General features: G+C 72.4%; 101 protein-coding genes and 1 pseudogene (2 of these 102 only partly in view). 36 read left to right on the top strand and 66 right to left on the bottom strand.

The window, feature by feature from the left end; translation table 11 throughout:
- From IO33_RS0118710 to IO33_RS0118730, 5 genes are all read right to left on the bottom strand, one after another.
- On the bottom strand, positions 1-202 hold the 5' end (the start) of the coding sequence (locus IO33_RS0118710; RefSeq protein WP_031166310.1) for a pyridoxal phosphate-dependent decarboxylase family protein. 1175 nt of this gene lie to the left of the window's left edge; only the first 202 of its 1377 coding nucleotides appear in the window; the start codon lies at positions 200-202; its stop codon lies beyond the left edge, outside the window.
- 154 nt (positions 203-356) lie between these two features.
- Positions 357-1187, bottom strand: a complete 831-nt coding sequence (locus tag IO33_RS0118715) for an NAD(P)H-binding protein (RefSeq protein ID WP_031166312.1) — start codon at positions 1185-1187, stop codon at positions 357-359.
- Between the two features lie 112 nt (positions 1188-1299).
- Positions 1300-3882 carry an aminopeptidase N gene (gene pepN, locus IO33_RS0118720; RefSeq protein WP_078963761.1) on the bottom strand — a complete coding sequence of 861 codons (2583 nt, stop codon included), beginning with the start codon at positions 3880-3882 and terminating at the stop codon, positions 1300-1302.
- A 110-nt stretch (positions 3883-3992) separates the two neighbouring features.
- Complete coding sequence (locus tag IO33_RS0118725) at positions 3993-4340, bottom strand: chorismate mutase (RefSeq protein WP_031166317.1); 348 nt, start codon at positions 4338-4340, stop codon at positions 3993-3995.
- A gap of 5 nt (positions 4341-4345) precedes the next feature.
- Positions 4346-5263 carry a helix-turn-helix domain-containing protein gene (locus IO33_RS0118730; protein WP_031166319.1) on the bottom strand — a complete coding sequence of 306 codons (918 nt, stop codon included), beginning with the start codon at positions 5261-5263 and terminating at the stop codon, positions 4346-4348.
- A 107-nt stretch (positions 5264-5370) separates the two neighbouring features.
- Between IO33_RS0118730 and IO33_RS0118735 the strand changes: the two genes are divergently transcribed.
- Together IO33_RS0118735 and IO33_RS0118740 are read left to right on the top strand one after the other, a co-directional pair.
- Positions 5371-7125: a glycoside hydrolase family 35 protein gene (locus tag IO33_RS0118735; RefSeq protein WP_031166322.1), complete on the top strand. Its 1755-nt coding sequence runs from the start codon at positions 5371-5373 to the stop codon at positions 7123-7125.
- A gap of 58 nt (positions 7126-7183) precedes the next feature.
- Entirely contained in the window at positions 7184-8065 is an 882-nt protein-coding gene (locus tag IO33_RS0118740) for a hypothetical protein (RefSeq protein WP_031166324.1), read from the top strand.
- A gap of 52 nt (positions 8066-8117) precedes the next feature.
- Here IO33_RS0118740 and IO33_RS0118745 read toward each other — a convergent pair whose 3' ends face one another.
- A complete protein-coding gene (locus IO33_RS0118745; protein ID WP_031166326.1) occupies positions 8118-9548 on the bottom strand; it encodes an MFS transporter in 1431 nt (476 codons plus the stop codon).
- Between the two features lie 174 nt (positions 9549-9722).
- Between IO33_RS0118745 and IO33_RS0118750 the strand changes: the two genes are divergently transcribed.
- Entirely contained in the window at positions 9723-10205 is a 483-nt protein-coding gene (locus IO33_RS0118750) for a MarR family winged helix-turn-helix transcriptional regulator (protein WP_031166328.1), read from the top strand.
- A gap of 14 nt (positions 10206-10219) precedes the next feature.
- Here the strand turns inward: IO33_RS0118750 and IO33_RS0118755 are convergent, their stop codons facing one another.
- Positions 10220-11125 (bottom strand): SDR family oxidoreductase, encoded by a 906-nt coding sequence (locus IO33_RS0118755; protein ID WP_031166330.1) that lies wholly within the window; start codon positions 11123-11125, stop codon positions 10220-10222.
- A 13-nt stretch (positions 11126-11138) separates the two neighbouring features.
- Positions 11139-11876, bottom strand: coding sequence for an SDR family oxidoreductase (locus IO33_RS0118760; RefSeq protein ID WP_031166332.1), 738 nt, complete (start codon positions 11874-11876; stop codon positions 11139-11141).
- Positions 11877-12030: 154 nt separating this feature from the next.
- Between IO33_RS0118760 and IO33_RS0118765 the strand changes: the two genes are divergently transcribed.
- Genes IO33_RS0118765 through IO33_RS0118780 form a run of 4 tightly spaced genes read left to right on the top strand, consistent with a single transcriptional unit; the run spans position 12031 to position 15412 of the window.
- Complete coding sequence (locus IO33_RS0118765; RefSeq protein WP_031166334.1) at positions 12031-12774, top strand: enoyl-CoA hydratase family protein; 744 nt, start codon at positions 12031-12033, stop codon at positions 12772-12774.
- Positions 12775-13611, top strand: coding sequence for a CoA transferase subunit A (locus IO33_RS0118770; RefSeq protein ID WP_031166336.1), 837 nt, complete (start codon positions 12775-12777; stop codon positions 13609-13611).
- The gene (locus tag IO33_RS0118775) at positions 13608-14351 is read left to right on the top strand and encodes a CoA-transferase subunit beta (RefSeq protein WP_031166339.1); all 744 of its coding nucleotides are present in this window, start codon (positions 13608-13610) and stop codon (positions 14349-14351) included. Before IO33_RS0118770 ends, IO33_RS0118775 begins: the two co-directional genes overlap by 4 nt.
- Positions 14351-15412: an NAD(P)H-dependent flavin oxidoreductase gene (locus IO33_RS0118780; RefSeq protein WP_031166341.1), complete on the top strand. Its 1062-nt coding sequence runs from the start codon at positions 14351-14353 to the stop codon at positions 15410-15412. Before IO33_RS0118775 ends, IO33_RS0118780 begins: the two co-directional genes overlap by 1 nt.
- A gap of 13 nt (positions 15413-15425) precedes the next feature.
- On the opposite strand, the gene IO33_RS0118785 is transcribed toward IO33_RS0118780, so the two are convergent.
- From IO33_RS0118785 to IO33_RS0118795, 3 genes are read right to left on the bottom strand one after another with little or no spacing between them, the layout of a single operon-like run.
- Positions 15426-16583 (bottom strand): acetyl-CoA C-acetyltransferase, encoded by a 1158-nt coding sequence (locus tag IO33_RS0118785; protein WP_031166343.1) that lies wholly within the window; start codon positions 16581-16583, stop codon positions 15426-15428.
- Positions 16584-16624: 41 nt separating this feature from the next.
- Positions 16625-17236 (bottom strand): TetR/AcrR family transcriptional regulator, encoded by a 612-nt coding sequence (locus IO33_RS0118790; protein WP_031166345.1) that lies wholly within the window; start codon positions 17234-17236, stop codon positions 16625-16627.
- A gap of 26 nt (positions 17237-17262) precedes the next feature.
- Positions 17263-18048: an SDR family oxidoreductase gene (locus tag IO33_RS0118795; protein WP_031166347.1), complete on the bottom strand. Its 786-nt coding sequence runs from the start codon at positions 18046-18048 to the stop codon at positions 17263-17265.
- Positions 18049-18108: 60 nt separating this feature from the next.
- Here IO33_RS0118795 and IO33_RS0118800 point away from each other — a divergent pair, with 60 nt between their 5' ends.
- Together IO33_RS0118800 and IO33_RS0118805 are read left to right on the top strand one after the other, a co-directional pair.
- Positions 18109-19248, top strand: a complete 1140-nt coding sequence (locus IO33_RS0118800) for an acyl-CoA dehydrogenase family protein (RefSeq protein ID WP_031166350.1) — start codon at positions 18109-18111, stop codon at positions 19246-19248.
- Positions 19248-20420: an acyl-CoA dehydrogenase family protein gene (locus tag IO33_RS0118805; RefSeq protein WP_051926851.1), complete on the top strand. Its 1173-nt coding sequence runs from the start codon at positions 19248-19250 to the stop codon at positions 20418-20420. Before IO33_RS0118800 ends, IO33_RS0118805 begins: the two co-directional genes overlap by 1 nt.
- Position 20421: 1 nt before the next feature.
- Here the strand turns inward: IO33_RS0118805 and IO33_RS0118810 are convergent, their stop codons facing one another.
- The 4 genes from IO33_RS0118810 to IO33_RS0118825 all read right to left on the bottom strand — a co-directional run bounded on the left by IO33_RS0118810 (position 20422) and on the right by IO33_RS0118825 (position 28513).
- Positions 20422-21147 (bottom strand): vWA domain-containing protein, encoded by a 726-nt coding sequence (locus IO33_RS0118810; protein WP_031166352.1) that lies wholly within the window; start codon positions 21145-21147, stop codon positions 20422-20424.
- A gap of 112 nt (positions 21148-21259) precedes the next feature.
- Positions 21260-22723, bottom strand: coding sequence for a glutamate synthase subunit beta (locus IO33_RS0118815; protein ID WP_031166354.1), 1464 nt, complete (start codon positions 22721-22723; stop codon positions 21260-21262).
- Positions 22716-27308, bottom strand: a complete 4593-nt coding sequence (gene gltB / locus IO33_RS0118820) for a glutamate synthase large subunit (protein ID WP_209438874.1) — start codon at positions 27306-27308, stop codon at positions 22716-22718. The genes IO33_RS0118815 and gltB overlap by 8 nt, the downstream gene beginning before the upstream one ends.
- Before the next feature lie 473 nt (positions 27309-27781).
- Positions 27782-28513, bottom strand: coding sequence for a VIT1/CCC1 transporter family protein (locus IO33_RS0118825; RefSeq protein ID WP_031166358.1), 732 nt, complete (start codon positions 28511-28513; stop codon positions 27782-27784).
- 273 nt (positions 28514-28786) lie between these two features.
- Between IO33_RS0118825 and IO33_RS54105 the strand changes: the two are divergent.
- The 7 genes and pseudogenes from IO33_RS54105 to IO33_RS0118860 all read left to right on the top strand — a co-directional run.
- Positions 28787-29779 (top strand): annotated as a pseudogene (locus IO33_RS54105) (ADP-ribosylglycohydrolase family protein); the annotation flags it as partial.
- Between the two features lie 1202 nt (positions 29780-30981).
- Positions 30982-32100 carry an ADP-ribosylglycohydrolase family protein gene (locus IO33_RS0118835; protein ID WP_031166362.1) on the top strand — a complete coding sequence of 373 codons (1119 nt, stop codon included), beginning with the start codon at positions 30982-30984 and terminating at the stop codon, positions 32098-32100.
- An 8-nt stretch (positions 32101-32108) separates the two neighbouring features.
- Positions 32109-33323 carry an ADP-ribosylglycohydrolase family protein gene (locus tag IO33_RS0118840; protein ID WP_031166364.1) on the top strand — a complete coding sequence of 405 codons (1215 nt, stop codon included), beginning with the start codon at positions 32109-32111 and terminating at the stop codon, positions 33321-33323.
- Positions 33311-34864, top strand: coding sequence for an ADP-ribosylglycohydrolase family protein (locus IO33_RS0118845; RefSeq protein WP_031166367.1), 1554 nt, complete (start codon positions 33311-33313; stop codon positions 34862-34864). Before IO33_RS0118840 ends, IO33_RS0118845 begins: the two co-directional genes overlap by 13 nt.
- Positions 34861-35754, top strand: a complete 894-nt coding sequence (gene rbsK / locus IO33_RS0118850; protein ID WP_031166369.1) for a ribokinase — start codon at positions 34861-34863, stop codon at positions 35752-35754. The genes IO33_RS0118845 and rbsK overlap by 4 nt, the downstream gene beginning before the upstream one ends.
- A complete protein-coding gene (locus tag IO33_RS0118855; RefSeq protein ID WP_031166371.1) occupies positions 35751-36947 on the top strand; it encodes a CaiB/BaiF CoA transferase family protein in 1197 nt (398 codons plus the stop codon). The genes rbsK and IO33_RS0118855 overlap by 4 nt, the downstream gene beginning before the upstream one ends.
- A complete protein-coding gene (locus tag IO33_RS0118860; protein ID WP_031166373.1) occupies positions 36944-37756 on the top strand; it encodes an HpcH/HpaI aldolase/citrate lyase family protein in 813 nt (270 codons plus the stop codon). The genes IO33_RS0118855 and IO33_RS0118860 overlap by 4 nt, the downstream gene beginning before the upstream one ends.
- Before the next feature lie 73 nt (positions 37757-37829).
- On the opposite strand, the gene lgt is transcribed toward IO33_RS0118860, so the two are convergent.
- The 11 genes from lgt to hisI form a co-directional block, all read right to left on the bottom strand.
- A complete protein-coding gene (lgt, locus tag IO33_RS0118865) occupies positions 37830-38795 on the bottom strand; it encodes a prolipoprotein diacylglyceryl transferase (protein WP_031166376.1) in 966 nt (321 codons plus the stop codon).
- A gap of 104 nt (positions 38796-38899) precedes the next feature.
- Positions 38900-39673 (bottom strand): DsbA family protein, encoded by a 774-nt coding sequence (locus tag IO33_RS0118870; protein WP_031166378.1) that lies wholly within the window; start codon positions 39671-39673, stop codon positions 38900-38902.
- Between the two features lie 129 nt (positions 39674-39802).
- Complete coding sequence (trpA, locus tag IO33_RS0118875; RefSeq protein ID WP_031166380.1) at positions 39803-40624, bottom strand: tryptophan synthase subunit alpha; 822 nt, start codon at positions 40622-40624, stop codon at positions 39803-39805.
- Positions 40625-40635: 11 nt separating this feature from the next.
- Positions 40636-41919: a tryptophan synthase subunit beta gene (gene trpB, locus IO33_RS0118880; protein ID WP_031166382.1), complete on the bottom strand. Its 1284-nt coding sequence runs from the start codon at positions 41917-41919 to the stop codon at positions 40636-40638.
- Between the two features lie 67 nt (positions 41920-41986).
- Positions 41987-42193, bottom strand: coding sequence for a tryptophan biosynthesis modulator TrpM (gene trpM / locus IO33_RS0118885; protein ID WP_031166385.1), 207 nt, complete (start codon positions 42191-42193; stop codon positions 41987-41989).
- 20 nt (positions 42194-42213) lie between these two features.
- Entirely contained in the window at positions 42214-43023 is an 810-nt protein-coding gene (trpC, locus tag IO33_RS0118890) for an indole-3-glycerol phosphate synthase TrpC (RefSeq protein ID WP_031166387.1), read from the bottom strand.
- A 134-nt stretch (positions 43024-43157) separates the two neighbouring features.
- Positions 43158-43589 carry a DUF2752 domain-containing protein gene (locus tag IO33_RS0118895; protein WP_051926863.1) on the bottom strand — a complete coding sequence of 144 codons (432 nt, stop codon included), beginning with the start codon at positions 43587-43589 and terminating at the stop codon, positions 43158-43160.
- Positions 43590-43720: 131 nt separating this feature from the next.
- Positions 43721-43981 (bottom strand): HGxxPAAW family protein, encoded by a 261-nt coding sequence (locus IO33_RS0118900; RefSeq protein WP_031166392.1) that lies wholly within the window; start codon positions 43979-43981, stop codon positions 43721-43723.
- 170 nt (positions 43982-44151) lie between these two features.
- A complete protein-coding gene (locus tag IO33_RS0118905) occupies positions 44152-44790 on the bottom strand; it encodes a TIGR02234 family membrane protein (protein WP_031166394.1) in 639 nt (212 codons plus the stop codon).
- A gap of 56 nt (positions 44791-44846) precedes the next feature.
- A complete protein-coding gene (locus IO33_RS0118910; RefSeq protein WP_031166397.1) occupies positions 44847-46340 on the bottom strand; it encodes an anthranilate synthase component I in 1494 nt (497 codons plus the stop codon).
- A gap of 11 nt (positions 46341-46351) precedes the next feature.
- Positions 46352-46753, bottom strand: a complete 402-nt coding sequence (gene hisI / locus IO33_RS0118915; RefSeq protein WP_031166400.1) for a phosphoribosyl-AMP cyclohydrolase — start codon at positions 46751-46753, stop codon at positions 46352-46354.
- An 83-nt stretch (positions 46754-46836) separates the two neighbouring features.
- On the opposite strand from hisI, the gene IO33_RS0118920 reads away from it, so the two are divergent.
- Positions 46837-47472: a TIGR03085 family metal-binding protein gene (locus IO33_RS0118920; RefSeq protein ID WP_031166402.1), complete on the top strand. Its 636-nt coding sequence runs from the start codon at positions 46837-46839 to the stop codon at positions 47470-47472.
- 79 nt (positions 47473-47551) lie between these two features.
- Here the strand turns inward: IO33_RS0118920 and IO33_RS0118925 are convergent, their stop codons facing one another.
- From IO33_RS0118925 to hisD, 10 genes are all read right to left on the bottom strand, one after another.
- Positions 47552-48793, bottom strand: coding sequence for an MFS transporter (locus tag IO33_RS0118925; RefSeq protein WP_031166404.1), 1242 nt, complete (start codon positions 48791-48793; stop codon positions 47552-47554).
- A gap of 15 nt (positions 48794-48808) precedes the next feature.
- Entirely contained in the window at positions 48809-49396 is a 588-nt protein-coding gene (locus IO33_RS0118930) for an ArsR/SmtB family transcription factor (protein WP_031166406.1), read from the bottom strand.
- 122 nt (positions 49397-49518) lie between these two features.
- On the bottom strand, positions 49519-50274 hold the full coding sequence (gene hisF, locus IO33_RS0118935; protein WP_031166408.1) for an imidazole glycerol phosphate synthase subunit HisF: 756 nt from the start codon (positions 50272-50274) through the stop codon (positions 49519-49521).
- Positions 50275-50280: 6 nt separating this feature from the next.
- Complete coding sequence (locus IO33_RS0118940) at positions 50281-50673, bottom strand: RidA family protein (protein ID WP_031166411.1); 393 nt, start codon at positions 50671-50673, stop codon at positions 50281-50283.
- Positions 50670-51395 carry a bifunctional 1-(5-phosphoribosyl)-5-((5-phosphoribosylamino)methylideneamino)imidazole-4-carboxamide isomerase/phosphoribosylanthranilate isomerase PriA gene (gene priA / locus IO33_RS0118945; protein WP_031166413.1) on the bottom strand — a complete coding sequence of 242 codons (726 nt, stop codon included), beginning with the start codon at positions 51393-51395 and terminating at the stop codon, positions 50670-50672. The genes IO33_RS0118940 and priA overlap by 4 nt, the downstream gene beginning before the upstream one ends.
- 3 nt (positions 51396-51398) lie before the next feature.
- Positions 51399-52046: an imidazole glycerol phosphate synthase subunit HisH gene (gene hisH, locus IO33_RS0118950; protein ID WP_031166419.1), complete on the bottom strand. Its 648-nt coding sequence runs from the start codon at positions 52044-52046 to the stop codon at positions 51399-51401.
- On the bottom strand, positions 52037-52201 hold the full coding sequence (locus IO33_RS51235) for a hypothetical protein (RefSeq protein ID WP_031166421.1): 165 nt from the start codon (positions 52199-52201) through the stop codon (positions 52037-52039). The genes hisH and IO33_RS51235 overlap by 10 nt, the downstream gene beginning before the upstream one ends.
- Entirely contained in the window at positions 52198-52791 is a 594-nt protein-coding gene (gene hisB / locus IO33_RS0118960) for an imidazoleglycerol-phosphate dehydratase HisB (RefSeq protein ID WP_031166423.1), read from the bottom strand. Before hisB ends, IO33_RS51235 begins: the two co-directional genes overlap by 4 nt.
- Before the next feature lie 2 nt (positions 52792-52793).
- Positions 52794-53900: a histidinol-phosphate transaminase gene (locus IO33_RS0118965; RefSeq protein WP_031166426.1), complete on the bottom strand. Its 1107-nt coding sequence runs from the start codon at positions 53898-53900 to the stop codon at positions 52794-52796.
- Positions 53897-55222 carry a histidinol dehydrogenase gene (gene hisD / locus IO33_RS0118970; protein ID WP_031166428.1) on the bottom strand — a complete coding sequence of 442 codons (1326 nt, stop codon included), beginning with the start codon at positions 55220-55222 and terminating at the stop codon, positions 53897-53899. The genes IO33_RS0118965 and hisD overlap by 4 nt, the downstream gene beginning before the upstream one ends.
- A gap of 163 nt (positions 55223-55385) precedes the next feature.
- Here hisD and IO33_RS0118975 point away from each other — a divergent pair, with 163 nt between their 5' ends.
- The 4 genes from IO33_RS0118975 (at position 55386) to ybaK (ending at position 59471) form a co-directional block, all read left to right on the top strand.
- Positions 55386-56963 (top strand): oxidoreductase, encoded by a 1578-nt coding sequence (locus IO33_RS0118975; RefSeq protein ID WP_031166431.1) that lies wholly within the window; start codon positions 55386-55388, stop codon positions 56961-56963.
- A gap of 136 nt (positions 56964-57099) precedes the next feature.
- Positions 57100-58185, top strand: a complete 1086-nt coding sequence (locus IO33_RS0118980) for a hypothetical protein (RefSeq protein WP_245235833.1) — start codon at positions 57100-57102, stop codon at positions 58183-58185.
- A gap of 11 nt (positions 58186-58196) precedes the next feature.
- Complete coding sequence (locus tag IO33_RS0118985; protein WP_031166435.1) at positions 58197-58937, top strand: LON peptidase substrate-binding domain-containing protein; 741 nt, start codon at positions 58197-58199, stop codon at positions 58935-58937.
- A gap of 30 nt (positions 58938-58967) precedes the next feature.
- Positions 58968-59471: a Cys-tRNA(Pro) deacylase gene (gene ybaK, locus IO33_RS0118990; protein WP_031166437.1), complete on the top strand. Its 504-nt coding sequence runs from the start codon at positions 58968-58970 to the stop codon at positions 59469-59471.
- Positions 59472-60423: 952 nt separating this feature from the next.
- On the opposite strand, the gene IO33_RS0118995 is transcribed toward ybaK, so the two are convergent.
- The 4 genes from IO33_RS0118995 to IO33_RS0119010 all read right to left on the bottom strand — a co-directional run bounded on the left by IO33_RS0118995 (position 60424) and on the right by IO33_RS0119010 (position 64342).
- Positions 60424-61059 (bottom strand): hypothetical protein, encoded by a 636-nt coding sequence (locus IO33_RS0118995; protein WP_031166440.1) that lies wholly within the window; start codon positions 61057-61059, stop codon positions 60424-60426.
- A gap of 34 nt (positions 61060-61093) precedes the next feature.
- The gene (locus IO33_RS0119000) at positions 61094-61915 is read right to left on the bottom strand and encodes an ABC transporter permease (protein ID WP_031166442.1); all 822 of its coding nucleotides are present in this window, start codon (positions 61913-61915) and stop codon (positions 61094-61096) included.
- A 64-nt stretch (positions 61916-61979) separates the two neighbouring features.
- Positions 61980-62993 carry an ABC transporter ATP-binding protein gene (locus tag IO33_RS0119005; RefSeq protein WP_051926853.1) on the bottom strand — a complete coding sequence of 338 codons (1014 nt, stop codon included), beginning with the start codon at positions 62991-62993 and terminating at the stop codon, positions 61980-61982.
- A gap of 137 nt (positions 62994-63130) precedes the next feature.
- Positions 63131-64342, bottom strand: coding sequence for an NYN domain-containing protein (locus IO33_RS0119010; RefSeq protein ID WP_031166447.1), 1212 nt, complete (start codon positions 64340-64342; stop codon positions 63131-63133).
- A 225-nt stretch (positions 64343-64567) separates the two neighbouring features.
- On the opposite strand from IO33_RS0119010, the gene IO33_RS51240 reads away from it, so the two are divergent.
- Positions 64568-64744: a hypothetical protein gene (locus IO33_RS51240; RefSeq protein WP_167349459.1), complete on the top strand. Its 177-nt coding sequence runs from the start codon at positions 64568-64570 to the stop codon at positions 64742-64744.
- Positions 64745-64815: 71 nt separating this feature from the next.
- Here IO33_RS51240 and dnaE read toward each other — a convergent pair whose 3' ends face one another.
- Positions 64816-68355, bottom strand: coding sequence for a DNA polymerase III subunit alpha (gene dnaE / locus IO33_RS0119020; protein WP_031166450.1), 3540 nt, complete (start codon positions 68353-68355; stop codon positions 64816-64818).
- 222 nt (positions 68356-68577) lie between these two features.
- Here dnaE and IO33_RS0119025 point away from each other — a divergent pair, with 222 nt between their 5' ends.
- The 4 genes from IO33_RS0119025 to IO33_RS0119040 all read left to right on the top strand — a co-directional run bounded on the left by IO33_RS0119025 (position 68578) and on the right by IO33_RS0119040 (position 73362).
- Entirely contained in the window at positions 68578-69918 is a 1341-nt protein-coding gene (locus IO33_RS0119025) for a DUF2252 domain-containing protein (RefSeq protein WP_031166452.1), read from the top strand.
- 68 nt (positions 69919-69986) lie between these two features.
- Positions 69987-70676, top strand: a complete 690-nt coding sequence (locus IO33_RS0119030) for a hypothetical protein (protein ID WP_031166454.1) — start codon at positions 69987-69989, stop codon at positions 70674-70676.
- Between the two features lie 80 nt (positions 70677-70756).
- Positions 70757-71599 (top strand): thioredoxin domain-containing protein, encoded by an 843-nt coding sequence (locus IO33_RS0119035; protein WP_031166456.1) that lies wholly within the window; start codon positions 70757-70759, stop codon positions 71597-71599.
- Positions 71600-71691: 92 nt separating this feature from the next.
- Positions 71692-73362, top strand: a complete 1671-nt coding sequence (locus IO33_RS0119040) for an alkaline phosphatase D family protein (RefSeq protein ID WP_031166458.1) — start codon at positions 71692-71694, stop codon at positions 73360-73362.
- Between the two features lie 7 nt (positions 73363-73369).
- On the opposite strand, the gene IO33_RS0119045 is transcribed toward IO33_RS0119040, so the two are convergent.
- The gene (locus IO33_RS0119045; RefSeq protein WP_031166460.1) at positions 73370-73948 is read right to left on the bottom strand and encodes a dienelactone hydrolase family protein; all 579 of its coding nucleotides are present in this window, start codon (positions 73946-73948) and stop codon (positions 73370-73372) included.
- Positions 73949-74053: 105 nt separating this feature from the next.
- Between IO33_RS0119045 and IO33_RS0119050 the strand changes: the two genes are divergently transcribed.
- On the top strand, positions 74054-75160 hold the full coding sequence (locus IO33_RS0119050) for a mechanosensitive ion channel family protein (protein WP_031166462.1): 1107 nt from the start codon (positions 74054-74056) through the stop codon (positions 75158-75160).
- A gap of 62 nt (positions 75161-75222) precedes the next feature.
- Here IO33_RS0119050 and IO33_RS0119055 read toward each other — a convergent pair whose 3' ends face one another.
- The 5 genes from IO33_RS0119055 to IO33_RS47500 form a co-directional block, all read right to left on the bottom strand.
- Positions 75223-76809: a Na+/H+ antiporter gene (locus IO33_RS0119055; protein WP_031166464.1), complete on the bottom strand. Its 1587-nt coding sequence runs from the start codon at positions 76807-76809 to the stop codon at positions 75223-75225.
- Positions 76810-76903: 94 nt separating this feature from the next.
- Complete coding sequence (locus tag IO33_RS0119060; RefSeq protein WP_031166465.1) at positions 76904-77371, bottom strand: GNAT family N-acetyltransferase; 468 nt, start codon at positions 77369-77371, stop codon at positions 76904-76906.
- The gene (locus tag IO33_RS0119065; RefSeq protein ID WP_031166466.1) at positions 77368-78312 is read right to left on the bottom strand and encodes an RluA family pseudouridine synthase; all 945 of its coding nucleotides are present in this window, start codon (positions 78310-78312) and stop codon (positions 77368-77370) included. Before IO33_RS0119065 ends, IO33_RS0119060 begins: the two co-directional genes overlap by 4 nt.
- A gap of 63 nt (positions 78313-78375) precedes the next feature.
- Positions 78376-79020 carry a signal peptidase II gene (gene lspA / locus IO33_RS0119070; RefSeq protein WP_031166467.1) on the bottom strand — a complete coding sequence of 215 codons (645 nt, stop codon included), beginning with the start codon at positions 79018-79020 and terminating at the stop codon, positions 78376-78378.
- Positions 79021-79079: 59 nt separating this feature from the next.
- Positions 79080-80255: a TraR/DksA family transcriptional regulator gene (locus tag IO33_RS47500; protein ID WP_078963754.1), complete on the bottom strand. Its 1176-nt coding sequence runs from the start codon at positions 80253-80255 to the stop codon at positions 79080-79082.
- 604 nt (positions 80256-80859) lie between these two features.
- Here IO33_RS47500 and ileS point away from each other — a divergent pair.
- Positions 80860-84003, top strand: coding sequence for an isoleucine--tRNA ligase (gene ileS / locus IO33_RS0119080; RefSeq protein WP_031166471.1), 3144 nt, complete (start codon positions 80860-80862; stop codon positions 84001-84003).
- Positions 84004-84170: 167 nt separating this feature from the next.
- Here the strand turns inward: ileS and IO33_RS0119085 are convergent, their stop codons facing one another.
- The 16 genes from IO33_RS0119085 to rsmH all read right to left on the bottom strand — a co-directional run bounded on the left by IO33_RS0119085 (position 84171) and on the right by rsmH (position 101928).
- Positions 84171-85313, bottom strand: a complete 1143-nt coding sequence (locus IO33_RS0119085; RefSeq protein WP_031166473.1) for a DivIVA domain-containing protein — start codon at positions 85311-85313, stop codon at positions 84171-84173.
- Between the two features lie 55 nt (positions 85314-85368).
- Positions 85369-85656, bottom strand: coding sequence for a YggT family protein (locus IO33_RS0119090; RefSeq protein ID WP_031166475.1), 288 nt, complete (start codon positions 85654-85656; stop codon positions 85369-85371).
- A 59-nt stretch (positions 85657-85715) separates the two neighbouring features.
- Positions 85716-86357, bottom strand: a complete 642-nt coding sequence (locus IO33_RS0119095) for a cell division protein SepF (RefSeq protein ID WP_031166478.1) — start codon at positions 86355-86357, stop codon at positions 85716-85718.
- Between the two features lie 128 nt (positions 86358-86485).
- Positions 86486-87205, bottom strand: coding sequence for a YggS family pyridoxal phosphate-dependent enzyme (locus IO33_RS0119100; RefSeq protein WP_031166480.1), 720 nt, complete (start codon positions 87203-87205; stop codon positions 86486-86488).
- 6 nt (positions 87206-87211) lie between these two features.
- Complete coding sequence (gene pgeF, locus IO33_RS0119105; RefSeq protein WP_031166482.1) at positions 87212-87940, bottom strand: peptidoglycan editing factor PgeF; 729 nt, start codon at positions 87938-87940, stop codon at positions 87212-87214.
- Positions 87937-89145: a cell division protein FtsZ gene (gene ftsZ / locus IO33_RS0119110; RefSeq protein WP_031166485.1), complete on the bottom strand. Its 1209-nt coding sequence runs from the start codon at positions 89143-89145 to the stop codon at positions 87937-87939. Before ftsZ ends, pgeF begins: the two co-directional genes overlap by 4 nt.
- Before the next feature lie 279 nt (positions 89146-89424).
- Positions 89425-90219, bottom strand: a complete 795-nt coding sequence (locus IO33_RS0119115; RefSeq protein ID WP_031166487.1) for a cell division protein FtsQ/DivIB — start codon at positions 90217-90219, stop codon at positions 89425-89427.
- A gap of 26 nt (positions 90220-90245) precedes the next feature.
- On the bottom strand, positions 90246-91334 hold the full coding sequence (gene murG / locus IO33_RS0119120; protein ID WP_031166490.1) for an undecaprenyldiphospho-muramoylpentapeptide beta-N-acetylglucosaminyltransferase: 1089 nt from the start codon (positions 91332-91334) through the stop codon (positions 90246-90248).
- Between the two features lie 6 nt (positions 91335-91340).
- Positions 91341-92702, bottom strand: a complete 1362-nt coding sequence (gene ftsW / locus IO33_RS0119125; protein ID WP_031166493.1) for a putative lipid II flippase FtsW — start codon at positions 92700-92702, stop codon at positions 91341-91343.
- Positions 92703-92770: 68 nt separating this feature from the next.
- Positions 92771-94216 (bottom strand): UDP-N-acetylmuramoyl-L-alanine--D-glutamate ligase, encoded by a 1446-nt coding sequence (gene murD / locus IO33_RS0119130; RefSeq protein ID WP_031166496.1) that lies wholly within the window; start codon positions 94214-94216, stop codon positions 92771-92773.
- A complete protein-coding gene (gene mraY, locus IO33_RS0119135) occupies positions 94198-95271 on the bottom strand; it encodes a phospho-N-acetylmuramoyl-pentapeptide-transferase (RefSeq protein WP_031166498.1) in 1074 nt (357 codons plus the stop codon). Before mraY ends, murD begins: the two co-directional genes overlap by 19 nt.
- Positions 95268-96674, bottom strand: a complete 1407-nt coding sequence (locus tag IO33_RS0119140; RefSeq protein ID WP_031166500.1) for a UDP-N-acetylmuramoyl-tripeptide--D-alanyl-D-alanine ligase — start codon at positions 96672-96674, stop codon at positions 95268-95270. Before IO33_RS0119140 ends, mraY begins: the two co-directional genes overlap by 4 nt.
- 28 nt (positions 96675-96702) lie before the next feature.
- Positions 96703-98223 carry a UDP-N-acetylmuramoyl-L-alanyl-D-glutamate--2,6-diaminopimelate ligase gene (locus IO33_RS0119145; RefSeq protein ID WP_031166502.1) on the bottom strand — a complete coding sequence of 507 codons (1521 nt, stop codon included), beginning with the start codon at positions 98221-98223 and terminating at the stop codon, positions 96703-96705.
- Between the two features lie 166 nt (positions 98224-98389).
- A complete protein-coding gene (locus IO33_RS0119150) occupies positions 98390-100354 on the bottom strand; it encodes a peptidoglycan D,D-transpeptidase FtsI family protein (protein ID WP_031166504.1) in 1965 nt (654 codons plus the stop codon).
- 5 nt (positions 100355-100359) lie between these two features.
- Positions 100360-100929, bottom strand: a complete 570-nt coding sequence (ftsL, locus tag IO33_RS0119155; protein ID WP_031166506.1) for a cell division protein FtsL — start codon at positions 100927-100929, stop codon at positions 100360-100362.
- Positions 100930-100971: 42 nt separating this feature from the next.
- Positions 100972-101928: a 16S rRNA (cytosine(1402)-N(4))-methyltransferase RsmH gene (gene rsmH / locus IO33_RS0119160; protein WP_078963756.1), complete on the bottom strand. Its 957-nt coding sequence runs from the start codon at positions 101926-101928 to the stop codon at positions 100972-100974.
- Between the two features lie 357 nt (positions 101929-102285).
- Between rsmH and IO33_RS0119165 the strand changes: the two genes are divergently transcribed.
- The 4 genes from IO33_RS0119165 to IO33_RS0119180 all read left to right on the top strand — a co-directional run bounded on the left by IO33_RS0119165 (position 102286) and on the right by IO33_RS0119180 (position 107928).
- The gene (locus IO33_RS0119165) at positions 102286-102897 is read left to right on the top strand and encodes a beta-class carbonic anhydrase (RefSeq protein ID WP_078963767.1); all 612 of its coding nucleotides are present in this window, start codon (positions 102286-102288) and stop codon (positions 102895-102897) included.
- Positions 102898-103142: 245 nt separating this feature from the next.
- Positions 103143-104186, top strand: coding sequence for an AAA family ATPase (locus IO33_RS0119170; RefSeq protein ID WP_031166512.1), 1044 nt, complete (start codon positions 103143-103145; stop codon positions 104184-104186).
- Positions 104186-105547 carry a DUF58 domain-containing protein gene (locus IO33_RS0119175; protein ID WP_031166515.1) on the top strand — a complete coding sequence of 454 codons (1362 nt, stop codon included), beginning with the start codon at positions 104186-104188 and terminating at the stop codon, positions 105545-105547. The genes IO33_RS0119170 and IO33_RS0119175 overlap by 1 nt, the downstream gene beginning before the upstream one ends.
- Positions 105544-107928 (top strand): transglutaminase TgpA family protein, encoded by a 2385-nt coding sequence (locus tag IO33_RS0119180; RefSeq protein WP_031166522.1) that lies wholly within the window; start codon positions 105544-105546, stop codon positions 107926-107928. The genes IO33_RS0119175 and IO33_RS0119180 overlap by 4 nt, the downstream gene beginning before the upstream one ends.
- Positions 107929-108042: 114 nt before the next feature.
- On the opposite strand, the gene IO33_RS0119185 is transcribed toward IO33_RS0119180, so the two are convergent.
- The 3 genes from IO33_RS0119185 to IO33_RS0119195 form a co-directional block, all read right to left on the bottom strand.
- A complete protein-coding gene (locus IO33_RS0119185) occupies positions 108043-108426 on the bottom strand; it encodes a DUF3040 domain-containing protein (RefSeq protein WP_031166525.1) in 384 nt (127 codons plus the stop codon).
- A gap of 277 nt (positions 108427-108703) precedes the next feature.
- Positions 108704-109531 carry a class I SAM-dependent methyltransferase gene (locus IO33_RS0119190; protein ID WP_031166527.1) on the bottom strand — a complete coding sequence of 276 codons (828 nt, stop codon included), beginning with the start codon at positions 109529-109531 and terminating at the stop codon, positions 108704-108706.
- A 157-nt stretch (positions 109532-109688) separates the two neighbouring features.
- On the bottom strand, positions 109689-110261 hold the full coding sequence (locus IO33_RS0119195; RefSeq protein WP_031166529.1) for an SAV_6107 family HEPN domain-containing protein: 573 nt from the start codon (positions 110259-110261) through the stop codon (positions 109689-109691).
- A 175-nt stretch (positions 110262-110436) separates the two neighbouring features.
- On the opposite strand from IO33_RS0119195, the gene IO33_RS0119200 reads away from it, so the two are divergent.
- From IO33_RS0119200 to IO33_RS0119215, 4 genes are all read left to right on the top strand, one after another.
- Positions 110437-111252 carry an ATP-binding cassette domain-containing protein gene (locus IO33_RS0119200; protein WP_051926855.1) on the top strand — a complete coding sequence of 272 codons (816 nt, stop codon included), beginning with the start codon at positions 110437-110439 and terminating at the stop codon, positions 111250-111252.
- Complete coding sequence (locus tag IO33_RS0119205) at positions 111239-113323, top strand: YhgE/Pip domain-containing protein (protein ID WP_031166533.1); 2085 nt, start codon at positions 111239-111241, stop codon at positions 113321-113323. Before IO33_RS0119200 ends, IO33_RS0119205 begins: the two co-directional genes overlap by 14 nt.
- A 47-nt stretch (positions 113324-113370) precedes the next feature.
- Positions 113371-114000 carry a TetR/AcrR family transcriptional regulator gene (locus IO33_RS0119210; protein ID WP_031166535.1) on the top strand — a complete coding sequence of 210 codons (630 nt, stop codon included), beginning with the start codon at positions 113371-113373 and terminating at the stop codon, positions 113998-114000.
- A 411-nt stretch (positions 114001-114411) separates the two neighbouring features.
- On the top strand, positions 114412-115343 hold the 5' portion of the coding sequence (locus IO33_RS0119215) for a phytoene desaturase family protein (RefSeq protein ID WP_031166537.1). 580 nt of this gene lie beyond the right edge of the window; 932 of the gene's 1512 nt are visible here — the first part of the coding sequence; its start codon is at positions 114412-114414; the stop codon falls past the right edge of the window.

Raw genomic sequence — 115343 nt, forward strand, 5'->3', positions numbered from 1 at the left:
CGTGGTCCGGCAGGACGTCCCCGAGGACGTCGGCGACGCGCGCGGCGACGGCCTCGGGACCCCCGGCGGGCAGCGGTCCGCCGCGCGCCCGGCCGCCGGCCTCGAGGGCCTCCAGGACGGTGCCGAGGAGGGAGCGCAGGGTGCCGGGGCCGTGGGGGCCCGAGGCGAGGGGCGGCGTGCGCAGAGGTTCTGCACCGCTCATCGGCTGTCCTCCCGCTCCTGGGCCGGCCTTCGGTATCCAGCTTGTACGGGAAGAGGACCGGTTGTCCCGAAAGACCGACGATAGGAACCCGAAAGTGGGTACTGCCGTGTAGAGAAGGCCCGTTGGGGAAGCGCCGCGGATCGGTGCGAGCCGGTCAGTCCCGTCCGTCGAAGTCCTGCGCGTGGTCCCGGGCCCACCGGGCGAAGGTGCGGGCCGGGGTGCCGGTGAGTTTCTCCACGGTGCCGGTGATCTCCGGGGGCACGCCGATGGTGTCCTCGAAGGACCGCAGCAGCCGTTCGAGCATGTGCGGCGGGACGTGCGGGAACAGCTCCGGGCCCGCCTCGCGGGGGTCCGTCTCCACGAACGTCAGCTCCCTGCCGACGGCCGCGCCGATCGCCGCGACCTGCTCGGCGTTGGTGGTGGCCGCGGGCCCGGTCAGCCGGTGTACGGCGTCCTCGTGTCCGCCGTCGAGCAGGACCCGCTCGGCGACGGCCGCGATGTCGTCCTCGTGGATGGGTGCGCTGAGCGCGTCCGCGAAGACCCCGCGGACGGTGTTCCCGGCGCGGACCTGCGGTGCCCACTGCAGGGCGTTGGTGGCGAAGGCGTTAGGCCGCAGGAAGGTCCAGTCGAGCCCGCTGTCGCGGATCTGCTGTTCGACCGTGGCGTGCATGACGTGGATGGGATGGGTCTCGTCGGCGCCCTCCTGGATGATGCCGCTGGAGAGCAGCACGACGTGCCGCACGCCGTGGGCGCGGGCCGCCGCCAGCAGGTCGGCCGCGCCGGCCTGCGCGTAGAGGAAGAGGGCCGTGGCCCCGCCGAACAGGGCGGCCGGGTCGTCCGGCCGGAACCGCACGACCTCGGCGCCGTCGGGCAGTGCGGCCCGCTGCGGGTCGCGGGTGAGCGCGCGCACGGGCCGGCCCGCGGCGAGCAGGCGGTCGACGAGGGCACGGCCGACGTTGCCGGTTGCGCCGGTCACTACGATCACGGAAGTCGCCTCCGAAGGCTCGGTTGATCGTTCCTGACGGCTCCGAGCCTAGGATCGGCGTCCGGACCGCCGCATCGTCGCCAGGGACCAGCCGCGCCCTAGGTCGCCGGACCTACTCCGCCATCGCGCCCTGTGCCTCCCGGTCCTCCTGTCCCCCGTTCCCCTCCTGCGCCCCGTGGGCCTGCGGGCCGCGCACGCGCAGGGCGCGGGCCAGGTCGTCGAGGCGGTCCGCGAGGGTGCGGCGCAGGGCCGGGGTGGGGTCGGCGTCGCGCAGACACGCCTCGCCCAGCCGCAGGTTCTCGGTGTCGACGGCGTACGCCGGGAAGGCCCAGCGGCCGGCCGCGACCGCCAGGGCGGGACCGCGCCGGGCGCTGAGGGCGACGGCGTCCGGGTAGAAGCGCGGCACGTACTCCCGTACCAGGTCGGCCTGTTCGGGCTGCCAGAAGCCCTGTGCGGTGGCCGTGAAAAGGTAGTTGGACAGGTCGTCCCCGGCGAACATCGCCTCCCAGGCCGCCCGCTTGGCCTGCGGATCGGGCAGGGCGGCACGGCAGCGTGCGGCGCCCTCCTGGCCGGTGGCGCTCGGGTCGCGGTCGAGCTCGGCGGCGATGGCGGCCTCGTCGGTGTCGCCGAGCGCGGCGAGCCGGCCGAGGATGCGCCAGCGCAGCTCGGGGTCGAGTTCCGGACCGCCGGGCACCGTGCCGTCGGCGAGCCAGGCGGCGATGGTGTGGGGGGTGGCGGCCACGGAGATCAGGTACCGCACGGCGATCAGGCGCAGGCCGGGATGGTCGCCGTCCTCGGTGCGCCGCAGCAGGTCGCGGCAGAGGGCGGTGAGGGTGGACAGGGCGGCCGGGCGGTCCTCGGGCCCGAGGTACTGGTCGGCGATCGGTCCGCAGGCGAAGGCGAGGACGCCCTGGGCGATGGCCAGGTCGGTCTCGTGAGGGAGGTGGGCGCGGGCCGTCTCCAGGTAGGCGGCGGGCGGGAGTTCGCCGTCGCGCACGGCGTCGCGCAGGGCGTTCCAGACGACCGCGCGGGTGAGCGGGCCGGGCAGTCCGGACAGGCCGGTGCGGACCGTGTCGAAGGACTCGGCGTCGAAGCGGACCTTGGCGTAGGTGAGGTCGCCGTCGTTGAGCAGGAGCAGCGCCGGACGCTTGCCGATGGGCTGCGGGGCGGTCTGCGGGACGTCGAGGTCGAGGCGTTCGCGCAGCACCAGCCGGCCCTCGTCGGCGATGTCGTGGTCGTACAGGCCCACGGCAAGGCGGTGCGGGCGGCTGCCCGCGTGGTCGACGGTCAGGGTGCAGGTGCCGTCGGCGGCGGCGACGACCGGCGTCAGCTTGTCCACGCCCGTGGTGCGCAGCCAGCTGTCGGCCCAGGCGGGCACGTCCCGGTCGGTGGCGGAGGCGAGGGAGTCGATGAAGTCGGCCAGGGTGGCGTTGCCGAACTTGTGCCGGGCGAAGTGGGTGTTGATGCCGGCGAGGAACTCCTTCTCGCCGATCCAGGTGGCCAGCTGGCGCAGCGCGGAGGCGCCCTTGGCGTAGGAGATGCCGTCGAAGTTGAGCAGCGCGGAGGCCGTGTCGTCGACCTTCTCGGGGGCCACCGGGTGGGTGGTGGGCCGCTGGTCGGCGTCGTAGCCCCAGGCCTTGCGGGCGACGCCGAACTCGGTCCAGGGGCCGGTGCCCCACCTTCTGGGGGAAGTCCGCCCGGAGCCGGGAAGAGCGGCCTCGGCGGTGGTCTGGTAGCCCATGTACTCGGCGAAGGACTCGTTCAGCCAGATGTCGTCCCACCACGTGAGGGTGACGAGGTCGCCGAACCACATGTGGGCCATCTCGTGCGCGATGACCATCGCGCGGGTCTGCCGCTCGGTGTCGGTGACGGCCGAGCGGTAGACGAACTCGTCGCGGAAGGTGACCAGGCCCGGGTTCTCCATGGCGCCCGCGTTGAACTCGGGGACGAACGCCTGGTCGTAGGAGTCGAAGGGGTACGGCTCCTCGAACTTCTCGTGGTAGCGGTCGAAGCACGCGCGCGTGACGTCGAGGATCTCCTCGGCGTCGGCGTCCAGGTGGGGCGCGAGGGAGCGGCGGCAGTGGATGCCGAAGGGCAGTCCGCGGTGCTCGGTGCGCACCGAGTGCCAGGGGCCGGCGGCGACGGCGACGAGGTAGGTGGAGATCGGCGGGGTGGGGGCGGCCTGCCAGTGGCCGTCGGCCCGCTGCTCGGTGATGCCGTTGGCGAGCACGGTCCAGCCCTCGGGCGCCCTGACCGAGACCTCGAAGACGGCCTTCAGGTCGGGCTGGTCGAAGGCGGCGAAGACCCGCTGGACGTCGTCCATGAACATCTGCGTGTAGACGTACGTCTCGCCGTCGCTCGGGTCGGTGAAGCGGTGCATGCCCTCGCCCGTGCGGGAGTAGCGCATGGCCGCGTCGACGCGCAGTTCGTGCTCGCCCGCGCCGAGGTTCCTCAGCGGCAGCCGGCCGTCCTGCAGCGACTCCGGGTCGAGGGGCTGTCCGTCGAGCGTGACGGCGCGCAGCGCGGCGGGCTTCAGCTCCACGAACGTGTCCCCGGCCGACCGTGCGGTGAACCGGATCACCGTGCGGGAGTCGAAGGTCTCGTCCCCCGTCGTGAGGTCCAGTTCGACCGTGTAGCGGTGGACGTCGAGGTGCTGCGCTCGGAGCTGCGCTTCATCGCGCGTGAGTACGGACATGCAGGCCATGCTGCCTGATCGCACCGACAGGGCACAGAGGCTGGGCGGCTTCACGGCTTATGTCCGGCTGCTCCCCCTTCCGCTTCGGACGGCCGGATGCGGGCCGGGGGTCAGGCGTCCGGCTGCTGCCCGTTGGCGGTGTCCTCGGCGATGCGCTCGTGGTGCCGGATCACCTCCGCGATGATGAAGTTCAGGAACTTCTCGGCGAAGGCCGGGTCGAGCTTGGCGTTCTCCGCGAGCCGGCGCAGCCGCTCGATCTGGCGGGCCTCGCGGGCCGGGTCGGCGGGCGGCAGCTGGTGCACCGCCTTGAGCCGGCCGACCTGCTGGGTGGCCTTGAAACGCTCGGCGAGCAGGTGGACGACGGCCGCGTCGATGTTGTCGATGCTGTCGCGCAGCCGCGCCAGTTCCTGGCGGACCTCGGGGTCCACGTCACCGGTTCCGATGTCGCTGGTGGTCATGGACGTCAGCCTATGGGTTCGCCGGGCCGGCTCTCGGCGGTGTCCGGAGAGTGGATCATCGGCGGATCGTCCGGGTCCGGGACGCGGTCGCTCCAGCCGCCGGGCACGCTGCGGCCCTGCTGGGCGCGGAAGCGGACCGGGGCGAGGCCCACGCGGCGGGTGAACAGCCGGGAGAAGTACGCGGGGTCGTCGTAGCCGACACGGCGGGCCACGGCGGCGACGGGCAGCTCGGTCGCGGCGAGCAGTTCCTTGGCGCGGCCGAGGCGGATGCCGAGCAGATAGTCCTTGGGGCTGCAGCCCGCGGCCCGGCGGACGGCGCGACGCAGCTCGGCGGGGGTCATGCCGTGCACGCGCGCGTGGTCGGCGACGCTCAGCGGCGCGCAGGCGTCCCGCGCGAGCGCCTGGAGCACCTGGTCGCCGTCCGGGGCGAGGTCGGCGCGGGCACGGCGCAGGGCGACGAGGAGTTCGTGCACGGCGGCGCCGGTCTCCACCTCCAGCAGCGGATTGCCACGCCGGGCGGCGCGGGCGATGCGGGCGACCACCGCGCGGGGCCCCGAGGCGTCGGAGAGCGGGACGACGGGCCGCTCGGGTTCGATGTAGCCCAGTTCGGTGTACGTCGCGGCGGCGGGTCCGGCGAAGTCGACGAAGCCCTCGTCCCAGCCGGTGCCGGGGTCGGGCGCGTAGTGGTGGGGCACGCCGGGGGTGAGCCAGAGCAGCGCGGGCGCGGTGACGGCCGTACGACGGCCGTCGGCGCCCCGGTACCAGCCGCAGCCCGCGCTGATCACGACGGCCACGTGGTGGTCGAGGGTGCGCGGGCCGACCGTGGGCAGCGCGCCGTGCTGCAGACCGACGCCGAGGCAGACCAGGCCGAGGCGGTGATGCGCGGGCCCGGGGCTGAAGAACCGCATCCAGGTCTGGTACATCGGCACTCCTCCCGGGCGTGCTCCGAGACGGCCTTCCGGCGTTTTGTCCAAGCAGTGCCGATCTTCGTCCATGGCGCTGACCGCCGGAAGGGGTGAGGCTGGGGCGCATGAGCGAGTTCGCGGTGGGGGAATCCGACTTCCTGCTGGACGGGCGGCCGGTACGGCTGCTGTCCGGGGCGATGCACTACTTCCGGGTGCACGAGGGGCACTGGCGGCACCGGCTGGCGATGCTGCGGGCGATGGGCCTGAACTGCGTGGAGACGTACGTGCCGTGGAACCTGCACCAGCCGGTCCCGGGCGGCTACCGGGACGTGCGGGCGCTCGGCCGCTTCCTGGACGCGGTCCGGGAGGCCGGCCTGTGGGCGATCGTGCGGCCGGGTCCCTACATCTGCGCCGAGTGGGAGAACGGCGGGCTGCCGCCCTGGGTCACGGGCGCGCCGGGCACGCGCGTGCGTACGCGTGACGAGCGCTGGCTGGTCCCTGTGGAGCACTGGTTCCACCACCTGATGCACGAGATCGCGCCCCGGCAGATCGACCGCGGCGGCCCGGTCGTCCTGGTGCAGGTCGAGAACGAGTACGGCAGCTACGGCAGTGACACCGGGTATCTGCGGGAGCTGGCGGATCTGCTGCGCGCCAAGGGCGTCACGGTTCCGCTGGTCACCTCGGACGGCCCCGAGGACCACATGCTGACCGGCGGCTCGCTGCCCGGGGTGCTCGCCACGGTGAACTTCGGCTCCCACGCGCGCGAGGCCTTCGCGGCACTCCGCCGCCACCGTCCCGAGGGCCCGCTGATGTGCATGGAGTTCTGGTGCGGCTGGTTCGACCACTGGGCCGGTGAGCATGTCGTCCGGGACCCGGAGGAGGCCGCCGGGGCACTGCGGGAGATCCTGGAGTGCGGGGCGTCGGTGAACCTCTACATGGCGCACGGCGGCACGAGCTTCGCCGGCTGGGCGGGCGCCAACCGGGGCGGCCCGCTGCACGAGGGCCCGCTGGAGCCCGATGTGACCTCCTACGACTACGACGCCCCGGTGGACGAGTACGGCCACCCGACGGAGAAGTTCTGGCGTTTCCGCGAGGTACTGGCCGAGTACCGCTCCGAACCCCTGCCCGAACTGCCGCCCACGCCGCCCCCGTTGGCCCGCCCGGCAAAGGTGACGCTGGACGGCTGGGCGTCCCTGGGTGACGTCCTGGAGACGCTGGGCGGCGAGGAGACGGTCGCACCGCTGCCGCCCTCCTTCGAGGAACTGCACGTCACCCGGGGCCTGGTGCGCTACGAGGTGCACGTGCCCGGCCCACGGCAGCCGTACCCGCTGACCCTGCGCGGGCTGCGGGACCTCGCGGTGGTGTACGTCGACGGGGAGCGGGCCGGGGTGCTCACCGAGGAGGAGCCGCGGCTGAAGGAGCCCGTGGCGGGGCCCGCGCGCGTGGAGCTGTGGGTGGAGTCCCTCGGAAGGGTGAACTACGGGCCGCGTTTCGGCGAGCCGAAGGGGATCACCGGCGGCATCCTGCACGAGCGGCAGTTCCTGCACGGGGTACGCGCGCGTGGCCTGGATCTGGACGCGTTCGAGGGCGGGGTGGACGCGGTGCCGTTCGGCACGCTGCCCGCGGTGGGCGCACCGGGCCTGTACCGGGGCACCGTCACGGTCCACGGGGCCGGGGACGCCCGGCTGGAGCTTGTGGGCCGGACGCGCGGCTTCGTCTGGATCAACGGCTTCCCCCTGGGCCGTTACTGGTCGGTGGGCCCCCAGCGGTCCCTGTACGTCCCCGGTCCGGTGCTGCGGGAGGGCGAGAACGAGGTGTGGGTGCTGGAGCTGCAGGAGACGGACCCGGACCGGCCGGCGCCCCGTCTGCTTCCCGTGTGAGCGGCGGCTCGTCCCGCCTACAGTGGAGAGGAGTTCCGGCGTCTTTGGGGGTGTGGACGTGGCGAACGGCGGACCGGTCCAGCACGGCTACCCGCATCTGGAGACGGTGCGGGCCGCCATCACGGCGCTGTACAGGCGCCTGTCCTACGCCACCGTCCAGACGTTCTCGGCCAGTGTGGCCCCCGCGGACGTCGCCTTCTGCGACACCGACGACCTGCATCTGGGCGCACAGAGGGTGGCCCGCGAGATCGTGCGGCACTTCCGGCTGCCGGACGCGCGGCTGATCGTCGGCTTCCGGGAGATGACCCACGCGGCGAACGTCGAACTGGCGGCGGGACCCGAGTACTTCGTGGAGCTGAACGACCGTTTCCGCACCCACCGCAGGGACATCGGCGCGGCGCTCGCCCACGAGGTGGCGCACGTCTACCTGCACCGCCTGGACCTCTCCTTCCCGACCACCGCGGAGAACGAGATCCTGACGGACACGGTGACGGCCTACCTGGGCGCCGGCTGGCTGCTGCTGGACGCCTACCGGGAGGACGCGCTCTCCTCGCAGAAGCTCGGCTACCTCACCCCGGAGGAGTTCGGTTACGTCCTGGCCAAACGGGCGCTGCTGTTCCAGGAGGACCCCTTGGTGTGGTTCACCAGCCCGCAGGCCTACGACGCGTACGGCAAGGGGATGGCCCTGGCCCGCCGGGACGAGCAGCAGCCGCCGCTGACCGGGGCCGGCTGGGCGGGCCGGCGCCGCTACGCCCACGACCGCCGGCACGCGCCCGGCATCCAGCCGACGGCCCCCTACACCTTCAGCCCCGACCCCGCCGGGCACCTCCGGGTGTCTTTCCCCTGCCCCACCTGCCAGCAGCGGATCCGGGTACCGGTGAAGGGGCGGGTACGGGCGCGGTGCGGGCTGTGCCGGACGGTACTGGAGTGCGACACGTAGGCCCACCGCACCCCGCCGGGGCCAGCCTCCGGTGGTCCGGGACGGCGGCCGGCTACTCGGCCACCGCCCGCCGGGGAAGCCACGCGCACAACCCGCCGCACAGCACGAACGCCCCGATCACCCACGGCATCGCATCAGCCAACGCCGCGGACATCCCCTTGCCGACGGCCCCGAAGAACACCGTGCCGACCACGCCGGCCCCCACCGCGCCCCCGAACTGCTGAGCCGTGGAGAAGATCCCGGACGCCCCGCCGGCCAACTCCCCCGGCACCGCCGACAGCACGACGTTCACCAGCGGCACCACCAGGAACCCCAGCCCCGCCCCGGCGATGAGCAGCCCCGGCACCAGCGGCCACGCTCCGGTGTGCGCGGCCGGTGCCCCGTCGACGACGGCTCCGACCCAGCCGAGGCCGCCCGCCATCAGCAGCGCCCCGGCACCGAGCACCAGCCGCCCGTACCGTACGGCGAGCCCGTCCGCGGCGGGCGCGGTGAGGAAACCGCCGGCCGAGAAGGCGACGGTCACCAGCCCGGCCTGCATCGGTGTGTACCCCTCGCCGGCCTGCAGCCAGACCGCGAAGACGAGGAAGAAGCCCTGCATCCCGACGGAGAAGAGCAGCTGGACGAGCACGCCCACCGAGAACGCGGGGAGCCGGAAGGCGCGGGCGGGCAGCAGCGGCACCGTCCCGGGCCGGTGCCGCAGGGCCTCGTACACCCCGAGTCCCACCACGGCCGCGCCCCCCGCACCCAGGCAGACCCAGCCCCACAGCGGCCAGCCGTTCTCCCGGCCCTGCACCAGCGGCAGCACGATCGCGACCAGGCCGCCGGCCAGGAGCAGACTGCCCAGGACGTCCGGCCGGCCCGCCGAACGCTCGCGCGTGGAGGGGACCAGCAGCAGTCCGCCTGCGAAGGTGGCCACGGCCACCGGCACGTTCACCAGGAAGACCGAACGCCAGCCCCAGCCGAACAGGTCGGCGTCCGTGAGCACCCCGCCGAGCAGCAGCCCGACGGCGGAGGCGAATCCCGCGACCGCGCCGTACATCCCGAAGGCGGCCCCGCGTTCCTTGCCCTGGAAGAGCGTGCGGAACGAGCCGATCACCTGCGGGACCAGCACGGCGGCCAGGACGCCCTGGACCGCGCGGGCGGCGATCAGCTGTCCCGGTGACTGGGCGATTCCGCAGGCCAGGCCGGCCAGCCCGAAACCGGCCGTGCCGGCGAGGAAGAGGGGCCGGCGGCCGATGCGGTCGCCGAGGTACCCGAAGACGATCAGGGCGGCGGCGAAGCCGAGCAGGTAGGCGGAGACGATCCATTGCAGGTCGCTCGCCGAGGCGTGCAGATCACGGCTGATGGACGGCACGGCCACGCTGACGATCGTGGTGTCCAGGAGGTCCATGAGCGCCGCGGTCATCATCACGACGGCGGCGGCCCAGCGGCGCGGATGGGGTTCCGTCGTGCTGGAGGGAGGTTCGGTGAGCGTTGCGGGCATGGGGGTCTCCTCGGGTTCCTCGGCCACGGATGCATGTCGGCGGACTCGTGCCGACGAACTGTCGACGAACTGTCGACGGAGTTATTTCGTTCGGCCTAACGAAAGAGTTGCACCGAGACGACGCCGGCGCAAGTCATTAGTTCGACCGAACGAAATTTTTGTTAGGCTGAGGACATGGCCAAGGCAGACGAGAAGCGGGACGAGGCGGCACGGTCCGAGGTGCTGGGGCAGCTCATGACGGTGGGCCGGACCCACAGCGCGGTCACGGTCATGTTCCACTCGGCGGTCGCCGCCAAGCAGGGGCTGAACGCGACGGAGGAGAAGACCCTCGACCTCCTCCAGCGGCACGGCCCGCTCACCGCGAAGGAGCTCGCCGAGCTGACCGGGCTCGCCCCCGCCTCCGTCACGGGACTGCTCGACCGGCTGGAGACCAAGGGTTTCGTCCGCAGGGTCAAGCACCCGACGGACAAGCGCCGGGTGCTGGTCGAACTGAACCAGGACAAGCTCGCCGAGCTGGCCGTGTTCTTCGAGGACTGGGCCCGTGACATCGCCGAGGCCTGCGAGGAGTTCAGCACGGAGGAGCTCAGGACGGTGATCCGCTTCCTGTCCGCGATGAGCGAGCGGCAGCACGCGGCGGCGGCCCGGCTGACCGGCTGACCGGCCGGCCCTGGCTACGCCCCGTAGACCGCCCCCGGCGGTTCCGCCGCCGCCAGGAGCTCGCGCGCCGCCTCCCCCGCCTCGGCCGGTGTCCACCGTGCGCCCTTGTCTGCGGCGGGGCCGGGCCGCCAGCCCTCCATGACGGTGATCCGGCCGCCCTCCGCCTCGAAGACCCGGCCGGTGACCCCCGCGCTCGCGGCCGAGCCCAGCCAGACCACCAGCGGGGAGACGTTCTCCGGCGCCATGGCGTCGAAACCGGTGGCCGGGGCCGTCATGGCCTGCGCGAAGGCACGTTCCGTCATGCGGGTGCGGGCCGCGGGCGCCACGGCGTTCACCTGGACGCCGTAGCGGGCCAGTTCGGCCGCCGCGACCAGGGTCAGCCCGACGATCCCGGCCTTGGCGGCGCTGTAGTTGCCCTGCCCGACCGAGCCCAGCAGACCGGCACCGCTGCTGGTGTGGACGACCCTGGCCTGCGGGATCCGCCCGGCCTTGGCCTCGGTCCGCCAGTGCGCGGCGGCGTGCCTCAGGGGCAGGAAGTGCCCTTTGAGGTGAACGCGGATCACGGCGTCCCAGTCGTCCTCGCCGAGATTCACCAGCATCCGGTCGCGCAGGAAGCCGGCGTTGCTGACGAGCGTGTCGAGACCTCCGTACACCTCCAGGGCGGTCCGGACCAGGGAGGCGGCGCCGTCGGCGGTGGCGATGTCACCGCCGTGCGCGACCGCCTCGCCGCCGGCGGCCCGGATCTCGGCGACGACAGCTCCGGCCGGACTCTGCGCGCCGCGCTCCCCGTCCAGTCCCACACCCAGGTCGTTGACGACGACCCGGGCGCCTTCGGCCGCGAAGGCGAGGGCATGGGCGCGGCCGAGCCCGCGGCCGGCCCCGGTGACGACGACGACCCGGCCGTCGCAGATTCCGCTCATCTCGACTCCCCTGTCACTTCTCGCGGTTGACGGTCGTGGCGTCCAGAAAGGCGGGCCGCTCCCCGCCGCCGTGCACCTGCAGACTGGCTCCGCTGATGTAGGCGGCCGCGTCGGAGGCGAGGAAGACGGCGGCGGCGCCGACGTCGGCGGGGGCGGCGAGCCGGCCGAGCGGGACGGTGGCGGAGACGGCGGCGATGCCGTCCGGTCCGCCGTAGTGCAGATGCGACAGCTCGGTGCGGACCATGCCGACCACGAGCGTGTTGACGCGCACCTCCGGCGCCCACTCCACGGCCATGGAGGCGGCCAGTTGCGCGAGGCCCGCCTTGGCCGCGCCGTACGCGGCGGAACCGGGCGAGGGCCGGCCGCCGCTGACACTGCCGATCATCACGACCGAACCCCGGCTGCGGCGCAATCGCTCGTACGCGGCGAGGGACGCGGTCAGCGGTGTGACCAGGTTCAACTCGATGACTCTGGCGTGCCGTTCGGCGTCGGCGTCCGCGAGGCGCCGGTACGGTGTGCCGCCCGCGTTGTTGACGAGGACGTCGAGCCGGGGCAGCGCGCCGAAGAAGGCGTGGACGGCGGGCACGTCGCGCAGGTCGAGGGGGACGAACTCGACGCCCTCCAGGGGCTGTTCGGGCGGCCTGCGGGCACAGGCCACGACCCGGGCGCCGGTATCGGCGAACGCCCGGGCGATCCCGGCCCCCACACCCCGGGTGCCGCCGGTGACGACGACGGTTCGGTCGCGGGTCATGTCGTGGGTTCGGTCGCGCTTCCTGCCGTGGGTCCTGTCGCGGATGGTGTCGCGCGGCGAGTTATCCACAGGCCCTCCCGCTCGTCTGCACCGGCTGCTAGCTTCGAAGCCTCGCACCTAACAAATGTTTGGTGGAAAGGTAGCTGATGCGCCCATGGGTGTCTCCCGTTCGTCCCCGGAAAAAGGCGTTTGCGTGGTCACCGTCGACTTCCCGCCGGTGAACGCGCTGCCGGTGCACGGCTGGTTCGACCTGGCCGACGCCGTGCGTGCCTGCGGCCGCGACGCCGACGTCCGGTGCGTGGTGCTGGCCGCCGAGGGCCGCGGGTTCAACGCGGGCGTGGACATCAAGGAGATACAGGCGCGGGGGCCACAGGCGCTGATCGGCGCCAACCACGGCTGCGCCGAGGCCTTCGCCGCGGTCTACGAGTGCGCGGTCCCCGTCGTCGCGGCGGTGCAGGGCTTCTGTCTGGGCGGCGGGATAGGCCTGGTGGGCAGCGCGGACGCGATCGTGGCGAGCGAGGACGCCTCCTTCGGGCTGCCCGAGCTGGACCGGGGCGCGCTGGGGGCGGCGACCCATCTGGCCCGCCTGGTCCCGCAGCACCTGATGCGCGCCCTGTACTACACGGGCCGTACCGCGAGCGCCGAGGAGCTGCACCGGCACGGCTCGGTGTGGCGGATGGTGCCGCGCGCGGGGGTACGGGCGGCGGCGGTGGAGCTGGCCCGCGAGATCGCCGCCAAGGACGGGCGGCTGCTGCGCATGGCGAAGGCGGCCATCAACGGCATCGACCCGGTCGACGTCCGCCGCAGCTACCGCTTCGAGCAGGGCTTCACCTTCGAAGCCAACCTCAGCGGACTGGCCGACCGGGTCCGCGACACGTTCGGGAAGGAGGGCGCGTAGATGGGTGACAAGACGATGACCGCCGACGAGGTGGTCTCCCGGCTGGAGAGCGGCATGACCCTCGGCGTCGGCGGCTGGGGTTCCCGCCGCAAGCCGATGGCGCTGGTGCGGGCGCTGCTCCGCTCCCCGATCGCCGACCTGACCGTGGTGTCGTACGGCGGCCCGGACGTCGGGATGCTCGCGGCGGCCGGCCGGATCCGTAAGCTGGTCACCGCCTTCGTCACCCTCGACTCCATCCCGCTGGAGCCGCACTACCGGGCGGCGCGCGAGCGGGGCGCCTTCGAGCTGACGGAGGTCGACGAGGCGATGTTCATGTGGGGACTGCGCGCCGCCGCGAACCGGCTGCCCTTCCTGCCGGTCAGGGCCGGCCTCGGCTCGGACGTCATGCGGGTCAACCCCGGCCTGCGCACGGTCACTTCGCCGTACGAGGACCAGGAGACGTTCGTCGCCATGCCCGCCCTGCGCCTGGATGCCGCCCTGGTGCACGTCAACCGCGCCGACCGGCTGGGCAACGGCCAGTACCTGGGACCGGACCCGTACTTCGACGACCTGTTCTGCGAGGCGGCGGACGCGGCGTACGTCTCCTGTGAACGGATCGTCGGCACGGCCGAGCTGACGAAGGCGGCGGCGCCGCAGACCCTGCTGGTCCGACGGCATGTGGTGACCGGCGTCGTGGAGGCCCCGGGCGGCGCGCACTTCACGTCCTGCGCCCCCGACTACGGCCGGGACGAGGCGTTCCAGAAGCGGTACGCGACCACGCCGTGGCCCGAGTTCGCGGCGCGCTGTCTGTCCGGGGACGAGCGTGCCTACCGGGCGGCGGTCGAGGAGGAGTCATGAGCGAGGCCACACCGGCCGCGGACGGCGTCGTGTCCCGCGCCGAGTACTGCGTCGTCGCCTGCGCCGAGGCCTGGCGGGGCGGGGGCGAGATCCTGGCGAGCCCGATGGGCCTGGTCCCGTCCGCCGGCGCCCGTCTCGCCACCCGGACCTTCGCGCCCGACCTGCTGCTGACCGACGGCGAGGCGATGATCACGGGCCCGGACGGCACGGTCGAGGGCTGGCTGCCGTACCGCAAGCACCTCGAACTGGTCACCGGGGGCCGGCGGCACGTGATGATGGGCGCGAGCCAGATCGACCGGTACGGCAACCAGAACATCTCCTGCATCGGCGACTGGGCGAAACCGGCGCGGCAGCTGCTCGGGGTGCGCGGGGCACCGGTCAACACGCTCAACAACCCGACGAGTTACTGGATCCCGAAGCACTCCCGGCGGGTCTTCGTCGAGAAGGTCGACATGGTGTGCGGGGTCGGGTACGACCGCGCGGCCGGCGCTCCGTACCACCGCATCCCTCGTGTCGTCTCCGACCTCGGCGTCTTCGACTTCGCCACGCCGGGCCGCACGATGCGGCTGGTCTCGGTGCATCCGGGCGTGACGGTGGAGCAGGTGCGGGAGGCGACCGGGTTCGACCTCGTGATCCCGGACGAGGTGCCGTACACCCGCCGGCCGAGCGCCGCCGAGCTGCGCCTGATCCGCGAGGTGATCGATCCGGGCAACACCCGGGCCAGGGAGGTTCCGCTCTGATGGACACCGCGCTCACCCGGCTGGCCGGGGTCCGCCATCCGGTCGTGCAGACCGGGATGGGGTGGGTGGCCGGCCCCCGGCTGGTCTCGGCGGCGGCGAACGCGGGTGCTCTCGGCATCCTGGCATCGGCGACCATGACACGGGACCGGCTGCGCGAGGCGATACGGGAGGTGAGGTCCCGTACCGACGCGCCGTTCGGGGTGAACCTGCGCGCCGACGCGGGCGACGCGGCCGACCGCGTGGAGATCATGGTGGCGGAGGGCGTCCGGGTGGCCTCCTTCGCCCTGGCACCCTCGCGTGAGCTGATCGCCCGGCTCAAGGAGGCGGATGTGGTCGTGATCCCGTCCGTCGGGGCGCGCCGGCACGCCGAGAAGGTGGCCGCCTGGGGTGCGGACGCGGTGATCGTGCAGGGCGGCGAGGGCGGCGGGCACACCGGCGAGGTGGCGACGAGCGTGCTGCTGCCGCAGGTGGTGGACGCGGTGGACATACCGGTCGTGGCGGCGGGTGGCTTCTTCGACGGGCGGGGTCTGGTTGCGGCGCTGGCCTATGGGGCTGCCGGGGTGGCGATGGGCACGCGGTTCCTGCTCACCTCCGACTCGACGGTGCCGGACGCGGTGAAGGCCCGGTATCTGGCGGCGACGGTCCGGGACATCACGGTCACCCGGGCGGTGGACGGCCTGCCGCACCGGATGCTGCGCACGGACCTGGTGGAGACGCTGGAGCGGTCGGGACGGGTAGGGGTCCTGGCCCGTGCGCTGCGGAAGGCGGCCGGTTTCCGCCGGTTGTCGGGGCTCACCTGGCGGCAGCTGGTGCGGGACGGGCTCGCGCTCAAGCACGGCAAGGAGCTGTCCTGGAGCCAGGTCCTGCTGGCCGCGAACACGCCGATGCTGCTGAAGTCCGCGATGGTGGACGGCCGTACGGACCTCGGGGTGATGGCGTCCGGGCAGGTCGCCGGGGTGATCGACGACCTGCCGTCCTGCGCGGAGCTGGTGGAGCGGATCGTGAAGGAGGCGGAGGAGGTGCTGGAGGGACTGACACGACCGCGGGACGGACGGCGCTGACGGGCGGGAGGGCTCAGAGCCGTTCGATGATGGTCACGTTCGCCTGGCCGCCGCCCTCGCACATGGTCTGCAGGCCGTAGCGGCCGCCGGTGCGCTCCAGTTCGTGGAGCAGGGTCGTCATCAGGCGGACGCCGGTCGCGCCGAGCGGGTGGCCGAGGGCGATCGCGCCGCCGTTGACGTTGACCTTCCCGGGGTCGGCGCCGGTCTCCTTCAGCCAGGCCAGGACGACCGGCGCGAAGGCCTCGTTGATCTCGACGAGATCGATGGCGTCGATGGTCAGGCCGGTCTTCTTCAGGGCCTGGGCCGTGGCCGGGATGGGGGCGGAGAGCATCCGGATGGGGTCCTCGCCGCGCACGGAGAGATGGTGGACGCGGGCGCGCGGGCGCAGCGCGTGGTCGTGCAGCGCCCGCTCGGAGGCGAGCAGCAGGGCGGCGGCGCCGTCGGAGACCTGCGAGGAGCAGGCCGCGGTGATGGTGCCGCCGTCGAGGACGGGTTTCAGCGCGGCCATCTTCTCCGGGGAGGTGTCCCGGCGCGGACCCTCGTCCACGGTGACCTCGCCGTGGGGGACGGTCTCGCGTGCGAAGCGGCCGGTGTCGAGGGCGCGGACGGCCCGCCGGTGCGAGCGCAGGGCGAACTCCTCCTGGTCCTCGCGGCTGATGCCCCATGTGGCGGCGATCATCTCGGCGCCGGCGAACTGGTTGACGGGCTGGTCGCCGTAGCGGGCGCGCCAGCCGGTGCTGCCGAGGAAGGGCCCGTCGGTCAGGCCGAGGGGTTCGGCGGCCTGGCGGGAGGCGAAGGCGATGGGGATCTGGGACATGTTCTGCACGCCGCCGGCGACCACCAGGTCCTGGGTACCGGACAGCACGGCCTGCGCGGCGAAGTGCACGGCCTGCTGCGAGGAGCCGCACTGCCGGTCGACGGTCACGCCCGGTACCTCCTCGGGCAGCCCGGCGGCCAGCCAGCAGGTGCGGGCGATGTCCCCGGCCTGGGGCCCCACCGCGTCCAGGCAGCCGAAGACCACGTCGTCCACGGCGGCCGGGTCGACCCCGGCCCGCTCCACCAGCGCCGTCAGCACATGCGCGCCGAGGTCGGCGGGATGGACGGCGCTGAGACCTCCCCCGCGCCGTCCGACGGGTGTGCGGACCGCTTCGACGATGTAGGCCTCGGCCATGGCGACTCCCTCTCAGGAAAGGGGTGTTGTGCAATCGGGTGTCACTCGCGTACGGCGATCCCGTCCAGCACCATCGACAGGTACTGGCGGGCGATCTCCTCGGGGCTGTGCTGTCCGCCGGGCCGGTACCAGGAGGCGGCGACCCATACGGTGTCGCGGACGAACCGGTAGGTGAGGCGGACGTCGAGGTCGGCGCGGAAGACGTGCTCGGCGACCCCGCGTTCCAGCGTGCTGAGCCAGGCCTTCTCGAACCGGCGCTGGGACTCGGCGAGGAACGCGAACCGGTCCTGGGCGGCGAGTTGCCTGCTCTCCTTCTGGTAGATCGCGACGGCCGCGCGGTGCCGGTCGATCTCCCGGAAGGACTCGGTGACGAGCGCCTCCAGGGTCTCGCGGGGCCCGAGCCCTGCGGCGAGGACGGTGTCGTAGCCGTCCCAGAGCTCGTCGAGGAAGGTCCGCAGGATCTCCTCGAGCATCGACTCCTTGGAGTCGAAGTGGTAGTAGAGACTGCCCGCGAGCATGCCGGCGTGGTCGGCGATCCTGCGGACGGTGGTGGCGTTGTAGCCGTGCTCGGCGAAGACCTCGGCAGCGGTGGTGAGGAGTTCGCCGCGCCGGGCCGCTGCCGCGGTCACCTGGGGCTTCTTCTTGGTCGGCACGCTCCCATTGTGGTCCGTCCCGGTCGTCAGGGGTGCTGGCTGCTGACGGCGACGACCTCGCCGGTGAGGTACGAGGAGTAGCCGGAGGCCAGGAAGACGATCACGTTGGCCACTTCCCACGGCTCGGCGTACCGCCCGAAGGCCTCCCGTTCGGTCAGCTCCTGGAGCAACCGGGCCGAGGTGACCTTCGCCAGGTGCGGGTGCAGGGCGAGGCTCGGGGCCACCGCGTTGACCCGCACGCCGTACGCGGCGGCCTCGATAGCGGCGCACCGGGTCAGCGCCATCACCCCGGCCTTGGCGGCGGCGTAGTGCGCCTGCCCGGCCTGGGCGCGCCAGCCGACGACGGAGGCGTTGTTGACGATCACCCCGCTGCCGGCCTCCCGCATCGCCCGCAGGGCGGCCCGCGTGCACCGGAAGGTGCCGTTGAGGGTGACGTCCAGTACCCGGGACCACTGCTCGTCGGTCATGTCGACGAGGTCGCACGTGCCGCCCAGGCCGGCGTTGTTGACGACGACGTCCAGCCGTCCGTGCGCGGCGATGGCCGCTTCGAACAGGGCCTGCACCTGGCTGTCGTCGGTGACGTCGCACGGTGTCGCCGTCACCCGGCCCGGGAACTTGCGGCCCAGTTCGGCCTCGTGCTCCTTCAGCCGGCGCGTGTGCGCGTCGCTGATGACCACGTGCGCGCCCTCCTCCAGGAAGCGGCGCGCGGTCGCGCCGCCGATGCCGGCGCCGGCCGCCGCGGTGATGACGGCGGTGCGGCCCCTGAGCAGTCCGTGCCCGGGCACGTAGGCCGGGCTCTCGACGCCTGTCATAGGGCCACGCTAACCTACCAAGCACTTGTTAGGGAAGGTCGAGGGAAGAAGGTGCAGGCGGTGGACCTGTCCCACTCCAGGGCCGACGAGGAGTTCCGCGCCGAGGCCCGGGCCTGGCTGGCGGCGCATGTGCCGCGCACCCCGCTGCCGTCCCTGGAGACGGCCGAGGGTTTCGCCGCGCACCGCGCGTGGGAGGCCGAACTGGCCGCGGACCGCTGGTCGGTGGTGTCGTGGCCGAAGCGGTACGGCGGCCGGGACGCGGGGTTGCTGCGGTGGCTGGTCTTCGAGGAGGAGTACTGGGCGGCGGGTGCGCCCGGCCGGGTCGGGCAGAACGGCATCAGCCTGCTGGCCCCGACGCTCTTCGACCACGGCACGCAGGAGCAACGCGCGCGCGTGCTGCCGCCGATGGCCACCGGGGAGGTGGTCTGGGCGCAGGCCTGGTCCGAGCCGGAGGCGGGCTCCGATCTGGCCTCGCTGACCTCCCGCGCGGTACGGACGGACGGCGGCTGGCTCCTGCGGGGGCAGAAGACCTGGTCGTCCCGGGCGGCCTTCGCCGACCGGGCCTTCGGGCTCTTCCGCAGCGACCCGGACGCCCCGAAACCCCATCAGGGGCTCACGTATCTGATGTTCGACCTGCGGGCGCCGGGCGTCACGGTCCGCCCGATCGGCCGCCTGGACGGCAAGCCGGCCTTCGCCGAACTGTTCCTGGACGACGTGTTCGTGCCGGACGAGGACGTGATCGGCGAGCCCGGCCGGGGGTGGCGGATCGCGATGTCCACGGCGGGCGACGAACGCGGGCTCACCCTGCGCTCGCCGGGCCGCTTCCTCGCCTCGGCGCACCGGCTGGTCGCGCTGTGGCGGGCGCGCGGCTGCCCGGAGCACGCCCGCGCCCGGGTGGCCGACGCCGTGATCGGCGCCCGCGCCTACCAGCTGTTCACCTACGCGGCCGCCTCCCGCTTCCTGGAGGGCGAGGAGCCGGGACCCGAGTCCAGCACGAACAAGGTCTTCTGGTCCGAGCTGGACCTCGCGCTGCATGAGACGGCCCTCGACCTGCTGGGCCCGGAAGGCGAGCGGGCGGACACGGACTGGTCCGAGGGATACGTCTTCTCGCTCGCCGGTCCCCTCTACGCGGGCACGAACGAGATCCAGCGCGACATCATCGCCGAGCAGCTGCTCGGCCTGCCGAAGGGACGCCGCTGATGCGCTTCCTCCTCGACGCCGAACAGCGCGCCTTCGCCGGGTCCCTGCACGCGATGCTGTCGGCCGCGGGCACCCCGGCGGTGATCCGGGCCTGGAGCCGCGGCGATCCCGCGCGCGGGCGCGCGCTGTGGTCGCGGATCGCCGAGGCGGGGGTGTTCGGGCTGGCGGTGCCGGAGGACCACGGCGGACTGGGGCGGCATCCCGTGGAGCTGGCCCTGGCGTTCGTGGAGCTGGGGCGGCACGCGGTGCCGGGGCCGCTGGTGGAGACGGTCGCGGCGGCGGTGCTGGTCCAGGACCTCCCGTCGGCCGAGCGGTTCCTGCCGGGGCTGGTGGCGGGCACGGACCTGGCCACCGTGGCCACGCCCCTCGGCCGCGCCCTCAGGACCGCGCCGGCCCCCGCCGAGCCCGCCCCCGACACTGGCCCTCCCCTCATCGCCCTCGCCCGTGACCCTGATCCGGCCCGCCTCCGCCTCGCCGCCGACACCGCCCCGGCCCGCCTCCGCCTCGCCCCGGGAACCGACCCGGCCACCCCGCACCTCGCCCTGGACGCCGACGCGGCCACGCTTCGCCTCGTCCTCACCGCCGAAGGCCTCCGCCTGGCCACCGCGGCCGCAGGCCCCCCGCGCCGCTCCCTCGACCCCGCCCGGCGCCTCACCCCGCTCACCCCGGACGGCGAGCTCCTCACCCCCGATCCGCCACGCGAGCGCGCCCTCACCTGGGCCCGCCTGGCCATCGCCGCCCAGGCCCTCGGCGTCGGACTCGCCCTCCTCGACCGCACGGTCGCCCACGTCCGCCGACGCACCCAGTTCGGCGTCCCCATCGGCTCCTTCCAGGCGGTCAAACACCGTCTCGCGGATGCCAGGACCGCCCTGGAGTTCGCCCGCCCCCTGGTCCTCGGCGCGGCGGTGTCACCGCGCCCCGCGGACGTGGCGGCCGCCAAGCTCACGGCATGCGAGGCGGCGTACACCGCCGCCCGCGCAGCCCTCCAGCTGCACGGCGCGATCGGCTACACCGCGGAGTACGACCTGTCCCTGTGGCTGACCAAGGCCCGTGCCCTGCGCACGGCGTGGGGTACGCCCGAGGAGTGCCGGGAGGCGGTGCTCGACGACGCGCTCAAGGGACACGACGCGCCGAGGCGGCCAGCCGGACCCGTGGACGAGGCCGGGCCATGACTCAGGCCGGCCGTACGATGCCCGCGGCGCGTGCGGCCGCCAGCCACTGGGGGAACTCGCCGACGAGCCGGTCGTACAGCTCGGCGTCGGAGACGCGCCGCGGGTCCTGGCCGGCGTGGAAGAAGCCCGCGTTGTCGAGGATCCGCCTGCCCGGCACGGCCAGCTCGTCCAGCTTCCGCAGGAACTCGAACTGCCGGCTGCCGGGGTCGCCGAAGCCGACGAACTGCCAGAACAGCGGGAGCCTGGCCGCCTTGCACAGATAGCGCTCGGCGGCGAGCTTGTTGATCGGGCCGCCGTCGGTCTGGAACACGACCAGGGCCGGATCGGTGGCGCCGCTGTCCAGGTAGTGGTCGATGACGGCGTCCATCGCCAGGTGATAACTGGTCCTGCCCATGTGTCCGAGCCCGGCCACGATGCGCTCGACGCTGCCCTGGTGCCGGTCGAGGGCGATGTCGGTGACCGCGTCGACGTCCGTGGAGAAGAACACCACCGGCACCCGGCCGTCGTCGTCCAGATGCGCCGCCAGGCCCAGCACCCGGTCGGCGAGCGTCTGCACGCTGCCGTCCTGGTAGTAGGGCTTCATCGAGCCGGAGTAGTCGACCACCAGGTAGACCGCGGCACGCAGGCCGTCGAGGCCGTGCTTGGTGAGCGACACCCCGGCCGACCTGTAGGCGCCGACGAGCGCGGGCGCGGTCTCCTCCACCTTGCGCAGACTGATCGCGGCCATGGCTCCCCCTCGACGTGCGGACATGCAACGACGCCTGCCCGGGTCCGGTCGGGGACGGGGCAGGCGTCGTCAGTGTTCCGTACGCCGTTGTACGGGACGTTCTCGGGTGCCGTCAGACCGCCAGGGCGCGGTCCGTCGGGCGGATCGGGGCCGGCAGGTCGCTGGCACCGGTCAGGAACCGGTCGACACCGCGGGCGGCCGAGCGGCCCTCCGCGATCGCCCACACGATGAGGGACTGGCCGCGGCCGGCGTCACCGGCGACGAACACACCCGGCACGTTGGTCTGGAAGTCGGCGTCGCGGGCGATGTTACCGCGTTCGTCGAGGTCCAGGGCGAACTGCTCCACCAGGCCGTTCTCCCGGTCGGTGCCGGTGAAGCCCATGGCGAGGGTGACCAGCTGGGCCGGGATCTTGCGCTCGGTGCCCGGCTTGGAGGTCAGCTTGCCCTCGACGAACTCCACTTCGGCCAGGTGCAGCCACTGCACGTTGCCGTCCTCGTCCCCCTCGAAGTGGGTGGTGGAGGCGGAGTAGATCCGCTCGCCGCCCTCCTCGTGGGCCGAGGTGACCTTGTACAGGATCGGGAAGGTCGGCCAGGGCTGGTTGGTCGGGTGCCGCTCGTCGTTCGGGCGGGGCATGATCTCCAGCTGGGTGACGGAGGCCGCGCCCTGCCGGTGGGCGGTGCCCACGCAGTCCGCGCCGGTGTCACCGCCGCCGATGACGACGACGTGCTTGCCCTCGGCCGAGATCGGGGGCGCCACGTAGTCGCCCTCCTGGACCTTGTTGGCCAGCGGCAGGTACTCCATCGCCTGGTAGATGCCCTTGAGCTCGCGGCCCGGCACCGGCAGGTCGCGCGCGGTGGTGGCACCGGCGGCGATGACGATCGCGTCGTAGCGCTTCTTCAGGTCGCGGGCCCCCAGATCGCGGCCGATCTCGACGCCGGTGCGGAAGCGGGTGCCCTCCGCGCGCATCTGCTCGATACGGCGGTTGATGTGCCGCTTCTCCATCTTGAACTCGGGGATGCCGTACCGGAGGAGACCTCCGATGCGGTCCGCGCGCTCGTAGACGGCGACCGTGTGGCCGGCCCGGGTCAGCTGCTGGGCGGCGGCGAGACCCGCCGGGCCCGAGCCGATGACCGCGACCGTCTTGCCGGACAGGCGCTCGGGGATCTGCGGGGTGACGTCCCCGGTCTCCCACGCCTTGTCGATGATCGAGACCTCGACGTTCTTGATGGTGACCGGCGGCTGGTTGATGCCCAGCACGCACGCCGACTCGCAGGGGGCCGGGCAGAGGCGACCGGTGAACTCGGGGAAGTTGTTGGTCGCGTGCAGCCGCTCCTGGGCGGCGGCCCAGTCCTCGCGATAGGCGTAGTCGTTCCACTCGGGGATCAGGTTCCCCAGCGGACAGCCGTTGTGGCAGAACGGGATGCCGCAGTCCATGCACCGGCTGGCCTGCTTGCTGATGATCGGCAGCAGGGAGCCGGGGACGTAGACCTCGTTCCAGTCCTTGACGCGCTCACCGACAGGACGGGTCTGGGCGACCTCGCGGCCGTGGTTCAGGAAGCCCTTCGGGTCAGCCATTGATCGCCGCCTCCATCATCTTCTCGGTGATCTCGGTCTCGGTCAGACCGGCTCGCTCGGCGGCGTCCTTGGCGGCGAGCACTGCCTTGTACGTGCTGGGGATGATCTTGCTGAACCGCTCCACGGCCGCGTCCCAGTCGGCGAGCAGCTTCTCGGCGACCGTCGAGCCGGTCTCCTCGGCGTGGCGGCGCACCACGCCGTGCAGCCACTGCTTGTCCGTCTCGTCCAGCGCCTCGACCGACTGGGCGTTGCCGGCGTTGACGTTGTCGCGGTCCAGGTCGATGACGTAGGCGATACCACCGGACATGCCCGCCGCGAAGTTGCGGCCGGTCGGGCCGAGGACGACCGCGTGACCGCCGGTCATGTACTCGCAGCCGTGGTCGCCCACGCCCTCGGAGACGACCAGCGCGCCGGAGTTGCGGACGCAGAACCGCTCACCGGTGCGGCCGCGCAGGAACAGCTCGCCGCCGGTGGCGCCGTAACCGATGGTGTTGCCCGCGATGGTCGAGTACTCGGCGAGGTGGTCGGCCGCGCGGTCCGGGCGGACGACGACCCGGCCGCCGGACAGGCCCTTGCCGACGTAGTCGTTGGCGTCGCCCTCCAGGCGCAGCGTGACGCCGCGCGGCAGGAACGCGCCGAAGGACTGGCCGGCCGAGCCGGTGAAGGTGATGTCGATGGTGTCGTCGGGCAGGCCCGCGCCGCCGAACTTCTTCGTCACCTCGTGGCCGAGCATGGTGCCGACCGTGCGGTTGATGTTGCGGATGGCGACCTGGGCGCGCACCGGCTGGGCCTCGGTCGCGTCGTTCGCGGCCAGGGCGTCGGCGGCGAGCTTGATCAGCTCGTTGTCCAGGGCCTTCTCCAGGCCGTGGTCCTGCTCGATCAGCTGGTGGCGGACGGCACCCTCGGGCAGGTCCGGCACGTGGAACAGCGGCTCCAGGTCCAGGCCCTGCGCCTTCCAGTGGTCGACGGCGCGCTCGACGTCCAGCAGCTCGGCGTGGCCGACGGCCTCCTGGATGGAGCGGAAGCCCAGCTCGGCGAGCAGCTCGCGGACCTCTTCGGCGATGAACCGGAAGAAGTTCACGACGTACTCGGCCTTGCCCGCGAAGCGGTCGCGCAGGGTCGGGTTCTGGGTGGCGATGCCGACCGGGCAGGTGTCCAGGTGGCAGACGCGCATCATGACGCAGCCGGAGACGACGAGCGGCGCGGTCGCGAAACCGAACTCCTCGGCGCCGAGCAGCGCGGCGATGATCACGTCACGGCCGGTCTTCAGCTGACCGTCGGTCTGCACGACGATGCGGTCGCGCAGGCCGTTGAGCAGCAGGGTCTGCTGGGTCTCGGCGAGGCCGAGCTCCCAGGGGCCGCCCGCGTGCTTCAGCGAGGTCAGCGGGGAGGCGCCCGTACCGCCGTCGTGACCGGAGATCAGGACCACGTCCGCGTGTGCCTTGGAGACACCCGCGGCGACCGTGCCGACGCCGACCTCGGAGACCAGCTTCACGTGGATCCGCGCCTGCGGGTTCGCGTTCTTCAGGTCGTGGATCAGCTGGGCCAGGTCCTCGATGGAGTAGATGTCGTGGTGCGGCGGCGGGGAGATCAGGCCGACACCCGGCGTCGAGTGACGCGTCTTGGCGACCCACGGGTAGACCTTGTGGCCGGGCAGCTGGCCGCCCTCGCCGGGCTTGGCGCCCTGGGCCATCTTGATCTGGATGTCGTCCGCGTTGACCAGGTACTCGGAGGTCACGCCGAAGCGGCCGGAGGCGACCTGCTTGATGGCGCTGCGCCGGGCCGGGTCGTACAGGCGGTCCGGGTCCTCGCCGCCCTCACCGGTGTTGGACTTGCCGCCCAGCTGGTTCATGGCGATGGCGAGGGTCTCGTGCGCCTCCTTGGAGATGGAGCCGTACGACATGGCGCCCGTCGAGAACCGCTTGACGATCTCGGAGACCGGCTCGACCTCGTCGACGGGGATCGGCGCGCGGTCGGACTTGAAGCCGAACAGGCCGCGCAGCGTCATCAGGCGCTCGGACTGCTCGTTCACGCGCTCGGTGTACTTCTTGAAGATGTCGTAGCGGCCGGTGCGCGTGGAGTGCTGCAGGCGGAAGACCGTGTCCGGGTCGAACAGGTGCGGCTCGCCCTCGCGGCGCCACTGGTACTCGCCGCCGATCTCCAGGGCACGGTGCGCGGGAGCGATGCCGGAGGCCGGGTAGGCCTTGGCGTGGCGGGCGGCGACCTCCTCGGCGATGACGTCGATGCCGACGCCGCCGATCTTGGTGGCGGTGCCGTTGAAGTACTTCTCGACGAAGGCCTCGTCCAGGCCGACGGCCTCGAAGACCTGGGCGCCGCGGTAGGAGGCGACGGTGGAGATGCCCATCTTGGACATGACCTTCAGGACGCCCTTGCCGAGGGCGTAGATCAGGTTCTTGATGGCCTTCTCGGGCTCCAGGCCGCTCAGGAAGGTGCCGGCGCGCAGCAGGTCCTCGACCGACTCCATCGCCAGGTACGGGTTGACGGCGGCGGCGCCGAAGCCGATCAGCAGGGCGACGTGGTGGACCTCGCGGACGTCACCGGCCTCGACCAGCAGGCCCACGTGGGTGCGCTGCTTGGTGCGGATGAGGTGGTGGTGGACGGCCGAGGTGAGCAGCAGCGACGGGATCGGCGCGTGCTCGGCGTCCGAGTGGCGGTCCGACAGGACGATCAGCCGGGCGCCGTTGTCGATGGCGGCGTCGGCCTCGGCGCAGATCTCCGCGATGCGGGCCGCGAGCGAGTCACCGCCGCCGGAGACCCGGAACAGGCCGGAGAGGGTCGCGGCCTTGAAGCCGGGCATGTCGCCGTCGGCGTTGATGTGGATGAGCTTGGCCAGCTCGTCGTTGTCGATGACCGGGAAGGGCAGGGTGACCGAGCGGCAGGAGGCGGCCGTCGGGTCCAGCAGGTTGCCCTCCGGGCCCAGCGACGAACGCAGGGAGGTGACCAGCTCCTCGCGGATCGCGTCCAGCGGGGGGTTGGTGACCTGCGCGAACAGCTGGGTGAAGTAGTCGAAGAGCAGCCGCGGGCGCTCGGACAGGGCCGCGATCGGCGAGTCGGTGCCCATGGAACCGATCGGCTCGGCGCCGGCACGGGCCATCGGCGCGAGGATGACGCGCAGCTCCTCCTCGGTGTAGCCGAAGGTCTGCTGGCGGCGGGTGACCGAGGCGTGGGTGTGCACGATGTGCTCGCGCTCGGGCAGGTCGCCCAGCTCGATCTCGCCGGCCTCCAGCCATTCGGCGTACGGCTGCTCGGCGGCGAGGGTCGCCTTGATCTCGTCGTCCTCGATGATGCGGTGCTCGGCGGTGTCGACGAGGAACATCCGGCCGGGCTGCAGGCGGCCCTTGCGGACGACCCTGGCCGGGTCGATGTCGAGGACGCCGACCTCGGAACCGAGCACGACGAGGCCCTCGTCGGTGACCCAGTAGCGGCCGGGGCGCAGACCGTTGCGGTCGAGCACGGCGCCCACCTGGGTGCCGTCGGTGAAGGTGACGCAGGCGGGGCCGTCCCAGGGCTCCATCATCGTGGAGTGGAACTGGTAGAAGGCGCGCCGGGCCGGGTCCATGGAGGCGTGGTTCTCCCACGCCTCCGGGATCATCATCAGCACGGAGTGCGGCAGCGAACGGCCGCCCAGGTGGAGCAGCTCCAGCACCTCGTCGAAGGAGGCCGAGTCGGAGGCGTCCGGCGTACAGACCGGGAAGACACGGTCGAGCTCGCGGTCGCCGAAGAGATCGGACGCCAGCTGCGACTCGCGGGCGCGCATCCAGTTGCGGTTGCCCTTGACGGTGTTGATCTCACCGTTGTGCGCGACGAACCGGTACGGGTGCGCGAGCGGCCACGACGGGAACGTGTTCGTGGAGAACCGGGAGTGCACCAGCGCGATCGCGGAGGCGAAGCGGCGGTCGGACAGGTCCGGGAAGAAGGGCTCCAGCTGGCCGGTGGTCAGCATGCCCTTGTACACGATCGTGCGCGCGGACAGCGACGGGAAGTAGACACCGGCCTCGCGCTCGGCGCGCTTGCGCAGCACGAACGCCTTCCGGTCCAGCGCGATGCCCTCGCTGGCGCCGTCGGTGACGAAGATCTGGCGGAAGACCGGCATGGTGGAGCGGGCGGTGGCGCCCAGCAGCTCGGGGGCGACCGGGACCTCGCGCCAGCCGAGGACGGTGAGGCCCTCCTCGTCGGCGATCGTCTCGATCTTCGAGACGGCGTCGGCGGTCCCGTCCTCCGGCAGGAAGGCGATACCGGCGGCGTACGAACCCGCGGCGGGGAGTTCGAATCCGGCCACCTCACGGAAGAAGGCGTCGGGCACCTGGGAGAGCAGACCCGCACCGTCACCCGAGTCCGGCTCGGAGCCGGTGGCACCGCGGTGCTCCAGGTTGCGCAGCACGGTGAGCGCCTGCTCGACCAGCGTGTGGGACGCCTCGCCGGTAAGGGTGGCGACGAAACCGACGCCGCAGGCGTCGTGTTCGTTGCGGGGGTCGTACATACCCTGCGCAGCAGGGCGAGCATCCATGAACGACCAGTTCTGGCCATTCGCGGAATGCTGGGACGGCTGGCGCGGCGTACGCATCGGCTCTCCCGTCGTCGTCATGAGGCATGTGGCAAGTGCCGAGGGACGACGTTGGCCCTCTGCGAAAGTGGCGAAATTTCGTGCAGGTTACATGATGGAGCGATTCCCGGGAAGCGGATACTCCGTTCCAGCATGCGGACGCCACGGGGTCCGTGGCAACGGTGCCGCACGGTCCGCGGCGGGGGTGCCACACACGGCGGCGGGGGTGCCGCGCGGTACGCGGCGGGGGTGCCGCTCGCGGGCGGCGGGTGCCGCGCGGGGCGGCGCTGAACGTGCGAGGGGGACCGTCGACAAGATCGGTCGGATCGGCGTCCGGCGGCCCGAAGGGGGCGGGGCGAGCGTCTTCACTCTCCCCGCAAGGGTGCGGCAGGCGTCATTGCCTGCGGCGCTTACGGCTCATGCCCGGTGGTCACGCGTCTGAAACCAGCGAGTAACGGCTATTTATGCGGCCAGATGCATAAGTACCGGCGGCGCTATCCTACGGCCGTTCCGAACAGGCTGCCCAGGGCGTACGTCACACCGGCCGCGGCACCGCCCAGCGCGAGCTGCCTGAGGCCGCTGTACCACCAGCTCCGCGCGGTCACCTTGGCCACCACGGCACCGCAGCCGAAGAGCCCGGCGAGAGCGAGCAGCACGGCGGGCCACAGCGTGGTCGCGCCGAGGAGGAACGGCAGTACGGGCAGCAGGGCACCGAGGGCGAAGGACCCGAAGGAGGAGACGGCGGCGACCAGCGGCGAGGGCAGGTCACCAGGGTCGATGCCCAGCTCCTCCCGGGCATGGATCTCCAGGGCCTGCTCGGGGTCCTTGGACAGCTGGCGGGCGACCTCCCGGGCCAGGTCGGGCTCCACACCGCGGGCGACGTACAGCGCGGCCAGCTCGTCCTGCTCGTCCTGCGGGTGCTTGCGCAGCTCTCGGCGTTCGACATCCAGCTCGGCCTCGACCAGCTCGCGCTGCGAGGCGACCGAGGTGTACTCACCGGCCGCCATGGAGAAGGCGCCGGCGGCGAGCCCCGCGAGGCCGGTGATGACAATGGTCTGCTGACTCACGGATCCGCCGGCCACACCGGTCATCAGGGCGAGATTGGAGACCAGGCCGTCCATGGCACCGAAGACCGCGGGGCGCAGCCAGCCGCCGTTGACGTCGCGGTGGGTGTGGTTGTCGCGGTGCGCCTCGTGCAGCGCGGCCTGGGTTTCGATGACAGCCATGGGGACCCCCGGGGATAGCTTAGCCAAAGCTAACTTTTGGACGAGTTCTACTTTTCGACAACACTGAACCTACGCCCCTTCTCCCGCTCCCGCCAGCAAGGAAAGGCTGGGCTAACCTGCACCTTTACCCATCCGGACACCTCTTTCGCTCATCCGTGCAATCTCATGCTCAGATGCCGAGCGGGTGACTCCGGCCGTGCGGAGGCTCGTGCGGGCGCGCGTTGTGGGACACATCCGCAAAGGGTCACGTGGTCCCGCTGAAGGAGGCCGCCCATGGCGTCGATCGCCTGCACTCCCCCGCTCCCGGCGCCCGACGGCGCCGCCGGACCGCGCGAACGGGCCCGTGGCGCGCTGCTCGGCCTGGCCGTCGGAGACGCGCTGGGCGCACCCGCGGAGAATCTCAAGCCGTCCGAGATCCGCGCCCGCTGGGGCCGCATCACGGGATACGTGACGGAACAGCCCTGCGGTACCGACGACACCGAGTACGCGATCTTCTCCGGCCTGCTCCTGGCCCGGCACGGTTCGGCGCTCACCCCCGCCCATGTGGAGGCGGCCTGGCACCAGTGGATCGCCGACCGCGCCGAGGGCCCCTTCCGGGGCGCGGGCTTCAGCGAGCGCGGCACCCTGGAGAACCTGCGCCGCGGGCTCGCGGCCCCCATCTCGGCCCAGCACCGGCACGCCTGGAGCGACGGCCTGGCGATGCGAGCGGCCCCCTTCGGCGTCTTCGCGGCCGGGCGTCCCGCCGAAGCGGCCCGCCTGGCGGCGATCGACGGCTCGGTCAGCCATGAGGGCGAGGGCATCTACGGCGGCCAGGCGGTGGCGGCCGGGGTGGCGGCGGCGATGACGGGCGCGCCGGTTCCGGTGGTGATCGCCGCGGCCCTCGCGGTCATCCCCGACGACTCCTGGACGGCGCGCTCCCTGCGGCGCGCGGTGGCCGTGGCCCATCGCGGCGAACGCGCGGTCCGCTCGGCGGTCGTGATCGGCGGCTATCCCTGGACCGATCTGGCCCCCGAGGCGGTCGCCCTCGCCTTCGGCGCCTACGCGGCGGCCGACGGCGACTTCGCGCAGGCCGTCCTGACAGCCGTCAACATGGGCCGCGACGCGGACACGACGGCGGCGGTGGCCGGCGCCCTGTCCGGCGCGACCCACGGCATCACGGCGATCCCGCCCCACTGGGCCACCCCCATCGGCCCGGCCCGCGGCCGCTGCCTCCCCTCCATGGCCGGCCACCACGTCCTGGACGTGGCGGAACTCCTGGTACCGGGCGAGGTCGGCAGGTGGGGGGCGGGAGCAACCCTCCCGACTTCACCGCCGGGCACGCCACTGCCGGCCCCACCTCGGAACGGAACCGACGCACTTCCGGCTGCGCACGGGGGAGGGCCGGTGACGGCGCCGGCGGGACTGCACGGGGGAGGGCCGGTAGCGACTCCGGCGAAGCTGCACGAGGAAGGGCGGCCGGTGACGGCTCCGGCGAAGCTGCACGAGGCAGGGGCAGTGGCGGCTCCGGCGAAGCTGCACGAGGAACGGTCAGGGACGGCTCCGGCGGGGCTGCACGAGGAAGAGGCAGTGGCGACTCCGGCGAAGCTGCATGAGGAACGGCCGGTGACGGCTCCGGCGAAGCTGCGCGGGGCGGAGACGCGAACGGCTGCGCCGGGGCTGCCTCAGGAAGGGACGCGAGCCCAGGCACCGGCACCGGCACCGCCACCCGAAGGGCTGCACGGGGCAGAGACGCGGGCGGCTCTACCAGGACCGCCGCCGGAAGGGACGGAAGCTGCTCCACGGGGTTCGCGCGGCGAAGAGACGCGGCCTGCCCCACCGGAGCTGCCCCTGGAAGAGGCGCGGTCTCTACCCCCCGAGCTGCCTCCGGAAGGAGCACCGTCCGCTCCACCGGAGCTGCCTCCGGGACGGGCGGGGGCGGCTCTCCCGGCGACGCCGACGCCGACGACGACGCCGACGGGAGGGACGCAGGGGAAGCGATCTCCGGAAGCGGCGGTGCCCGCTCTGCCAGGGCTGCCTCCGGAAGGCTCGCGGGCTGCTCTACCGGTACCGCCACCCGTGGCCGCCACCCCCGCTCCACCGGGGACGCAGGACGAAAAGACGCCGGCGGCTCTCACAGGGCCGCCGGCAGAACACACGCCGGCCCCGGCACCCGAAGCCGCGAGCCCCGCCCCACCGGGGGCGCACGACGAAGAGACGCGGGCGGTTCTGCCAGGGCCGCCGTCGGCGCAGGTGCCGGCGCTGTCCGGGGAAGCGGTGGGGGCTGCTGTGCGGGAGGTCGCTTCGGGGGCCGGACGGGGCGTGGGGTGCCGGCCGGCCGGTCCGGCCCCGTCCCTCCCGGCCGCGCCCGCCCCCCAGCCGGACGAGTCGGACGCCCCGGCGGGCAGAAAGGTGGGCAGAAAGGGGTTCCGGAGGCCGAGCCCGCTGGTCGGGGCCGGGAACGCCGGGCAGCAGGACAGTGAGGGCCGGTCATGACACGACACCGTATCGAGGGCCTCCTGCTCGGCCTCGCCGCAGGCGATGCCGCCGGCTGGCCCGCCGCGCGCCACCGCGCCGCCCGCATGCCCGAGTGGACCCGGCGCCTCACCCGCGAGCTGGACACCTTCGCCGAGCAGAACGCCACCACCACCCTGCCGGTACCGATCGCCCTCAACCAGCCCCCCGAACCCCTCCGCCTCGGCCCCTCCGACGACGCCGAGTGGGCGGCCTTCGCCGCGGAGGCGGTGCTGCGCGCGGGCGACGACGACGTCCTCGGCGACCTCAGCCGAGAGCGCCGTACCCGGGCCGCCATCGACCTCACCTGGACCGCCGTGGCCGCCGAGGTCGCCGCGGCGGCGGACCGCGCGCCCGAGGTGGAGTCCGCCGTGCTCCCCCTGCGCGCCCGCATCTCGGTTCGCGCCGGCCTCGGCAACCTCGCCACCGGCCTGCGCCCGCCCGCCACGGGCCACGACAACCCGCACTACTTCGACGACGCCGCCTGCGTCCGCGCCTGCGTGCTCGCCGTGGCCCACCCCGGCGACGCCGAACGCGCCGCCGCCCTCGCCGAGTTCGACGCCCGCTACACCCAGGACGGCGACGGCGTGCACGGTGCCCGCGCGATGGCCGCGGCCCTCGCCCTCGCCCTCGCCGACGCCACGACGGACACCTGTGTCACCGCCGCGCTCGCCGAACTCCCCGCCGACACGGAGATCGGCCGCAACGCCCGCCACGCACTCGCCCTCGCCGCGGACAGCGAGTCCGCGTTCGCGCTGGTCCCGCTCCTGGAGCACCAGATCGTCGACCACGTCTACAGCTACGGCATCGCCGCCGCCGAGACCGTCCCGGTCGCCCTCGCCCTGGCCACCGCGGCCGGTGGCCGTATCGCCGAGGCCGTCCCCGCCGCCGCCTGCCTGTCCCGGGTCGCCGACTCCGCCCCCGCCCTCGTGGGTGCCCTCACCGGAGCCCTCGGCGGCGGCGCGGCCATCCCGCGGGCCTGGCGGGACGCCTGCCGCACCCTCTCCGGCTGTGCCCTGCCCCGCCTCACCGGCACCGACCTGGTGGAACTCGCCGGACTCCTGGAAGCCGCGCAACCAGCCCACCCAGGGGGATGATTCGGGGCATGACGCCCAAGGAGTCCAAAGGACTCGAAGAAGAAGAAAGCGACCGGTCCCCCTCGGAGCCTCCCGCGCACGGCCTCGCCGAACGGATCACCGGCGCCCTCGTCGGAGCCGCCGTCGGTGACGCGCTCGGCGGTCCGGTCGAGGGCTACAGCCCGGAGCAGATCGCCGAGCGCCACGGCGGCCGCGTCCACGGCGTCGTCGGCCCCTGGCACGGCCCCGCCTGGCGCACCGCCCGCCCCCTGGCCCCGTACCACAAGGGCGACGGCCACGTCACCGACGACACCCTGATGACGCACGCGCTGATCCGGGTGTACGACCGCGTCCGCGACCACCTCGACGCGTACGCCGTCGCCGACCACCTGGTCCCGGACCTGATGACGAACCCCCGCTGGATCCCGGAACTGGAGACCGAGACCCTGCCGCTGCACCGCCTCTTCCTCGCCGAGAAGTGGCTCGTGACCCGGCTCGCCTACGGTCATGCCGACCCCCGGGAGGCGGGCGTCGGCAACATCGTCAACTGCGGAGCGGCGATGTACATGGCCCCCGTCGGCCTGGTCAACGCGGCCGACCCGGCCGCCGCCTACGCCGAGGCGCTGGACATCGCCGGCGCGCACCAGTCGTCGTACGGGCGTGAGGCGGCCGGGGTCCTGGCCGCGGCCGTCGCCGCCGCCACGGCACCGGGCGCGACCCCGGAGTCGGTCGTCAGCGCCTGTCTGTCCCTGGCGAAGGACGGCACGCGCGAGGCGATCGAGAAGGTCTGCGAAGTGGCCGCGCGGCACCGGGACTTCGAGTCGGCGCTACGGCCCCTGCGCGCGGCGGTCGCCCCGTACGACACCGTGGGCCCGGACTACCGCGCGCCCTCGCTCGCCGCCCGCCGCCCCTCCCGGCTGCACGCGGTCGAGGAACTGCCCGTCGCCCTGGGCATGCTGCTGGTCTCCGGCGGCGACTACCGGCACGCCGTCCTCGGCGCGGTCAACTACGGCCGCGACTGCGACTCGATCGCCACGATGGCCGGGGCCCTCGCGGGCGCGCTCGGCTCGCCCGTCCCCCAGGACTGGGCGAAGACGGTGGCGGAGGCCAGCCGCCTGGACCTGTGGGAGCCGGCCCGCACGCTCACCGAGGTCGCGCGGGAGGTCTTCCAGCGGGACGTACGCCGGCGGCGCGCCCACGAGCGGGCGTTCGCGGCCCTCGGAGGCACCGGATGCTCCGACTGACCTGGGTCCAGCCGGAGGACCTGCTGGGCCACGAGCTCCGCGAGGCCCGCCTGGACGGGCGGGAGCCGTCGGCGATCGAGGCGCGCTGGCGGGCCGCGGGCGGACCGGACGCCCCGCCCCGGGCGGGAGCGTCGGCCCACCGGGCCTCCCGCTACCTCCGCCTCCTCGCGGAGGACCTGCTGGACGAACTGGCCGACCTGCCCAGCGCGCTCTTCGAGGACGAGCCGACGGACCTCGCCCGCATCAAGTCCCTGTGCCCGGACTGGCCGTCGACGCGGACGAGTTGCGAGGAGCCGTCGTCGCGCGGCTGCGGGCGGTGGATGGCTGATCGCACGGTTCCCGGCGCCCCCTCGGGGCACTCCCTGCCGCCCCGGCCCGCAGGCAGTCGTGCAGCCGCGGCGGCACGGGCGGGCGCAGGCGGCACCCCGTCAGCGCGGGCAAGCGGCACCACCCCCGCGCCGGACCCCACCCCCGCGCCGGCGCCCGCCCCGGCCGCCCTCGAAGCCGCCTGGGTCGGGCGGGCCATCGGCTGCCTGCTCGGCAAACCCGTCGAGAAGCTCCCCCTCGACGGCATCCGCGCCCTCGCCCGGGCAACCGGCAACTGGCCCCTCACCACGTACTTCACGGCCCAGGGCGTCCCGGCGGACCTGCTCGCCCGGTACCCCTGGAACCGCCGCTCCGCCCCCACCTCCCTCGCCGAGAACATCGACGGCATGCCCGAGGACGACGACCTCAACTACCCCCTCCTCAACCTCCTGCTCCTCCAGCGCCACGGGAAGACCTTCACCACCGCGGACGTCGCACGGCTGTGGCTGGACGAACTCCCGCCCGGCCGCACCTTCACCGCCGAACGCATCGCCTACCGCAACCTCCTCTCCGGCGTCGAGCCCCCGCACACCGCCCGCCACCGCAACCCCTTCCGGGAGTGGATCGGCGCCCTGATCCGGGCCGACGTGCACGGCTGGACCAACCCCGGCGACCCGGCCGCCGCCGCCGAACAGGCGCACCGCGACGCGACCCTCACCCACACCGCCAACGGCGTCTACGCGGCGATGTTCACGGCCGCCGTCATCGCCACCGCCGCGACCGGCACCCAGGACGTGCACGCCTGTCTGCGCACCGGCCGGAGCGTGATCCCGCCCCGCTCCCGGCTCGCCCGGGCGATCGGCCACGCCGTCCGGCTGGCCGAGTCCCACGAGGACTTCGACGACGTCGTGGACGCACTCCACGCCCTCCACTCCCCCGCCCACCACTGGGTGCACGCCGTCCCCAACACCGCCCTGATCGCCGCCGCCCTCACCCACGCGGACGGCGACTTCACCGGCGCTGTCTGCCGTGCGGTGTCGGGCGGCCTGGACACCGACTCCGACGGCGCCACGGCCGGCAGCATCGCCGGACTGCTCGCGGGCACTCCCGCCGCCCTCCCCGACCGCTGGCGGGCCCCGCTGAAGAACCGGCTCGCCACCACGGTCGGCGACTTCGACGGCGCCGGCTTCGACACCCTCGCCCACCTCACCCATCTGGAGGCGACCCGCTCATGACCCACATCGTCGTCCTCGGCAGCACGAACATGGATCTCGTCACCTACGTCGCGAAGGCGCCGCAGCGCGGCGAGACCGTGACGGGACGGGAGTTCCGCACGATCCCCGGCGGCAAGGGATCCAACCAGGCGATCGCCGCGGCCCGCGCCGGCGCGACCGTCTCGATGATCGGCGCGGTCGGCAACGACGCCTACGGCCTGCGGCTGCGCGACACCCTCGAACACTCCGGCGTGGACACCGACTTCCTGCGCACGATCGAGGGCCCCTCCGGCACCGCGCACATCGTGGTGGACGACGAGGGCGCCAACTCCATCGTCGTCATCGCGGGCGCGAACGGCACCGTCGACCACCTGGCCCCCGGCGACGAGGGCGTGATCGCCTCCGCCGACGCCCTGCTGCTGCAGCTGGAGATCCCCATGGCCGCGGTCGTCGCGGGCGCGCAGGCGGCGCGCAGGCACGGCGTCCGCACGGTGCTCACCCCGTCCCCGGCCCAGCCCCTGCCGCCCGAACTGCTCGCCGCGACCGACCTGTTGGTGCCCAACGAGTACGAGGCGGTCACCCTCACCGGCCGCACCGACCCGCGCGAGGCCGCCACCGCTCTGCTGGACCTGGTGCCGGAGGTCGTCGTCACCCTGGGCGCGACCGGCAGCCTCTATCTGGCCCGGGGCGCCGAGCCGCTCGTGATCCCAGCGCCGCAGGTGACCGCCGTCGACTCCACGGGCGCCGGCGACACCTTCGCCGGCGCGCTCTCGGTGGCCCTCGCCGAGGAGAAACCCGTGCGGGAGGCCCTGTCCTGGGCGGCGGCCGCCGCGGCGATCTCCGTCCAGCGGGCCGGGGCGTCGGCGTCGATGCCGTACCGCCCGGAGATCGACGCCCAGTGCACCGCATGAGTACGCCGGCCCCGCCGCTGTCGGGGCTGCGGGTGCTGGACCTGGCGACCCTGTTCGCGGGCCCGCTGGCCGCCACGCACCTCGGCGACTTCGGCGCCGAGGTGATCAAGGTCGAGCATCCGCGCCGCCCGGACCCCTCCCGCGGGCACGGCCCGGCCAAGGGCGGCGTCGGCCTGTGGTGGAAGGTGCTCGGCCGCAACAAGCGGACCGTCACCGCGGACCTGTCCTCGCCCGGCGGCCGTGCCGTCCTGCTCCGGCTCGCCGCCACCGCCGACGTGGTGATCGAGAACTTCCGCCCCGGCACCCTGGAGAAGTGGGACCTCGGCTGGGCCGAGCTGTCCGCGGCCAACCCGCGGCTGGTCCTCACCCGGGTCACCGCCTTCGGCCAGTTCGGCCCCTACGCCCGCCGCCCCGGCTTCGGCACCCTCGCCGAGGCGATGAGCGGTTTCGCCGCGCTCACCGGCGAACCGGACGCACCGCCGACTCTCCCGCCGTTCGGGCTCGCGGACTCGGTCGCCGGCCTGGCGACCGCCTGCGCCGTGCTCACCGCGCTGGCCGCACGGGAGCGCACCGGCGCCGGGCAGGTCGTCGACATGGCGATCATCGAGCCGATCCTGTCCGTCCTCGGCCCCCACCCCACCTGGTACGACCAGCTCGGGCATGTGCAGGAACGCACCGGCAACCGCTCCGCAAACAACGCCCCGCGCAACACCTACCGCACCGCCGACGGCCTCTGGGTCGCCGTCTCCACCTCCGCCCAGTCGGTCGCGGAGCGGGTGATGCGCCTGGTGGGCCGCCCGGAGCTGATCGAGGAACCGTGGTTCGCCACCGGCGCCGACCGCGCCGCGCACGCCGACGTGCTCGACGAGGCGGTCGGCTCCTGGATCGCCGTCCGCACCCGCGCCGAGGTGCTCGCCGCCTTCGAGAAGGCCGAGGCCGCGGCGGCCCCGGTCCACGACGTCCGGGACGTCCTCGCCGATCCCCAGTACCAGGCCCTGGACACGATCACCACGGTCCACGACCCCGAACTGGGCCCGCTGCGCATGCAGAACGTGCTCTTCCGGCTCTCCGCGACACCTGGCGCGATCCGCTGGGCCGGCCGCCCGCACGGGGCCGACACCGACGCCGTCCTCACCGAGCTGGGCCTCACCCCGGCCGAGATCGCCGCCCTGCGCACGGAGGGAGCCCTGTGACCCGGGCCCCGCTCACCTGGCTCTACGTCCCCGGCGACCGCCCGGCCGTGGTGGCCAAGGCGCTGGTCGCGGGCGCCGACGTGGTGGTGATCGACCTGGAGGACGCGGTCGCCCAGGACCGCAAGGAGTACGCCCGCGCGGCCACGGCCGACCTCCTCACCGAGCTCCAGCCGGTCCCGGTGCACGTCCGGGTCAACGCCCCGGACGGCCCCTGGGCCGCCGCCGACCTGGCCGCCCTGGCCGCGCTTCCCGGCCTCTCGGGCCTGCGTCTGCCGAAGGTGACCGGCCCGGAGCAGATCAGACAGGTCGCCGCGGTCACCCCCGTCCCCCTGTACGCCCTGCTGGAGTCGGCCCTCGGCGTCGAGCACGCCTACGCGATCGCCACCGCGCACCCCGCCCTGCGCGGCATCGCACTCGGCGAGGCGGACCTGCGGGCCGACCTCGGGGTACGGGCCGACGCGGGCCTCGACTGGCCGCGCTCCCGGGTGGTCGTCGCCGCCCGAGCGGCCCGTCTGGCCCCACCGCCCCAGTCGGTCCACCCCGACATCCGCGACCTGGACGGACTCGCCGCCTCCTGCGCCCACGGTCGCGCCCTCGGCTTCCTGGGCCGCGCCGCGATCCACCCGCGGCAGCTGCCGGTGATCGAACGGGCCTACCTGCCCACACCGGCGGAGATCGAGCACGCGGAGACGATCCTCAAGGCGGCGGCCGTGAAGGAGGGCGCCCAGGCCCTGCCCGACGGCCGCTTCATCGACGCGGCGGTGGTGGCCATGGCCCAGCGGGCCTTGTCCTCGGCCCGCCGGCGATGACGACCGGGCGCCCGCACACGCCGAGGGCGCCCGGAACGGACTCCGGGCGCCCTCGGCGTCGTACGACCAGCCGTCAGCTCTTCTTCGTCGCCGATCCGGCCTCGTCCTTCGTCTCCGCGTCGGAAGCCTCGGTCGCGTCCTCGGCCTTGTCCTCGGTCTTGTCCCGGGTCTTGTCCTCGGCCTCGGCAGCCGCGTCCGGCTCGTCACCGGCCGCCCCGGAAACGGCCTCCGGCTCGACCACGGCTTCCCTGCCCGGCCGCTTCTTCGCCGACACGACGAAGTACGTCACCGCGAGCACGAACACGATCAGCGCGGTCCAGACGTTGAGGCGGACGCCCAGGATGTGGTGGGCGTCGTCGACGCGCATGTACTCGATCCAGCTGCGACCGGCGCAGTACGCGGCGACGTACAGGGCGAACGCCCGGCCGTGGCCCAGCGTGAAGCGGCGGTCGGCCCAGATGACCAGGAGGGCGACGCCGACACACCACAGGGACTCGTAGAGGAAGGTCGGGTGGTAGTAGCCCGGCACCCGGCCGCCCTCGGAGGAGGTGATGTGCAGGGCCCATGGAACGTGCGTCTCATGGCCGTACAGCTCCTGGTTGAACCAGTTGCCCCAGCGGCCGATGGCCTGGGCGAAGGCGATGCCGGGGGCGACGGCGTCGGCGTACGCCGGCATCGGGATGCCCCGGCGGCGCGCGCCGATCCACGCGCCGAGCCCGCCGAGCGCGATCGCGCCCCAGATGCCGAGGCCGCCCTCCCACACCTTGAAGGCGTCCACCCAGTCACGGCCGTCGCTGAAGTACAGCTCGTAGTCCGTGATCACGTGGTACAGCCGGCCGCCGACCAGACCGAACGGCACCGCCCAGACCGCGATGTCGGCAACCGTGCCGGCCCGCCCGCCGCGGGCGATCCAGCGTTTGTTGCCGAGCCAGACGGCCACGAAGACGCCGATGATGATGCAGAAGGCGTAGCCGCGCAGCGGGATGGGTCCGAGGTACAGCACCCCGCGCGACGGGCTGGGAATGTAGGAAAGTTCCATGGCAGGTCCGACGCTACCGTGCCGGGCCGTGGGGGCGGCAAGCAGCCCGGCTACGGGTCCATAACGGGGGCGTGAGAAAAGGCGGACGGTTCCGGGGGACGTCCTTACCCGCGGGCGGCCGCCTCCACCATCTGCTTGAGCTTGGCCGGGGTCATGGTCTGGTCCTGGTAGATGTTCTTCCCGCCGAGCAGGACCGTGGGCGTGCCGGTGAAGCCGCCGCCCTGGAAGGCCTTGTGTGACTTGTTCACCCAGCTGTCGTGGGTGCCGTCCTTCACGCACTTCTGGAAGGCGGGGGTGTTCAGGCCGCCGACCTTTCCGGACAGCTCGATCAGCTTGGCGTTGTCGCTGAACGCGTCGTCGGTCTCCTTGGGCTGGTTCGCGTACAGCACGTCGTGGTAGTCGCGGAACCTGCCGGCGTCCTGGGCGCAGGCCGCGGCGTTGGCCGCGCGCAGGGAGCCGGTGCCGCCGAGATTGCCGTCGATCAGCCGGACCAGGTGGTAGTCGATCCTGAGCTTGCCGGAGTCGACCAGTTCGTGGAGCGTCGGGCGGTAGGCGACCTCGAAGGCCTGGCAGGCCGGGCAGCGCAGGTCCTCCCAGACGGTGAGCGTCGACCTGGCGCCGTCCTTGCCGACCGGGATCGCGAGGCTGTCCTTGCCCTGCGCGCCCGAGGGTGCCACGACCGGGCCCGCCTTCTGGCCGCCCTTTTCCTTGCCGGCGTTCGCGGCGAGCACGCCGATCACCGCCGCGAGGCCCAGGACGCAGACGACGCTGGCGCCCACGATGAGCGTGCGCCGCCGCTTGTCCGCGGCCTTCTGCTTCTCGCGCTCGACCGCCAGCCGCTCCCGGGCGGTGCGCTTTCCGTCACGGTTGTCACTCACACCCCCAGAACGAACCGGGGAGGCGCAGCGCGCCTCCCCGGCCTCAGGTCCACTCGTTCGAGTGACCGAATCTTCCGTTGTGGGCGACTACGGCCGATTACCAGCCGATAACCGACCGACTACTGACGGTTACGCCTGTCCGCGCACGCCCTTCGCCAGCTCCCCGGCCAGCTCGCGCACCGCCGCGAGCCCCGACGCGTGGTCGGGGGCGTCCAGCATCCGCTTCACGAACGCCGAGCCGACGATGACGCCGTCGGCGAAGCCCGCGACCTCGGCGGCCTGGGCGCCGTCGGAGACCCCGAGCCCGACGCAGACGGGCAGCTCGGTGCCGGTGGCGCGGGTGCGCTCGACCAGGTTCTGGGCCTGTGCGCCGACGGATGCGCGGGTGCCGGTGACCCCCATCAGCGAGGCCGCGTAGACGAAGCCGCTGCCCGCCGCGGTGATCTCGGCCAGCCGCTCGTCCTTGCTGCTCGGCGCCACGACGAAGACCGTCGCGAGACCGTGCTTCTCGGCGTGCTGCCGCCACAGCGCCGACTCCTGGACGGGCAGGTCGGGCAGGATGCAGCCGGCGCCGCCCGCCTCGGCCAGCTCGGCGGTGAACCGTTCGACGCCGTAGCGGTCGATGGGGTTCCAGTACGTCATGACGAGCACGGGCTTGCCGGTGGCCGTGTGCGCCTCGCGCACCGTCCGCATGACGTCGGCGATCTTGACGCCGCCCCGCAGGGCGATGTCGTCGGCGGTCTGGATGACCGGTCCGTCGAGAACGGGGTCGCTGTGCGGCAGCCCCACCTCCACGACATCCGCCCCGCCGTCGAAGGCGGCCTTGATCGCCTCGATGCCGCCGTCCACGGTCGGGAACCCGGCCGGGAGGTAGGCGATGAGCGCGGACCGGCCCTCGGCCCTGGCGGCGGCCAGGGTGTCCGCCAGCAGCCGTGCCTTCGTGCTGTTCAACGCGGCCCCGCTCACTTGGCGTCCCCCTCGATCTCCGCGGTGTCGGCCTGGTCGGCGGCCACCTCGGCGTCGGTGTCGTAGAGCCCGAAGTAGCGGGCGGCGGTGTCCATGTCCTTGTCGCCGCGGCCGGAGAGGTTGACGACGATCAGACCGTCCTTGCCCAGCTCCCGGCCGACCTCCAGGGCGCCGGCCAGGGCGTGGGCGCTCTCGATGGCCGGGATGATCCCCTCGGTGCGGGACAGCAGGCGCAGGGCCTGCATGGCCGCGTCGTCGGTGATCGCGCGGTACTCGGCCCGGCCGGAGTCCTTCAGGTAGGAGTGCTCCGGTCCGATGCCCGGGTAGTCCAGGCCCGCCGAGATCGAATACGGCTCGGTGATCTGGCCCTCCTCGTCCTGCAGGACGTAGGAACGGGAGCCGTGCAGGATGCCGGGCTCGCCCGCGGTCAGGGTGGCCGCGTGCTCGCCGGTCTCGATGCCGTGTCCGGCCGGCTCGCAGCCGATGAGGCGGACGCCCTCGTCGGGGATGAAGGCGTGGAAGAGGCCGATGGCGTTGGAGCCGCCGCCGACACAGGCGACGGCGGCGTCGGGGAGGCGGCCGGCGCGCTCCAGCAGCTGGCGGCGGGCCTCGACGCCGATGACCCGGTGGAAGTCGCGGACCATGGCCGGGAACGGGTGCGGACCGGCGACGGTTCCGAAGAGGTAGTGGGTGTGATCGACATTGGCGACCCAGTCGCGGAACGCCTCGTTGATGGCGTCCTTCAGGGTGCGGCTGCCGGACTTCACCGCGACGACCTCGGCGCCGAGCATGCGCATCCGGGCCACGTTCAGGGCCTGCCTCTTGGTGTCGACCTCGCCCATGTAGATGGTGCAGTCGAGGCCGAAGAGGGCGCAGGCGGTGGCCGTGGCGACCCCGTGCTGGCCGGCGCCGGTCTCGGCGATGACCCGCGTCTTGCCCATCCGCTGGGTGAGCAGGGCCTGGCCGAGCACGTTGTTGATCTTGTGGGAGCCGGTGTGGTTGAGGTCCTCGCGCTTGAGGAACACGCGGGCGCCTCCGGCGTGTTCGGCGAAGCGGGGAACCTCGGTCAGGGAGCTGGGGCGGCCGGTGTAGTTCACCAGCAGGTCGTCGAGCTCGCGGGCGAACTCGGGGTCCTGCTTGGCCTTGTCGTACTCGACGGCGACCTCGTCGACGGCGGCCACGAGGGCCTCCGGGATGAACTTGCCGCCGAACGCGCCGAAATAGCCCTCGGTGCTGGGGACCTGACCCTCCGGGTCAGGGAAGAAGAAATCGCTGGGCATGCCAGAACCTCACGGTGAGTGTGTGGACAACACGGTTCGCCGTGGGGGCGGAGCTCGTCGGACGACCTCAGGCCGGGTGCGGCCGGTCGCGCAGTTCCCCGCGCCCCTCGGGGGCGCGCTGCCATCGGCGTCCGTTCACCTGACCGGGCTCGTCACCGATGACGTACCGCACGCGACGGCCGTGGACGCGCCTGGCCGGGGCGCGGCAGCCCCGCGGGCGGCAGCCGCGCGCCAGGCGGGCGTGCCGGTCCACGGTCGTCACGGTGAGAGTCATCGGATCCAGCCTACCGGCGGTCAGCCTCGCCCGTGCCGCAGCGCGGGGTGTTCGCCCGCGGCGACCAGGTCGGCGACGGCGGTCTTCGGGTCACGGCCGGTGACCAGGGACTCGCCGACGAGGACCGCGTCGGCGCCGGCGTTGGCGTAGGCGATCAGGTCGTGCGGGCCGCGGACACCGGATTCGGCGACCTTGACGAGGCGGTCCGGGATCTCCGGCGCGACCCGCTCGAACGTGCCGCGGTCGACCTCCAGCGTCTTCAGGTTGCGCGCGTTGACGCCGATGATCTTGGCGCCCGCGTCCACGGCACGCTCCACCTCGTCCTCGTCGTGCACCTCGACCAGCGGGGTCAGACCGATCGACACCGCCCGCTCGATCAGCGACTCCAGGGCCGGCTGGTCCAGGGCGGCGACGATCAGCAGCGCGAGGTCGGCGCCGTAGGCCCGGGCCTCCCACAGCTGGTACGAGGTGACGATGAAGTCCTTGCGCAGGACCGGGATGTCCACGCGCGCGCGGACGGCCTCCAGGTCGGCCAGCGAGCCGCCGAAGCGGCGCTGTTCGGTGAGGACGGAGATGACGGCCGCGCCGCCCGCCTCGTAGTCCGCGGCCAGCCCGGCCGGGTCGGCGATCGCTGCCAGCGCGCCCTTGGAGGGGCTGGAGCGCTTGACCTCGCAGATCACCTTCACGCCGTCGCCCTTGAGCGCGGCCACCCCGTCCTTCGCGGCGGGGGCCTTGGCCGCGCGCTCCTTGAGCTCGTCGAGGCTGACGCGTGCCTGCCGCTCCGCGAGGTCGGCACGGACTCCGTCGATGATCTCGTCGAGCACACTCACGCGAGCGGCCCCCTTTCAGACGGTGGTTCCTTCAGGCTGGGAAAACCTGTGGTCACTGCGATGGTATCCGCAGCAGCGCGGAGCCCTCGCATCCGGTGGACGCCGGTCCCACTCCCTGGACGTCCCCCGCTCGGTCAGGGATGCAGCCAGCCGCCCGACGGCAGGTTCCGGACGGCCGTGAACACCAGCAGCACCGTGCCGGCCGCCCACAGGTGCGCCGGTCCCAGGCCCACCCGCAGGGGCCGGCCGCGGGCCGCGCGGACCACCCACACGGCCCACAGCACGGCGAAGCCCACGTAGGCGGCCACGCCCAGCGCGTTGTCGCGCAGGGCGGTGAGGAGGTCGCCGTGGACGAAGGCGTGCGCGCTGCGCAGGCCGCCGCAGCCGGGGCAGTACAGGCCGGTGAGCCGGTACAGCGGGCAGACCGGGTAGTGACCGGGTTCGTTCGGGTCGACGGCACCGACGTAGGCGAAGGCCGCGGCGACGGCCGCGAGGACGGCCGCCGGGACGGCCAGGCGCCGCCACACGGGTACGGACGCGGTGGGCCAGGGGGCGGTCCGCGGCAGGGGGTGACTGTCGGCGTTCACCCGAGCATTGTCCCCTCCGGGCCGGTGGCGTGCGCGGTGGAACGCCCGAGGGGCGGCCCGCACCCTGTGCCAGGTGCCGGGCCGCCCCTCGGGGAAGCAGACAGGTGCGCTCAGCTCTCCGCGCCGGCCGGCTCGCGGGTCGCGAGGGGGCCGTCGGCCATCTTGAGGGGCTTCGGGTCCGCGCCGAGGCCCATGGCCTTCATGATGCCGCCGACCACAGCGCCGCCGAGGATGAGCACCATGCCGGCCCAGAAACCGACGGTGTTGGCCATCACCATGAAGGCGCCCGCGACGCAGAAACCGATGAAGGAAATGATGACACCGGTCCAGGCGGCCGGGGTGTGACCGTGGCCGTGGCTGCTGCCCGCCATGTCTGTGCTCCTCGTTGCTGTGTACGTGTCCCAGGGGAGCGTCGTACGTGTCGTACCGCTCCGAGCCCGCCCGTCACTGTCCGAGCCGGACGCTCGTCGTCCATTGTCCCGTACGCGCGCCCGTGCCGGACGCGGGGGTGGCGTCTGTTTCACCACACCCGCGGTGCGGGTCACGCCCCCGTCGGGTCCTCGCCCCGGTCCAGGGCCTTCCAGATCTCCTCGGGCCGCTCCGGGTCGACCGGCCGGGCCGTGCGGCGCGGGCGGTCGGTGCCGCGCTCGTAGCGGCCCGACATGGCGGGCCACAGGCTGCCGTAGCGCAGCGCGAGCAGGCCGGCCAGCAGGATCAGCGCGCCGCCGGCGGCCGCGACGTACGGCCAGCCGGTGTGGCTGAGCGCGGCGACGGTGGCGGAGGTGTCGCCGCTCGCCTGGGCGGCCTTCTCGTCCAGCGCGGAGCTGTCGGAGGCGGCCACGAGGGCGGCGGCGGTGATGCCCGCGCCGGACAGGGTGAGCAGTGCGGCGACGACGACGCGGCCGGCCCGGCGGACGGCGAAGACGGCGACGAGCGCGGCGAGGCCCACTATGGCGAGGGCCGCGGGGACGCCCGTGACGTCGCTGCCCTTGGCGGTGAGCGGAAACGCGCCGCCGGCCACCGTCGCGGTGCCCGCCGCCCAGCGCTGCCGGGTCGCGAGCAGCGTCACGGCCGCGCCGAGCGCGCCGCACAGGAGGGCCACGGCGAGGCTGCGGCGGCCGGACCGGGCGGGCGCGGCGGCCTGGGTACGGGGGTGAGGTACAGCAGTCACGTACTCCACTATCGCCTGAACCCCGGGCGAACCGTCACCCGGGGTTCGTATGAGAAGCGCCCCACTCAGCCGGAAGCGCCCTGCCTGCCCAGCCGGTTGGCCGTGTGCACCGCCCGCAGGACCGCCGCCGCCTTGTTGCGGCACTCCTGGTCCTCCGCCACCGGGTCGGAGTCGGCGACGATGCCGGCCCCGGCCTGGACGTAGGCGGTGCCGCCCCGCAGGAGGGCCGTGCGGATGGCGATCGCGGTGTCGGAGTCGCCGGCGAAGTCCAGATAGCCGACGCAGCCGCCGTACAGGCCGCGCCGGGACGGCTCCAGCTCGTCGATGATCTGCATCGCGCGGGGCTTGGGGGCGCCGGAGAGGGTGCCCGCCGGGAAGCACGCGGTGAGCACGTCGAAGGCGGTGCGGCCCTCGGCCACCCTGCCGGTGACGGTGGAGACGATGTGCATCACGTGCGAGTAGCGCTCGATGGACATGAAGTCGACCACCTCGACCGAGCCGGGCTCGCAGACCCGGCCGAGGTCGTTGCGCCCGAGGTCGACGAGCATCAGGTGCTCGGCGCGCTCCTTGGGGTCGGCGAGCAGCTCCTCGGCGAGGGCCTGGTCCTGCTGCGGGGTGGCGCCGCGGGGGCGGGTGCCGGCGATGGGGTGGACCATCGCCCGCCCGTCCTCGACCTTCACCAGGGCCTCGGGGGACGAGCCGACGACGTCGAACCCGTCGAAGCGGAACAGGTACATGTACGGCGACGGGTTCGTGGCCCGCAGGACGCGGTAGACGTCCAGCGCGCTCGCCGTGCACGGGGTCTCGAAGCGCTGGGAGGGCACCACCTGGAAGGCCTCGCCCGCGCGGATGCGCTCCTTGATGTCCTCGACGGCCACCCGGAAGTCGGGGCCGCCCCACAGCGCGGTGTACTCGGGCAGCTCGGAGGGCGGCAGGACGGCCGGGGGCTGGGGGACCGCGCGCGCGAGGTCGGCCTCCATGGCGTCGAGCCGGGCCACGGCGTCGGCGTAGGCCTCGTCCACCCCGGTGTCGAGGTCGTTGTGGTTGATCGCGTTGGCGATCAGCAGGACCGAGCCCTCCCAGTGGTCCATGACGGCGAGGTCGCTGGTCAGGAGCATGGTCAGCTCGGGGAGCCGCAGGTCGTCGCGCTCCCCGGGGCCGATCTTCTCCAGGCGGCGGACGATGTCGTAGCCCAGGTAGCCGACCATGCCGCCGGTGAAGGGCGGCAGGCCGTCCTGGTGCGGGGTGTGCAGGGCCTGGATCGTGGCGCGCAGGGCCGCCAGGGGGTCGCCGTCGACCGGGACGCCGACCGGCGGGGTGCCGAGCCAGTGGGCCTGCCCGTCCCGCGCGGTGAGCGTGGCGGCGCTGCGGACGCCCACGAAGGAGTACCGGGACCACGAGCGGCCGTTCTCCGCGGACTCCAGGAGGAAGGTCCCGGGGCGCTCGGCGGCCAGTTTGCGGTAGAGCGCGACCGGGGTGTCGCCGTCGGCGAGGAGCTTGCGCGTGACCGGGATGACGCGCCGGTCGGTGGCGAGCTTGCGGAAGGTCTCTAGGTCCATGGCGGCTGACCTTACTGATCAGTGGTCGGGACGGCGGAACCGGCGTCCTTGAGGAGCACGTCCTCGTCGAAGCAGGTGCGCGCGCCGGTGTGGCAGGCCGCGCCCACCTGGTCGACCTTGACCAGCACGGTGTCGGCGTCGCAGTCCAACGCGACCGACTTCACCCACTGGAGGTGGCCCGAGGTGTCGCCCTTGACCCAGTACTCCTGGCGGCTGCGCGACCAGTAGGTGCAGCGGCCGGTGGTCAGCGTGCGATGCAGCGCCTCGTCGTCCATCCAGCCGAGCATGAGCACCTCGCCGGTGTCGTACTGCTGGGCGATGGCGGGCAGGAGGCCGTCGGCGCTGCGCTTGAGGCGGGCGGCGATCTCCGGGTCGAGGCTGCTGGGCCGGGGTGCCCCGGTCGTACTGGTCATGGGTGCCATTGTGCCGCGCGGGTACGACAGCGCCGGTGCCGTGTCCACTGCGCGGACTCGGCGGCTGGTCGTAGGCTGACTGCATGTCGACCTTTGCCAAGCGTGAACGGCTGCTGCTCGCCGACCTCTTGGAGACCGTCGGTCCGGACGCCGAGACCCTCTGCGAGGGCTGGCGGACCCGGGACCTGGCCGCACATGTGATCGTGCGCGAGCGCCGCCCGGACGCGGCCGGAGGCGCGCTGATCAAACAGCTCGCGCCGCGCCTGGAGAAGGTGATGGCCGAGTACACCGCGAAGCCGTACGAGGAGCTCATCCAGCTGATCCGGACCGGTCCGCCGCGTTTCTCGCCCTTCCAGCTCAAGCAGATCGACGAGGCGGCCAACATCGTGGAGTTCTACGTCCACACCGAGGACGTCCGCCGTGCCCAGCCGGACTGGAGCCCGCGTGAGCTGGACCCGGTCTTCCAGGACACCCTGTGGTCCCGGCTGGAGCGCACCGCGCGGCTGGTGGGCCGGGGTGTGCCGACGGGCCTGGTGCTGCGCCGCCCGGACGGGCAGACGGCGGTGGCGCACCGGGGTGCGCCGGTGGTGACGGTGACCGGAGAGCCGTCGGAGCTGCTCATGTTCGCGTTCGGCCGGCAGAACACGGCGAAGGTGCAGGTGGACGGCGAGGCGGACGCGATCGCCAAGCTGCACGAGTCCAAGCAGCTGGGCCTCTGACCGGGCGGTCGGACAGCCGGGAGGGGCCGCACCCGCGGCAAGCCGGTGCGGCCGATTCACCCGAAGGGATGAACCTCGGTCAGCGGGGGAGTTCCGCGCGGCGCAGGGCCGGTATGACGAGGGCGACGAGCCCGCCGAGGCCGCAGACGGCGGCGCTGACCGCGTAGACCGGTCCGAGCCCCCAGGTGCCGATCGCGGCGGCGGCGACGGGCATGCTCAGCGGGGTCAGGCCGAGGCTGATCAGGCTGGAGACGGCGGTGACCCGGCCCAGGCAGGCGGGGTCGGAATGGGTCTGCAGCAGGGCCCCGCACAGGGCGCCGCTGAGCCCGGTGAGCAGGCCGACGAGCACGGCCGTCCCCACGGCCGCGGCCAGGGTCGGGACGAAGCCGAGGGCGCCGACGGCCACGGAGCCCGCGGTGCACGCGCACCCGGTGACCAGTCCGGCGCGCGGCAGCCGTCCGCGGACCGTCAGCAGCAGCGAGGCGGCTCCCGCACCGATCCCGAACCCGGCGAGCACCCAGCCCATGCCGGCGGCGCCCCAGCCGCGCCGGTCGGCGAGCAGCGTCAGGCCGACGTTCAGCGGGCCGACGAAGCCGAGGTCGCCGAGGGCGATGGCCAGCATCAGCGGGGCGAGGACGCGGTGCCGGCGGATGTGGCGCAGTCCGGCGCACAGGTCGCTCCAGACGGTCCCCGCCGCGCCGGGGGTGTCGTCCTTCGGCAGGTCCCGCACCCGTACGGACAGCAGCAGCGGCACCGAGACGGCGATGAGCAGCCCGGCGAGTGCGAAGGCCGCCGCGGCGCCGCCGACGGCCACACCGAGCCCGCCGAGCGGGGCGCCGACCACACTGGAAAAACGTATGGCGAGGCCGCGCATGCCCTGGACCCGGGCGAGCTGGCCCTTCTCGGTGAGGCGGGCCGGGAGGGCGCCCACGGCGGGCATGAAGACGGCGTCGACGGCGCCGAAGACCAGCGCCAGCAGGGCGAGCGGCCACAGCCCGGGGCGGGTGAGGAAGAGCAGGGCGGCCACGGCGAGGACGGCCGCGCAGCGCACGGCGTCGCTGCCGATGACGACCCGGCGCGGCCCGAGCCGGTCCGCGACGACTCCCCCGCCCAGCATCAGCACGGCCCTGGGCAGCGCACTCGCCGCCATCACGAGCCCGGCCTGCGCCGGGGTCCCGGCGCGGACGGCGGCCCAGGACAGGGCGAGGTAGTAGACGTTGTCGCCCAGCATCGAGGAGGTGTAGGCGGCGAGCCAGCGCCGGACGTTGGGGTCGCGGTGGGCCTGCGGCGCGGTCGCCGGCGGGAGGAGTGTGGCGGTCATGCGAGGACGGTCCTCTCAGACGCGGAACGGGAAGCCGTACACGTGCAGCGCGACGTGTTCGCGCCCTTCGGTGTCGCCCGCGGCCTCACGGGCGCGCCCCTGCTCGTCGTAGCGCTTGAGCAGGTCGGTCAGGTCCTCCTTGAGCCGGGCCAGCTCCTCGGGGGTCAGCCTGAGCAGCGACTCGGAGTCCGAGGCCGCCTCGTTCCACCGCGCTCCCCAGTGGGTGCGCTCGTCGAGGAACCTGCGGTACATCTCGGTCCGCTGCTCCAGGAACAGGCGCGAGGCCGCCAGGTGGGCCGTCACCTTCTCGGGGGCGTCCTGGAAGTCCTCCTCGCGGATGGAGACGCCGTCGGAGGCCGGTTGCCACCAGCGCTCGCGGGCGTCCGCACTGCGCGGCTCGGCCTCCTCCACCAGTCCGTGCTCGGCGAGCTTGCGCAGGTGGTAGCTGACCAGGGAGACGGCCTCGTCCACCTGCTCGGCGAGCTGGGACGCAGTGGCCGCCTCGGCGATGAACAGCAGCCGGTACAGCCTCATGCGCAGGGGGTGCGCGAGCGCCTTGAGGGTGCCGATGTCGGTGATCCGGCGGTTCTCCTTGCCTGCCATGTCCACGACTGTAGAAGCGAAAGAAAAACTGCACAACAGATTTTGCGCAACTTCTCTTTCGTATCTGTCCCGAAGAAGGCCCCGGCCGCCAGAGGCGACCGGGGCCCGCGCTCAGTGCGGCATCACCGCACCGGGTGGCCCGCCTCGCGCAGCGTCTGCTTCACCTCGCCGATCCGCAGATCGCCGAAGTGGAAGACCGACGCGGCCAGCACCGCGTCCGCGCCCGCCCGGACGGCCGGCGGGAAGTCCGCCAGCCTGCCGGCGCCGCCGGAGGCGATCACCGGGACGGTCACGTGCGTGCGGACCGCCGCGATCATCTCCAGGTCGTAGCCGTCCTTGGTGCCGTCCGCGTCCATCGAGTTCAGCAGGATCTCGCCCGCGCCCAGCTCGGCGGCCCGGTGCGCCCACTCCACGGCGTCGATGCCGGTGCCGCGCCGGCCGCCGTGGGTGGTCACCTCGAACGCACCCGGACCGGTGCGGCGCGCGTCCACCGACAGCACCAGCACCTGCCGGCCGAAGCGCTCGGCGATCTCGCGGATCAGGTCGGGGCGGGCGATCGCGGCGGTGTTCACGCCCACCTTGTCGGCGCCGGCCCGCAGCAGCTTGTCCACGTCCTCGGCCGTGCGGACGCCGCCGCCGACCGTCAGCGGGATGAACACCTGCTCGGCGGTGCGGCGCACCACGTCGTACGTCGTCTCCCGGTTACCGGAGGACGCGGTGATGTCCAGGAACGTCAACTCGTCGGCGCCCTCGGTGTCGTACACCTTGGCCATCTCGACGGGGTCACCGGCGTCACGCAGGTTCTGGAAGTTGACGCCCTTGACGACCCGGCCGTTGTCCACGTCCAGGCAGGGGATGACTCGGACCGCCAGGGTCATGACTGCTCAGGCTCCTCTGAATGCTTCGAGTTCCACTTCGACCAGGATGCGCGGGTCGACGAACCCCTCGACGACCAGGAGGGTCGACACCGGGCGTACGGAGTCGAAGATCTCCTTGTGCGCCCGCCCGACGGCGTCCACGTCCCGCACATGGCTCAGGTACATCCGCGTCCGGATCACGGACCCGATGCCGAGCCCGAACTCACCGATCGCGTCGACGGCGCCGGTGAAGGCCACCTTGGCCTGTTCGTACGGGTCGCCCTCGCCGTACAGCACATCGCCCCGGAAGGACGTCGTGCCCGCCACCAGCACACGGTCGCCCGCCGCGACGGCACGTGCGAAACCGAAACTCTCTTCCCAGGGACTTCCGCTCTGCACGCGCCGCACGGCATCTGTCATGACGACACAGCCTCCAAGGCCTCTTCCAGGGTGAACGCCTTCGCGTACAGGGCCTTCCCGACGATGGCGCCCTCGACACCGAGGGGTACCAGCTCGGCGATGGCGCGGAGGTCGTCCAGGGACGACACGCCGCCGGAGGCCACGACCGGGCGGTCGGTGGCGGCGCACACGTTCTTCAGCAGTTCCAGGTTCGGGCCCTGGAGGGTGCCGTCCTTGGCGATGTCCGTGACGACGTAGCGGGCGCAGCCCTCCTTGTCGAGGCGCGCCAGCGTCTCGTAGAGGTCGCCGCCGTCGCGGGTCCAGCCACGGCCGCGCAGGGTGGTGCCGCGCACGTCCAGACCGACGGCGATCTTGTCGCCGTGCTCGGCGATGACCTCGGCGACCCACTCGGGGGTCTCCAGGGCGGCGGTGCCGAGGTTCACGCGCGTGCAGCCGGTCGCGAGGGCGGCGGCCAGGGAGGCGTCGTCGCGGATGCCGCCGGACAGCTCCACCTTGATGTCCATGGCCCCCGCGACCCCGGCGATCAGCTCACGGTTGTCGCCGGTACCGAAGGCGGCGTCCAGGTCGACCAGGTGCAGCCACTCGGCGCCGGAGCGCTGCCAGGCGAGGGCGGCCTCCAGGGGGGAGCCGTAGGAGGTCTCGGTCCCGGACTCGCCGTGCACGAGACGGACGGCCTGGCCGTCGCGGACGTCGACGGCGGGGAGGAGTTCGAGCTTGGCCATGGTCTACAGGGTTCCGATCCAGTTGGTGAGGAGCTGGGCGCCGGCGTCGCCGGACTTCTCGGGGTGGAACTGGGTCGCCCACAGGGCGCCGTTCTCCACGGCGGCCACGAAGGGCTTGCCGTGCGTCGACCAGGTGACCTTGGGGGCGGCGATCAACGGGTTGTGGCTCTCCAGGGACCAGTCGTGGACGGCGTAGGAGTGCACGAAGTAGAAGCGCGCACCGGCGTCGAGGCCGGCGAACAGCTCCGAGTCGGCGGGGGCCTCCACGGTGTTCCAGCCCATGTGGGGCACGACGTCGGCCTGGAGCGGCGCGACCGTGCCGGGCCACTCGTCCAGGCCCTCGGCCTCCACGCCGTGCTCGATGCCGCGCGCGAACAGGATCTGCATGCCGACGCAGATGCCCATCACGGGCCGGCCGCCGGACAGCCGCCGGTCGATCACCCAGTCACCGCGCGCCGCGCGCAGCCCCTGCATACAGGCGGCGAACGCGCCGACACCCGGCACCAGCAGCCCGTCGGCGTTCATCGCCTTGTCGAAGTCACGCGTGATCTCGACATCGGCGCCCACGCGCGCGAGGGCGCGTTCGGCGGACCGGACGTTGCCGAAGCCGTAGTCGAAGACGACCACTCGCTTGGAAGCGCTCAATTCCACACCTCCAGCCGCATGACGCCCGCGACGAGGCACAGGCCCGCGCCGATGGAGAGCAGCACGATGAGGCTCGCGGGCATCTTCTGCTTGACGAAGGAGACGATGCCGCCGACCAGGAAGAGGCCGACGACGATCAGCAGGGTGGAGAGGCTGTTCACAGGGCGCCCTTCGTGGAGGGAAGAATGCCGGCCGCGCGCGGGTCGCGCTCGCTGGCGTAGCGCAGGGCCCGGGCGAGCGCCTTGAACTGGCACTCCACGATGTGGTGCGCGTTGCGCCCGTAGGGCACGTGCACGTGCAGCGCGATCTGCGCCTGGGCCACGAAGGACTCCAGGATGTGCCGGGTCATCGTGGTGTCGTACTCACCGATCATCGGGGCCATGTTCTCGGGCTCGGTGTGCACGAGGTAGGGGCGCCCGGACAGGTCGACCGTCACCTGGGCGAGGGACTCGTCCAGCGGGACCGTGCAGTTGCCGAAGCGGTAGATGCCCACCTTGTCGCCGAGCGCCTGCTTGAAGGCGGCGCCGAGCGCGAGGGCGGTGTCCTCAATGGTGTGGTGGGAGTCGATGTGCAGGTCGCCGTCGGTCTTCACGGTCAGGTCGAACAGGCCGTGCCGGCCGAGCTGGTCGAGCATGTGGTCGTAGAAGCCGACGCCGGTGGCGATGTCGGTCCGCCCGGTGCCGTCGAGGTCTATCTCGACGAGGACGGAGGTCTCCTTGGTGGTGCGCTCCACGCGTCCAACGCGGTTCATGCCTACAGCTCCTTCTTCAGTTCCCGGACCGCGTCGAGGAACGCGTCGTTCTCCTCCGGGGTGCCGGCGGACACCCGCAGCCACCCCGGTACGCCGTTGTCCCGGACCAGGACGCCCCGGTCGAGGATCTTCTGCCAGGCCTCGTGGGCGCTCGCGAACCGGCCGAACTGGACGAAGTTCGCGTCGGACTCGGTGACCTCGTAACCGATCGCACGCAGCTCGGCGACCAGCCGGTCCCGTTCCGACTTCAGCTGCTCCACGTACCCCAGCAGGGTGTCGGTGTGCTCCAGGGCGGCCAGGGCGGTCGCCTGGGTGATCGCCGACAGGTGGTACGGCAGCCGCACCAGCTGTACGGCGTCCACGACCGCGGGGTCGGCCGCGAGATAGCCGAGGCGCAGACCCGCCGCGCCGAACGCCTTCGACATGGTCCGGGAGACGACCAGGTGCGGGCGGCCCGCGAGCAGCGGCAGCAGCGAGTCGCCGTGGCTGAACTCGATGTAGGCCTCGTCCACGATCACCATCGACGGCTTGGCCGCCTGGGCCGCCTCGTACAGCGCGAGGACCGTCTCCGGCGGGACCGCGTTGCCGGTGGGGTTGTTGGGCGTGGTGATGAAGACGACGTCCGGCCGGTGCTCGGCGATGGCCCGTTCGGCGGCGGCGAGGTCGATCGTGAAGTCCGCGTTGCGCGGACCCGAGATCCAGCCGGTGCCCGTGCCGCGTGCGATGAGCGCGTGCATCGAGTACGACGGCTCGAAACCGATCGCCGTACGGCCCGGTCCGCCGAAGGTCTGCAGCAGCTGCTGGATGACCTCGTTGGAGCCGTTGGCGGCCCACACGTTCTCGATGCCGAGCGGGTGCTTGCCGGTCTTCGTCAGGTAGGCGGCCAGCTCGGTGCGCAGCTGCACCGCGTCCCGGTCGGGGTAGCGGTTCAGGTCGCGGGCGGCCTCCCGCACCCGCTCCGCGATCCGCTCGACCAGCGGCTCGGGCAGCGGGTAGGGGTTCTCGTTGGTGTTCAGCCGTACGGGGACGTCCAACTGGGGCGCGCCGTAAGGGGACTTGCCCCGCAGCTCGTCCCGTACGGGAAGATCGTCGATCCTCACGTCGCTCACTTGCTCTCGGGTACCTTCCAGCCGAACCTCGCCTTGACCGCCGCGCCGTGCGCCGGCAGGTCCTCCGCCTCCGCCAGCGTCACCACGTGATGCGCGACCTCGGCCAGCGCGTCCTTGGTGTAGTCGACGATGTGGATGCCGCGCAGGAACGACTGCACGGACAGGCCCGAGGAGTGGCAGGCGCAGCCGCCGGTGGGCAGGACGTGGTTGGACCCGGCCGCGTAGTCGCCGAGCGAGACGGGGGCCCAGGGGCCGATGAAGATCGCGCCCGCGTTGCGGACCCGGTCGGCGACCCGCTCGGCGTCGGCGGTCTGGATCTCCAGGTGCTCGGCGCCGTAGGCGTCGACGACGCGCAGGCCCTCCTCGATGCCGTCGACCAGCACGATCGCGGACTGCCGGCCCCGCAGCGCGGGCACGATCCGGTCCTCGACGTGCTTGGTGGCGGCGACCTGCGGCTCCAGCTCCTTCTCCACCGCCTCCGCCAGCTCGACGGAGTCGGTGACCAGCACGGCCGCCGCGAGCGGGTCGTGCTCGGCCTGGCTGATCAGGTCCGAGGCCACGTGCACCGGGTCGGCGGTGTCGTCCGCGAGGATCGCGATCTCCGTCGGGCCGGCCTCGGCGTCGATGCCGATCCTGCCGGTGAAGTAACGCTTGGCGGCGGCGACCCAGATGTTGCCGGGGCCGGTGACCATGTTGGCGGGCGGGCAGGACTCGGTGCCGTGCGCGAACATCGCCACGGCCGTGGCCCCGCCGGCGGCGTAGACCTCGTCCACGCCGAGCAGGGCGCACGCGGCGAGGATCGTCGGGTGCGGCAGCCCGCCGAACTCGGCCTGCGGCGGGGAGGCGAGCGCGATCGACTCGACGCCGGCCTCCTGCGCCGGGACCGCGTTCATGATCACGGACGAGGGGTAGACGGAGCGGCCGCCCGGCGCGTACAGACCGACGCGGTCGACCGGCACCCACTTCTCGGTGACGGAGCCGCCGGGCACCACCTGGGTGGTGTGCGTCGTACGCCGCTGGGCGCGGTGGACCAGGCGGGCGCGGCGGATGGACTCCTCCAGGGCGGCGCGCACGGCCGGGTCGAGGGCCTCCAGCGCGTCCGTGAGCGCCTGGGCCGGGACACGGACGGATTCCAGCCGTACTCCGTCGAACTTCTCGGCGAAGTCGATCAGCGCCGCGTCGCCACGATGATGCACGGCCTCGCAGATCGGGCGCACCTTCTCCAGGGCGGCCTGAACGTCGAAGTCGGCTCGGGGCAGCAGGTCGCGCAGGGCGGGGCCCTCGGGAAGGGCGTCGCCGCGCAGATCGATTCGGGAGATCACAGTCCCAATTCTCTCAGACCGGCGTCACGAGCCGTGGGCGCGTATCAATGGCTGATACAGAACGTGGCCGAACTCGGAAGATCACCCTCACCTTTAGTGTTCCGGACGTCACCCAACGGGCATGAACGGCTGTACGAAAGTACGGGACCAGGAGAGGACGAAGGTGACCGAGGGGGCCGGCGTCGTCGCCGGGGAACTGCCGGACGAGCTGACCGCGACCGAGGCGGGCATGTGGCAGGCCTTCCGCAACGGCAGTGTGTACGACCTGGGCAGCGGGGACGCCGTCGTGGACGACCCGCACGGCGCGCACCCCTGGGGCCCGGAGCGCACGGTGCGGGCGCGGATCGTGGCCTGGCTGCTGCTGGACGGTCCGCCCGCGCTCGCGGGCCGGGTGTCCTCGCTGAAGCTGACCGGCCTGCGGATCACCGGCACGCTGGACCTCTCGGGCGGCACGGTACGACCGTACGTCGAGCTGCGCGGCTGCCGCTTCGACAAGGAGGTCCTGCTGCCGGAGGCACGGTTCACGACCCTGCGCCTGGTGGACTGCGCGGCGCCCCGGCTGGAGGCCGCACGGGTGCACACCGAGGGCGATCTGCATCTGCCACGCTGCCGCTTCCAGAACGGGGTCCGGCTGACGGACGCGCAGATCGGCACCGACCTGCTGCTCAACCAGGCGGTGGTGCACCCCGACCGCAGCGGGCGGTCGATCGCGGCGGACGGCCTGACCGTCGGCCAGGACCTGCAGGCGGAGCTGATGGAGTCGCACGGCGAGCTGAGTCTGCGTGCCGCGCAGATCGGCGTCTCGCTCAGTCTGCGCGGTGCGAAGCTCGACAACCCGTACTCCCGGTACGCCCTGAACGCGCCCCAGCTGACCGTCGAACGGACCCTGTACCTGACCCCGGCCGGCGTGGGCAGCCCGCTGCTGAGCGGCACGACACCCGCGCGCGGGACACGGATCCAGCCGTTCGAGTGCCGGGGCGGGCTGCGGCTGGACGACGGGCGGTTCGGGGACGCCGTCGACCTGGAGCGGGCGCGGTTCGTCCTCACCGAGGACCAGGTGCTGTCGCTGCGCCGGGTGCAGACGCCGGAGCTGCGCTTCCTCGGGGACGCCCCGCAGCGCGGCCAGGTGCTGCTGTCCGGAGCGCGGATCGTCAACCTGGTGGACCGCGCGGCCAGCTGGCCGGGCCCGGGCAGCCTCCACATGGGCGGCTTCACCTACGAGAACCTGGTCCCGCGGGGCCCGTTCCCGCTGACCCGGCGCCTGGGCTGGGTGGCGGCGGCCACCGCCGAGTACAACCCGGAGCCGTACGAGCGGCTGGCCGCCGTCCTGCGCTCGGCCGGCGAGGACGAGGACGCCCGGGAGGTGCTGCTCGCCAAGCACCGCCGGCGCCGCGAGACGCTGCCGCCGGCCGCCAAGGTGTGGGGGTTCGTGCAGGACTGGACGGTGGCCTACGGCTATCGGCCGGGCCGGGCCGCCGTGTGGATGGCGGTGCTGTGGGCGGCGGGCACGCTGGCGTTCGCGCACGCGGACCATCCGCCGATGAACCACGACGGCCATCCGTACTGGAGCCCCGCCCTGTTCACGCTGGACCTGCTGCTGCCGGTGATCGACCTCGGCCAGGTCGGCCAGTGGCAGCTGCGCGGCGGCTGGCAGTGGCTGGCGGCGGCGATGGTCCTGCTGGGCTGGGTCCTGGCAACGACGGTGGCCGCGGGGGCGACCCGGCTGCTGCGGCGGAGCTGACCGGGGACGGTGCAGCGGCGGGTCACGCCGGAACAAAAGTTGAACAGTCACCCTTTACCGGGCCTTGACCCTGGACCGTACAACTTTCCGCGACTTGACCCAAGCCACTGGCGCACCGCCGACCTGCGGACTTTCAATGGACGGCACCATGGCTCTGCTGCCCTCGTTCATCCGCCCCACTCGGATGACCAAACGCTCCGCGCGCCCGGCCGGCCGTCCGCCGGCCGGGGACGAGCCCGTGCTCGACGCGCCCGACGACCGGCTCTCGCCCGCGCTGGTCGCGGCCGGCCGGGGCGAGTACGACGCCGCGGCCCGCCTGCTGGCCGACACCCGCGCCGCGGCCGCCTGGGAGAACCACGACCGGTATGTGCGGCGCCTGGCCGCGTTCGCCGGCTCGCGCCCCGAGTGGTTCGAGCTCTGGCGCGCCACCGCCCCGCAGGACCCCGGCCTGCTGGTGGTCCAGGCGCAGCTGGCGGTGGACCGCGTCTGGCCCTCGCCGGCCCGCGCCGAGCTGCTGCGCGAGGTGAGCCCGCTGATCACCGCCGCCGCCCGCGCCGACGACCGCGACCCGGTGCCCTGGCGGATCGCGCTGGACCACGCGCGCGGCTCGCGGGCCGGCCACCGGTACTTCGAGGAGCTGTGGGAGGCCGCCGTCCGGCGCGCCCCGCACCACTACGGCTGCCATGTCGCCGCCCTGCGCTACCTGGCCGCCTCCTGCTGCGTCCGGTGGGGGGACACCCCCCACGCCCCGCGGGCCTCGCACCGCGAGTGCTTCGACTTCGCCGACCAGGCCGCGCAGGACGCCCCGGCCGACGCGCTCGTCCAGGCCCTGCCGGCCCGGGCCGCCTTCGGCTGCCTGACGGACGGCTGCGGTCCCGAGGTCCCGCGCCCCCGGCTGGACGCCGCGGCGGACCGGGCGCTCGTGTTCTCCGCGCGTTTCCCGGCGGCCGACCCGTGGCCCGCCGAGATCCGCAACAAGCTCCTGTACGTCCTGATGCGCCTGGACCGCTGGGAGGACGCCCGCAACCAGCTGAGCATGATCGGCCCGTACGCCACGTCCTTCCCCTGGGAGCGGTTCTCCGAGGACCCGCTCGGCCACTTCCTGCGGCTGCGCGAGCACCTGCTGTCCCCGGGTCCCCGGCCCCTCCCTGCGGGGCTGATGACCTGGTCCCAGGCCCCCCTCGGCGAGCACGGCGGACACGACCGCGCCGGTGACCACTAGGCTGGGGCGCCGTGACCACCGTCCGTCTCCCGCTCTTCCCGCTGAACACAGTGCTGTTCCCGGGACTCGTGCTGCCGCTGAACGTCTTCGAGGAGCGGTATCGCGCCATGATGCGCGAACTGCTCAAGACCCCGGAGGAGGAGCCGCGCCGGTTCGCCGTCGTGGCCATCCGCGACGGCCACGAGGTGGCGCCGAGCGCCCCCGGCATGCCGGACCCCACCGCACAGCCCGAACGCGGGCCGTCCGCCGGCTTCGGCCCGGATCCGCTCAAGGCCTTCCACGGGGTGGCATGCGTGGCGGACGCGGCGACCATCCGGGAGCGGGCCGACGGCACCTACGAGGTGCTGGCGACGGGTACGACCCGGGTGCGGCTGCTGTCCGTCGACGCCTCGGGCCCCTTCCTGACGGCGGAGCTGGAGGAGCTGCCGGAGGAGCCGGGCGACGAGGCGGGCGCGCTGGCCGAGGGGGTGCTGCGCTCCTTCCGCCAGTACCAGAAGCGGCTCGCGGGCGCCCGCGAGCGGTCGCTGTCCACGGGCACGGACCTGCCCGACGACCCGTCGGTGGTGTCCTACCTGGTGGCGGCGGCGATGGTGCACGACACGCCGACCAAGCAGCGGCTGCTCCAGGCACCCGACACCGCGTCCAGGCTCCGGGACGAGCTGAAACTCCTTCGCTCCGAGACGTCCATCATCCGTAGTCTTCCCTCGCTGCCCGCGTTCGAGCTGACGCGGGCGCCGACGAGCCTGAACTGACCGAGGACCGAGGGAACGCGCGCGACACCGATGGCGAAGAAGACGAAGAAGCAGCAGCAGTCCGGGGGCACTCCCGCGACGGTCGCCCTGTCGTCGGCCGGCCTGGACTTCACGGTCCACTCCTACGACCACGACCCCTCCCACCCCTCCTACGGCGAGGAGGCCGCCGAGGCCATGGGTGTGTCCCCCGACCGCGTCTTCAAGACCCTGGTGGCGGACGTCGACGGCACCCTGACGGTGGCGGTGGTCCCGGTGTCCGGCTCCCTGGACCTGAAGGCCCTGGCGGCGGCGGTGGGCGGCAAGCGGGCGACGATGGCCGACCCGACGCTGGCGGAGCGCACCACGGGGTACGTACGGGGCGGCATCTCCCCCCTCGGCCAGCGCAAGCGACTCCCGACGGTCCTGGACGACTCGGCCGGGGCGCACGAGACGATCTGCGTGTCGGCGGGCCGGCGGGGCCTGGAAGTGGAGTTGGCACCGGCAGATCTGGCAAGCCTGACGAGCGCGGTACTGGCCCCGATCGGCCGAGCCTGACGAAGTCACCGACCGACCGGCCCGGCCGAGCCTCATGGAAGCAGCGACCCACCGGCCCGGCCGAGCCTGACAGAGGCACCGACCCACCGGCCCGGCCGAGCCTGACGGAGGCAGCGACCGAGCGAATCGGCCGAGCCTCATGGAGGCAGCGACCGGCCGGGCCTGCCGAAGCCGGTGGCCGACCGGACCGGGCGGGTCTGACGAGGCAGTGACCGAACGAATCGGGCGGACCTGACGAGGCAGTGACCGAGCGGACCGGGCGGGACCGACAGACGCCGTGGCCGAGCCGGTCGGCCGGCGCGGACGGGTGCTGAGGCCGAGCCGCCCGGGCGGGACCGGACGGATGCCACGGCCGACCCTCGCTCGGCGCGGAGGTGGCCCAGCGGACCGGACGGCAGGGGCGAACGCGGTGGCCGAAGAGAGCGCCACAACCCAGCCAGTCGGCCGGGGCGGGCGAACGCCGCGGCCCAGCGGACCGGACGGCAGGGGCGAACGCCGTGGCCGAAGGGATCTGGCGGACTGACGGACGCCGTAGTCGATCCAGGCCGCCGGCGCAGACGAACGCCCCAGCGGACCGGACGGCAGGGGCGAACGCCGTGGCCGAAGGGATCTGGCGGACTGACGGACGCCGTAGTCGATCCAGGCCGCCGGCGCAGACGAACGCCGACCCAGCCAGTCGGCCGACGCGGACGGACGCCACGACCCAGCCAGTCGGCCGACGCGGACGGACGCCACGACCCAGCCAGTCGGCCGACGGACACGAACCCCGCAGCCGAACCGACCGGCCGACGTACAAGAAACGCCATGATCGACCAGCTGGCGCAGACGAGCGACCGCGCCGACCGGCCGGTGCGGACGGATGCCGTCGCCGGGCCGGCGCGGACGGGGCGGGACGGCGTGCGTGGGCTGGGTCGGGGGCGTCGGCTGGGCCGGCCTCCGCGGCGGCGGAGAGCTAGGGGTGCTGTGGGTAGGTCTCTTCGGGATCCCGGGGACCGAACAGCGCCGTGAGCCCGAGGTGGACCAGCAGCGCACCCAGCGGCCATGCCAGCAGCGCGCCCTTCGCGCCCAGCTTCAGCGGCGCGGAGAAGGTGACCCCCTTCCCCACGGCCTTCGCATGCGCGAGCACGTCGGACTCCGGCCCCAGCCACACCCCCAGCCGCCACGCCAGCAACGACCCGAGCAGCGCGCCCAGGCCCAGCGCCACCACGACCGGCACACCCCCGCGCCGCCGGAGCAGGAAGACGGCCACCGCGCTGACGGCTCCGAAGGCCAGGCCCAGCAGGGTGAACGTACCGTCCACCCCGACCGCCTGCTCGCCCTCGCTGTCCTTGACGTAGACCACCCAGCCGGTGCCCACCCGGTCGCCTATCAGCGGCACGTGCGGCGCCAGCCACCACCACAGCAGCCCCAGCAGCACCCCGCCCAGGGCCACGGCCACGGTGATGACGGCGGCGTCCCGCACTTCGGTCTTCATCCCGGGGCCGTCCTGTTCGTACGTGCCCTCGCCCGGCGCCCCGGCAGGCGGCGGTGCCTGCCGGACCTGGTGCGGGGAGTCTTCGTGCGGTGGCGGAGTCAACGGTGCGGTCACCCTGCCATCGTGCCAGGTGGTGCTGTGCGCCGCGTCACCGGACGGCGGCCCTGCGGTACGCCCAGGTCGCGACGGCCAGCGAGACCACTCCGACACCCGCGCACACCCCCAGATCGACCAGGACGACGGCCCAGTCCGGGTGTGCCCCGAAAGTCCGGGCGTACGCCTCCACGCCGTAGGTCGAGGGCAGCAGATCCCGCGCCAGCCGGATGATCTCCGGCATCCGGTCGGCCGGCAGGACGCCCAGCAGCAGCGCCGCCGACATGCCCAGCTGCCCGAGCAACGTGGCCAGCTCGGGCCGCGGCGCGAGCAGTCCGCAGGCGGCGCCGAGCCCGGCCAGCGCGGCCCCGGCGAGCGGGATCACGGCCACCAGGATCCACAGGTTGGACAGCGGCAGCCCGAACAGCACGCACCCGAAGACGGCGGTCACCAGCGTCCCGGGCACGGTGAAGGAGGCGTACGCCGCCGCCGCGCCCAGCACCACCGCGGCCGGCGGCACGGGCAGGGTGGCGTAGTGGTCGAGCCCGCCGCTGGCCCGTAGCTGCCCGAAGTACTGCGACAGCAGGTTCAGCGCCACGTACGCGACCACCAGCACCGACGAGCCCGCCACCACCGACTGGGCCTCGCTGCCGCTGTCGACGACACCGCGCATCATCACGGCGATGCCGACGGACTGGAAGGTGGCCACGAACAGCAGCGGGATCCGCGCCACCCGGGCCCGGGACAGCTGCGCCCGGTAGACGGCCGCCAGCGACGGCCACAGCCTCGCGGGCGGGCCCAGTTCGGCCGCGGCCGGCGCCGTCTCCTGGATGACCCGGCCGCCGCCCGGCAGAACCTCGGCGGGTACGACACTCACGACGAGCTGCTCCTCTTCCCTGCGGCAGTCGCACAGACCCATACGCATGGCACGGCCCCCGCGCTCACGCCTTCACCAGCCCCTGCCGTGCCGCGCCGCCCAGCGCCAGGTAGACGTCCTCCAGGCTGGGCGTGGCGAGCGTGAAGTCGTCCAGGGCCGCGAAGGCGGCCCCGCCGGTCACGGTGGCGACGGCGGCGCGGGCCTCCTCGGGCGCGAGCCGGAGCGTCCAGCGCCGGCCGGACTCCACCGCACGCTCGCGCAGCACGGCCACCTCGGGCACCTCCAGCGGGGCCCGCTCCCGCCACACCAGCTCGACCCGCACCTCGCCGGCGACCTGTTCCTTCAGCCCGGCCGGCGTGTCGCAGGCGATGACGCGGCCCTGGTCGATGACGGCGACCCGGTCGAGCACGGTCTCGGCCTCGATGACGTTGTGGGTGACCAGCAGCACGGTCGTACCGCGCTCGGCGCGCCGCCGGTCCACAGCCGCCCAGACCGCGCGCCGGGCCACCGGGTCCATGCCGGTGGTGGGCTCGTCCAGCACGAGCAGCGGCCGTTCGCCGACGAGGGCGGCGGCGAGACAGGCGAGCCTGCGCTGTCCACCGGACAGCTTCTTCAGCGCCCGCCCGGCGATCGGCGTGAGCCCCAGCTCCTCCAGTACGGCGTCCCGCTCGGCCCGCGCCCGCCGTGCGTCCAGGCCGCGCAGCCGTGCGGTGGTCTCGGCGGCGAGGGAGACGGTCAGCTCGTCCAGCGCGGAGGACTCCTGGCCCAGGTAGGCGAGGATGCGCGCGGCCCGTTCGGGATGCCGGACGATGTCGTGCCCGAGGATCTCGACGCTGCCGGAGTCGGGCCGGAGCAGCCCGGTGAGCTGCCGTACGAGGGTGGACTTGCCGGCGCCGTTCGGCCCGAGCAGCCCGAACACCTCTCCGCGCCGCACGTCCAGCTCGACCCCGTCGGTGGCCCGCACCGCGGGGGTCCCCGGCGCGCCGCGCCGCCCCTTCACGGCCGGATAGCTCTTGTGGAGCCCGCGCACGCGTACGACCTCGTCATGCCGAAGTGCCTGTGCCGCGCGCGTACTCACAAGGGACGAGAGTACGGGGTCGGGGGGCTTTACTCGCCTTTGGGGGCGCTTTCGTACGTGCTCCGTAAGGATTCCCGCCGCGGCGGCGCTCAGCCGCGGGGAGCGGCGGTGCCGCCCTCACCGCAGCCCCGAACGGCTCACTCCCCCGTGGCGCTCTCCGCTGCGGCCGGGACGTCGATCTCCCGCCAGAACCCCGCCCGAATGGCGTAGCGGTCGTGCTCGTCGATCTGGTCGTCCTTGTGGGCGAGCAGCCCGAACCGTGCGGCGTACCGCAGCAGCTCCCCGTCGATGCGGTGCGGGACCCGCGGATACATCTGCGACAGCTTCTGCAGATGGCCCTGGTCGCCGAGCCGGGAGATCCAGCGGCGGGCGAAGACCTGTCCCACCTCGTACGGGTCGCCGCCGACGGTGGTGATGTCCTCCTCGCGGTCGGCCCACCGCTGCTCGGCCGTGGTGAGCTGGGCGAGCGTCGGCATGGAGGCGATATCGGGCGGCTCGGCGACGCCCGGCCGGTCCACCCAGCCCTTGTCGGAGGACCAGCGCAGGGTCGCGGTCGCGGGGTGCTGGACGGGCTGCGCTCCGGGCGCGCGCAGCGCGGCGAGGTCCTTCGGCGTGGGTACGCCCTTGGCGGCGGCCCGTTCCTGGGTGCCGTTCCCGGTCGCGGCGGCGGCCGGCGGGGGCGGGCCCTGGTCGGCCGGCCGCTCGGCCGCCGCGGCGAGCGCGGACTCGGGCAGGGGCGCGGAGAGGATCGCGGCGATCTCGGGCCGGGGCGCGGGCGGCGGGGCGCAGACCCCGGTCAGCTCCTTGGCACGGACGGCCTGGGTGATCCAGGCGCGGTCCAGTACGCGCCGTTCGTCGGCCTCGGCGACCAGGTCCTCGGACTGGTTGTAGTCGCCGTCGGCGGCCTGGACGGCCCACAGGTGGACGGCGACGCCGTGTTCCTTGGCGGCCATCATGCCGGGCAGCAGATCGCCGTCGCCGGTGACGAGGACGACGTCGGAGCAGGCGCGGTTACGGGCCAGCTCGGTCAGCTCGGCGTGCATGGCGGCGTCGACGCCCTTCTGCGCCCACCGTCCGTCGCTGCGGGTGAGGGCGCCGAGCCGGACGGTGACACGGGGCATCACGCGCAGCCGGCGATGCTCCGGTTGGGGGACACGGTCGGGGGCGCCGTCGAACCAGTAGATGCGCAGCAGCGGCTGCTCGGTCTCCGACTCGGCGCGCTCGCGCAGGGCCTGGATCAGCGCGGTGTGGTCGACGGTGATCCGGGACCGCGAGGGCTCACCCGCGAGGAGGCTGGCGGCGGCTCCCAGCAGGTACCCGGCGTCCACCAGGACGATGCAGCGGTCCACGCGTCTCACCCTCTTCCCGGGAGGCTTTGCTTCGGACTTCCTTCGAGTCTGCCCGACGGCGCGGAGGTTAACGGCCCGAACTCGATCTTCGGCGTGGCGTTTGCGGATCCGGCTCGCCCACCACCCCTGTCACACACGGTAATTATCCGACATGCGCGTGATGTCAGCTTATGTGAATCTGGTCCCGGCCCTGGCCCCTAGATCCCCCACAGGAGGCAGATCACCATGGCCAAGAACAAGAACCGCAAGCAGGGTGGCCCGCAGAACCGCGCGTCGCAGCCCGAGCAGGCCCATGAGCACGCGCAGCGGTCGCAGGAGAACCACGAGTCTCCGGTGACGCACATCCAGGGCAGCCCCGCGGATGTTGCGCGCAAGAAGCAGAAGAGCTTCGGCCACAACTAAAGGGCAGTTGAAGCCCAGGCACAGTGAAGGGGCGCACCCGACCCGGGTGCGCCCCTTCGCACGTCATGCCGTCAGCCGGCCAGGCAGGACGGGCCGAGCAGTACCTTCAGGTCGCCGAACAGCGCCGGGTCGGGCTTGACCCGGTGCCGGTCCAGGCGCAGCACGGTGGTCTTGCGCGGGCCCTGGAGCTTGATGCGGACCTCGCTGTCGCCCTTGTGGTGGCTGAGGATCTCGCCGAGCCGGCTGACCATCGGCGGGGTCACCTTCACGGCGGGGATGGTGAGGATCACGGGCGCGTTGGTGCCCGCGTTGGACAGGTCCGGGACCATCAGCTCCATGGCGACGAGCCGGGGCACGTCCTCGCGCTTGTCGAGGCGTCCCTTGACGAACACCACGGCGTCCTCGACGAGTTGGGTCGACACCAGCTGGTAGGTCGCCGGGAAGAACATGCACTCGATGGAGCCGGCGAGGTCCTCGACGGTGGCGATGGCCCAGGCGTTGCCCTGCTTGGTCATCTTGCGCTGCAGGCCGGAGATGATGCCGCCGATGGTGACGACCGCGCCGTCCGCGTGCTCGCCTCCGGTGAGCTGGGCGATGCCCGCGTCGGCCTTGTCGGACAGCACGTGCTCCAGGCCGAAGAGCGGGTGGTCGGAGACGTACAGACCGAGCATCTCCCGCTCCTGGGCGAGCAGATAGGTCTTGTCCCACTCCTCGTCGGCGAACTGCACGTCGAGCCCGAAGCCGGGCTCGCTGCTCTCCTCCTCGCCCATGCCTCCGAAGAGGTCGAACTGGCCCTCGGCCTCCTTGCGCTTGACCGCGACCACGTTGTCGATCATCGGTTCGTACTGCGCGGTGAGGCCCTTGCGGGTGTGCCCCAGGGTGTCGAACGCACCCGCCTTGATCAACGACTCCGTGGTGCGCTTGTTGCACGCGACCGCCTCGACCTTGTCGAGGTAGTCGGGGAAGGAGGCGTACTTGCCCTTGGCCTTGCGGCTCTTGATGATCGACTCGACCACGTTCGTGCCGACGTTGCGCACGGCCTCCAGGCCGAACAGGATCACGTCGTCGCCCTGCGCGGCGAAGTTGTGCACCGACTCGTTGACGTTCGGCGGGAGCACCTTGATGCCCATGCGGCGGCATTCGTTGAGGTAGATCGCCGACTTGTCCTTGTCGTCCTTGACGGACGTCAGCAGGGCGGCCATGTACTCGGCGGGGTAGTTCGCCTTCAGGTAGGCGGTCCAGTAGGACACCAGGCCGTACGCGGCGGAGTGTGCCTTGTTGAAGGCGTAGCCGGCGAACGGGACCAGCACGTCCCACAGGGCCTGGATCGCCTCGTCGCTGTAGCCGTTCTTGCGGGCGCCGGCCTGGAAGATGGTGAAGTTCTTCGCCAGCTCGTCGGGCTTCTTCTTGCCCATGACGCGGCGGAGGATGTCGGCCTCGCCGAGCGAGTACCCGGCGATGATCTGGGCGGCCTTCTGCACCTGCTCCTGGTAGACGATCAGGCCGTAGGTGACCGCCAGGACCTCTTCGAGGGGCTCTTCGAGCTCCTTGTGGATGGGCGTGATCTCCTGCTGCTTGTTCTTGCGCAGCGCGTAGTTCGTGTGGGAGTTCATGCCCATCGGGCCCGGGCGGTACAGGGCCGACACGGCGGAGATGTCTTCGAAGTTGTCGGGCTTCATCAGGCGCAGCAGCGAGCGCATGGGGCCGCCGTCGAACTGGAAGACGCCGAGGGTGTCGCCGCGCTGGAGCAGTTCGAAGGTCGTCGGGTCGTCGAGCGGGAGGCCCAGGAGGTCGATGTCGACCCCCTTGTTGGCCTTCACCATCTTGACGGCGTCGTCCATGATCGTGAGGTTGCGCAGGCCCAGGAAGTCCATCTTCAGCAGGCCGAGCGACTCGCAGCTCGGGTAGTCCCACTGGGTGATGGTCACGCCGTCGGTGTGCCGGACCCAGACCGGGACGTGCTCGGTGATGGTCTCGCTGGACATGATCACGCCGGCGGCGTGCACGCCCATCTGCCGGACCAGGCCCTCCACACCGCGGGCGGTGTCGATGACCTTCTTCACGTCCGGCTCGTTCTCGTACATCCCGCGGACCTCGCCGGCCTCGCTGTAGCGCGGGTGGCTGGGGTCGGTGATGCCGGACAGCGGGATGCCCTTGCCGAGGACGTCGGCGGGCATGGCCTTGGTGATGCGGTCGCCCATCGCGTACGGGTAGCCCAGCACGCGCGCGGAGTCCTTGATGGCGTTCTTGGCCTTGATGGTGCCGTAGGTGCCGATCATGGCGACCTTGTCGGCGCCGTACTTCTCGGTCACGTAGCGGATCACCTCGACGCGCCGGCGCTCGTCGAAGTCGATGTCGACATCGGGCATCGAGATGCGCTCGGGGTTGAGGAAGCGCTCGAAGATCAGGCCGTGCGGGATCGGGTCGAGGTCGGTGATGCCCATGGCGTAGGCGACGATCGAACCGGCGGCGGAGCCTCGGCCGGGGCCGACCGCGATGCCGTTGTTCTTGGCCCACATGATGAAGTCGGCGACCACCAGGAAGTAGCCGGGGAAGCCCATCGAGATGATGACGTCCATCTCGTAGTCGGCCTGCTTCTGGCGGTCCTCGGGGATGCCGCCCGGGAAGCGGCGTTCCATGCCGCGGCGGACCTCCTCCTTGAACCAGGTGACCTCGGTGTAGCCCTCGGGGATGTCGAACTTGGGCATGAGGTCGCGCTTCTCGAACATGCCGGTGGTGTCGACCATCTCGGCGACGAGGAGCGTGTTGGCGCAGCCTTCCTGCCAGGCGTCCGAGGAGTCGATGGCGTACATCTCGTCTGTGGACTTCAGGTAGTAGCCGGTGCCGTCGAACTTGAAGCGGTCCGGGTCGGAGAGGTTCTTGCCGGTCTGGATGCACAGCAGGGCGTCGTGGGCGCCGGCCTCGTGCGCGTAGGTGTAGTGCGAGTCGTTGGTGACCAGCGGGGGGATGCCGAGCTTCTTGCCGATCTCCAGGAGGCCGTCGCGGACCCGGCGCTCGATCTCGATGCCGTGGTCCATCAGCTCCAGGAAGTACCGGTCCTTGCCGAAGATGTCCTGGTAGTCGGCGGCGGCCTTCAGGGCCTCGTCGAAGTGGCCGAGGCGCAGCCGGGTCTGCACCTCGCCGGACGGGCAGCCGGTGGAGGCGACGATGCCCTCGGACCACTGGGCGATGGTCTCCTTGTCCATCCGGGGCCACTTCTGCAGCCAGCCCTCGGCGTAGGCGTCCGAGGAGAGGCGGAAGATGTTGTGCAGGCCGGTCTTGTTCACGGCCCACATCGTCTTGTGGGTGTAACCGCCGGAACCGGAGACGTCGTCCCGCTTCTGGTGCGGCTGGCCCCACTGGATCTTGCGCTTGTTCCGCCGGGACTCCGGGGCGACATAAGCCTCGATCCCGATGATCGGGGTGATTCCGGCCTTCTTCGCGGAGTGGAAGAAGTCGTACGCCCCGTGGAGGTTGCCGTGGTCGGACATGGCGATGTGCGTCATGCCCATCTCGTTGCAGGCGTTGAACATGTCCTTGAGCCGCGCGGCACCGTCCAGCAGCGAGTACTGCGTGTGGACGTGCAGGTGCGTGAAGGGCGGCTTTGACACGGTATGGCCTCCAACGGGAACGCTCGGCGACGGGTGGGGGACGGTTGCGGGGTCAGCGTCGAAGTCTATGCCCCGGCACTGACACCCGGCGGGCTTCCCCGCGTACCTTCATGCGGGAACCGGGCACTCCCGCGTGGCGTCGCCCGTTGGAGACGGCGGAAGCGCCGTCGTACCCGTTCATGCACATCCATGCACCACTCCCGCACCAGGAGGCATCTCGCGATGTCGGTCCCCCAGCTCAGCGACGAGCAGCGCGGCGAGGAGATCCTCGCCGTCTTCGACACCGCCTTCGGCCGGCTCCTGGCCGCCGACCCGGCCGCGTTCCGGGTGAAGTTCCGGAAGATGGCGGCCTCGGCCTTCGCGTTCTACCGGGGCACGGCGTGCCTCTTCTACCACGACCTCAGCGCGAACACCCAGTTCGGCTCGAAGCGCGGCGGCCCGTACCTGGACGACCGCACCTCGCGCGTGTGGATCCACGGCGATCTGCACGCGGAGAACTTCGGCACGTACATGGACTCCAACGGCCGCCTGGTCTTCAACGTCAACGACTTCGACGAGGCCTACGTCGGCCCGTTCACCTGGGATGTGCAGCGCTTCTCGGCGTCGATCGCGCTCATCGGGTACGCGAAGGCGCTCAGTGACGAGCAGATCACCGAGCTCGTGACGGTCTACGCGGCCGCCTACCGCGAGCGCATCCACGCCCTGGCCACGGGCGCCAAGAGCGACGAGGTGCCGCCGTTCACGCTGGACACCGCCGACGGGCCGCTGCTGGGCGCCCTGCGGGCCGCCCGGTCGCTGACCCGTTTCGAGCTGCTGGACTCGATGACCGAGATCCGCGACTTCGAGCGGCGCTTCGCGCCGGGCGGCGGCTCCATCGAGCTGGACGCCGCCACCCGCTACAAGGTCCTCGCGGCCTTCGACGGGTACCTGGAGACGCTGCCGGACTCCTCCCTGGCCCGCCCGGACTCCTACCGGGTGAAGGACGTCGTCGGCCGCCGCGGCATCGGCATCGGCTCGGCCGGCCTGCCGTCGTACAACATCCTCCTGGAGGGGCACAGCGACGCCCTGGAGAACGACGTCGTGATCTACATCAAGCAGGCGCAGACCCCGGCCGTCTCCCGGCACATCACGGATCCGGCCATCGCCGGCTACTTCCAGCACGAGGGGCACCGCACGGTGATCTCCCAGCGGGCCCTGCAGGCCCACGCCGACCCGTGGCTGGGCTGGACCGAGCTGGACGGCGCCGGCCAGCTGGTGGCCGAGGTCTCGCCGTACGCCGTCGACCTGGACTGGGGCGACATCGACGACCCGGAGGAGATCGCGGCCGTCGTCGCCGACCTGGGCCGGGCCACCGCCACCATGCACGCGGCGGCGGACGACCAGTCCGGGGAGTCCCTGGTGCCGTTCTCGACCGAGCGGGCGATCGACGCCGCGCTCGCGGCCGACGAGGAGGGCTTCGCGCCGCTCATGGTGGACTTCGCGCACCGCTACGGCGCACGGGCGCGCGCGGACCACCAGATCTTCGTCGACCTGTTCCGCAACGGCCGGATTCCGGGGCTGTAACCTACGCGCACCCACAGGCACCCTTTAGGGGTCCCTTAACCGCGTACGTGACAGACTCTTCTTTCGCTATGGACATATCCGGGACCCAGTTCAGAGCCGTCCGCGCGGCGCTGTTCACGGCTGTCGTCGTGACGCTCAGCACCGCGTCGCACGTGCTGCTGTCGCGGGCCCCGCTGCCGGTGACGAGCGTGCTGGCGGTCTTTGCCGGCGTGTTCGTCACCGCGTACGCGCTGGCGGGCCGCGAGCGCGGTTTCGGCCGGATCGCGGCCCTGCTGATCCCGCTGGAACTGGCCGCCGACACGGTGTTCACCACCGGCCAGCACGCCTGCTACGGCCGGGCGGGCGGCCCGGTCGCCGGCCCGCTGCACGCCTTCGGCTTCAAGGTGCTGTGCGAGGGCGGCGCGGTCGGCACCCCGCTGGCCCAGATGACCCGCGCCCAGGGCCGCCCGGATGCGCTGCTCGCGCACGCCACTCCGGTGGCCGCCTGGCTGCTGCTCGCCGCGCACATCGGCGTCGGCCTGCTCGCCGCCGCCTGGCTGCGCCGGGGCGAGCGGGCGCTGGTCCAGCTGCTGCGCGCGGTCGGCGCCACCACCTTCCGGCCGCTGCTGCTCGCGGTGGCCGCGGTCACCGTCCGGCCGGCCCCGGTCCGCCGGGTGCCGCGCCCGGCGCCGCGCCGCGCCGCCGCCCGCGACCGTCTTCTCGTGCACTCCCTGGGACGGCGTGGACCGCCGTGCTCACCCGCTGCCGCCGCCCTGTGAGCGGCAGCGTCTGAGCACCTCCAGTCCCCCACACGTATCCCGCGTACGACCTGTGCGCGTCCCACATGGAGATCACCCACATGAGCAAGCGGAACAGCCAGACGGCGAAGACGGCGGCCCGGGAGCGGCTGCGGCAGGAGCGCGAGCGGCAGGCCAAGCGCGACAAGGCCAAGCGGCAGGTCATCGTGGCCGCCTCGGTCGTGGCCGTGCTGGCCGCGGCCGGCGGCATCGGCTACGCCGTCGTGCAGGCGAGCAAGCCCAGCTACTGGGAAGGCCTGAAGGACGCCAAGGTCGTCGCCCCGGCCCACACCACGGGCACCGACGGCACCACGGTGGTCATCGGCAAGGACACCGCCAAGAAGACCCTCAAGGTCTACGAGGACCCGCGCTGCCCCGTGTGCGCCTCCTTCGAGCAGGCCGTCGGCCCGACCGTGAAGAAGGACATCGACGACGGCAAGTTCAAGATCCAGTTCATCGGCGGCACCTTCCTCGACGGCGACTCGCTGAAGAACGGCAAGATCGGCGCCAACGGCGAGGGCTCCAAGAACGCCATGAGCGCCATGGGCGCCGCGCTGAACGTCAGCCCGGAGGCGTTCCTGGAGTACAAGAGCGCGCTGTACTCCGCGAAGTACCACCCCGCCGAGACGGACGACAAGTTCAAGAGCGACGACTACCTCCTGGAGGTCGCCGACACCGTCCCGGCGCTGAAGAACAACGCGGCGTTCCAGAAGGCCGTGAAGAGCGGCACCTACGACGCCTGGGCGGTGGCCATGTCGAAGACCTGGGACACCAACAAGGACGGCGTGAGCGGCACCCCGAGCTTCGTCATGAACGGCAAGATGCTCACCACCGACAGCCAGGGCCACCCGCCCATGACGGTCGCCGACTTCAACAGGCTGGTGGACGCGGCCCTCAAGAGCTGACGGCGCCTCGGAAACCGGCCTCCGTGTGAAGAGCGGGCGAACTTTCGGAGTTCGCCCGCTCTTGCTCATACCGATCAGTAACCTGATCGGTCGTGACCAGTCGATACAGAGCATCCGAGGCGTCCACAGGCCTCAACTCCTTCTCCCCTCGCCGCCGTACGGTCGTCAAGGCCGCGGCGGCGACCGCTGTGCTGGCGGGCCCGCTCGCCGCCGCCCTCCCGGCGCGCGCCGCCGACCAGGCTCCCGCCTTCCTGCACGGCGTCGCCTCCGGTGACCCGCTGCCCGACGGCGTCCTGCTGTGGACCCGTGTGACCCCGACGCCGGAGGCCACCGCGGGCTCCGGGCTGGGCCCGGACACCGAGGTGAACTGGGTCGTCGCCAAGGACAAGGCGTTCACCAGCATCGTCGCCAAGGGCTCCGTCACCGCGAGCGCCGTCTCCGACCACACCGTGAAGGCCGATGTCCGCGGTCTGGAACCGGCCACCGACTACTGGTTCCGGTTCTCGGCCGGCGGCACCGACTCGCCGGTGGCGCGCACCCGCACCGCGCCGGCGGCGAACGCGGACGTCAGCGGCCTCCGCTTCGGCGTGGTCTCCTGCGCCAACTGGGAGGGCGGCTACTTCTCCGCCTACCGCCACCTCGCGGCCCGCAGCGACCTGGACGCCTGGCTGCATCTCGGCGACTACATCTACGAGTACAAGTCCGGCGAGTACGCGGCCCGCGGCACGGTCGTCCGCCCGCACGCGCCCGCCAACGAGACCCTCACGCTCGCCGACTACCGCGTCCGGCACGCCACGTACAAGACCGACCCCGACCTGCAGGCCCTGCACGTGAAGGCACCGGTCATCGCGATCTGGGACGACCACGAGTTCGCCGACAACGCCTGGTCGGGCGGTGCGGTCAACCACACCGAGGGCGCCGAGGGCACCTGGACCGCCCGCAAGGCGGCCGCCAAGCAGGCCTACTTCGAGTGGATGCCCGTCCGTCCCGCCGTCGAGGGCACCACCTACCGGCGGCTGCGCTTCGGCAAGCTCGCCGACCTGTCCCTGCTGGACCTGCGCTCGTTCCGCTCCCAGCAGGCGTCCGCCGGCACCGGCTCGGTGGACGACCCGAACCGGACCATCACCGGCCGGGCCCAACTGGACTGGCTGAAGACCGGGTTGAAGGCCTCCGACACCAAGTGGCGGCTGGTGGGCAACTCCGTGATGATCGCGCCGTTCGTCATCGGCTCCCTGACCGCCGACCTGCTCAAGCCGCTCGCCAAGCTGCTCGGTCTGCCGCAGGACGGCATCGGCGTCAACACCGACCAGTGGGACGGCTACACCCACGACCGCCGCGAACTGCTCGACCACCTGCGCTCGAACGCCATCGGCAACACCGTCTTCCTGACCGGTGACATCCACATGTCCTGGGCCAACGACGTGCCGATGGACGCGGGCACCTACCCGCTGTCGCCGTCGGCGGCCACCGAGTTCGTCATCACGTCGGTGACCTCCGACAACCTCGACGACATCGTCAAGGTCCCCGAGGGCACGGTCTCCGCGCTCGCCGCGCCGGTCATCGAGGCCGCCAACCGGCACGTCCACTGGGTGGACACCGACCGGCACGGCTACGGCGTGCTGGACATCACCGCCGGCCGCGCGCAGATGGACTACTACGTCCTGTCCGACCGCACCGACGCGGGCGCGACCTCCAAGTGGGTGCGCTCCTACCGCACCCGCAGCGGCACGCAGAAGGTCGAGCGGACCTACGACCCGGTGTAGCCGTCGGCTACGCGGACCGCAGGTCGTCGAGGAAGCCGAGCGCCACCCGCCAGGTGGCCTCGGCGGCCTCGGCGTCGTAGTCCGGCAGCTCCGGGTCGGTGTAGAGGTGCCCGGCGCCCGGGTACCGGTAGACCTCCACATCGGCTCCGGTCCGGCCCATCTGCAGATACCAGGCGCTCAGCCAGTCGTCCGTCTCGAACGGGTCCGGCTCGGCCACGTGCAGCTGCACCGGCAGCCCGTCCACGTGCGCGGTCGGCGCGATGTCCGACGTGCCGTGCAGAAGCAGCAGCCCGCGCGCCCTGTCGTCGCCGAGGGCGAGGGTCTGCGCGATGGAGGCGCCGAGCGAGAACCCGGCGTAGACCAGCCCTCGCTCGGAGTACGGGGCCGCCGCCAGCACGGCCCGCTTCAGCAGCTCCTCCTTGCCGGTCCGCTCGTTGAACTCCATGCCCTCCTCGACGGTGTCGAACGTGCGCCCCTCGAAGAGGTCCGGCGTCCACACCTCGTGGCCCGCCGCGCGCAGCCGGTCCGCGGCGTCGCGCACCGCGGGCCTGAGGCCGTAGGTCGAGTGAAAAAGCATGATGTTCATGAGGCCATGGTGCCAGCCGGATACGAGGGTGCCGGTGCCGCCGTACCCAGGAACGCGCCGAACTCACATGTTCATGACCGCCGCGGGCCGGTTAGGAGCGGAGGCATGGAGACCGTACTCCGCCCCCTGCTCGTGCTCGGCGGCTCGGTGCTGCTGACCCTGGCCATCGGCTGGGGCACCGACCGGCTGCTGCGCAAGGCCGACGACCGCGACCACGACACGCCCCTGTGGGGGCTGCTGCGCCGGGCCCGCATCCCCTACCAGCTCGTGCTGTGCGCCGCCCTGCTCCGCGGGTCGTACGACCAGACGAAGCTGCTGGAGCGACACCAGGCCGGCATCGGCCGGACGCTGACGCTGGTGCTGATCGGATCCGCCGCCTGGCTGGTGATCCGGATCGCCGCGGCGATCGTCGAGACGACCTACACCCGCTACGCGCGCGCCCACCGCGACGCGGCCCGGGTGCGCCGGGTGCGCACCCAGGTGGAGCTGATCATGCGGGTGGTGTCCGCGATCGTCATCGTCGTGGCCGCCGCCTCGATGCTGCTGACGTTCCCGGCGATGCGCGCGGCCGGTGCCTCGCTGCTGGCGTCGGCCGGCATCCTCGGCATCGTGGCCGGTGTGGCCGCCCAGTCGACGCTGTCGAACATGTTCGCCGGGCTGCAGATCGCCTTCGGCGACATGGTGCGCATAGGCGACACCGTCGTGGTGGACGGCGAGTGGGGCACCGTCGAGGAGATCACCCTCACCTTCCTGACGGTGCGGACCTGGGACGAGCGCCGGATCACCATGCCCGTGTCGTACTTCACGTCCAAGCCCTTCGAGAACTGGTCCCGCGGCACCCCGCAGATGACGGGCATCGTCTACTGGCACCTCGACCACAGCGCGCCGATCGAGGCCATGCGCGAGAAGCTGCGGGACATCCTGCGCCAGTGCCCGGCCTGGGACGGCCGCGCCTACGGCCTGGTGGTGACGGACACCACACCGAACACCCTCCAGGCGCGCGCCCTGGTGACCGCGAAGGACGCCGACGACATCTGGACGGTACGGGTCACGGTCCGCGAGCAGATGATCACCTGGCTGTCGACGGAACACCCCTACGCCCTCCCCCGGGTCAACACCGCGGAGGCCGTACACCCGCCGAGCCGCATCCCGCCGCCCGACGGCACCTCGCTGCGCAAGGCCTACGACTTCCCCCGCACCGGCCGCGGCTGACCGCGCCGGAGGCGGTGCCGGGGGCCGCAGGCGATGCCGCGGGCGGTGCGCGGGTGGGGTGCTCAGCGCAGACTGCGCACGTCCAGATGCCGGAGCACCCGGTCCACGATCTCGGGATCCGCGCCCGGCTCGCTCCGTGCCGCCAGCACCTCGTGCCGCGCCGCGCTGAGCATCTCGTTCTGGATGCGCCGGATCCGCTTCAGCCGCCTGACCCGCTGGTGCTGCGCCTCCCTGCGCTCCTCCTCCCCCATGTCGGGGCTGATCCGGATCCCGATGTCGAAGGCGCGCCGCAGCATCTGCTCCGACAGCTCCTCCGGCAGGTCCTCCACCTGCTCGATCTCCCGCAGCCGGCGCTTGGCGGCCTTCGCGGCGCGCACCGCCAGCTCCTTCTCGAACTCCTTCTCGCGCTCGGAGTCGGCCTGCACCCCCAGCCACCTCACCAACGACGGCAGGGTGAGCCCCTGCAGGACCAGCGTGACGATGATCACCCCGAAGGCGATGAAGACGATCTCGTCCCGGTCGGGGAACGGGGATCCGTCACCGGTCTTCAGCGGGACGGCCAGCGCCAGCGCCACCGAGGCCACCCCGCGCATCCCGGACCACCACATCACGACGGTCTCCCGCCAGCTCACCGGGATCTCCTCGTCGTAGTCCCGCCGCGCGTGCAGCCGCTTGGTCAGCCAGGTCGCGGGCAGCAGCCACACCAGCCGTACGACGATCACCACGGCCACGACGGCGGCGGACCAGCCGAGCATCTCGCCCCAGCGCCCCTGGGCCGTGCGGATGGCGTTGTGCAGCTCCAGGCCGATGAGCCCGAAGGCCACGCCCGTGACGAGGGTGTCGATGATGTCCCAGAAGGTGTGCCCGGCGAGCCGGGTCATCACGTCGTCGGCGTCGCTGGCGTACTCGGCGAGGAAGAGCGCCGTGGTGAGCACCGCCAGCACCCCCGAGCCCCGCATCTTCTCCGCGAGCACGTAGGAGGCGTAGGGGACCAGCAGGGTCATGCCGATCTGCAGGGTCGGATCGCCCAGCAGGTCCATCAGCTTGTTCGCGCCCCAGCCGAGCACCAGGCCCACGGTCACCGCGACGACGGCGGACAGCACCAGGTCCAGGCCGGCCCGCCAGGGCGAGAACGAGCCGCTCACGGCCGCGGCGACGGCCACGTGGTACAGCACGATGGCCGTCACGTCGTTGAAGAGGCCCTCGCCCTCCAGGATCGACACCAGGCGGCGCGGCAGCCCGAGCTGCCCGGCGACGCTGGTCGCGGCGACCGGGTCGGGCGGTGCGATCAGCGCGCCGAGCGCGACGGCGGCGGCGATCGGCAGCCCCGGCACGATCGTGTGGGCCACGAAGGCCACGCACACCGTCGTCACGAACACCAGGGCGACGGCCAGCAGGAAGATCGGGCGGATGTTGGCCGCGAACTGACGCCAGGAGGTGCGGCGTACGGCGGCGTAGAGCAGCGGGGGCAGCAGCCCGGGCAGGATCAGGTCCGGCGGGATGTCCACGTCGGGCACGAAGTCGGCCACCGCGAGGACCCCGCCGAACAGCGTCATCAGCACCGGCGCCGGCACCCCGAACCGGTCGCCCACCGGGACGCTCACCAGGGCCCCGAGCAGCAGTACGAACAGCAGGGCCAACTGATCCACGGCCGGCGCTCCGGGGGTCGACGCTCACACGGCAGGCCTCAAGCCTGCCATCGCGCCGGCACGGACGCCTGCCGCCCGGCGGCGTGGCACGCGCCTACAGGGACCGGCGCATCGCCCGGTGCGGGATGCCGGCGTCCGGGAACTCCGGGCCGTACGCCACATAGCCGAGGCGCTCGTAGAAACCCAGGGCGTGGGTCTGCGCGTGCAGGTCCACCGCGGCGAGGCCGCGCGCGCGTGCCGCGTCCTCGATGGCCCGCACCAGGGCCACGCCGACACCGAGCCCGCGGGCCTCGCGGGAGACGGCGAGCCGCCCCAGGGAGCCCACCGAGGCGTCCCCGCCCGTCTTCGCCGCCGCGGCCTCGCCGAGCAGCAGCCGTCCCGTGCCGAGCGGCACGCCGTCCCCGCGGACCGCCAGCACATGCACCGCGACCGCGTCGTAGGCGTCGTACTCGATGTCCTCGGCGACGCCCTGTTCGACGACGAAGACCTCCTTGCGGACCGCGAAGCACGCCTCGCGGTCGGCGGGGTCCGCGGCGATCCGGACGGTGTACGGCGTGCTCACGCGTACGTCTCCTCGCGGACCTGGTCGAGGGCCTCCTGCAGGTCCTCGGGGTAGTCGCTCGCGAACTCCACCCACTGGCCGTCCCCGGGGTGCTCGAAGCCCAGGCGCACGGCGTGCAGCCACTGGCGTGTCAGGCGCAGCCGCTTGGCGAGGGTGGGGTCGGCGCCGTAGGTGAGGTCGCCGACGCAGGGGTGGCGGTGGGCGGACATGTGGACGCGGATCTGGTGGGTGCGGCCGGTCTCCAGCTTCACGTCCAGCAGGGAGGCGGCACGGAACGCCTCGATGAGGTCGTAGTGCGTCACGGAGGGCTTGCCTTCGGCCGTGACGGCCCACTTGTAGTCGTGGTGGGGGTGGCGGCCGATGGGCGCGTCGATCGTGCCGCTCGTGGGGTCCGGGTGGCCCTGGACGAGGGTGTGGTAGCGCTTGTCGACCGTGCGCTCCTTGAACTGGCGCTTGAGCGAGGTGTAGGCCCGCTCCGACTTGGCGACCACCATCAGGCCCGAGGTGCCGACGTCCAGGCGGTGCACGATGCCCTGGCGCTCGGCGGCGCCGGAGGTGGAGATCCGGTACCCGGCGGCGGCGAGTCCGCCGATGACGGTGGGGCCGCTCCAGCCCGGCGACGGGTGCGCGGCCACGCCGACCGGCTTGACGATCACGACCACGTCCTCGTCGTCGTGCACGATCTCCATGCCCTCGACCGGCTCGGCGACCACCTGCACCGGCGCGGGCGCCTGCGGCATCTCGACCTCGAGCCAGGCGCCGCCGCGCACCCGCTCGGACTTGCCGACCACCGCGCCGTCGACCTGGACCTTGCCGGCCGCGGCCAGCTCCGCGGCCTTCGTGCGGGAGAAGCCGAACATCCGGGAGATGGCGGCGTCGACACGCTCGCCCTCCAGGCCGTCGGGCACGGGCAGGGTACGGATCTCGGGAATCGTGCTCACCCGTCGAGTATGCCGGACGGGCCGCAGCACCCCGAACGCGCCTGTGGACAACTCCCTCGGCGCTCAGTCCTTGTGGACCGTGCCGTCCGGGTCCAGGCCGCGGAAGGACAGCAGCACGATCAGGATGCCGCCGCACACGATCGCCGAGTCCGCCAGGTTGAACACCGCGAAGCCCTTGGGCGCGATGAAGTCCACGACCTTGCCCTCGAAGACGCCGGGCGAGCGGAAGATCCGGTCGGTGAGGTTGCCGAGGGCGCCGCCGAGCAGCAGGCCGAGCGCGATGGCCCAGGGGTAGCTGTAGAGCTTGCGGGCCAGGCGGACGATCACCACGATCACGGCCGCCGCGATCAGGGTGAAGATGATCGTGAAGGCCGCGCCGACGCCGAAGGCCGCGCCCGGGTTGCGGATGGCGTTCAGCTCCAGCCAGTCCCCGATCAGCTTGATCGGCGCGTGCCCCTCCAGCTTGGCGACCACGAGCATCTTGCTGATCAGGTCCAGGGCGTAGGCGAACGCGGCGACCGCGAACAGCAGGGCGATCCGGCGCCCGCGGCGGCCCCGGACCTGTGCCGCGGCCTGCTGCTCGCCCGCGCCGGACACACCGGGCGCGGTGGACGCGCCCGAGCCGGGGCGGGCTTCGGCCGCCGCCGTCTGCTCGCCGCTGTCGTCCGGGGTGTCCGGCGTACCGATGATGCGCTCCGCCTCTGCCACGTGAGTCCCTCAGCCTAGGTACCTGACTGGGGACGAGACTACGGCACGGCCCGGCACGCTCAGGAGCGGCGTTCCTGCTTCTGTTTGCACTCCACGCACAGCGTCGCCCGGGGAAAGGCCTGCATCCGGGCCTTGCCGATCGGCTCGCCGCAGTTCTCGCACAGACCGTAGGTGCCGGCGTCCAGCCGTTCCAGGGCGTGCTCGTTCTGGACCAGCATCTCGCGTGCGTTGGCCGCGAGCGCCATCTCGTGCTCGCGCGTGATGTTCTTCGTACCGGTGTCGGCCTGGTCGTCCCCCGCGCCGTCCCCGGAGTCCCGCATCAGGCCCACCAGGGACGCCTCGGAGGAGCTGATCTCCTCCTGCAGCCGCGTCACCTCGGACATCAGCTCGGCCCGGGCCTCCTCGACCTCTTTCGGAGTCCAGGGGTCCTCGCCGGGGCGCACCGCCAGTTCGCCGGGCTCCGCCGCGGCGACCCGCGCCTTGGGAACGGCGGTGTCCGCCGTGGCCGTGCCAGGAGTCTTCTTCGCAACCACTGTCGTGGCTCCCGTCTGCTTCGCGGCCCGCGCCGCGCCCGCTTCCTTGGCCCTGCTCGTGTGGGCCGCCTCCGTAAAGACGCCCTCGGCGGCCGCCTTCGCGCCACCGGTCCTCTTCGCCGCCGGCTTCCTGACGGCCGTCTCCTCCGCCGATGCCACCCCCTTCGCCCCCTTCGCCTTCGCCGTGGTCTTCTTGCCGACGGACTTCCCGGCCACCGCCTCCTCCGGCGCCGCCGCCCGGTCCACCACGGCCGCGTCACGACCCGCCTTCTTCACCGGCGCCCTCTTGGCAACGGTCTTCTCGGCGACGGACCTCTCGGAGACGGACCTCTCGGAGACGGTCTTCCGGGCAGCGGACTTCTTGGCAGCCGTCTTCTTCGCGGCACTCTTCCCAGCGGCCGTCCCCTTGGCCGCGGCCTTCTTGTCCGCGGCCTCCCCGGCAGCCGTCTCCTTCGCCGCGACCGTCCCCTTCGCCGCGGCCCTCTTCTTCGCCGCGGCCTTCTCCTCGGTGGCCGACTTCCCGGTGGCCGCCTCCCTGCCCGCTGTCTTCTCCGCCGCCGGCACCGCGTCCATTCCCCCGGTCACCCTCTTCTTCCCGGCCACTCCTTTGGCCTCACCGCCGGAGGCGGCCGCGGCGGAGACGCCCGCGCCCCTGCGCCGGCCGGACGCCGGCTGCTGTACGGCGGTCTTTTTCGCCACCATGGCCGCGGCCCCTTCACATATTGTGATCTCGCTCGCGAATCGTGCTGGGACGATAAATCGACTTGAGTCCCGCGGCAACGGGGCACACCGCCCGATTCGCCCGCCCGCACCCCCCGTGCAGCGGGCCTGCATCCGTTGTGCCCCGCTCTCCGCCGGGTAATCCGCCGGAGCCCGGGCCGCCCCGGACCCGCGCCCGCCCCCTCGCCATTCGGGTCATCCCGGCCGGTCGTACCGCCCGCCGGGCGTCGCGCCGAAAACCGGTCGGCCGCGGTCCGCGCGGCGCCGTACACTGGGCGGAGCGAGAAGCGTGGATGGGGACGAGTAGCGGCGTACGCAGCCCAGAGCGACCCGGGGACGGTGTGAGCCCGGGGGCGAGCGCGGCGTGAAGATCACCCCGGAGCCGCCGGAAGAAAGCCACAGCCCCAGGGCGAGAGCGAGTAGAGCCGGCTTCGCGACCCCAATGAGGGGGCTCACCGGCGCGTACGGCGCGTCGGAGGGCCAAGGAGGGTGGTACCGCGGGAGCGCGCCGCACACGGCGTAGACAGGATCGAAGGCTCTCGTCCCTCCGACGGAAGGCAGCAAGTCCGTTGGAGGATGCTCGCAGATGACAGCGCCGACGTACCGCCAGGTGCCCGCACAGGTCGACCTGCCCGCTCTTGAGCACGCCGTGCTCGACTTCTGGCGTGACCAGAAGATCTTCACCAAGAGTCTGGAGCAGTCCGAGGGCCGCCCGGAGTGGGTGTTCTACGAAGGCCCGCCCACCGCCAACGGCATGCCCGGTGCCCACCACATCGAGGCGCGCGTCTTCAAGGACGTCTTCCCCCGCTTCCGCACCATGCGCGGCTACCACGTGGCCCGCAAGGCCGGCTGGGACTGCCACGGCCTGCCCGTGGAGCTGGCCGTCGAGAAGGAGCTGGGCTTCTCCGGCAAGCAGGACATCGAGGCGTACGGCATCGCCGAGTTCAACGCCAAGTGCCGCGAGTCCGTGACCCGGCACACCGACGCCTTCGCCGAGCTGACCACCCGCATGGGCTACTGGGTCGACCTGGACGACGCCTACCGGACCATGGACCCCGAGTACGTGGAGTCGGTCTGGTGGTCGCTGAAGGAGATCTTCGGCAAGGGCCTGCTGGTCCAGGACCACCGCGTGGCCCCCTGGTGCCCGCGCTGCGGCACCGGCCTGTCCGACCACGAGCTGGCGCAGGGCTACGAGACGGTCGTGGACCCGTCCGTGTACGTCCGTTTCCCGCTGACCTCCGGTCCGCTGGCCGGCGAGGCCGCGCTCCTGGTGTGGACGACGACCCCCTGGACCCTGGTGTCCAACACGGCGGTCGCCGCGCACCCGGAGGTCACCTACGTCGTCGCCGGCAACGGCGAGGAGAAGGTCGTCGTCGCCGAGCCGCTGCTGGCCAAGGCGCTCGGCGAGGGCTGGGAGCCCACCGGCCAGACCTTCACCGGCGCCGAGATGGAGCGCTGGACATACCAGCGTCCGTTCGAACTCGTGGAGTTCCCGGAGCCGGCGCACTACGTGGTGAACGCCGACTACGTGACCACCGAGGACGGTACGGGTCTGGTCCACCAGTCCCCCGCCTTCGGTGAGGACGACCTCAAGGTGTGCCGTTCCTACGGCCTGCCGGTCGTGAACCCGGTCCTCCCGGACGGCACCTTCGAGGAGGACGTCCCGCTGGTCGGCGGCGTCTTCTTCAAGAAGGCCGACGAAAAGCTCACCGCGGACCTCCAGCAGCGCGGCCTGCTCTTCAGGCACGTCGCGTACGAGCACAGCTACCCGCACTGCTGGCGCTGCCACACCGCCCTGCTCTACTACGCGCAGCCCTCCTGGTACATCCGCACGACGGCGATCAAGGAACGCCTCATCCAGGAGAACGAGAAGACCAACTGGTTCCCGGAGACGGTCAAGCACGGCCGCTTCGGCGACTGGCTGAACAACAACATCGACTGGGCGCTGTCCCGCAACCGCTACTGGGGCACCCCGCTGCCGATCTGGCGCTGCGAGGACGACCACCTCACCTGTGTCGGCTCCCGCGCGGAGCTGTCCGAGCTGACCGGCGCGGACCAGTCGGGCCTCGACCCGCACCGCCCGTTCATCGACGAGGTCACCTTCGCCTGCCCGCAGGAGGGCTGCGGCGAGGCCGCCACGCGCGTGCCGGAGGTCATCGACGCCTGGTACGACTCGGGTTCGATGCCGTTCGCGCAGTGGGGTTACCCGTACAAGAACAAGGAACTGTTCGAGAGCCGGTACCCGGCGCAGTTCATCTCCGAGGCGATCGACCAGACCCGCGGCTGGTTCTACACGCTGATGGCCGTCGGCACGCTGGTCTTCGACAAGTCGTCGTACGAGAACGTCGTCTGCCTCGGCCACATCCTCGCCGAGGACGGCCGCAAGATGTCCAAGCACCTCGGCAACATCCTGCAGCCGATCCCGCTCATGGACCAGCACGGCGCGGACGCGGTGCGCTGGTTCATGGCCGCCGGCGGCTCCCCCTGGGCGGCCCGCCGGGTCGGTCACGGCACCATCCAGGAGGTCGTCCGCAAGACCCTGCTGACGTACTGGAACACGGTCGCCTTCCAGGCGCTGTACGCCCGTACGTCCCAGTGGGCGCCCAGCGCGGCCGACCCGGCCCCGGCCGAGCGCCCGGTGCTGGACCGCTGGCTGCTGTCCGAGCTGCACGCGCTCACCGACCAGGTGACCCAGGCGCTGGAGGCGTACGACACCCAGCGCGCCGGCAAGCTGCTGTCCGCGTTCGTCGACGACCTGTCCAACTGGTACGTCCGCCGTTCGCGCCGCCGCTTCTGGCAGGGCGACAAGGCCGCGCTGCGCACGCTGCACGAGGTGCTGGAGACGGTCACGAAGCTGATGGCGCCGATCACCCCGTTCATCACCGAGCGGGTGTGGCAGGACCTGGTCGTGCCGGTGACCCCGGGTGCCCCGGACTCGGTCCACCTGGCCGACTGGCCCGAGGCGGACCTGACCGCCATCGACCCTGAGCTGTCGAGGCAGATGCTCCTGGTCCGCCGGCTGGTGGAGCTGGGCCGCGCCACGCGCGCGGAGTCGGGCGTCAAGACGCGTCAGCCGCTGTCCCGCGCGCTGATCGCCGCGGCCGGCTTCGAGTCCCTGGACCCCGAGCTGCACACGCAGATCACCGAGGAGCTGAACGTCTCCTCGCTGGCGTCGCTGAGCGAGGTCGGCGGTTCTTTGGTGGACACCACCGCCAAGGCCAACTTCCGCGCGCTGGGCAAGCGGTTCGGCAAGCGGGTGCAGGACGTGGCCAAGGCCGTCGCCGGTGCCGACGCCGCGGCGCTCTCCCTGGCCCTGCGCGGGGGCACGGCCTCCGTGGAGGTCGACGGTGAGACGGTCACCCTCGCTCCGGACGAGGTGATCATCACGGAAACCCCGCGCGAGGGCTGGTCGGTGGCCTCCGACTCCGGGGCCACGGTCGCGCTGGACCTGGAGATCACGGAGGAGCTGCGGCAGGCGGGTCTCGCCCGTGACGCGATCCGGCTGATCCAGGAGGCCCGCAAGAACAGCGGGTTGGACGTGGCCGACCGGATCGCTCTGCGGTGGACGTCCACGGATGCCGCGGTCGTCGCGGCCCTGACCGAGCACTCCGAGCTGATCGCCGACGAGGTGCTGTCGACGGACTTCCGCCAGGGCGAGGCCGAGGGCGGCTTCGGTGAGCCGTTCACCGACGAGGGGCTGTCCCTCACGTTCCGGCTGCGGAAGGCGTAAGCGCCGAACGGATCGAGAAGGGCCCGGTCTCCCCGAGGGGAGACCGGGCCCTTCTCGTGCGTGCGGGTCGGATTCAACCCGCGTAAAAAGGGCGGGCCCCCGGACCGAAGTCCGGGGGCCCGCCCTTTGAGCGCTGCCGACGCCGTTGTCGTACTAGTGCCCGGTGCTCAGTTGTCGTCCTCGTCGATCAGGAACCCGCGCATCGGCGAGGGAGCCTGACCCATCGGGGACGGACCCTGCGGACGGACCGGGGCCATGGGCTGGGTCATGGCCGGGGTCATCTGCTGCTGACCACCGTAGGACGGGGCGGACTGAGCGGGGTTGCCGCCCATCGTCTGGTTGCCGCCGTACGACGGGGCGCTCGCGCCGGCCGGAGCCATGGAGGGCGCCGGGGACGGCGGCAGGGACGCGGTGGCCGGGGTACGCGGCGGGGCCAGCGAGTCGTCGGCCTGGGTCTCCAGCTGGCGCAGCTGGGACTCGAGGTACGACTTCAGGCGCGTGCGGTACTCGCGCTCGAAGCCGCGCAGGTCCTCGACCTTGCGCTCCAGCGTGGCGCGGGCGGACTCCAGGGAGCCCATCGCGACGCGGTGCTTCTCCTGCGCGTCCCGCTCCAGGGCGTCGGCCTTGGCACGGGCGTCACGCTCCAGACCCTCGGCGCGGCTGCGAGCCTCGCCGACGATCTTGTTGGCCTCGGAGCGGGCCTCGGCGATCGCCTGGTCGGCGGTCTGCTGGGCCAGCGAGAGGACACGGGCGGCGCTGTCGCCACCAGGGCCCTGACCGGGGCCGCCCATCGGACCGCCCATGGGGCCGCCCATCGGACCGCCCATCTGCTGCTGCATGGGAGGCTGGCCGCCCATCGGGCCCTGGCCCATGGGGCCCTGACCCATCGGACCCTGGCCCATCGGACCGGGACCCTGGGGACCACCCTGACCGCCGCCGGGGCCGGCGGGCAGCTGCGGGGCACCGCTCGGCAGCTGGGGCGGGCCACCCATGGGGCCACCCATCTGCTGCTGCGGCGGGCCCGATATTCCGGCGGGCACCGGCGCGCCGGGACCTCGCATGCCCTGCTGCTGAGGGTGCTGCTGCTGGTCCTGCTCCGGCGGGCCCTTGCGCATGTTCTGCTGGTTCTGCGCGGCCGCACGGGTCGCCGCGGCCAGCTTGGCGCGCAGGTCCTCGTTCTCGCGGAGCAGACGGGTCAGTTCGGCTTCGACCTCGTCGAGGAAGGCATCGACCTCGTCCTCGTCATAGCCTTCTCGGAGGCGGACGGTCGTGAACTGCTTGTTCCGCACGTCCTCGGGGGTCAACGGCATCTCTTCACCTCAACGTAGTCATCGGCAGTCGGCAAGACCGTATCGTCCACCCTCATCACATGAATCTCCCCGTGATGGAGAGGAGGATGTAGACGATGATCATCAGTACGAAGAAGGACAGGTCGAGCGCCACGCCCCCGAGACGCAGCGGCGGGATGAACCGCCGCAGAAGCTTCAGCGGTGGATCGGTGACAGTGTAGGTGGCCTCCAGTACGACCACCATCGCCTTGCCGGGTTGCCACGAGCGGGCGAACTGGAACACGTAATCCATGACCAGCCGGAAGATGAGCACGGCGAGGAACACCAGCAGCGCGGTGTGGACCACCGTGACGAACACGCTCATGGCCTGCGCTTCCCTCTCCCCTGCTCCGTGCTCTTCCGAAGTCGATCTGGTTGTGCATCTCAGCTCTGGTTGAAGAACCCGCCCTCTGCGATGCGGGCCTTGTCCTCCGCCGTGACATCGACGTTAGCAGGAGACAACAGGAACACCTTCTGCGTCACCCGCTCGATGCTGCCGTGAAGACCAAACACCAAACCGGCCGCAAAGTCGACAAGTCGCTTCGCGTCTGTGTCATCCATCTCAGTCAAATTCATGATCACCGGGGTGCCCTCACGGAAGTGTTCCCCGATGGTACGGGCTTCGTTGTAGGTCCGCGGGTGAAGCGTGGTGATCCGGTAAGGCTCTCGTTCCGACACGACCTTGGGCATGATCACCGGTGCGTTCTTCTCCAGGGACTGACGTTCTTGTGTGATGGATGCCACGGGCGCGATGCGCGCCGGACGTCCGGATTCCGCGGCGAGCGCCGTCGAACGGGCAACCGATTCGCGCGGCGCGGGCGGTTGCACGATTCGCACCTCTTCGTCCCTTTGGGACTGATGTGCGCTGTGCGCTTGGTGTGAAGATTCATGCCGTCGGTGGTCCCGCTCGGGCTCCGGGTCCAACTCGGGTTCGAAGTCGTCGTCGGGGTCGAATCCGCGGCCGTCGTACCCATCGTCCTCCACGAGGCCGAGGTAGACCGCCATCTTGCGCATCGCGCCGGCCATGCTCTGAGTCCTCCGCTCTGTGGTGGATCGACTGACGACTGCCAAGTGCCCGCGATCCACGTGGTCGTTGTGCCCGCCTTCGCAGGTACTGACCATATTTTCTGCTGTGGTCCGACTTCCTGGCGACGTTACCCGAGCCTGGGGCGGACTCCGAGTACCGCAGTGCCGACGCGCACATGTGTCGCTCCGGCGGCCACGGCCTGTTCGAGATCCGCACTCATCCCTGCCGACACCATGGTTGCAGCCGGATGGGTTCGGCGCAGGTCGGTCGACAAATCCATGAGCCGCCGAAACGCCTTCTGTTCGCGTCCCGCGTACTCCCCGGTGAGCGGAGCGACGGTCATCAGTCCGTCGAGCCGCAGCCCGGGCGCCTCGCCGACGAGGTCGGCCAACTCTTCGATTCCGTCCGGTGCGACGCCGCCGCGCTCACCGCGGCCGTTCACGCCCGCGTCCAGCGCGACCTGGATCAGACAGCCGACCTCGCGCTCCGCCCGCACCGCCTCCCTCGACAGCGCGGTGACGAGCCGGGCGCGGTCGACGGACTGCACGACATCGGCGTAGCCGACCACCGAACGAACCTTGTTGGTCTGCAACTGCCCGACAAAATGCCATTTCAGGGGCAGATCCGCGCACGCGGCGGCCTTCGGTGCCGCGTCCTGGTCGCGGTTCTCGGCGACGTGGCGCACACCGAGTCCCGACAGGATCCGCACATCGCTCGCCGGGTAGGTCTTGGTGACCACGATCAGGGTCACCTCTTCCCGCTTGCGCCCCGCCGCCACACACGCGGCGGTGATGCGCTCCTCCACTTTCGCCAGGTTTGCGGCGAGTTCGGTCTTACGGTCCGTCATGTCCCATCAGTCCAGCCACACATAGCCCGCGAGCCGCCCCGTCGTGCGGTCACGGCGGTACGAGAAGTGGTCGCCCGACTCCAGCGTGCACACCGGCGACTGCGCCCGGTCGCGCACCCCGAGCCGGTCGAGTTGCGCGTGCACCCCGGCGCTCACGTCGACCGCCGGCGTACCCCAGCCCGTTTCAGCGTGCGCCGCCGGCTCGACGGCTGCCACTTCGGCCCGCATCCGCTCCGGCACCTCGTAGCACCGCCCGCAGACGGCCGGTCCGGTGCGGGCGGTGATCCGGCCCGGCTCGGCACCGAGTTCGACCATGGCCCGTACGGCGGCGGGGACGACCCCCTTGACCATGCCGGGCCGGCCCGCGTGGGCCGCCGCGACGACCCCGGCGGCGGGGTCGGCCAGCAGCACCGGCACGCAGTCGGCGGTGAGGACGGCGAGGGCGAGTCCGCGGCGGGTGGTGACGATGGCGTCGACCTCCGGCGCCGGGCGGTCGCCCCAGGGCTCGTCGACGACGGCCACGTCGGCGCCGTGCACCTGGTTCATCCAGACGACCTGGCCCGCGTCGAGGCCGAGCGACTTGGCGGCGCCCTCCCGGTTGGCCCGTACGGCCTCCGGGGCGTCGCCGACCGCGCCGCCGAGATTGAGCTCCTCATACGGAGCGGCGCTCACCCCGCCCCACCGGTCGGTGAAGGCGAAGTGCGCGCCGCTCACGCTCTCGCGCTGTCCTATCACTTGAGGAAGTCCGGAACGTCCAGTTCCTCGGCCGCGCTGTCCGAGTAGGTCCGGGGGGCCGGGGTCACGGGCGGGGCGACCGGGACGTCGGGCACCGGCTCGGGCGCCGGCTCCGGGTCCTCCTTGGGCGTCACGCTGCCGAGCGAGCCGAAGGTCGGCCGGCTGGGCTCGACCGGCCGTGCCGGGGCGGGCTCCTCGCGCCGGGCGGCCGTCGAGGACGAGGCCGAGCCGAGGACGTTGTCCCGGCGGGCCGGCGGCTGGCCGCCGTCGAAGCCGGCCGCGATCACGGTGACCCGGACCTCGTCGCCGAGGGCGTCGTCGATGACCGCGCCGAAGATGATGTTGGCCTCGGGGTGGGCGGCCTCGCTGACCAGCTGGGCGGCCTCGTTGATCTCGAACAGGCCGAGGTCGGAGCCGCCGGAGATGGAGAGCAGCACGCCACGGGCGCCGTCGATGGACGCCTCCAGCAGCGGCGAGGAGATCGCCATCTCGGCCGCGGCCACCGCGCGGTCGTCGCCACGGGCCGACCCGATGCCCATGAGGGCCGAACCGGCCTCGGACATGACCGACTTCACGTCGGCGAAGTCCAGGTTGATCAGACCCGGGGTGGTGATGAGGTCGGTGATGCCCTGCACACCGGAGAGCAGGACCTGGTCGGCGGACTTGAAGGCGTCCAGGACCGAGACCTGGCGGTCCGAGATGGACAGCAGCCGGTCGTTGGGGATGACGATGAGGGTGTCGACCTCTTCGCGCAGTTCGGCGATGCCGTCCTCCGCCTGGTTCGCGCGGCGCCGTCCCTCGAAGGTGAACGGGCGCGTGACCACGCCGATGGTGAGGGCGCCGAGCGAGCGCGCGATGTTGGCCACGACCGGCGCGCCGCCGGTGCCGGTGCCGCCGCCTTCTCCGGCCGTCACGAAGACCATGTCGGCCCCCTTGAGGACCTCCTCGATCTCCTCGCGGTGGTCCTCGGCGGCCTTGCGGCCGACGGCCGGGTTGGCTCCGGCGCCGAGTCCGCGGGTGAGTTCCCGGCCGACGTCGAGCTTGACGTCGGCGTCGCTCATCAACAGCGCCTGTGCGTCGGTGTTGATGGCGATGAACTCGACACCCTTGAGACCGACCTCGATCATCCGGTTGATGGCATTGACACCACCGCCGCCGACACCGATGACCTTGATGACTGCGAGGTAGTTCTGCGGTGCTGCCACGTCGAAGGCCTCTCGCCTCGAATTACGTTGTCGCCGCCGGGCGGTGCCCCGCGCCGGGACGACGGATGCCGAATGGGACGGTCCGTAGCGCCGACCCGAACCCTAACCCTGAAGTTTAGGGTTACCAGTGTGTCTGTTCCCTGGAGTCTTCTGAACAGGACACTAAGTCGACAAGTGGCGCCCGTTCAACGAACACGCCGAACCTCCCGTTTTTCTTTTCACCCTATGTGATCAGCCGTAGCAGTGCCCAACCAGGGTGCTGGCCTGCGCTGATGTGCGTCAACTCCGCGATGACGCAGGGGCGGTGGGGACACTGACGTCGAAGTGCCGTGCGCCCGGGGCTGCTTTCATGAGAGCTGTGAGGGCCCGTGCCTTGGCGCGGCCGTCCTCACCGCTGCCCCACGCCACCGCGCGGCCGTCGGCCAACTCCAGCGAGATGGCGTCGTAGGAACGCACTTGGACGGTCCGGGTCCGCTGCGCCACGGCGTCCGGCAGATCGCGGGCGACCCGGACCGCTTCGCGTACCAGGCGGTCGGTGCCGAACCGGCGAAAGCCGGCGGCGCCGGAACCCGTGCGGGAGACGGACAATTCCAGCAACGGAACGGCATTCGGCGCCTGCGAAACCGTAGCGAACCGGACACCTTCGTCATCGACTTCGACGAAGTTCCCGCCCTTTCGGATCAGCAGCACCGGAGTGCGCTCGGTCACTTTCAGCCCGATTCCACGGGGCCAGGAACGGACGACGTCGACCGTGTCGATCCGGGGCAGTCTCCGGCGCAATCGGGCCTCGATGCCCTGGATGTCGACGGAAATCATCGGCGCCCCGACCGGCACGGCCGCCGCGTCCCGCACCTCGGCGGGGGTCAGCACGCGCGTGCCGGTCACCGAGACGTGGTGGACGCGCAGCCACGCGGAGCCGTACAGCACCCAGGTCGCGCCGGCGCCGAGGAGCACAAGGGCCGCGACCAGGATGACGATCACACGAAGGCGTGGTTTCCCGAACCGGCGGACGGGAGGCGGGCCGGACGACTCCCGCCGGCGTTCACCGCGCTGGGCGGTCGTCGATCCGGCCACGCTCACTGCCCTTTCGTCATACGGTCCTAACGGCGCGAGGCGATCGCCTCGTACACCATGCCGACGAGCAGCTCGTCGGCGTCCCGGCGGCCGAACTCGCTTGCCGCGCGGGACATCTCGTACAGCCGGTGCGGGTCGGCGAGCACGGGCAGGACGTTCTGCTGCACCCACTCGGGTGTCAGCTCCGCGTCGTCGACGAGGAGTCCGCCGCCGGCCTTCACCACCGGCTGGGCGTTCAGCCGCTGTTCGCCGTTGCCGATGGGCAGCGGGACGTAGGCGGCCGGGAGTCCGACGGCGGAGAGTTCGGCGACGGTCATCGCGCCCGCGCGGCAGAGCATCATGTCGGCCGCGGCGTACGCGAGGTCCATACGGTCCAGGTAACTTACCGGGACATAGGGGGGCATTCCCGGCATCTGCTGCACCTGCGGCAGTTCGTTCTTCGGGCCGACCGCGTGCAGGATCTGGATGCCGGCCTGCTGGAGCCAGGGCGCGACCTGCTGGACGACCTCGTTGAGGCGCCGGGCGCCCTGGGAGCCGCCGGAGACGAGCAGCGTGGGCAGGTTGGGGTCGAGGCCGAAGCGGTGGCGGCCCTCGGGGCGGGCGGCGGCGCGGTCCAGCGTGGCGATGGAGCGGCGCAGCGGGATGCCGATGTAGCGGGCGTCGCGCAGCTTGCTGTCCGGCGTGGAGACCGCGACCCGGGCGGCGTACCGGGAGCCGATCTTGTTGGCCAGGCCGGGGCGGGCGTTCGCCTCGTGGATCACGATGGGCACGCCGAGCCGCTTGGCGGCCAGGTAGCCGGGCAGGGCGACGTAACCGCCGAAGCCGACCACGGCGTCCGCCTTGGTGCGCTCCAGGATCTGCTCGGCGGCCTTGATCGTGCCGCGCAGCCGGCCCGGGACGGTGATCAGCTCGGGGGTGGGCTTGCGGGGCAGCGGCACCGCCGGGATCAGCGCGAGCTCGTAGCCGCGCTCCGGGACGAGCCGGGTCTCCAGGCCCCGCTCCGTGCCAAGGGCCGTGATCCCCACGGTCGGGTCCTGCCTGCGCAGGGCGTCCGCGAGGGCGAGCGCGGGCTCGATGTGGCCCGCGGTACCCCCGCCGGCGAGTACGACATGCACCGAAATTCACCGCTCTCCGGACGAACGCGCCGCCGAGGCGCGCCGTCTCATCGTGTTCCATCTCCGAGGCTTCCGGCCGGAGCCGGTGCCTCCCGCCCGCTTTCTACCAAAGCGAGGTTGCCGCATCGCAAGCGCTGCCCGCGCAGCGGGCTCGTCACGCGCGAAGGCGATCAGCAGCCCGGTGGCGAACATGGCAGGCAACAGGGCGGACCCTCCGTAGGAGAACAGCGGGAGGGGGACGCCGGCGATCGGCAGCAGACCGAGCACCGCACCGATGTTGATCACCGCCTGGGCTGTGATCCAGGTGGTCACGCCTCCCGCGGCATACCTCACGAAGGGGTCCTCCGTGCGTCCGGCCACGCGGATACCCGCATAGCCTAGAGCCGCGAACAGGGCGAGCACCGACAGCGTCCCCGCCAGGCCCAGTTCCTCACCGGTGACGGCGAAGATGAAGTCGGTGTGGGCTTCGGGTAGTTGGCCCCATTTTTCCACACTCGCGCCGAGTCCGGAGCCGAAGAGTCCGCCGGAGGCCAGGGCGTAGATGCCGTGCACGGCCTGCCAGCAGTCGGCGGCGCCCGCCTTGGGCTCGGTCACCCCGATGCACGAGAGCCGGGCCATCCGGTTGGGGCTGGTCTTGATGAGGACGAACCCGATCAGGGCGGCGATCTGCAGCACCACGGCGAACAGCCGCGTCGGCGCCCCGGCGAGCCACAGCAGGCCGAACAGGATCGCCGTGAGGATGATCGCGGTGCCCATGTCGCCGCCGAGCATGATCAGCCCGAGCAGCAGGAAGGCGACCGGCACCAGCGGCACCAGCATGTGCTTCCACTGGGTCAGCAGCTTCCTCTCCTGCTTGCGGGCGATCAGGTCCGCGCCCCACAGGACCAGGGCCAGCTTGCCGAACTCGCTCGGCTGGACCTGGAAGGAGCCGCCGAGGGAGATCCAGTTCTGGTTGCCGTTGACCGCCATCCCTATCCCCGGCACCTGCACCAGGGCCATCAGGAAGACGGCACCGGCCAGGATCGGGTACGCCAGCGCCCGGTGCAGCTTCACCGGCATGCGGGAGGCCGCGAACAGCAGTACGCCGCCCATCACGGCGGCCAGCAGCTGCTTGCGGAAGAAGTACGACCCCGGCAGCGACATCTGCAGCGCGGTGATCTGGGAGGCCGAGTAGACCATCACCAGGCCCAGCACGATGATCAGGACGCTGCCGCCGAGGATCAGGTAGTAGGCGGTCAGCGGACGGTCCCAGGCCTTGCGCGCGCGCGTGCAGAACCGTTGTACGGGGTGGTCGCGGGAGGTCCGGGCGACGGCGGGACGCCTGGACGCCCGCTGCACGGGTGGCCGGCCGGTACGGCTACTGGGCATCGGCGCCTCCGCTGAACGTCGACCGTCCCACGCGTCCCTCCCTAGATCCGCCCGGCAGGCGGCCGGGGTCAGGCTTCGAGTTCGCGGACCGCCGCCGCGAACGCGTCACCGCGCTGGTTGTAGTTGGTGAACATGTCCATGGAGGCGCAGGCCGGGGCCAGCAGCACCGTGTCACCGGGCTGCGCGAGCCGCTTCGCTTCCGTCACCGCCTGGAGCATCGCCCCAGTGTCGGTCCGGTCGAGGTCCACAACGGGTACCTGCGGGGCGTGTCGCGCGAGGGCCTCGCGGATCAGGGCACGATCGGCACCGATCAGGACGGCACCGCGAAGTCGCTTCGCCGACTTGGCGACCAGCTCGTCGAAGGTCGCTCCCTTCGCCAGACCGCCCGCAATCCATACAATCGACTCATATGACGCCAACGATGCTTCGGCGGCATGCGTGTTGGTCGCCTTGGAGTCGTCCACGTACGCCACCGAGTCGATGTCGGCGACGTGCGCGATGCGGTGGGCGTCCGGCCGGAAGGCCCGCAGCCCCTCCCGCACGGCCTGGGCGGGCACCCCGAAGGCGCGCGCGAGGGCCGCCGCGGCAAGGGCGTTGGCGATGTTGTGCGGGGCCGACGGGTTGACGTCGCAGACCTCGGCCAGTTCCTGGGCGTTCTTCTGCCGGTTCGCCACGAAGGCCCGGTCGACCAGGATGCCGTCGACGACACCGAGTTGGGAGGGCGCGGGGGCGCCGAGGGTGAAGCCGACGGCCCGGCAGCCCTCTTCGACGTCGGCCTCGCGGACCAGGTCCTCGGTGGCCTTGTCCTCGACGTTGTAGACGCAGGCGACCCGATTGCCCTCGTAGATACGGCCCTTGTCGCGGGCGTAGGCCTCCATGGAGCCGTGCCAGTCGAGGTGGTCGGGGGCGAGGTTGAGGACGGCCGCCGAGTGGGCGCGCAGCGAGGGCGCCCAGTGCAGCTGGTAGCTGGACAGCTCCACGGCGAGTACGTCGTACTCCTCCTCGCCGAGGACGGCGTCCAGCAGGGAGACGCCGATGTTGCCGACGGCGGCCGTGCGCAGGCCGGCCGCCGTCAGGATCGACGCCAGCATCTGCACGGTCGTGGTCTTGCCGTTGGTGCCCGTGACGGCCAGCCAAGGGGCCGCTTCCCTGCCGTCGTGGCCCCGCAGGCGCCAGGCCAGCTCGACGTCGCCCCAGACCGGCACGCCGGCCTTCTCGGCCGCCAGGAACAGCGGCTTGTCGGGCTTCCAGCCGGGCGCGGTGACGATCAGCTCGGTGCCCTCCGGCAGGGAGGCGCCGTCGCCGAGGCGCACGGTGATGCCGAGCGCCTCCAGTGCGGCCGCCTGCTCACGCGCGCGTGCGTCGTCGCCGTCGTTGACGACCGTGACGACCGCCCCGCGCGCGTGCAGCGCCCTGGCCGCCGGGACGCCGGAGACACCGAGCCCGGCGACGGTGACGTGCTTGCCCTGGAAGTCGAAGAGCTCCGAGGTGGAGGTCACTTTTCCGCTGCCCATCCCGCATAGAAGAGGCCCAGTCCGACAATCACACAGATTCCCTGGATGATCCAGAACCGGACCACCACCAGGACTTCGGACCAGCCCTTGAGTTCGAAGTGGTGCTGGAGCGGTGCCATCCGGAAGACGCGCTTGCCGGTGAGCCGGAAGGAGCCGACCTGGATGACGACCGACATGGTGATGAGGACGAACAGGCCGCCCATGATGGCCACCAGCAGTTCCGTGCGGGAGAGGATCGCCAGACCCGTCAGGACACCGCCGAGGGCGAGCGAGCCGGTGTCGCCCATGAAGATCTTCGCCGGCGAGGTGTTCCACCACAGGAAGCCCAGGCAGGCACCCATCAGCGCGGAGGCGATCACCGCGAGGTCCAGCGGGTCGCGCACCTCGTAGCAGGCGGCCGGATTGGTCAGGGTCTGCGCGTTGGCGCAGGACTCCTGGAACTGCCAGACGCCGATGAACGTGTAGGCGCCGAAGACGAGCACGGAGGCGCCGGTGGCCAGGCCGTCCAGACCGTCGGTCAGGTTCACGCCGTTCGACATCGCGAGGATCATGAACAGCGCCCAGACGACGAACAGCACCGGGCCGATCGTCCAGCCGAAGTCGGTGATGAACGACAGCTTGGTGGAGGCCGGGGTGTTGCCGCGCGCGTCGGCGAACGTCAGCGACAGCACGGCGAAGGAGATGCCGACGATCAGCTGGCCGGCCATCTTCGCCTTGGCCCGCAGACCCAGCGAACGCCGCTTGACGATCTTGATGTAGTCGTCGAGGAAGCCGACCAGACCCATGCCGAACATCAGTCCGAGGACCAGGATGCCGGAGTAGGTGGGCGGGTAACCCGTGATGAGCTTGCTCAGGAAGTACGCGGCGATCGTCGCCAGGATGAAGGCGATGCCGCCCATGGTCGGCGTACCGCGCTTGCTGGCGTGCTCGCGCGGGCCGTCGTCACGGATGTACTGGCCGTAGCCCTTGCGGGCGAGGAGCTTGATCAGCAGCGGGGTGCCGATCAGCGTCAGGAAGAGGCCAATGACTCCTGAGAACAGGATCTGCTTCATCATCGGGCGGCAACCTCACCCTCGGCACCGCTCTCGACGAGCGCCTGGGCAACGCTCTCGAGCCCCACCGAACGGGACGCCTTCACGAGTACGACGTCCCCCGGGCGCAACTCGCTGCGCAACAGGTCGATCGCCGCCTGTGCGTCGGACACGTGCACCGACTCCTCACCCCACGAACCCTCGTTATATGCGCCCAGTTGCAGCCAGGAGGCTTCGATCCCCCCGACCGCGACGAGCTTGCTGACGTTGAGCCGGACGGCGAGCCGTCCGACGGCGTCGTGCTCGGCGAGCGCCTCGTCCCCCAGCTCGGCCATCTTGCCGAGCACCGCCCACGTGCGGCGCCCCTTGCCCATGGCCGCGAGCGCCCTCAGGGCGGCCCGCACGGACTCGGGGTTGGCGTTGTAGGCGTCGTTGACGATGGTCACGCCGTCCGGTCGCTCGGTGACCTCCATCCGCCAGCGGGAGAGGGTGCCCGCCTCGGAGAGCGCGGTGGCGATCTCTTCCGCGGACATGCCCAGCTCATGGGCGACGGCGGCCGCGGCGAGCGCGTTCGACACGTGGTGCTCACCGTACAGGCGCATGGTCACATCGCATGCACCGGAGGGTGTGAGAAGCCTGAAGGACGGCTGTCCGCTGTCCGTGAGTCGTACGTTCTCGGCGCGTACGTCCGCTTCGGCCGACTCTCCGAAAAGGACCACCTTCGCCTTGGTACGCGGGGCCATGGCCCTGACCAGCGGGTCGTCGGCGTTGAGGATGGCCGCGCCGTCCTCCGGGAGGCCTTCGACGATCTCGCCCTTGGCCTGGGCGATCTGCTCGCGGCCGCCGAACTCGCCGATGTGGGCGGTGCCGACGTTGAGGACGACGCCGATCTTCGGGGGCGTGAGGTCGGTGAGGTAGCGGATGTGCCCGACACCGCGGGCGCCCATCTCCAGCACGAGGAACTGCGTCTCCTCGGTGGCGGTCAGGGCGGTGAGCGGCAGCCCGATCTCGTTGTTGAGCGACTGCGGCGTGAACACCGTCGGCGCCTTGCGCTGGAGCACCTGCGCGATCAGGTCCTTGGTGCTGGTCTTGCCCGCCGAGCCGGTCAGGGCCACGAGGGTCGCGCCGAGCCGTTTGACGACGTGCCGGGCGAGGGCGCCGAGGGCGGCCTGGACGTCCTCGACGACGATCGCGGGCGCGCCGACCGGGCGCGACGCCAGTACGGCGACCGCGCCCGCCTCGACGACCCGCGCCGCGAAGTCGTGGCCGTCCACGCGCTCGCCGACGAAGGCGGCGAACAGGCTGCCGGGCACCACCTCTCGGGAGTCCCGGACGACCGGGCCCGTGACCTGCGTGGACGGATCCGGTATGTCGTGCGTCTGCCCGCCGACGACTGCTGCGATCTCGGCGAGGGAGAGGGCGATCACAAGTTCATCCCCTGGGTCTTCTGGATTTTCATCCCTGGGTCTTCTGGATGGCTTCGCGGAGCACCTGGCGGTCGTCGAAGGGACGGACCACGCCGGCGATGTCCTGGCCCTGCTCATGGCCCTTGCCCGCGACCAGCACGGTGTCGCCGGCCCGGGCGCGGCCCACGGCGGCGGTGATCGCGGCGGCCCGGTCCTCGAACAGGAGCACCTCGCCGCGCTCGTGCGCGGGCACGGAGGCCGCGCCCTGGAGCATGGTCGCGAGGATCGCGAGGGGGTCCTCGGAGCGGGGGTTGTCGGAGGTCAGTACGGCCGTGTCGGACAGGCGGGCCACGGCCGCGCCCATCGGGGCGCGCTTGGTCTGGTCGCGGTCGCCGCCGCAGCCGAGGACCACGTGCAGCCGGCCCTTGGTGACCTTGCGCAGCGCCTTGAGCACCGACTCGACCGCGTCGGTCTTGTGGGCGTAGTCCACGACCGCGAGGTAGGGCTGTCCGGCGTCCACGCGCTCCAGGCGGCCGGGGACGCCGGGTACGGCGGCGATGCCGTCGGCGGCGGCCTGCGGGTCGAGGCCGGCCGCGGCGAGGGCGACGATGGCGGCGAGGGTGTTCGCCACGTTGAAGGGGCCCGGCAGCGGCGACCTGGCGTGGAGGCGCTCGCCGTTCGGGCCGACGACGGTGAACGTCGAGTCCATGGGGCCGACCTGGACGTGCTCGGCCCGCCAGTCGGCGTCGGGGTGGCCCTCGGCGGAGAAGGTGACGACGGGGACCGTGGCCTCCTCGGCCAGCCGGCGGCCGTACTCGTCGTCGGCGTTGACCACGCCGAGCCTGCTGCGCCGCGGCGTGAACAGCTGCGCCTTGGCCCGGAAGTAGTCCTCCATGTCGGAGTGGAACTCCATGTGCTCCGGGCTGAGGTTGGTGAAGACGGCGACGTCGAAGACGCAGCCGTCGACCCGGCCGAGGACCAGGGCGTGGCTGGAGACCTCCATGGCGACCGCCTCGACACCGCGCTCGCGCATGACGGCGAAGAGCGCCTGCAGGTCGGTGGCTTCCGGGGTGGTGCGCTCGGACTTGATGCGTTCGTCGCCGATGCGCATCTCGACCGTGCCGACGAGACCGGTGGACTTCGCGGTGCGCAGTCCGCCCTCGACCAGATAGGCCGTGGTGGTCTTGCCGGAGGTGCCGGTGATGCCGATCTGGAGCAGGTCGTGCCCGGGCCGGCCGTAGATGGTGGCCGCGAGTGCGCCCATCCGCGCGCGCGGGTCGTCCACGACGAGGACCGGCAGTCCGGTCGCGGCGGCGCGCTCGGCGCCCGTCGGGTCGGTGAGCACGGCGACCGCGCCGAGGCCGGCGGCCTGGGTGGCGAAGTCGGCGCCGTGCAGGCGGGCGCCCGGGAGGGCGGCGTACAGGTCGCCGGGGCGGACGGCGCGCGAGTCGTGGGTGATCCCCGTGACCTCGGCGGGGGCCTCCGGGGCGGCGGCACCCAGCTGATCGGCCAGTTCCGCGAGGGGTGTGGCGGAGACCTCGACCGGTCGCGGCGGTCCCGGATATGTCACGGAAGCGCCCTTCTGGGTGGTTTGGGACTGATCAGCGTGTGGCACGGCGGTGAGCGTACCCGGCGCACCCGCTCCGGGGCGAAGTGAGGGGCGGGAGGCGCCTTGGTTCCCGGGTTCCGGGGTGATCGTTGTCACGGGCTGGTTCCTGGTGTTTCCGAGGTGCTGATCAGGGCTTGTAGTCGACGGGCAGGTTGGCGGGCTGCGCCCCGGTCGGCGGCACCTGCAGGGTCTTCAGCGCGAACTCCATCACCTGCTTGTAGATGGGACCGCAGATCTGGCCGCCGTAGTAGCTGCCGGAGGTGGCGTTCTGGATGGCGCAGTAGACGGTGATGCGGGGGTTGTCCGCAGGCGCGAAGCCGGCGAACGACGAGGTGTATCCGTGGTATCTGCCGGTGGCCGGATCCACACGGTTGGCCGTGCCCGTCTTGCCCGCGACCCGGTAGCCGGGGATACGGGCCTTGATGCCGGTGCCCTGCTCGTCGTCCACGACGGACTCCAGCATCTGGGAGAGGGAGGTGGCGGTCTTCCGGCTGACGACCCGGGTGTCCTTGGGCTTGGGCGCGGGGGTGAAGCGTCCGTCGGGGCCCTTGGTGCCGCGCACCAGGGTCGGCTCGATCCGGACCCCGCCGTTGGCGATGGTCGAGTAGACGGAGGCGGCCTGCAGGGCGTTGAGGGAGAAGCCCTGGCCGAAAGGAATCGTGTACTGCTGCGAAGTGGACCACTTCTGGTACGGCGAGAGGATGCCGGGGGTCTCGCCGGGGAAGCCGAGCCCGGTGGGGCTGCCGATGCCGAACTTGCGCAGGTAGGAGTAGAGGACCTTGTTCGCCTCGGCCTGCGTGCGGCCGAGCTGGCCGGTGGCCAGGATGGTGCCGATGTTGCTGGACTTGGCGAGGACGCCGTTCAGCGTGAGGTACCAGGTGTCGTGGTCGACGTCGTCGGAGAAGAGCCGGTCGCCGCGGTGCAGCCGGTTGGGTACGACGACATGGGTGAGCGGGGTCGCGGCGTTCTCCTCCAGCACGGCCGCCATGGACATCACCTTGGCGGTGGAGCCGGGCTCGTAGGCGTCCTGGAGGGCCGCGTTGCCCATGGCCTCCGCGTCCGCCTCGGACAGGTTGTTCGGGTCGAAGCCGGGTGCGTCGGCCATGGCCAGGATCTCGCCGCTGCGGGTGTCCTGGACGACCACGTACCCGCGGTCCGCCCTGGACCTGCGCACCTGCTCGGTGATGGCGTTCTGCGCGGCCCACTGGATGTCGCGGTCGATGGTCAGCTCGACGTCGGAGCCGGGCACGGCGGGTGTCTCGTTGGACCCGGCCGTGGGCACCTCGCGGCCGCCGGACTGGGCATAGCGGATCTTGCCGTCCTTGCCCGACAGCTGCTTGTTCAGCTCCTGCTCGATGCCGCCGCCGCCCTGGCCGTCGGCGTTGACCCAGCCGAGTGTCCCGGCGGCGAGGTCGCCGTTGGGATACACGCGCTGGCTGCTGGGGTCGGCGAAGACGCCGGCCAGCACGTTGGCGGTGCTGTGGTCCGTCTCGGACTTCTTGGCGAGCGCGGCCTTCAGGTCCTTGATCTGCTTCCAGACCTGCGGGGTCTGCCGGGTGGCGAGCCGGGTGTAGCGGGAGCTGCTGTTCCTGGGCCGCAGCTTCTTCACGAGCTCGGCCTGGCTCTGCCCGAGGATCGGCGAGAGCAGCGCGGCGGCCTGCTCCGGGCCGTCGCCGACCTGCAGCTGCTTCCTGCTGAACATCGTGGGGTCGGCCGTGATGTCGTACGCGTCCTCGCTGATGGCGAGGGCCACGCCGTTGCGGTCGGTGATCCCGCCGCGTTCGGCGGCCAGCGTGTGCACGACATAGCGGTTCTGCTCGGCCCGCGCGGCGAGCGCGCGGGCGTCGACGGCCTGCACCTGGAGGAGCCGCACGACGAAGGCCAGCAGCACCAGGGTCAGGGCGAGGCTGACCATGCGCAGCCGGGGCCGGGCGCTGCCGAGCCGGAGGGGGCGCTGGCCCGGCGGCCGGGCGCCGCTCGGCCGCCGCGCCGGACGCACACCGGGCCCGGGCTGGCGCCGCACGGCGCTCCTGGGCCGAGGCGGTTTGGCAGGCCCGGGCACACGACGGCGCGGCGCTTCCCTGTCGGACACTTCCGTCACCTGCCGGGGGTCGGGGTGGGGATGGGCTGGGGGGCGGCGGGCGGTGATGGTACGGCCCCCGCCGGGGCGGAGGGCGCGGGGACGGACTGGGGCTGTCCCTGCGCCGGTGCGGGAGAGACGGGCGTGGACGGGGTCGCGGAAAGGGCGGCGGCCGGGGTCACGGTCTCGGGGGCGACCGGGCCGGTGAGGGCGGCGGGGTCGGGCCTCGCGACACCCGTGACGCCCTTGACGGTGCCGTCGGGGTTGAGGAAGGCCGGGTCGCCGCCGGGGACCATGCCGAGTTGGCGGGCCCGGCGCTGGAGGGCGTCGGGGGCCGAGTAGGCGTCGATGTCCCGCTGGAGGGCCTGTTCCTCGTCGGTGAGGCTCCTCGTCTCCTTCTGCAGGGCGTCGAGTTTGAACGAGCCTTCGCTGAGCGCGGAGTTCAGCACCAGCAGCCCGATGAGGCCGCCGCCGAGCAGCAGGACGACGAGGAGGACGAACGGGGCACGGGCGGCCCGGGCGCGGCCGGCCGGCAGGAGCCGGGCGAGCCGCGCGGCCCGCCCCTTCAGTTCGGGTTTCCTACGCACGGCTCCCCCGGTCAGTGCGGGCGTCCCGCCGGCCCGTCTCGCTCACTCGGCGTCCTCCCTGATGCGCTCGGCGCCGCGCAGCCTGGCCGGTGCGGCCCGGCGGTTCTCGGCGACCTCTTCCTCGGTGGGAAGTTCGGCACCCCGGGTGAGCAGCTTGAGCCGCGGCTGGTAGCGCTCGGGCACGACCGGCAGCCCGGGCGGCGCGGTGGACGCGGCGCCGGCCGCGAACACCTGCTTGACCAGCCGGTCCTCCAGCGAGTGGTACGACAGCACCGCGATCCGCCCGCCGACGTCGAGGGCCTTCACCGCCGCGGGGATCGCCCGCTCCAGGACGGACAGTTCCCCGTTGACCTCGATGCGCAGCGCCTGGAAGGTGCGCTTGGCGGGGTTGCCGCCGGTGCGCTTGGCGGCCTGCGGCAGGGCGTCCCGGATCAGCTCCACGAGCCGGGCGCTGTTGCTGAACGGCTCCTTCTCGCGTGCGCGCACGATCGCGGCCACGATCCGCTTGGCCTGCTTCTCCTCGCCGTACGCGCGCAGGATGCGCACGAGTTCGCCCGGCGGGTAGGTGTTGAGGACCTCGGCGGCACTCATGCCGGTCGTCTGGTCCATCCGCATGTCCAGCGGCGCGTCCTGGGCGTAGGCGAAGCCGCGGTCGGCCTCGTCCAGTTGCATGGAGGAGACGCCGAGGTCGAACAGGACGCCCTGCACGCGCGCGATGCGCAGCCGGCGCAGCACGTCGGGCAGCTCGTCGTAGACGGCGTGCACCAGGGTGGCGCGCTCGCCGAAGGGCGCCAGGCGCTCGCCGGACAGCCGCAGCGCCTCCTTGTCCCGGTCGAGGCCGATCAGCCGCGCCTCGGGGAACCGGCTCAGCAGCGCCTCGCTGTGCCCGCCGAGGCCGAGTGTGCAGTCGACGACCACCGCTCCCGGGCGCTCCAGGGCGGGCGCCAGCAGGTCCAGGCACCGCTGGAGCATCACCGGGACGTGTCGACTCTGGCTCAAGGGGGCCTCTCATCTTCCGGCGCGGCCCGTACGCACCGCCGGGTCCCCGCCAGCTCGTGAAGGGGAGGCCTGCCGGCGCCGGAAGCGTCAGCCGGACCGGGAGCGGGAGGAGGCCGAGCCGTGCGTACGCGCCGCGCACGCGGGGAGACGGCCCGGGTGCGAGCCGGGGTCTCCGGGGTTTCACCAGCAGGGAGAGCCACGTCTCCCGCTTCGCGCCACTTTAGTCCACCGTGTCTCGCGGTCAATCAACCGGCCTGCGCGTCGCCTACCGCATCGCGGCGGGAGCCGCAATTCGGCGGTGTTCACCCGTCCGGAGCAGGTTTGCCCCACCTGTGGGGTGGCTCACAACAAGCCGTGATGACGTTCTTTGTCCCGACTCACAGCGGGCCAGGGCCGGGCGTGACCAGTAACGTCATGAGTATGACGACTTCCGCAGCAGTTCCCACTGGATCCGAAGGCGCCATAACGGACGGCGGTGGCGTGACCGATCGCCTGGTGGAGGCCAACCGGCGGTACGCCGCCGCGTTCGCCGACCCGGGCATGGACGCCCGTCCCGTTCTCCAGGTCGCCGTGGTCGCCTGTATGGACGCCCGCCTCGACCTGCACAAGGCACTCGGCCTGCAGCTCGGCGACTGTCACACCATCCGCAACGCGGGCGGCGTGGTCACCGACGACGTGATCCGCTCCCTGACCATCAGCCAGCGGGCGCTCGGCACCCGCAGCGTCGTGCTCATCCACCACACCGGCTGTGGCATGGAGTCCATCACCGAGGACTTCCGGCACGACCTGGAGATGGAGGTCGGTCAGCGCCCGGCGTGGGCGGTGGAGTCCTTCCGGGACGTCGACCAGGACGTGCGCCAGTCCATGCAGCGCGTGCGTACCTCGCCGTTCCTGCTGCACACGAACGACGTACGCGGTTTTGTGTTCGACGTGCGCACCGGTCTCCTGCGCGAGATCGACCCGGCCTGAGCGGACGCACCGGCCGGCCACCCCGGAAGCATCCCGCCACAGCCGTATCGAAAACGCGGTCGAAAAGGCCGTAAGACCGACATCGTGCGGGCAGTTGTCCACAGGCGAGTGACACGAATCGGTAACGGCGGCAAGAATGCGGGTGTGACGTCACGCGGAACCTTTCCCGCGTGGTGTCCGTGTTTCGGGGTGGGCCGGTTTCGCAAGCAGCGTCGGCCCGGAAAGTACGGGCCGAGGAGGGCCGGGTGACGACCTATGACGATCGAGCGAGCCTCACTGATCTGACCGCCACGGTGGAGCGGGTGCGCGGTTCGGTGGAGGGCGTGATCGAGGGAAAGCCCGAGGTCGTACGGCTGGCCCTGACCGTGCTGCTCGCCGAGGGCCACCTGCTGATCGAGGACGTCCCCGGCGTGGGAAAGACGATGCTGGCCAAGGCGCTGGCGCGGTCCATCGACTGCTCGGTGCGGCGTATCCAGTTCACGCCCGACCTGCTGCCCTCGGACATCACCGGTGTGTCCATCTGGGACCAGCAGCGCCGGGACTTCGAGTTCAAGCCGGGCGCCATCTTCGCGCAGATCGTGATCGGCGACGAGATCAACCGCGCCTCGCCCAAGACCCAGTCGGCGCTGCTGGAGTCCATGGAGGAGCGGCAGGTCACCATCGACGGGCAGACCTACGAACTGCCCAGTCCCTTCATGGTGGTGGCCACCCAGAACCCGGTCGAGATGGAGGGCACCTACCCGCTGCCCGAGGCCCAGCGCGACCGCTTCATGGCCCGCGTCTCCGTCGGCTATCCCAGCGTGGAGGCCGAGTTGCAGATGCTGGACATCCACGGCGGGGTCAGCCCGCTGGAGGACCTGCAGCCGGTGGCGCACGCCCACGAGATCGTGAAGCTGATCGAGGCGGTGCGCACCGTGCACGTCTCCGAGCCGGTCCGCCGGTACGCGGTGGAGCTGGTCGCCGCCACCCGCACCCATCCCGACCTCAGACTCGGCGCCTCCCCGCGCGCGACGCTGCATCTGCTGCGCGCGGCGAAGGCGTCCGCGGCCCTGGCCGGCCGGGAGTACGCGCTGCCGGACGACGTCCAGGCACTCGCCGTCGCCGTCCTCGCGCACCGCCTGCTGCCCACGGCCCAGGCGCAGCTGAACCGCCGCACGGCCGAGCAGGTCGTGCAGGAGATCCTCCAGCACACCCCGCTGCCCGCGGCGCCGGGCCGGCAGGCCCCGGGCTTCGGCGGCCTCGGCCGGAACGTCCCGGCGTATCCGCAGCAGCCCCCGCGGAGTCTGTGATGAGCGCCGGGGGGACCGGGCAGGCGGAGGCCGACCGCGGGGAGGCGGGCGGCGTCCGTACGGCCCTGGCGGGTCTGACCACCCGCGGCCGTTCCTTCCTGGCGGCCGGGATCGCGGCCGCGATCTGCGCGTACGTCCTGGGCCAGAGCGATCTGCTGCGCGTCGGGCTGCTGCTGGCCGTGCTGCCCCTGACCTGCGCGACGGTCGTGTACCGCACGCGCTACCGGGTCTCCGGCACCCGCCGGCTCGCCCCGGCGCGCGTGCCGGCCGGTACCGAGGCCCGGGTGCACCTGCGGATGGACAACGTCTCCCGGCTGCCCACCGGCCTGCTGATGCTCCAGGACCGGGTGCCGTACGTCCTCGGACCGCGGCCCCGGTTCGTGCTGGACCGGGTGGAGCCGGGCGGCCGCCGCGAGGTGTCCTACCGGGTCCGCTCCGACCTGCGCGGCCGCTACCCGCTGGGCCCGCTGCAGCTGCGGCTGACGGACCCCTTCGGGATGTGCGAACTGACCCGCTCCTTCTCGGCGCACGACACCCTGACGGTCATCCCGCGCGTGCAGCCGCTCGCCCCGGTCCGCTTCAGCGGCGAGGCCCAGGGGTACGGCGACGGGCGGCAGCGCTCGCTGGCGCTGGCGGGCGAGGACGACGTGATCCCGCGCGGCTACCGCTACGGCGACGATCTGCGCCGGGTGCACTGGCGGTCCACCGCGCGCTACGGCGAGCTGATGGTGCGCCGCGAGGAACAGCCCCGGCGCGCCCGCTGCACCGTGCTGCTGGACACCCGGGGCGGTGCCTACGAGGGCGCGGGCCCCGACTCGGCCTTCGAGTGGGCCGTCTCCGGTGCCGCCTCGGTGCTGGTGCACATGCTCGAACGCGGCTTCTCGGTACGGCTGCTGACCGACAGCGGCAGCGTGGTGCCCGGCGAGGGCGCCGACGGGTTCGCCGGCACCGGCCAGGAGACCGCGGAGGCGGCCGGGCTGATGATGGACACCCTCGCGGTGATCGACCACTCGGACGGCACCGGCCTGTCCCGGGCGTACGACGTGCTGCGCGGCGGCAACGAGGGGCTGCTGGTCGCCTTCCTGGGCGACCTGGACGAGGAACAGGCCGCGACGGTCGCCAGGATGAGCCGGCGCAGCGGCGGTGCCGTCGCCTTCGTGCTGGACCCCGACACATGGGTGCGGGAGGCGACCGACGGGCCGCTGCCGGGCGACCGGCACACCGAGCGCCTGCGGCTGCTGCGCGAGTCGGGCTGGACCGCGCTGAGCGTGCCGCGCGGCGCCGCGCTGAACACGCTGTGGCAGCAGGCGGACCGGGAGCGCTCGGGCCTGGTGTCGTCGAGCGGGGAGGCCAGGGGATGAGCGGGCGGGCACGACTGGCGCTGTGCGCGGCGGCGGCCACGCTGATGGCCTCCTGCGCGCTGCTGCCCCTGGTGGCCGAGCCGACCTGGCTGCTGCAGCTGGTGCCGCTGCTGGCCGTGCAGAGCGGGGTGGGTGCGGCGGCCCGCCGGGTGCCGCTGGGCCGGCCGCTGACCGTGGTGGCGCAGGCGCTGGCCACGCTGGTGCTGCTGACCCTGGTCTTCGCGCGGGAGCACGCGATCATCGGGCTGGTCCCGGGGCCGGACTCCTTCCGGCACTTCGCCGACCTGCTCCAGCAGGGCTCCGACGACGTCGGCGAGTACGCGATCCCGGCGCCCCTCACCGACGGCATCAAGCTGATGCTGATCGGCGGCGCCCTGGTGATCGGCCTGCTGGTGGACACGCTCGCGGTGACCTTCCGCAGCGCCGCCCCGGCCGGACTGCCGCTGCTCGCGCTGTACTCGGTGGCCGCCGGGCTGTCCCAAGGCGCCGCCGACTGGCTGTGGTTCCTGGTGGCGGCGGCCGGCTATCTGATGCTGCTGCTCGCCGAGGGCCGGGACCGGCTGGCTCAGTGGGGCCGGGTCTTCGGTGGCGCTCCCCGTTCCCCGGGCTCCCCGGAGGACGGCGCGGTGGCCCCGGTGCGCACCGGACGCCGGATCGGGGCGGTGGCACTGGGCGTGGCCCTGATGGTTCCGCTGGCGCTGCCCGCGATGCAGGGCGGCCTGCTGGACGCCGCCGGGACGGGCGTGGGGGCGGGCAGCGGCGAGGGGCTTGGGGGCGGCGCGGTCAACCTGCTGGTGGCGCTGCGCGACAACCTGAACACGGACAACGACCGCCAGGTGCTGACCCTGCGGACCAGCACCAACGACATCTCGGACCTGTATCTGCGGATCGCCTCCCTGGACGACTTCGACGGCACCACCTGGAAGCCCGCGCAGCGGCGCGTCGTCGGCGTGCCGGACCGGTTCCCCACGCCCCTCGGCCTCGGCGCGGACATCAGGCGCGGCACGGTGACGACCACGGTCACGGCGGCGGACTGGTACGCCCAGGACTGGCTGCCGATGCCGTACCCGCCGAGCGGGGTGAAGATCGGCGGACGCTGGCGCTACGAACCGGTCGGCATGGCCGTCGTCGGCGACCACGGCCAGACCACGCGCGGCGCGGCCTACCAGGTGACCAGCCTGGACCTGCGGCCGACGGCGCAGCAGCTGTCCACCGCGCCGGAGCCGCCCGCGGCCCTGAAGCGCGAGTACACCGAGGTGCCGTCCTCGCTGCCGAAGGTGGTGGCCAAGACCGCCGAGGAGATCACCGCGGGCGCGCGCAGCCACTACGAGGAGGCGGTCAAGCTCCAGGACTACTTCGCCGTCACGGGCGGCTTCCAGTACGACACCCAGGTGGAGGTCGGCCGCGGCCCGGACGCCATCGCGAACTTCCTGAAGAAGAAGGAGGGCTTCTGCGTCCACTTCTCCTTCGCGATGGCGGCGATGGCCCGCACGCTGGGCATTCCGGCCCGGGTCGCGGTGGGCTTCGCGCCGGGCACCCCGCAGGCGGACGGCACGGTCGCGGTGAGCCAGAAAGACGCGCACGCCTGGCCCGAGCTGTACTTCGAGGGCGTGGGCTGGACCCGCTTCGAGCCGACTCCGACCCGCGGCACGACACCGTCGTACACCCAGTCGGACACGCCCGGCACCTCGCTGCCGGACCAGGACCTGCCCTCGCACCATGCGTCCACGGCGCCCTCGGCGGCACCCTCGGCGAGCGAGAGCTGCACGCCCGAGCTGGTCAAGGTGCAGGGCTGCGACACCGCGTCCGCGGCGGCGGTCCCGAGCGGCGGCGGCGGTGGCCCGGGCCCGGGGTGGTACCTGCTGTTCGGCCTGGCCGCGCTGGTGGCGCTGGCCCTGCCGCTGTCGCCGCTGCTGTGGCGGCTGCGGGTGCGGTCGGCGCGGCTGGGCGGGCACGCCCGGACCGAGCAGGGGGCGGCGGGACACACCCTGGCGGCCTGGCGGGAGCTGACGGACAGCGCCTGGGACCACGGCATCACGCCGGACGAGTCGCTGACCCCGCGCAGGGCGGCGGACCGGATCGTCGGTCTCGGCCGGCTGGACCCGGCGGCCGGTGCCGCGGTGCACCGGGTGGCGGACGCCGTGGAGCAGGTGCTGTACGCGCCCCGGCCGCGCCCCGCGGCCGGGGTGGCGGAGGACGTGCGCCGGGTGGTCGAGGGGCTGCGGGGCACGGTGAGCACCGGCACGCGGCTGCGGGCGCTGTTCCTGCCCCGCTCGTCGGTGCGGGTGCTGTGGGCGGTGGCGGACCGCTGGTCCGCGCTCCGGGCCCGGGCGGCCGCGGCCAGGCCAGGCCCGCGCCGGCCCTCGCAGCAGCGGGGCTGAGACAGCGCTGAGGGGCGGCCACCGGCGGTGGCCGCCCCTCAGCGTCGTCTGTCGGCGTTGTCCGTCTGCGTCGTCTGCCGGCGTCGTCCGTGGGCGGTGGAGACCGCCGGACGGCTACCGGCCCTGTTCGTCCCGGCGGCGCTGCCAGCGCTCCTCGATCCGGTCCATCATGGAGCGCTTCGGCCGCACCTGGCGGCGGGCGGCGCCCGGGGGCTGCTCGCCCGGCTTCGGGGCCTTGCGCCAGCCCGTGACGGCGAGGACGGCGCAGCCCAGCATGACGAGGAAACCCACCACGCTGACCCAGATCAGCTGCGCGACCATTCCGGCCATGAGGAGCGCGATACCTACGAGGAAGCCTGCGACCGCCTGGTAGACCCGCCGCCGGGTGTACGTACGCAGCCCGCTTCCCTCAAGCGCTGACGCGAACTTGGGATCTTCGGCGTACAGCGCTCGCTCCATCTGCTCGAGCATGCGCTGCTCGTGCTCCGAGAGCGGCACGGAGTCCTCCTCATCGTGCAGTCGCCGGGGCGACCCGGGGGGTCCCTTCAGGATAGGCAGGGAATCGCCCCCGTGAAACCCGCCCCTCTGCGCCAGTTGGCGAACCGGAATCCGTCATGGGCGTCCCGGCTCGCTGAGGCTTCCATTCCCCGGCAGCCGACCCGTCATGCCGGGTGGTGTACCTCGATCATACGGCGCAAACCCCACGATCGGGGGGCTTGTGGCGTACTCCATCCGCTGCCCAGGCCCTGATCAGCGGCGGGTCACGGCCGTGAGCTCAGGCCTCGGCGGCACCCCGCGTCTCACCGAGCACATGCAGCTGGGTGGCGACGGAGTGGAACGCGGCCAGCTCGGCCGCGGCGGCCTCCAGCTTCAGCAGCGCGTCGAGGGCGCCGGGCTCGGTGTCCACGAGGACGCCGGGGACCAGGTCGGCGAAGACCCGCACCCCGTGCACGGCGCCGACCCGCAGGCCCGCGCCCTCGACCAGCGCGGTGAGCTGATCGGCGGTGAACCGGCGCGGCACCGGGTCACCGGTGCCCCAGCGGCCGTCGGGGTCGGTCAGCGCCTGCCGGGCCTCCGTGAAGTGCCCGGCGAGGGCGCGGGCGAGCACGGCGCCGCCGAGCCCCGCGGCGAGCAGGCTGAGGACGCCCTCGGAGCGCAGCGCGGCGACGGCGTTGCGCACGCCCTCGGCCGGGTCGTCGACGTACTCCAGGACGCCGTGGCACAGCACGGCGTCGTAGCCACCGCGCTCGACCACGTCGAACAGGCCGTGCGCGTCGCCCTGGACGCCCCGGACCCGGTCGGCGACGCCGGCCTCGGCGGCCCGGCGCTCCAGCGCGAACAGGGCGTTCGGGCTGGGGTCGACCACGGTGACGCGGTGGCCGAGCCGGGCGAGGGGCACGGCGAAGTTGCCGCTGCCGCCGCCGGTGTCGAGGACGTCGAGCGACTCCCGTCCGGTGGCCTTGACCCTGCGGTCGAGGGCGTCCTGGAGCACGTCCCAGACCACGGCGGTACGCAGGGAGGAGCGGGATCGAGGGGTGTCGGAGCGCGACGACGTCCACTGGGGGTGGCGGTGGGAGACGGGTGGGCGCATCGGGTCCGACACGGCTGTTGACTCCTCGGCAGGCTGGAAGGCTTCAGGCGACTCCACCCTATTGCCTCCGGTGCCGTCCCGGTCACCGCGCCGGAGTACGGCCGTGTCCGTCTCGCACGGCGGACCGGCTGCGGCCGTCGTCGCCTCCGGAACCTCTCCCAGCCGGTGGTCAGCCCGCGTCCGGGAGGTCGCTGCGCGGTGGCGGGCCGGCCGCTCCCCCGGCTTCTCCGGCCTCCGGGCGGGGCTGGGGCAGGACCGGCTGGAGGACGAGCATCCGCTCGACGATGCGCAGGAACATCCCCACGTCCCGTATCAGGTCGTCGGCGTCCCGCCGGCTCGCCGCGTCCCGGATGCCGGCCTCGGCGCGGGCGCGGCGGGCGGCGCCGGAGGCGAACAGCGCGCTCCACTCGGTCAGTTCGGGAGTGATCTCGGGCAGCACTTCCCAGGCGCTGCGGATCCGGGCACGGCGGCGCGGGGAGGTCTCGGGGCGGCCGCGGGCGGCGAGCACGGCGGCGGCGGTGCGCAGGGCGGCGAGGTGGGCCGTCGCATAGCGCTCGTTCGGTGTTTCCAGGACGGTGGCCTCCTCCAGTCCGGCGCGGGCCTGGGCGAGCAGGTCGAGGGCGGCGGGTGGGGCCGTGGCCCGGCGGAGCACGGGGTGCACGTCGCTCGCCGGGCCGGTCAGTGAGGGGGCAGGGCCGGTGGCGCGGCGCCGGCGTGCGGCGGCTGCGGAGGGATTGGCCATGACGAACCTCCTGTCGTCTGGGTGACGGCACGGATGCCGTATGTGCCCATCGTGAGGTATGGCACTGACAATCCGTTCTGACCTGGGGCTTTGCCTCGATCGAAGGTTCGGCGTATTTTTGTACTGACCAGTCAGTTCAAAAACGTGGGATCGGCAAGGGGGGCTTGTGGACGGCATGCACGTCAGGGCCGAGGGCCTCGGGCTCAAGGGACCCCGGGGGTGGGCCTTCCGAGGCGTCACCCTCGACGCGGAGCCCGGCTCGCTCATCGCGATCGAGGGACCGTCCGGCTCCGGCCGTACCTGTCTGCTGCTCGCGCTCACGGGGCGGATGAAGCCCACCGAGGGAGTGGCCACCGTCGGCGGCCTCAAACTCCCCCGGCACATGGCCGGGTTGCGCCGCGTCAGCGCGGTGGCCAACGTGGCCGGGGTGACCGACCTGGAGCCGGCCCTGACCGTCGGCGAGCACCTGCGCGAACGGGCGCTGCTGCAGAGCCGCTTCGGCGACTCCCTGCGCGAACTGCTGCGGCCCCGCCCCCAGCGCACGCACGAGGCACGGCTGCGCGTCGACGCGGCGCTGGCCGCCGCCGGACTCGACCTCGAAACGCTGCCCAAGGGTTCCCGGACCGCCGTGCGCGACCTGGAGCGACCGCAGGAACTGCGCCTGTCCCTCGCCCTGGCCCTGCTCGGCCGGCCCGCGCTGCTCGGCGTCGACGACATCGACGTGAAGCTCTCGGACACCGAGCGGGCCGCACTGTGGGATGTGCTGCGGTCCCTCACGCGCGCGGGCACGACGGTGGCGGTCGTCTGCCGCACCGCCCCCGGTGACTGCGTCGTCGTGCCGACCGGACGGACGGACACCGAGGCGAGCGCCGGCACGGACCTGGCGAACGGCGCGGAGGCGGACACGCGCAAGGGCCGGTCCGACGCCTCCGACGCCGGGAAGACGGACGGGAACAGCGACCCCAAGGAGGACGCCGATGCGCTCGCCTAGGCTGGCCGCGCTCGAACTGAGGCGCTTCGGGCGCGGGAAGCTGCCGCGCGCCGCCCTGGTCGCGCTGCTCGTGCTGCCGCTGCTCTACGGCGCCCTGTACCTGTGGTCCTTCTGGGACCCGTACGGCCGCCTGGACCGCATCCCGGTCGCCCTGGTCAACGACGACAAGGGCGCCACGGCGGGCGGGAAGAGGGTCACCGCCGGCGACGACATCGTCGACGGGCTGCGCGACAGCCGGACCTTCGAGTGGCACGAGGTGAGCGACGAGGAGGCGCGCAGGGGCGTCGAGGACGGCACCTACTACCTGTCGCTGACCATGCCGGCCGACCTCAGCCGGAAGATCGCCTCCAGCTCCGGCGGCTCCCCGCAGACCGGCGCCCTTCAGGTGCGCACCAACGACGCGAACAACTACATCGTCGGCCAGATCTCCCGCACCGTCTTCAACGAGGTCCGCTCGGCCGCCTCCACCAAGTCCTCGCGCACCTTCCTGGACAAGATCTTCGTCTCCTTCTCCGGCATCCACGACAAGACCGTCACCGCCACCAAGGGCGCCGACCGGCTGAACAACGGCATCGGGAAGGCGGAGAAGGGCTCCAAGGACCTCGCCGACGGCCTGAAGGACGCCAGCAGCGGCAGCGGCAAGCTGGCCAAGGGCCTGAAGAAGCTGAACACGGGCGCCGGTGACCTCCAGGACGGTTCCCGGCGGGTCGCCGACGGCACGAAGGCGCTCGCCGACAAGGTCAACGGCGTCTACGGCAAGACCGGCCCCTTCCTGAAGGACAACGAGAAGACCATCGGCGACACCGCCCGCCTGGTCGCCGACTCGTCCAAGACGGTCAAGGACAATCTCGACGTCCTGGTCAAGCACGCCCCGGGCACCGCGAAGCTCGCCCACACGAACTCCGACATCCTGGCCGGGATATACAAGACGCGCTGCGAGGACGCCACCGTCCCCGACCCGTTCTGCCCTGAGCTCAAGCGCGCCAAGCAGGCCGCCGCCGAGGTGGCCACGGTCGCCGACGACGTCAACACCCTCGTCCTGGACCAGGACGGCGACCTGAAGACGATGCGGGACAACCTCGGCGCCCTGCAGAAGCAGGCCAAGGCCCTCGAAGAGCGCGCACCGCACCTGTACGAGGACGTCGACGACGCCGTCAAGAAGATCAACAAGCTGAACACCGGCGCGCAGAAGGTCGCCGCCGGCGCCAAGAAGCTGCACACCGGGATCGGCACCGCCAAGTCCGGCGCCACCGCGCTGGACAAGGGCATCGGCACGGCCGCCTCGGGCGCCGAGACCCTGAACGGCGGCCTGTACAAGCTGTCCGACGGCTCCGGGAAGCTCGCAGGCGGACTGCACGACGGCGCCAAGAGGATCCCGGACTACGACAAGAAGGACCGCGACCAGCGCACCGGCGTCATGGCCGACCCGGTCCAGCTGGCCTCCCACGACCTGCACAAGGCGCCGAACTACGGCACCGGCTTCGCCCCCTACTTCATCCCGCTCTCGCTGTGGGTGGGCGCGATGGTCGCCTACATGCTGATCCCGCCGCTCAACCGGCGTGCCCTGGCGGCGGGTTCGCCGGCCTGGCGGATCGCGCTCGCGGGCTGGTTGCCGGTGGTCGCCGTCGGCGTGCTCCAGGTGACGGCGCTGATGGCCGTGCTGCACTGGGCGATCGGCCTGCAGATGCTGCGCGCGGCGGGCACGATCGGCTTCCTGTGCCTGGTCACGGCGTGCTTCGGGGCGATCGTGCAGTGGCTGAACGCCCGCTTCGGCGCGGCCGGCCGGATCCTGGTGCTCGCGCTGCTGATGCTCCAGCTGACCTCGGCGGGCGGCACGTACCCGGTGCAGACCAGCCCGGGCTTCTTCAACGCGATCCATCCCTTCCTGCCGATGAGCTACATCGTGGAGGCGCTGCGCCGGCTGATCACCGGCGGCGGGCTCGGCCCGGTCTGGCAGGCGTGCGGGGTGCTCGCGGCGTTCACCGCGGGTGCGCTGGCGCTGACCGCGCTCACGGCCCGGCGCCGCCAGGTGTGGACGCTGGACCGGCTGCACCCGGAGCTGAGCCTGTGATCGGCAAGCGCCCGCCGCACGCGCGCGTACCTGTGAGAATCAGGGCCATGGAAAGCAGTAGCACCAGGTCCGGCGGCAGCACCCGCCGCGAGGCCACCCGGCAGAAGCTCTACGAAGCGGCCGTCACACTCATCGCCGAGCAGGGCTTCTCCGCCACCACGGTGGACGAGATCGCGGAGCGCGCCGGGGTCGCCAAAGGCACGGTGTACTACAACTTCGCGAGCAAGTCGGTGCTCTTCGAGGAGCTGCTGCGGCACGGCGTGGGCCTGCTCACCGCCTCGCTGAAGGAGGCGGCGGAGGAGACCGCCCGCGGGGGCGGCAGCAAGGTGGACGCCCTGGACGCGATGGTCCGCGCGGGCCTGGTCTTCATCGACCGCTACCCGGCCTTCACCCAGCTGTACGTGGCGGAGCTGTGGCGCACCAACCGGGCCTGGCAGTCCACGCTGATGGTGGTCCGGCAGGAGGCGGTCGCGGTCGTCGAGGGGGTGCTGCGCGAGGGCGTGGCGGCCGGCGAGTTCAGCGAGGAGATCGACGTCCAGCTGACGGCGGCCGCGCTGGTCGGCATGGTCCTGGTGGCCGCGCTGGACTGGCAGTCCTTCCAGCCGGAGCGCTCGCTGGACGACGTCCACGCGGCCCTGTCCCGGCTGCTCCAGGGACGCGTGAGCGGAAAGGGCTGAACCCGCGGGAAGGCGCCGGTCCGCTGCCGGACCGGCGCCTTCGCACTCCCCGTACTTCCCCCGTACGGTCTTCCCCCGATGGTCCCCCGCGGGTGGTCGTCCCCGGGTCCCCCGACTCGCTTCCGCCGACGGATCGACGGAAGGAGCGGCCAGGTGGCGGGCGCCGTTCCGCCGCCCCGTGCCGGCGGTGCCGGGCCGCGCCCCCTTGCCGTGCCTCCACTCTCCCGTCCGCACGGGCCGCGGCCCATCCGCGCGCGTACTCATCTCGCCACTTGAGTACGGATACTCAGCCACCCGGCTCAGCCGCACGCGTGCGATGCGGGCCTGCCGTGCGAGGCGGTCGCCGACAGGATCACCCCTGGGGGCCGCCCGCGGACCGGACTGTCAGTGGCGGTCGATAAAGTCGCAGGCATGGCACGGATTGCGGTGATCGGCGCCGGGATGGGCGCGATGGCGGCCGCCGCCCGGCTGGCCGTCGCGGGCCACCGGGTGGTGGTGTACGAGCGTACGCAGACGTACGGCGGTGCGGTGCGCCGGTTCGAGCGGGAGGGGTTCCGCTTCGACACCGGCCCGGGGCTGCTGACGCTGCCCGCGGTGTACCGCGACCTGTTCGTCAAGACCGGCAGGGAGCCGCTGGAGGACTGCGTCGGGCTGGTCCAGGTCGATCCGTCCTCGCGGCACGTCTTCGCGGACGGCACCGAGGTCTCGCTGCCGAACGCCTCGCGCGCGGGCGTGGTCGCGGCCCTGGACGAGGCGCTGGGCGCGGGCACGGGCGAGCGCTGGGGCGCGTTCCTGGTCCGGGCCCGGGAAGCCTGGGACCGCACCCGCAGGCCGCTGCTGGAGGAGCCGCTGTGGCCCAACTGGCAGGTGCTGGCCGACAAGGAGCCGTATCCGGCCGTGCCGCACCGGCGCCTGCTGCGCACGCGGCACGCGCGCACGCTGTCCGAGATCGGCTCGCTCGAACTGCGCGACGAGCGCCTGTCGGCGCTGCTGGAGAGCTCCGCACTCGCCTGCGGCCTCGATCCGCGGACCGCTCCGGCGAGCGCGGCCGTGCTGCCCTACATGGAGCACGCCTTCGGCACCTGGTATGTGCGCGGCGGCATGCGGGAGTTGGCGCGCGCGGTGTACGAGCGGTGCGTGCGGCGGCGGGTCGAGTTCGTCTTCGGCGCGGAGGTCGTACGGATCCTGGAGAAGGACGGCCGTGCGGTGGGCGTGGAGTTGGCGGACGGCACGGCGGCCGAGGCGGACCATGTCGTGGCGGGCGTGGACCCGGCGCGGCTGACGGCGCTGACGGAGCGTCCGCTGGACGCGGACGGCGATGTGCGCGCCGATCCGTTCGCGCC

Origin of the sequence: Streptomyces durhamensis (assembly GCF_000725475.1) — a bacterium.
Taxonomy (GTDB): domain Bacteria; phylum Actinomycetota; class Actinomycetes; order Streptomycetales; family Streptomycetaceae; genus Streptomyces; species Streptomyces filipinensis.

Coding starts and splice junctions, on each gene's coding strand:
- pepN (WP_078963761.1), bottom strand. CDS start 3,882: ATGTCCGTACTCACGCGCGATGAAGCGCAGCTCCGAGCGCAGCACCTC.
- IO33_RS0118725 (WP_031166317.1), bottom strand. CDS start 4,340: ATGACCACCAGCGACATCGGAACCGGTGACGTGGACCCCGAGGTCCGC.
- IO33_RS0118730 (WP_031166319.1), bottom strand. CDS start 5,263: ATGTACCAGACCTGGATGCGGTTCTTCAGCCCCGGGCCCGCGCATCAC.
- IO33_RS0118735 (WP_031166322.1), top strand. CDS start 5,371: ATGAGCGAGTTCGCGGTGGGGGAATCCGACTTCCTGCTGGACGGGCGG.
- IO33_RS0118745 (WP_031166326.1), bottom strand. CDS start 9,548: ATGCCCGCAACGCTCACCGAACCTCCCTCCAGCACGACGGAACCCCAT.
- IO33_RS0118750 (WP_031166328.1), top strand. CDS start 9,723: ATGGCCAAGGCAGACGAGAAGCGGGACGAGGCGGCACGGTCCGAGGTG.
- IO33_RS0118755 (WP_031166330.1), bottom strand. CDS start 11,125: ATGAGCGGAATCTGCGACGGCCGGGTCGTCGTCGTCACCGGGGCCGGC.
- IO33_RS0118760 (WP_031166332.1), bottom strand. CDS start 11,876: ATGACCCGCGACCGAACCGTCGTCGTCACCGGCGGCACCCGGGGTGTG.
- IO33_RS0118765 (WP_031166334.1), top strand. CDS start 12,031: ATGGGTGTCTCCCGTTCGTCCCCGGAAAAAGGCGTTTGCGTGGTCACC.
- IO33_RS0118770 (WP_031166336.1), top strand. CDS start 12,775: ATGGGTGACAAGACGATGACCGCCGACGAGGTGGTCTCCCGGCTGGAG.
- IO33_RS0118775 (WP_031166339.1), top strand. CDS start 13,608: ATGAGCGAGGCCACACCGGCCGCGGACGGCGTCGTGTCCCGCGCCGAG.
- IO33_RS0118780 (WP_031166341.1), top strand. CDS start 14,351: ATGGACACCGCGCTCACCCGGCTGGCCGGGGTCCGCCATCCGGTCGTG.
- IO33_RS0118785 (WP_031166343.1), bottom strand. CDS start 16,583: ATGGCCGAGGCCTACATCGTCGAAGCGGTCCGCACACCCGTCGGACGG.
- IO33_RS0118795 (WP_031166347.1), bottom strand. CDS start 18,048: ATGACAGGCGTCGAGAGCCCGGCCTACGTGCCCGGGCACGGACTGCTC.
- IO33_RS0118805 (WP_051926851.1), top strand. CDS start 19,248: ATGCGCTTCCTCCTCGACGCCGAACAGCGCGCCTTCGCCGGGTCCCTG.
- IO33_RS0118810 (WP_031166352.1), bottom strand. CDS start 21,147: ATGGCCGCGATCAGTCTGCGCAAGGTGGAGGAGACCGCGCCCGCGCTC.
- IO33_RS0118815 (WP_031166354.1), bottom strand. CDS start 22,723: ATGGCTGACCCGAAGGGCTTCCTGAACCACGGCCGCGAGGTCGCCCAG.
- gltB (WP_209438874.1), bottom strand. CDS start 27,308: ATGCGTACGCCGCGCCAGCCGTCCCAGCATTCCGCGAATGGCCAGAAC.
- IO33_RS0118825 (WP_031166358.1), bottom strand. CDS start 28,513: ATGGCTGTCATCGAAACCCAGGCCGCGCTGCACGAGGCGCACCGCGAC.
- IO33_RS0118835 (WP_031166362.1), top strand. CDS start 30,982: ATGACACGACACCGTATCGAGGGCCTCCTGCTCGGCCTCGCCGCAGGC.
- IO33_RS0118840 (WP_031166364.1), top strand. CDS start 32,109: ATGACGCCCAAGGAGTCCAAAGGACTCGAAGAAGAAGAAAGCGACCGG.
- IO33_RS0118845 (WP_031166367.1), top strand. CDS start 33,311: ATGCTCCGACTGACCTGGGTCCAGCCGGAGGACCTGCTGGGCCACGAG.
- rbsK (WP_031166369.1), top strand. CDS start 34,861: ATGACCCACATCGTCGTCCTCGGCAGCACGAACATGGATCTCGTCACC.
- IO33_RS0118855 (WP_031166371.1), top strand. CDS start 35,751: ATGAGTACGCCGGCCCCGCCGCTGTCGGGGCTGCGGGTGCTGGACCTG.
- lgt (WP_031166376.1), bottom strand. CDS start 38,795: ATGGAACTTTCCTACATTCCCAGCCCGTCGCGCGGGGTGCTGTACCTC.
- trpB (WP_031166382.1), bottom strand. CDS start 41,919: ATGCCCAGCGATTTCTTCTTCCCTGACCCGGAGGGTCAGGTCCCCAGC.
- trpM (WP_031166385.1), bottom strand. CDS start 42,193: ATGACTCTCACCGTGACGACCGTGGACCGGCACGCCCGCCTGGCGCGC.
- IO33_RS0118900 (WP_031166392.1), bottom strand. CDS start 43,981: ATGGCGGGCAGCAGCCACGGCCACGGTCACACCCCGGCCGCCTGGACC.
- IO33_RS0118910 (WP_031166397.1), bottom strand. CDS start 46,340: ATGGACCTAGAGACCTTCCGCAAGCTCGCCACCGACCGGCGCGTCATC.
- hisI (WP_031166400.1), bottom strand. CDS start 46,753: ATGACCAGTACGACCGGGGCACCCCGGCCCAGCAGCCTCGACCCGGAG.
- IO33_RS0118920 (WP_031166402.1), top strand. CDS start 46,837: ATGTCGACCTTTGCCAAGCGTGAACGGCTGCTGCTCGCCGACCTCTTG.
- IO33_RS0118925 (WP_031166404.1), bottom strand. CDS start 48,793: ATGACCGCCACACTCCTCCCGCCGGCGACCGCGCCGCAGGCCCACCGC.
- IO33_RS0118930 (WP_031166406.1), bottom strand. CDS start 49,396: ATGGCAGGCAAGGAGAACCGCCGGATCACCGACATCGGCACCCTCAAG.
- hisF (WP_031166408.1), bottom strand. CDS start 50,274: ATGACCCTGGCGGTCCGAGTCATCCCCTGCCTGGACGTGGACAACGGC.
- IO33_RS0118940 (WP_031166411.1), bottom strand. CDS start 50,673: ATGACAGATGCCGTGCGGCGCGTGCAGAGCGGAAGTCCCTGGGAAGAG.
- priA (WP_031166413.1), bottom strand. CDS start 51,395: ATGGCCAAGCTCGAACTCCTCCCCGCCGTCGACGTCCGCGACGGCCAG.
- hisB (WP_031166423.1), bottom strand. CDS start 52,791: ATGAACCGCGTTGGACGCGTGGAGCGCACCACCAAGGAGACCTCCGTC.
- IO33_RS0118980 (WP_245235833.1), top strand. CDS start 57,100: ATGGACGGCACCATGGCTCTGCTGCCCTCGTTCATCCGCCCCACTCGG.
- ybaK (WP_031166437.1), top strand. CDS start 58,968: ATGGCGAAGAAGACGAAGAAGCAGCAGCAGTCCGGGGGCACTCCCGCG.
- IO33_RS51240 (WP_167349459.1), top strand. CDS start 64,568: ATGGCCAAGAACAAGAACCGCAAGCAGGGTGGCCCGCAGAACCGCGCG.
- IO33_RS0119025 (WP_031166452.1), top strand. CDS start 68,578: ATGTCGGTCCCCCAGCTCAGCGACGAGCAGCGCGGCGAGGAGATCCTC.
- IO33_RS0119030 (WP_031166454.1), top strand. CDS start 69,987: ATGGACATATCCGGGACCCAGTTCAGAGCCGTCCGCGCGGCGCTGTTC.
- IO33_RS0119035 (WP_031166456.1), top strand. CDS start 70,757: ATGAGCAAGCGGAACAGCCAGACGGCGAAGACGGCGGCCCGGGAGCGG.
- IO33_RS0119045 (WP_031166460.1), bottom strand. CDS start 73,948: ATGAACATCATGCTTTTTCACTCGACCTACGGCCTCAGGCCCGCGGTG.
- IO33_RS0119050 (WP_031166462.1), top strand. CDS start 74,054: ATGGAGACCGTACTCCGCCCCCTGCTCGTGCTCGGCGGCTCGGTGCTG.
- IO33_RS47500 (WP_078963754.1), bottom strand. CDS start 80,255: ATGGTGGCGAAAAAGACCGCCGTACAGCAGCCGGCGTCCGGCCGGCGC.
- ileS (WP_031166471.1), top strand. CDS start 80,860: ATGACAGCGCCGACGTACCGCCAGGTGCCCGCACAGGTCGACCTGCCC.
- IO33_RS0119085 (WP_031166473.1), bottom strand. CDS start 85,313: ATGCCGTTGACCCCCGAGGACGTGCGGAACAAGCAGTTCACGACCGTC.
- IO33_RS0119090 (WP_031166475.1), bottom strand. CDS start 85,656: ATGAGCGTGTTCGTCACGGTGGTCCACACCGCGCTGCTGGTGTTCCTC.
- IO33_RS0119095 (WP_031166478.1), bottom strand. CDS start 86,357: ATGGCCGGCGCGATGCGCAAGATGGCGGTCTACCTCGGCCTCGTGGAG.
- IO33_RS0119100 (WP_031166480.1), bottom strand. CDS start 87,205: ATGACGGACCGTAAGACCGAACTCGCCGCAAACCTGGCGAAAGTGGAG.
- ftsW (WP_031166493.1), bottom strand. CDS start 92,702: ATGCCCAGTAGCCGTACCGGCCGGCCACCCGTGCAGCGGGCGTCCAGG.
- murD (WP_031166496.1), bottom strand. CDS start 94,216: ATGGGCAGCGGAAAAGTGACCTCCACCTCGGAGCTCTTCGACTTCCAG.
- mraY (WP_031166498.1), bottom strand. CDS start 95,271: ATGATGAAGCAGATCCTGTTCTCAGGAGTCATTGGCCTCTTCCTGACG.
- IO33_RS0119165 (WP_078963767.1), top strand. CDS start 102,286: ATGACGTTCTTTGTCCCGACTCACAGCGGGCCAGGGCCGGGCGTGACC.
- IO33_RS0119175 (WP_031166515.1), top strand. CDS start 104,186: ATGAGCGCCGGGGGGACCGGGCAGGCGGAGGCCGACCGCGGGGAGGCG.
- IO33_RS0119180 (WP_031166522.1), top strand. CDS start 105,544: ATGAGCGGGCGGGCACGACTGGCGCTGTGCGCGGCGGCGGCCACGCTG.
- IO33_RS0119195 (WP_031166529.1), bottom strand. CDS start 110,261: ATGGCCAATCCCTCCGCAGCCGCCGCACGCCGGCGCCGCGCCACCGGC.
- IO33_RS0119200 (WP_051926855.1), top strand. CDS start 110,437: ATGCACGTCAGGGCCGAGGGCCTCGGGCTCAAGGGACCCCGGGGGTGG.
- IO33_RS0119205 (WP_031166533.1), top strand. CDS start 111,239: ATGCGCTCGCCTAGGCTGGCCGCGCTCGAACTGAGGCGCTTCGGGCGC.
- IO33_RS0119210 (WP_031166535.1), top strand. CDS start 113,371: ATGGAAAGCAGTAGCACCAGGTCCGGCGGCAGCACCCGCCGCGAGGCC.